This window comes from Bosea sp. ANAM02, from assembly GCF_011764485.1.
GTDB lineage: Bacteria > Pseudomonadota > Alphaproteobacteria > Rhizobiales > Beijerinckiaceae > Allobosea.
The window spans coordinates 400,001-513,553 of the sequence record NZ_AP022848.1 but is presented as its reverse complement, the minus strand read 5'-3'; the positions used below and the strand labels follow the sequence as shown (position 1 = coordinate 513,553).

Genomic DNA, 113,553 nt, shown 5'->3' with positions numbered 1-113,553 from the left:
CCTTGTGGCCGATGCGGTCGATATAGGGCACGATCAGGCCGAGGCCGGCGCTCAGCGTGCGCGAATAGCGGCCGAAGCGCTCGACGGTATAGTTGTAGCCTTGAGGAACCGTTCGGACACCGCGTGCGATCGTCAGGATGACCAGCGCCACGATGACGAACACGGCGATATTGAAGCCCGACACATCCATCTCGTCCCCCCGCGGCACCGCTGTGCCGACACGCTCACAGGACGATCAAACTGGCGTCTGCGAGGGACGGATGCAAGCATGGCGGCCTGGAGCGAGCCGCGCGTGGCGGCGGCTCGCTCCCGAAACCAGCCTCAGCTCTGCGTCGCGTTGGTGTCGCAGCGCGCCAGCATCCGCGAGGCCGCGGTCACGCCCGCGAGCGAGAACGTGTAGGTGGTGGTGTTGCCGCGCAGGGAGCGCGCCTCCAGCGTCATGGTGCTGCCGGCCCGCATCGCCGCGAGCAGCGCGGGCTCCCGCTCCAGCCGTTCCAGCCAGGCATTGCTGCCCTCGGTCAGCATGCGGAAGCTGTCGTCGCCGATCGTGACAGTGACCACCGAATCGCGGGCGAAATCGTAACCCGTCTGGAAGCTCGATTCCGTATCCGAAGCCTTGGTGCCGGTCTGCACGAAGAAGAAGACTTCGCCATGACGCAAATTGGACGGCTCTTCCGCCGAAGGCTTGCTCATGATGAAGCAACGCGACAGATCGCCCTTGGCGTATGTGGCCGCGTTCCAATCCCCGAACTGGCCCAGCGATTGCGGGCTCGCCGCCTGGACGCAGGTGCCCGTCAGGATAGCGAGGCAGGCGGCCGAAAGCGCTGTCTTGAACATGGTCTCATCTCCTTTCATGGCGGCCAAAATGAAAAGGAGAGTGTTACCGAGGCGTAAATAAGGTGCGAACAATTCATGCGTCGATCCGGCGCAGGAGCGACCAAGTCATAAGATCGTGGCAATGGCGGAATCGTTCGCGGTCAGAACCACGCTTGTCATTCGGGGGCTTCGCGGAACGAAGAACCCGGAACCCACGACCGGGTGAGCCCACTTTCAAAAGCATGGTCGCAAGCTTTCACCCAGTCGTGGTTTCCGTGTTCGCGCCTGCGGCGCGCCCCGGAGTGACGAGGGTGGCTCGCCCTGAAACGACGATGCCCGGCGCAGGGCCGGGCAGCGCACGCATTCAGGAAGGCCCTGCCTCAGGCGAACTGGCCGTGGCAGTGCTTGAACTTCTTGCCCGAGCCGCAGGGGCAGGGCTCGTTGCGGCCGACCTTGCCCCAGCTCTCCGGATCCTCCGGGTTTCGGTCCAGCACGGCGGTATCCGCATCGGTCGCGGCGAACTGAACGCCGGTCGCGCCATAGTCGCCGAAGCCCGAGCCTGAACCATCCGACACCTGCATCGGCGCCTGATCCTCGGGCTGGTCGAAACGCACCTCGATGCGCGAGAGATGGCCGGTGACCTGCTGGCGCAGATGGCCGATCAGCCCGTCGAACAGCTCGAAGGCCTCCTGCTTGTACTCCTGCAGCGGGTCGCGCTGGGCGAGCCCACGCCAGCCGATGACCTGGCGCAGATGGTCGAGCGTGACCAGATGCTCGCGCCAGAGATGGTCGAGAGACTGGAGCAGCACCTGCTTCTCGACATAGGCCATGACCTCTTCAGTGTTGCGCTCGATGCGGCCGGCGTAGTCCTCGTCGGCGAGCTTGCGGATGCGCTCGCGGATCTCGCTGTCGGCGATGCCCTCTTCCTTGGCCCAGTCCTCGACCGGGAGATCGAGGTTGAGATGCTGGATCACCTCCTGCTTGAGGCCGGCGGTATCCCACTGCTCCGGATAGGCCTCTTCGGGGATGTGGCGGGCGACGACATCCTCGACCACGCCATGGCGCATGTCGTCGATGGTTTCCCGCACGCTCGCCTGGCGCATGAAGTCGCGCCGCTGCTCGAACACGACCTTGCGCTGGTCGTTCATGACGTCGTCGTATTTCAGGATGTTCTTGCGGATGTCGAAATTGCGCGCCTCGACCTTGCCCTGCGCCTTCTCGACCGCCTTGTTGATCCAGGGATGGACGATCGCCTCGTCCTCCTTGAGGCCGAGCTTGGTCAGCATGCCGTCCATCCGGTCGGAACCGAAGATGCGCATCAGGTCGTCCTGCAGCGACAGGAAGAACTTGGAGCGGCCGGGGTCGCCCTGGCGGCCGGCGCGGCCGCGCAGCTGGTTGTCGATGCGCCGGCTCTCGTGCCGCTCGGTGCCGACGATGTAGAGGCCGCCGGACTTGAGCACGCGCTGCTTGAACTCCGCCACCTCGGCGCGGATGGCGGCGGCCCTGGCGTCGCGCTCCGGGCCCTCCTCCATGCCGGCGAGATCGTGGGCGATCCGCATCTCGGCATTGCCGCCGAGCTGGATGTCGGTGCCGCGGCCGGCCATGTTGGTGGCGATGGTGATCGCGCCGGGCACGCCGGCCTGCGCGACGATATAGGCTTCCTGCTCGTGGAAGCGGGCGTTCAGCACGGCGAAGGCCTTGGTCGTCCTGCCCGCGCGCGCGGCCTCGTAGATCGGCTCCAGCGCCTTCGGGTCGGTGAAGTCGAGCAGCTTGTAGCCCGCCTTCTCCAGCATCTCGGCGATCAGCTCCGAGCGCTCGATCGAGGTGGTGCCGACCAGCACCGGCTGGCCGTTCTCCTGCGCCGCCTGGATCTCGCGGATGACGCCGCGCACCTTCTCCTCGAAGGTGCGGTAGACCTCGTCATCCTCGTCCTTGCGGGCGACGGGAACATTGGTCGGGATCTCGACGACTTCGAGCTTGTAGATCTGGAAGAACTCGTCGGCCTCGGTCGCCGCCGTGCCGGTCATGCCGGCGAGCTTGGCGTAGAGGCGGAAATAGTTCTGGAAGGTGATCGAGGCCAGCGTCGCGTTCTCGGGCTGGACGGTGACGTGCTCCTTGGCTTCCAGCGCCTGGTGCAGGCCTTCCGAATAGCGCCGGCCCGGCATCATGCGGCCGGTGAACTCGTCGATGATCACGACCTCGTCGCCGCGGACGATATAGTCCTTGTCGCGGGTGAACAGCGTATGCGCGCGCAGCGCCTGGTTGACGTGGTGGACCAGCGTGACGTTGTGGGCATCGTAGAGATCGCCCTCGGTCAGCAGGCCGGCCTCGCGCAGCAATTCCTCGATATGCTCGTTGCCGGCCTCGGTCAGCGCCACCGTGCGCTGCTTCTCGTCGACCTCGTAATCGGCCGGAACGAGGCCGGGCAGCACCTTGTCGATCGCGACATAGAGCTCGGACTTGTCGTCGAGCGGGCCGGAGATGATCAGCGGCGTGCGCGCTTCGTCGACGAGGATCGAGTCGACCTCGTCGACGATCGCGAAATGATGGCCGCGCTGGCTCATCTGCGCGACGTCGTATTTCATGTTGTCGCGGAGATAGTCGAAGCCGAACTCGTTGTTCGTGCCGTAGGTGATGTCGCAGGCATAGGCGCGCTGGCGCTCCTCGTCGTCGAGGCCATGGACGATGATGCCGACGGTCAGGCCGAGGAAATTGTAGAGCTTCGCCATCCACTCGGCGTCGCGCCGGGCGAGGTAATCGTTGACGGTGACGACATGGACGCCCTTGCCTTCGAGGGCGTTGAGATAGGTCGGCAGGGTCGCGACCAGCGTCTTGCCTTCGCCGGTCTTCATTTCGGCGATGGCGCCCTCGTGCAGCACCATGCCGCCGATGAGCTGAACGTCGTAAGGGCGCTGGCCGAGCACGCGCTTGGCCGCCTCGCGCACCGTCGCGAAGGCCGGCACCAGCAGATCGTCGAGCTTCTTGCCCTCCGCGATCTGCTTCTTGAACTCCTCGGTGCGCGCCTTCAGCGCCTCGTCGCTCAGCGCGGCGATCTCTGTCTCCAGCGCGTTGATCGCGGCGACGCGAGGCTGATAGCCCTTGACGCGGCGGTCATTCGACGAGCCGAAGAGTTTCTTTGCGAGCGCGCCAAGCATGTTGGGCCTTTCAGGTGATGCGTTGAGCCCCCGGCCGGCGCGTACCGCTTGTCGCGCGCGAACCGGAGGTTCGGTATTCTCGAAATTGCGACCGCGTGTTTAGACGCGTGCGCGGGCAGGGTCCAGCGTGCGTTTCGACCAATCGGCCGCGAAACGGCAAGTGAATTCGGCTCCGGATGTGGGGTTTTTCCGCCCCTCTTCCAAGAGCCTGCAGCGAGATCGCACGACGCTGCGGCATCGGGGCCGGTGAAAAGCTTTCGTGATCGCCCGCCGTAATCGCCTGAACCGCCTTGCCTTTGCCGCGTTCATCGGGCAGTGCAGCCGCCAAACCGCCTCGGTTTCCGACGAAAGGCCGTCATCCATGAACTCAGCCCGTTTCATCGCCGTCCTCGGCTTCGCGCTGCTGGCGGGCCCGGCCTTCGCCCAGGCCGACAAGGTCGTGGCCAAGGTCGACGGCATCGCCATCACCGAGAAGGACGTCCAGCTCGCGAGCGAGGATCTCGGCGAGCGCCTCGCCCAGCTCCCCGAGGAGCGCAAGCGCGACGAGGTGATCAACTATCTCGTCGACCTCAAGCTCGGCGCCAAGGCCGCGACCGAGGCCAAGATCGGCGACACGCCCGATTTCGCCGCCCGCCTCGCCTATTACCGCGAGAAGGTGCTGCTCGACGAATACCTGACCCGCGAGGGCAAGAAGGCCGTCACGTCCGAGGCCGCCAAGAAGCTCTTCGACGACACCACCAAGGCGATGACGCCCGAAGAGGAAGCCCATGCCCGCCACATCCTCGTCGAGGATGAGGCGCAGGCCAAGGCGGCCGTCGAGCGGCTGAAGAAGGGCGAGGATTTCGCCAAGGTCGCGGCCGAGCTGTCCAAGGACCCGGGTTCGGGCAAGGAAGGCGGCGATCTTGGCTGGTTCACCAAGGACCGTATGGTGCCGGAATTCGCCGAGGCCGCCTTCAAGCTGAAAAAGGGCGAGATTTCCGAGCCGGTGAAGAGCCAGTTCGGCTGGCACGTCATCAAGCTGGAGGACAAGCGCTCCAAGCCGCTGCCGGACTTCGCCGCGGTGAAGCCGCAGATCGACCAGTATCTCGAGCGCAAGGCCCAGCAGGACATCGTGCTGTCCCTGCGCGAGAAGGCCAAGGTCGAGCGCCTCGACAAGCCGGCGACGTCCGCCACGCCTGCTCCGGACGCAGCTAAGCCGGCCGAGTCGAAGAAGAACTGAGCATTTCGCTCATACCACGCGATTTTGAAGGGCGGCCCTTGCGGCCGCCCTTCTTGTTTTCGTCATCGGCCTGCGGCAGAGGGCTTTTGAACGAGATGCGCTGCCCGGCGATCGCACGATTCGCCGGCCCCTCAGCAGCGCTCCGCAGGAGGAAGCCCGATGGCCGGCAAGGATGTCCCCGTTTCCCCGCTCGCGCCGAAGCGCCAGCCCAAGGTTCCGCCGATTCCGGGCGTGCGCTTCGCCACCGCCGAGGCCGGAATCCGCTACAAGGGCCGCCAGGACGTCTGGTTCGCACTGCTCGACGAGGGCACGCAGGTCGCCGGCGTCTTCACCCGCTCGAAATGCCCCTCTGCCCCGGTCGACTGGTGCCGCGAGAACCTCGCCCAAGGCTCCGCCCGCGCCGTCGTCGTCAATTCCGGCAATGCCAATGCCTTCACCGGCCTCAAAGGCCGTGACGCGGTCAAGCTCACCGCCGAGATCGCCGCCAAGGCGGCTGGATGCAAGCCGCAGGAGGTCTTCATCGCCTCGACCGGCGTGATCGGCGAGCCGCTCGACGCGACCAAGTTCAAGGGCGTGCTCGACGCATGCGCGAAGCGTGCCGCCGACGGCCCCTGGATCGACGCCGCCCGCGCGATCATGACCACCGATACCTTCCCGAAGGCGCTGACCCGCAAGGCCAGGATCGACGGCAGGGACGTCGTCATCGCCGGCATCGCCAAGGGCGCCGGCATGATCGCGCCGGACATGGCGACGATGCTCTCCTTCGTCTTCACCGATGCGCCGATCGCCGCTCCCGTGCTGCAGGCCCTGCTCTCCAAGGGCGTGAAGGGCTCGTTCAACGCGGTCACCGTGGACAGCGACACCTCGACCTCGGACACGCTGATGCTCTTCGCCACCGGCAAGGCCGCTGCCCGCGGCGTGCCGGCGATCACCGAAATCAACGACGCTCGCCTTTCAGGCTTCAAGCGCGCGCTGAATTCGATCCTGCTGGAGCTCGCCCATCTCGTCTGCAAGGACGGCGAAGGCGCCCGCAAGTTCGTCGAGGTGCGCGTCACCGGCGCGGCTTCCGCCCGCTCGGCCAAGCGCGTCGCGCTCTCGATCGCCAACTCGCCGCTGGTCAAGACCGCGATTGCCGGCGAGGACGCCAACTGGGGCCGCGTCGTCATGGCCGTCGGCAAGGCCGGCGAGCCGGCCGATCGCGACAGGCTCGACATCGGCTTCGGCGACATTGTCGTGGCCAGGCAGGGCGCCCGCGCGCCGTCCTATGACGAGGTCGCGGTCTCCGACTACATGAAGGGCGATAATATCGTCATCACCGCCGATCTCGGGCTGGGACGCGGCAAGGCCACGGTCTGGACCTGCGACCTGACCAAGGCCTATGTCGAGATCAATGGCGACTACCGCTCCTGAAGCACCTGCTCCGGCCGAGATTCGAAGTTGCGGCAGCGTCCCGAGGACTGCATCATCCTGACCGGCGCCTTCCTGGTGACGATGGCGCCGCGTCGGGTGGGGGCTTCATGAGGATCGGGATCACGGCGGCGCTGCTGCTGAGTGCCATCACGGCCGGTTGCGTCGAGCGCAAGCCGGCGACCGTGGCCTTCTCGACCGAAGAGGCCGCCTTCATCCGGAAGGCCGGCACGGGCGTCATAACCGGCCATGCCTTCCGGACCAAGCCGAGCGGCGTGGTCGTCAATGCGGCCGGGCAGGTCGTGCGCCTGATCCCCGCCACGGCCTTCGCCCGCGAGCGCTTCGCCAATTTCTATGGCAAGGCCAAATACGTGCCGCACAGCGCCTATCCGCGCGATGACGGCGCCGACCCCGCTTATTCCGAGTATACCCGCACGACCAAGGCCGAGGCCAATGGCCGCTTCGCCTTCGACAAGGTCGCGCCCGGCACTTACTTCCTGACCACGCAGGTGATCTGGGGCGAGGAGACGGCCTTCACGCGCGAGGGCGGCTCGGTCTATGACAGCGTCACGCTGACGGGCAAGGAAACCGAGCCCGTTCAGGTCATCCTCTCCGGCAACTGAGATACCCCGTGAAGCTGCTCCTCGTCGTCGCCTGCGCCCTGATCGATGCCGATAGCCGCGTCCTCGTCACCCAGCGCCCTGAAGACAAGGCGCTGGCAGGCCTTTGGGAATTCCCCGGCGGCAAGCTCGAAGCGGGCGAGCGGCCGGAGCCGGCGCTGATCCGCGAGCTCTCCGAGGAACTCGGCATCACTGTGAAGGAGAACTGCCTCGCGCCGCTGACCTTCGCCAGCTACGCCTATCCCGAATTCCACCTGCTGATGCCGCTCTATATCTGCCGCCGCTGGCAGGGCACGGCCATGTCCCGCGAGGGCCAGGCGCTGAAATGGGTCCGCCCCGGCAAGCTGCGCGATCTCGCCATGCCGCCCGCCGACGAGCCGCTGATCCCGCCGCTGATCGACCTGCTCGGCGCCTGAACTCAGTGGACGGCCGGCAGGCCGAGCGCCTCCCAGCGTCCCCTTGGAATAGGCCCGCCGACATGGAAGGCGAAGGCTGTGACGCGCTTCAGGTCGGCCGAGACGGTGCAGGCGAAGCGCAATTCGTACCAATGCTGCCTGCTGCGGAAAGCCGCACCCTCCGCCGTCAGCACCCGGCCTGAGAGCCGGGTGGCGGCCAGCGCATAGGCGGTGACGCGATCGGGCTCGAAATCGCGCTGCCAGTCATGGATCTGGCCCATCGCCTCCAGCCCGCAGAGCTGTTCGACGCGTTCGTCCGGCGCGAGCCGCGGCAGCATGGCCACGGTCTCGCGACTGCGCCGATTGGCCAGTACCTGCTGCGACAGCATGCGCGGCGGATGGACCATGCCGTCTGCTTCGGCAGGGGCCGGTTGAGGGCGTGGCGCCGGAGGCTGCGGCGAGGGCGCAGGCTCGTCCGGCTTGGGAGGAGCCTCGGGCAAGGGCGGTGCCGCAGGCGCGGGAGCGGTGACCGGCGGCGGCTTCGGCCGGGTCAGCGCCTCGAATTCCTCGGGCGTCTGCAATTCGACCTCGACGCTTTGCTCGGTGATCGGGACGCTCTCGAAAGTCTGTATCGCGACCGAGGCCAGCCAGGCCAGCAGCGCCGCATGCAGGATCGCGGCGACCGGCAAGCCTGGCGCGGGCAGCGCGAACCGTGACGGGCGTGCGATCGCCATGGTTCAAGCCGCCGCCGTGTCGCCGGCAGGTACGGCCGGTCGCGCCATCCAGGTCATCCGCTTGTCCGCCCCGCTCCCCGGCCGGGCAACAGCGCCGATCAAGCCGGCATTTTTGTGATCTCCGGCTCAGGCTCCGCGACCGCCTCGTCGCGCGCGAGCTGGAAGCGCTCGAAACGCTGCAGCTCCTCCTCGATCGCAGCCTTCAGCACCGGCGTCTCGCAATCGTCGAGCCAGGTCCATTGCTGCATCAGGAGCTTGCCGGCCGCCCGGTCTGTCTTGAGATCGAGCACCGCGACGACGCGCTCGCCCGCCAGCACCGGCAGGCCGAAATAGCCGTAAACCCGCTTCTCCTTCGGCAGATAGGCCTCGAAGACATGGGCATAGTCGAGGAAGAGTTTGGCCCGCTTGCGCTGGATCATCAGCGGATCGAAGGGCGAGAGGATGTGGATCAGCGTCTCCTCCGGCGCAGGAAGAGGCTCCAGGGCGGCCGGGCGGGCCCAGTGCTGCGTCTTGCCGGCGCCCTCGACGGCAACCGGAACCAGCTCCTTGCGCTTGACGCGGGCAGCGATCAGCTCGTCCACCGCCTTCTTCGAGGGCGCGTCGAGATGGCAGATCGAATCGAGACTGACCAGCCCCTGCGCCGTCAGCGCCCGGTCGAGCAGATAGGCGGTGATCTGCCGCTCGCTCGCCGGCGTCGGCTTCTTCTCCCACTGGAAATGCCGGTCGAACAGTTCATAGGTCTTGACCATCCCGGAGCGTGCCGAAATGGCCAGTTCGCCATCGTAGAAGGCCCGTTCCAGCAGGCCCTTCGACGGCTTCTTGCTGGCCCAGAGATGCGCCTTCTCGATCAGCTCCTCCTCGATGTCGCGGATCGACAGCGCCCCGTCCTTGCGGATGCGGCGGAGCAGCTTGCGCGTCTCCTCGCGGGCGCCGACCGCCGACCAGCGCTTCGGCTCCTCGCGATGCGCCTTCATCGCCGGCAGGAAATAGCGGATGTCGCGGGATGGGACATAGGCCAGCGCGTGCGTCCAGTATTCGAAGACGCTCTTCGAGGCCGATTGCAGATGGGCGAGATCGGCACGGCGATAGGCCGGGATGCGGGCATAGAGGATATGGTGGTGGCAGCGCTCGATCACGTTGATCGTATCGATCTGGACATAGCCGAGATGCTCGACCGCCGCCCGCGCCGCCTCCGGGCCGGCCCCGAACGGATCGCGGCGGTCGAGCCGCTGGGCATGGAGCCAGATGCGGCGGGCCTGTTCGGCGGTGACGGGGATCGGCTTGCGTGGGCGCGGAGGCATGGGCGCAAGCTAGCCGCGCCGAGGGCTTCGGTTAAGAGGTGAGCAGCGCCGCCGCTGACAGGATCTGGCGGGAATGTCGCGGGCACCGCAGGCCGAACAGGTCCCCGAGCCCTCACCTGGAGTGCCTGCCTGGAAATTTCCGCAGCCCTCATCCTGAGGAGCAAGCGAAGCTTGCGTCTCGAAGGATGCTCCAGATGATGCCGGAACCTCCTGAAATATCCTTTGAGACGCCGCGTACCGCAGCTCCTCAGGATGAGGACTCACCTGCAGAGAGGCTTCTCAGAACTCGCCGCTCAGGCCCATGCGGGCCCCGCCGAAACTGTTGCCGGCCAGGCTGACGGCGGCATTGATCGCGACGGGGATGGCGACGTCGAGCCGATGCGCCACGGCGAAGCCGGCCGCCCATTCGCCCTTGTAGGTTGCGGTGTTGCCGCTCCAGCTCGTCCTGCCGGGGCGGGAGGGTATCGCCGCTGCCGTCATCGCCATCGCGGCCGCGACGCCCTGCCGGGCCTCGCGCCGCCCGTCGCGCGCATAGGCCGCGACGCCGTCGATGCGCTGGTCGAGCCCGGCGATGTCGATCGGCAGCGCCGCGAGATTGCCGGCGGCATCCGTGGTCACGACCTGCGTCGGCCCGCTCTGGGCCGCACGACTCGCCGCCGAGGTCAGGCCAGGCAACGAATAGGTGCTGGCCGCCGTGCCGATCGCCACCTGCCGCGGACGCGCCGCGACAGCTCCGGCGCCGATCGCGACGCTCTCCTCACCGCTGGCCTGCGCCTGCGTGCCGATCGCCGTCGCGCGGGCGCCGTCGGCCCGCGCTCCGTAGCCGGCCGCCATCGCGTCGCTACCGGCAGCGGAAGCGAGCGCGTATCCGCCGATGTTGTTGCCGGCGATCACGCCGTTCTGCTGGTCGAGCGCGGTCAGGGCCGCGCCGACGGTCGTGTAGATGCCGCCGCGCAGGGCATAGCTCGGGCCGGTGAAGCTGCCATTCGCGGCGAAGCCCGCGCCGCCGCCGAGCGCCGAGGCTGCGCTGTCGGCGACGGAACGAAGCTGGCGCAGATTGACCGCGTCCGTATCCTGCGTTCCGCCGGCGACATGGGTGATCTGACGTTCGTTGCCGGCCGATCCGATCGAGAGCGCGCCTTGCGTCGAGGCGACCGCGACGCCGCTGAAGGTCTCGGCCCCGCCCGCCAGACCCGCCCGCAAGGCGACCGAACCCGCCCCCAGCGCGATGCCGCCCACCGCCGAGACCGCGCTGTCGCGCCCGATCGCGACGCCATCGGCTGCCGTAACCGCCCCGCGCAGGCCGATCGCGACCGCACCGGTAGCTGCGCCGGAGGTCGCCGCGCCGTTGCCGAAGGCGATGGCGTTCGGGTCGGCAGCGCTCGCCTTGGGGCTCGCCGTGCTGCCGAGCCCGCTGACCTCGCCGCCGCCGATCGCGATGCCGCCCGGTCCCTCGACCGTGACGCTGTCCGCCTTGAGCTTGCAGTTCCCCGGCAAGGTGACGAGGTTGCCGTTCTGATCGCGGATATTGAGGCCGATGTTCCGGCCGCTCAGCGCGTCGCGCAGGTTGAGGTTCACATCGCCGACGATGCCGTTCAGCACGGGGTCGAGCAGGCCGCCCAGCAGTCCCGACGCCGCGCCTGCGACGGGCTGGAGCACGGGCAGCGCGACACCGAGCCCGGTGCAGACATCGATCAGGCCGCCCGACTGGGCGCTGGCGGTTCCCGGCAGGCCGAAGGCGATGAACAAGGCAAGCGCAAGCGGACGGCGTGACATCGGCACCCCTCCAGAATGATCCCAAGACGGGAGCGATCTGATGAGATGCAAGAATAGGTTGCATATGGTTGCATAAGTGTAAATCAACAACTAAAAGTTGTGAGAACGCGGCTCTACCTTGCCCGAACCTGGTCAAGCTGGTCCGGCGCCGTCCTTTACGGCGCGACGATCAGCGCCCAGTAGACCTGATATTTCGAGCCGGGCGCATAGGCCGTGGCGATGCCCATCCGCTTCGCCTTCGCATCCTTCATGACGCGGTCGTGCTGCGGCGAATCCCGCCAGCCCGAGAAGGCCTCGGCCAGGCGGCGATAGCCGGCCGAGAGATTGGCCTCGGCGCCCGGCTGCCCCTCGCGGGCGAGACGTGCCTTGACCGCATCGGCCTGGGCCGGCTTGTCTGAGCTGGCCATGGCGGCCGCTTCGCGCCGGGCAGCCTCGACCAGCGCGGGGTCGAGCACGAGGGTGCCGAGCCCGGCATTGAGGCGATAGGCCGAGATCATCGCCCGCGCCTGCTCGGTATCGACCTGCGCCGAGGCCGAGCCGAGATCGCGGTAAAAGGCCGGCTGGCTTTGGCGTGGCGGCTCGGCACAGCCGGCAACGCCGAGAACGGCAAGCGCGCCGGCAAGCGCTGCCGGGCAGGTCATCGCGCGCGAAGCCGCGACGCGGCGGAAAATGCTGGGCATCCGATCATTCCTTGCTGTCATCCTTGGCCGGCTCGGGCGCCGAAGGGGGAGCGGGCTTGCCAGCTTCCGCTTCCGCCTCCTCGGGCTCCTGCACCGCAATCGGCTTGCGCGCCCGACGGGCCGTGCCGGCAGAAGCCGGCTTCGATGCCTCCCGCTTCGGGCGGCTGCGCGCGCCGTCTCGCTGTCCCACCGCCTCGGCGATGCTGCCGAGCGAATGCTCGACGCCCTCGAGACCGCGCACCATCAGCTCGGGCACGGCCGCGGCCGGCTCCATCTCGGCCATGCGCTTGTGGATCGCGAAGTTCAAATCGCTGTTGACCCGGCCGGTGATCTCGACATCGGCGACCACGCAGACCAGCTCGAAATCCATGGTCGTGGTGCCGAGCTTCTTGAACATCACGGCCGGCGGCGGCTTCTGCATGACGTCGCCATGGTTCGAGGCGACCTCGGACAGCATTGCCCGTACCTCGCCGGCATCGAGCGAGCGCGGCACGGTCAGCGCGATCAGCACGCGCCCGGTCCGGTCGTTGCGGACACGGTTGCGCACCACGCCGGAGATCAGGTTCGAGTTCGGGACGATGACGGTCGCCCGGTCGAAGGTCGCGATCTCCGTCGAGCGGACATTGATGCGCTTGACGATGCCCTCGATGTCGCCGACCAGCACTTGGTCGCCGACCCGGATCGGCCGCTCCCAGAGCAGGATCAGGCCCGAGACGAAATTCGACACCACCGATTGCAGGCCGAAGCCGATACCGACCGAGAGGGCCGAGGCCACCAGCGTCAGGCGCTCCAGGCTGAGGCCCACCGCCGAGACCGTGATCGCCGCCGCGGCGATATAGCCGATATAGCCGGCCGCCGTGGTGATCGAGTTGCGCAGGCCCGGATCGAGCGCCGTCGTCGGCAGGAACTGGTTTTCGAGCCAGCGCTGCATCGCGCGGGTCGCGCCGATGCCCATTGCGAAAACGATCGCGCCGACGACGATGGTCGAGAGCGAGATCGTGACGCCGCCGACCTGGAAGCCGAAGAAGGCGGCCCGAAGCGAGACCAGGAAGTCGCTCGATTCCAGCCCCCAGGGAGCCAGCACCAGCAGCACCGTCACCGCGATCAGCAGGAGCTTCAGCACGCCGACGCCGATCACCGAGATCTTGTCGAGGGTGGCCGCACGCAGGCCCATGCCGGCCTTCAGCGTCAGCGCGAAGCGGCCCTTGCCGCCGAACAGCCGGGGAATGCCGAGATCGATGAACTGGAAGACCAGCAGGAACAGGCAGGCGACGATGCCGACCCAGAGCGTCTGTTCGGCCAGAAAGGCGGCGAAGACGACATAGCCACTCAGCGTCGCCGTGATGATGGCGAAGCCGATGATCCAGCCGAGGATGCGCACCGGCCCGAGGCTCGCGCCGTCCACGGGCACATAGGGGCCGAGGCAGGCCTCCTGCTCGACCTCGTCGTCGTCGCGGATCTGGTAGAGCCCCGCGATCAGGGCGAGCGCGAACAGGATGGCGAAAAACGCCTTGACGATGATCGAGATGGCGAGGCCGGCGGCGATGGCCTGCAGCCAGGCCTCGAACACCTTGCCGACGGACATCACCGCCGCGAGCGAACTCGCGATCCAGACGACGCTGCGCGCCGTCGTGTCCATCACCTTGACGAGGCGCCGCTGCGGGCTCGACGGCGCGAACAGCGCATCGGCCAGCGCCTGCACGAAGGCGAAGAAGGCGAGACCTGCGACCACGGCCCAGATCACCGGCTGGATGCGCAGCGGCAGCAGGCCGGTCGTGTTCAACGCCTTGTAGATCAGCCAGCTCGCCAGCACCGGCGGCGCCGCGCCGGCGATGATATGCGCGAGCGCGATATAGAGACAGTGCAGGCTGCCGGCGTCCTGCGTATTGCCGAAGCGCGCCTTGAAGCGCGGCAGATAGCGCGCCCGCGCGAGATAAAGCAGGATCGCGCCCATGAGAGCGACGGCGACGACGGTGCCGCGCGTGCCGGAAAAGGCATCGCCGACGCCTGCCAGCCACCCCCCGAAAATATAGCCGGAGGCGCGCAGGTCCTCCGGGGCCGTCGCGACCGCATTGGACCAGACATCCGGATTCAACAGGGAAGGTCCGGCGGCGAACAGCTCCCTGGCGAAGATATCCCGGCGCTTGTCTCCGATATTGGTCTGCAGTTGCTCGGCCTGGAGCAGCGAGGCACGGGCGAGCTTCAGCGTCTCGTCGGCATCGGCGAAGGCCTTGGCCCGCGCCTCGCGGTCGCGCACGATCTCGGCGCTCTCGGCCGGCGCGCTGGCCTCGGGCTTCGGGCCGAGCTGATCGACCCGGAGCTTGGCCTGTTCGACCCGCGGCGCCTGCTCCTCGATGATCGCCCTAAGCTGGTCGAGCGAAGGTTGCAACCGCAGGCGCTGGCGCAACAGCTCGGCATCGCTGGGATCGGGCGCGGCCAGCGTCGTCTCGATCTGGGCGAGTTCGGCACGGACAATGTCCAGCCGGGCACGCAGGCTGCCCGGCTCCGGCCCAGTCTGGGCGAAGCCAGGACCGGCGATGGCCATGGCGACGAGGAGCAGGCAAGCCGCCAGGAAGTCCCGCAGGCTCGAAAACGACGCTCGCGTCCTGCGCGCTGCCATGGCGATGCGACCCTGTCCGTCCGAATGATTCGGCGCGGACTCGACCCTCGCCACAGCTGCGCGCGCAACGCAAGACGGGAAGCGGGGCTCGACCGGCACGAAGGGTTCTCGGCTTGAACATGAGACGAGGCGGCCAGACCCCGCCCAGGCACCTCATCCTTGCCAAACACGACGTCAAGATGGCGAAAGCATCGCGTCGCCGGGGCAGGCTCAGCCGCGCTTCCTACCCTTCGCCTTGGCGCGGTTGTGGTAGCTCGCATTGCCGAGACCGGTGCCGATGGTCAGCACGGCCCAGTTCCCGACATCCTGCATGGCCGGCATCTCGCTCAGGCCCTGGATCACGGCGTCGTTATGCATCACCACCTCGGTCTCGTGCTCGCCGATCTCCGGCACGAGATCGCGGATGCTCTCGACGAGATTGAAGCGGCTGCTCTCCCAGTTTCCGGGCAGGTTCTGCGCGCCGCGATCGATCGCGCCGTCCGGCTGGATCAGCCCGGGGCAGCCGACCCCGATGAAGGGCGCGACGCGCAGGCCTTCCTTCCCGGCGTTCTCGATCTGCTCGCGCAGCATCTTGCCCAGCCGCTTGATCGCCTCGTCGCGGCCAGGCTCCTCGTCGGCATGGCGCCAGAGCTCGGATTGCCAGACCCGCGCCCGGCTCAGGTCCGGCGCCTTCTTCTGTCTGAGCTCGACGATGCCGGCGCGGATGTTCGAGCCGCCGATATCGACCGCGACGAGGCTGTCATAGGCCTCGAAGATCCATTTCGGCGCCAGATGCGCGCTGCCCACCAGCCCGGCCTCGTCAGGATGGTGGCTGACCGGCACGAGGTCGATATCGCGCCCGTCGGTCCGCAGGATGATGGCAGCACGCGCGATCGCGAGCTCGCCGACCCGGCTCTCGCGGAAGCCGCCGCCGACGACGATGCGCTCGACCTCGGCCCAGCTCTTCAATCGCGCGAAACGCCGGATGACGAAGGCCAGCGACTGGGCGAAGCCCTCGATGGCGCTGAGCACCAGCGCAGCTTCCCGCGCATCGCCGTCTTGAAGCAGCGCGTCGAGCTCCTTCTTGCCGATCTCGGCGGTCTTGCCTTTGAGGGGATCGTCGCCATTGCGCTTGAGATGGCTGCGCAGCGCGTCGAGATGCTCGATGAAGGCGCTGCGGCTGGCCTTGTCGCCGACGAAGCCGTCGTCGTCGCGTACTTCGAGATTGTAGCTGGTGACCACGACCGAAGGCAGCTCGGCCGCGCCATGCGGCCCGGTCGCGGCCTTGGCCGTGCTGCGTGACGTCTCGGCTGTCGCCGTGGCCATGATCTTCCCCCCTCGCTCGCATATGGATCAGCGGAGGCAACCCGCCGGCCGCCGCCACGGTTCCCCGACGGGGCGTTGCGCCACATGCAGCCCGCCCGCGCGCCGCCGGCTCACCCCGGCGGTTGACCGCCGCCGCGAACGCCGCTCCAACAGGAGCGAAGCCGCCTCGATGCGGCCTTGGGGGACGAAGCGTGTCGGATCTGATCCTGCGGATGGTCGTCATCGGAGTGGGCGCGACCGCGCTCACCGATATCTGGGCTCAGTTCCTGCGCCTGTTCGGCCTCCCCAAGCCGAACTGGGCGATGCCCGGCCGCTGGTTCGCCCATCTGCTGCGCGGCCGCGTCTGGCACGACGACATCGTGAAGTCGGAGCCGGTCGCCGGCGAGCTCGCGATCGGCTGGATCTGCCACTATCTCGTCGGCATCGCCTTTGCCGGGATCGTGCTGGCGCTCGCCGGCACCGGCTGGGCCCGTAACCCGACCTTCCTGCCAGCCCTCGTCGTCGGCTGGGCGACGATCGGCTGTGGTTGGTTCCTCCTGCAGCCCGGCATGGGCATGGGCATCGCTGCCTCGAAGAAACCGAACGCCAACCAGATCCGGCTACTCAACTTTGTCAGCCACACGCTCTTCGCCATCGGCCTCTACGGGACGGCGCTGCTGACGCGGTAAATTTCGCTCGTCATGCCCGGGCTTGACCCGGGCATCTCAGGACGCGACGGCTCCAGCATCTCCTCCGGCTGGAGATTCTCGGGGCGAGCCCGAGAATGACGCCCCAAGAGTATCTAACCAAACTCGAAGGGGTCTCGATGGGCTTTGGAGGGCCGCCTGCGGCGTCGCGGCGCTTGCCGATACCAACGGTATCGGCTGCACCCCCCTCCTGGCGGAGCGGACGAATTGCCGGCGTCGAGACCCCTTCGGGTTTGGTTAGAGACTCTTAATCCAGGATGCGCGTCTCGTAGGCGTAAAGCTGCCGGAAGCCGAGGCTGCCATAGAGATTGATCGCGACGGCATTGCTCTGCTCGACCTGCAGATAGGCACTGTGGCAGCCCATCGTCGCGGCCCAGCCCATCAGCCCCTGCACGATCCTGCGGCCATAACCGTGGCCGCGATGCTCGGGATGGACGCAGATCATGCCGATCTCGGCCATGCCAAGCTCGGCGACGCTCATGCCGAAGGCCACCGCCTCGCCCTCGACCAGCCAGGTCGCGAAGGCAGCCGGCAACCTGACCTTCTCGATGATGGCGGCCAGATTGGCGACATGGGTCTTGTTGCCGCTCTGGAGCGCGGCGGCACCCGCCGTCCATTCCTGGCTCGGCCGCGCCTCGATCTGCAATTCCGCCTCTTCGGACGCCGCAAAGCCGGCAAGCGGCGCGATCTGGCCGAAGGACTTGTCCTTGACACGATAGCCGCGCTCCAGCACCGCGGCGCGCGTCGCCTCCGCCACCAGCGGCGTCAGGCGGATAGCCGGCACGAGCCCATCGGCGCGATAAAGTTCCTCGATCAGGTCGAGCATCGTGGCGTCGAGCTCCGCGCCATAGCTCAATGGCGTCGCCGAATTCGCCCGGCCCGAATAGCCATTGGCGAAGCGCAGCACCCAGTCGCCGACGATCAGCGTCGACAGCGCCGGCCAGGCATTGATGATGCGCCGCTCGCAGCCGAGCACGAATGCGCTGTTGTCCGTCTTCGTCAGCATCCTACCCCCCGGAAGGCTTGCGCGGTGTCGGCCGCCAGCCCGGCGGCGCCATCTCGAAGCCCTTGAATTCGAAACCGGGCGCCACCGTGCAGCCGACCAGCGTCCAGGCGCCGAGCGAGGTCGCGCTCTGCCACCAGCCGGCCGGCACCACGAATTGCGGCCTCTGGCCGGCGGCAAGCTCGGTGCCGAGATGATGGGCCGAGGCATCGTGGCCATTCGGCGAAACCGTGATCACCATCGGCGCCCCGGCATAATGGTGCCAGATCTCGGCCGCATCGACGCGATGCCATTCCGAGGTCTCGCCCGTATCGAGCAGATAGTAGATCGCGGTCGAGAAGCTCCTGCCCTCCGGCCCGGCTCCATCGCGAAACGTCTCGCGATAATGACCGCCCTCGGGATGAGGCTTGAGGTCGAGCAGGCGGATAACCTCCGCCGCCGTCAGCCCGTCCAACCGCATCGTCATGCTCAGAACCGGTTCTTGGCTTCGCGCAGGGCCGCGAAGACCTCGTCCGGCGTTGCGCCGACCAGTCCGACCGCCTTCGCCAGCGCCGGCTCGGCCGCCCTGAAGAACGGATTGGTCGCCTTTTCCTCGGCAACCGTGGTCAGCGCCCAGAAGCGGCCCTCGGCCTTGGCGCTCTCGGCATCAGTGAAGCGCGCCTTCAGCGCCTCGTTGGCGGAATCGACCGAGCGGGCGAAGCGGGCATTGGAGAGCGTGTAGTCATGGCCGCCGAGCAGGCGGACATCGCCCGGCAGCGCCATCAGGCGCGTCAGCGAGGTCCACATCCGGTCCATCTGGCCGGGCTGGACCCGCCCGCAGCCCATGACGAAGACGACATCGCCGACCAGCGCGAGCCTGGCGCTGCGCCCGACGAAGCTGAGGTGACCGTCGGAATGGCCCGGCGTATGCCAGATCTCGAAGCTCTCGCCGCCGAAGCTGACGGTATCGCCCTCGCCGAGAACCCGGTCGAGCGGCGCGCTTGTCCGCGCATCGGCCGGGCCGACGACGGAGGCGCCGGTCGCCCGCTTTACCTCGGCGACGCCCTGCGTGTGGTCGTGATGGGCATGGGTGATGAAGATGTCGCTGATCGTCCAGCCCTTGGCCTTGGCAGCGGCGAGCGTCTCGCCGGCGTCGGGCACGTCGATGGCTGCGCAGGCCCCGCTGGTGGGGTCGTGGAGCAGCGCGCCCGCATTGTCGTTGAGCGTACGGAAGACGTGAAGGTCGAGCGGCATGGCTTCCTCCGGCAGGATCGGCCCGCCGGAACGGCAGGCGGTCAGGTACCCTGCATGAGCCATGCCTGGCCGGCGATCAACCCAGTCCAGTCGCAAGGCAGCCCTTGCGTTCGGGCCTTGCGCGTTCCATCTCAGGCGCCATGCCTCTCGACGTCGTCGACCTGCGCGCCTTCTATGCGAGCCCGCTCGGACATGTCGCCCGGCGCTTCATCGGCCGGGCGATGCTGCGCTTCTGGCCGGATTGCGCACGTCAGCGCGTGCTCGGCCTCGGCTATTCGACGCCCTATCTCTCCGTGCTCGGCCTGCAGGCCGAGCGGACCATCGCCTTCATGCCGGCCGCGCAAGGCGTGGTGAACTGGCCCTCGCCGGGCCTCTCCGCCTCGGCGCTGGTCGAGCCGACGCTGCTGCCCTTGCCGACCGCCTCGATCGACCGGGTCGTGCTGGTCCATGCGCTGGAGGAGACGGAAAGCCCCGACGACCTGCTGGAAGAAGTCTCGCGCGTGCTCAACCCCGGCGGGCGGATGATCCTGGTTGCTCCCAACCGTCGCGGGCTCTGGGCCCGGATGGACGGCACGCCCTTCGGCCAGGGCCGCCCCTTCAGCCGCCGCCAGCTCTCCACCCTGATGCGCGGCGCCGAATTCTCACCCGAGCACTGGACCGAGGCGCTCTATGTCCCGCCGCTGCAAAGGCGGCTGCTGATGCGCTCGGCGCTGGCCTGGGAGCAGATCGGCGCAGGACTTTCCCTGCCCTTCGCGGGCGTTCATATCATCGACGCTACCAAGCAGTTCTACCGCCGCGCTCCGCTGCGCGCGACACGACGCAGCTTTGCGCTGAGACCCGTCCTGCTGCCGCAACCGGCCCCGACGCCGCGTGCGGCAAACCCGCCCGTGAAACCACGAACGGGTTGACAATTTCACCGGGGCGCGGCCAAGGTCCGCCGCTTTTCAAGCCCGGTTTCATGATAAACCGCCGCTCCGCCCGCTTTCGGCGCGGAACCTGAACTGGATCACGATGCGTAGCTATCTGGATTTCGAGAAACCGGTCGCCGAGCTGGAGGCGAAGGCGGACGAGCTGCGGGCCCTGGAGGCACGCGGCGACGGCATCTCCCTGTCCGAGGAGATCGGCAAGCTCGACGCCCGCGCCAGCCAGGCGCTGAAGGAGCTTTATGGTGCGCTGACGCCCTGGCAGAAGACGCTGGTGGCGCGCCATCCGCAGCGCCCGCATTTCAAGGATTACTGCGCCGGGCTGATCACGGAATTCACCCCGCTCGCCGGCGACCGCGCCTTCGGCGAGGACGAGGCCATCGTCGGCGGCTTCGGCCGCTTCCGGGGCGAGCCCGTCTGCATCATCGGCCAGGAGAAGGGCGACTCGACCGAGACCCGCATCCGGCACAATTTCGGCATGCCCAAGCCTGAGGGCTACCGCAAGGCCGTGCGCCTGACCGAGCTCGCCGACCGCTTCGGCCTGCCGGTGCTGAGTTTCGTCGACACCGCCGGTGCCTATCCCGGCATCGAGGCGGAGGAGCGCGGGCAGGCCGAGGCCATCGCCCGCTCGACCGAGGCCTGGCTCGGCCTGCGTACGCCGAGCGTGGCCCTCGTCATCGGCGAGGGCGGTTCCGGTGGCGCGATCGCGATCGCAGCCGCCAGCCGCGTGCTGATGATGGAGCATGCGATCTATTCGGTGATCTCTCCGGAAGGCGCGGCCTCGATCCTCTGGCGCGACACGGCGCGCGCGCAGGACGCCGCGACCGGCATGAAGATCACGGCGCAGGACCTCCTGAAATTCGGCATCATCGACCGGATCGTGCAGGAGCCGACCGGCGGCGCCCATCGCGACGACCAGACCGCGATCACGCGCGCCGGCGACGCCATTTCCGCCGCGCTCGCCGATCTGTCCGGCCTGAGCGCAGACGACATCGTCGCCAGGCGCGCCGACAAGTTCCTCGCGATCGGCCGCACCCTCTGAGCGATGCGGGAGTGGATATCTCGCACCCGCGAAGGCAAGGTTTCTTTACCTCGCGTTGACCATGTGGCCAGACTCGCGAAGCCTATGGTAAGGAACCCTCAAGCCTAACGCATCTAAAACGAGTCGACGGGCACAATTTGGCCGTCTTGCGAAGTCAAAGGTCGCGCCCCGGCCTGCCGTTCGATGGGATTGACGACGTGGCAATCAAGCAACTCGCGCTCGTGGCTTTTGTTGCATTGACCCTGGCTGCCTGCGAAGAGGACCGTTATCGCGGCTCCGCCCGGCACAACATCCCGATCCCGAACGCGACCTACGCGCTGATGTCCGAAAAGGGCATGAGCAAGGACCAGCCGATCCTGATCCGCTCCTACAAGAAGGAATCGGAGCTCGAGGTCTGGAAGCGCAAGGCCGACGGGCAATACGCGCTGCTGAAGACCTATCCGATGTGCCGCTGGTCCGGCCAGCTCGGCCCGAAGATCCGCGAGGGCGATCGCATGGCGCCGGAGGGCTTCTATGCCATCGCACCGCAGCAGATGAACCCGAACTCGTCCTATTACGTCTCGTTCAACATGGGCTATCCCAACGCCTATGACCGCTCCTATGGCCGCACCGGCGCGCATCTGATGGTGCACGGCGCCTGCTCCTCGGCCGGCTGCTATTCGATGACCGACGACCAGATCGGCGAGATCTACGCCCTGGTGCGCGAGGCCCAGAACGCCGGCCAGCGCGCCGTGCAGATGCAGGCCTATCCCTTCCGGATGACCGCGCAGAACCTGGCCAAGCACCGGCTCGACCCGAACATCGCCTTCTGGAAGAACCTCAAGGAAGGCTCGGATTATTTCGAGGTCACCAGGGACGAGCCGGCCGTGTCCGTCGCCGGCGGCCGCTATGTCTTCAATGGCGGCCAGGCTCCGGCCGCCGTCGCGGAAAAGCGCCGCGAGGACGAGGTCCAGGTCGCCGCGCTCGTCGCCAAGGGCACGCCCGCGATCAAGCTGATCTATGACGACGGCGACCAGCACGCGTCTTTCAAGCGTGCGCTCGCCTCCAGCGGCGCCGATGCCCTGAACCGCTCGGCTTCCTGGGCCTCCCGCGATGTCGGCATCAGCCGCCAGGATGCGCTCGCGCTTGGCCCGCGCGTCGTCGTGCTCGACAACGCGGGCAAGGCCAGGGCAACCGTGCGCGCCGCCTCCGCCGACAATGACGCCGTCCTGGCCGCCGTCGCCGCTGCGCCGGTCGAAGAACCGGTCAAGGTGGAAGCCAAGCCTGCCGTCGCACCTGCCGCCACGCAGCTCGCCAAGGTCGCTCCGGGCGATACCCGGCAGGCGCCGGTGCTCGCAAGCGCCTCCTCGACCCCGGTCGTCCCGGCCGCTCCGGCCGAGGACAAGCCGTTCCTGCAGCGCGCGCTCAGCTTCATGCCGGTCTTCGGCGGCAGTGCCGACCAGGGCGTGGCCACGGCTGCGGCGCCGGTCGTCTCGATCGTTCCGACTTCCCCGACGACCACGAACGCCCCGCTGCCCCCGCGCCGCGCCAGCGGTCTCAGGACATCGAGCTTGGATCGGTCGACGGCAGCCTATGCCAGCCAGCCGGCGCAGCGGTAAACGGGAAATCCGCCTCGATTTTCGTGACAAAATTGTCGCAGAACGCCGGATAATATCGGCTGCCTTTTTTGCAGGCGCGAAGACCCTCGTTTCGGGGGCCTTTGCTTTTTGGCTGTGCGCCTCCGCCCAAAAGCTCGCCTTGCCGGCAAAGCGGCCACGCCTGCTTGATGCGCTGCAGCGCGATCATTGCGCGGCGAGGGGTTCATACAGATGCCCGATCTCTTCCGTTCCTCGATTTTCGGCCTGGCCATGGCTGCCGGTATCGGCGGGGTCCAGGCCTCCGACCTGCCCGGCAAGAAGGGTGCGCCGCCGATTCCGGTCGTCCCGGCGATCACCTGGTTTGACATTGCCGTCAATGTGAAGGCCCAGACCGACTATAATTTCCGCGGCATCTCGCAAACCGACCGCAAGCCCGGCATCGGTGGCGGCGCCGAGCTGCAGATCTACAACAACCTGTTCTATATCGGCGTCTACGGCGCCAGCGTCGATCTCGCCACCCGTCCCGATGCGGAGATCGACTTCTATGCCGGCATCCGGCCGAAATTCGGCGATCTCGCCTTCGATCTCGGCGTGATGCAGTACTATTACCCCAGCGAAAAGCAATTCATCGACGCCGCCGGCGCGTTCTGGACGCCGAAGAATACGGATTATACCGAGGTCTACGGCAAGGTTTCCTATACCTTCGCGGAGAGCCTGACGCTCGGCGCCAACGTCTTCCACGCCTGGGACTGGCTCGGCACCGGCGCGAGCGGCACCTATGCCTCGGTGACCGCCAAGTACAACCTGCCATTTCTCGAAGGGCTCTCGGTCTCCGGCGAATTCGGCCATTACTGGCTCGGAACCACCAATCTCGCGATCTGGTCGACGGTGCCGCCGACGAACCTGCCGGATTACAATTACTGGAATGCCGGCGTTTCCTACACATGGAAGAACGTCACAGCGGATGTCCGCTATCACGACACCGACCTGTCGAAGACCGAATGCTTCGCGCTCACGGCCGATCCGCGCGGCATCACGACGGGCAGCGGCCGTTCGAAATGGTGCGGCGCGGCCGTCGTCGCAACACTCTCCTTCGACATCACCGCGAGCAGCGTCGGTATCTTCGCGCCGAAGTGAGGTCGAAACACATCTGCCAAAGCCTGCTGATCTTGCACCGAACCACCGCGTCATCCCGGACAAGCCGCGAAGCGGCGCCGATCCGGGATCCATCGTAGAGATCCGGAGCCCTCCGATGGATCCGAGGCAAGCCCGGGATGACGGCGTGGTTCCGAGAAGACCTGGCACCCGCCGAAGGAAAAGCCGCCCCGAGGCGGCCTTTCTGTTTCCAGCCAAGCACCCGTCCCTCAGGCGATCTCGGAGACCAGTTTCGCGATCAGGCTGTTGGAGAGGATGACCGGCAGGCCGGCGACCGCTGCCTCGCGGCGATGGCGCTCGACGAAGCCCATGCAGTCCATCAGCAGCACCTGCGCTCCGCGTCCGGCGAGATCGCGCGCGGACTCGGATACAGAGGCCCCGTCCCCACCATAGGGCGAGGCGGCGGCATAAAGCGGGGCGCGGCCGAGCGGGCCCCATTTCCCGGCCTCCGAAGCGATCTGCTCCGCCAGCGGCACGAGGATGCCGAGCTGGGCCCCCTGCACCAGCGCAGCCACTGTCGGTGGCAGGATGCGATCCGGCTCGACCAGTAGCGCCGTCTCTGTCCTTAGGCTCTCGAAATGCCCGGTGCAGAGCATCAGGATCGTCGAGCAACCTTCCGCCTCCAGCATCGCAAGCTTGGCTTGCGCTGCCGCCTCGGTGCGGGCGCGATCGATCACGACCGCGCTGCCGTCGAGCAGCTTCGTGATCAGCATGGGCTTGCCGGGCTCGGCCGCGAAACCGCGCTCGATCTCGGCCCGGCTCAGGCCATCCAGAACGCCGGCATGGCGACGCGGCAGGCGCGCGTCCAGCACGTCGTCGAGGATCGGCGTGATGTCGGCGCGCGGCGCCTGGCCGATGGTCAGGGTTCCCAGCTTGCCCATGGCGATATCCTTCCCCTCAAAGGAAAGGCCCCGGCGTGACCGTCGGAGCCTGCCTCGTTCAGCGCTTCCAGAAGTTCTTCGAGACGGAGTCGAAGAAGGAGAAGATCGCATCGCCCGCGATGACGCCGGCAGCGAAGACCTCCATGTCGCCCTCGCCGCTCGCGCCGCGCAGCTTCTCCCAGACGATCCGGCAGAGGATGCCGGCGAGCACCGCCCAGCCCGCCATCGGGAAGTTGATCAGGAGGCCGGTGGCGAAGAGGACGCCGATCTGCCGCTTCGGCCCGCCGATGAACTGCAGGATCGCGCCCGGGATCGCCCAGAGGAAGAGCTGCCAGGCCACGCCATCAGCCACGCCGGCCTTGATCGTCGCGGCATAGACCTTGTCGACCGGCGCCACGAGGTTCCGGTCGAAGAAGGACTGGTAGGAGACCAGCACGACCGCGCCCGCCACGACGAAGGCGAACATCGCGGCGAAGAGCTGCTGGCGGCGGCCCTCGCGCTCGAAGGCGGGGTCGGCGCCGTTGCCACGCAGCAGATAGCCGGCCTTGAGGTCATAGCCCATATCGGCGAAGGCCGGGCCGGTCGCGGCCGAGAAGCCGACGAGCAGCGCCAGCGCCGGCATCGGAAAGCCCAGGAGCATGCCGATGATCAGCGTGATCAGCGCCACCGCGAAGGCCGGGAACCAGCCGGAATGCATCGCGGCGAGGCCGACGATCAATTCATGCACGTAGGCCGCGAAGGCGGCGTAGAGCACGAACAGGATGAGCATGCCCACCGACATGTCGGTCATCAGCCCGCCGACCACGGCAAGGAAGACCGCGATGACGAGGTAGCCGACCGTGCCGAGCCCGAGCGCCCGCTTCACCTCGGCATCGGTCGTGCCGGACGCGGCCTCGGCCCGCTTCTGCGCCTCGCCGCGGCGGAAGAGCAGGATGCCGACCTGGAGGAGGGCGACGAGCCCGGCGCCGATCATGAAGCCATGCGGGATATAGGCCGCCATCAGGTCGCCCTTCGGGATGATCGTCTCGAAGAGCGGACCGCCGAAGAGCTGGCCGGAATAGCCGCGCAGCAGCAGGCCGATGCCGAACATGGCCAGCGCCCAGATATTGCCGATGAAGGCGACGCCGAAGGCGGACATCGGAATGCTCGAGACGGCGGTCGAGCCGGCGAAGCCGATCCAGGCCAGCGGGATCTTGATGAAGCCGGTCAGGATGGCGGTACCGAATCCGACGCCCATCAGAACCGCCTTGCGGCCGCCCTCGTCGCCGGCCTTGATCGCCTCGGCGGCGGCCACGCCGGGCGGCCAGGCGCCCGTCGCCGGGAAGACGCGGGAATCGAACATCCGGTAGAGCAGGTAGCCGTCGAGCAGCATCGCGAAGAAGGCGCCCGCCAGCATCGGCAGCACGAGGTCCGGCCGGCCGAGCAGCCACGGGATGCCGACCGGCAGGAGCAGGCTGTTCGCCGCGCCGAACGTGGCCGAGGAGATCGCGCTCTGGGCCAGGTTCTGCACATGGATCGAGCGGTAGCGCGCGAAGATCGCGAGCGGCACGCGCGCCAGCGCCATGGCGGCGAGCGCGCCGATCAGCGAGGTATTGGCGGTGATGCCGAGCGACACCAGAAGCTGCATCCCGATGATCGCGCCGAAGACGCAGAGCACGGCGATGAGCGCGAGCGTCGCCGGCTCGAACAGACTGGGGTGCTTCTGAGGCACCCCCTCGTTTGGATTGGTCATGCCTCAGTCCCCTCTATGGCCCTTGCCGGGCGTTTGCGTTGTGGCCCCTGCCGCTCAGGCAACCAGGATGCCGGCCTTGGCCTCGCCGACATCCTGCGTGGCATGCGCGCCCTGCACGCCGTAATCGCGCCTGGCGGCGTCCGGTGAGACCAGCCCGAGCGCGATGTCGCGCGCGATGGCATCCCGCGAGCGCTCGGAGGCCGGGCCGTAGCCGGCACCGCCCGCGAGCACGAGCTCGACGATCTCATGCGACTGCCGGACCTGGACGAGATCGCCGGTGCCGACATCCCTGAGGACATGGCCCTGCTCGTCGATGACCCGGCCGGACGCCCCGCCGCCGGCCTTGCCGCCGAACAGGCCGAGAATCGGGTTGTCGACCCCCTCCGGATAGAGCGAGACCAGCGTCGGCAACCCGTCATCCGAGAGCTTGCGCAGGCGCACGCGCTGGCCGAGGCCGCCGCGATGCTGGCCGGCGCCGCCCGAGTCCGTGAGATAGGCCTTCTCGACCACCAGCACCGGCACCCGCGATTCGAAGGTCTCGATCGAGGTGTTCGCGGCGGAAGTCGGGTAGAGCAGGCCCGACTTACCGTCGCCCTGGGCCGAGCCGCCCTGGCCGCCACCGCAGAAGAGCATGTCGGAATAGGTGTCGCCGGCGGCGTCGCGGCCATAGACGCTCGCCGCGACGGGAAGGCCGGTGAAGGCCTGGACCTGCTTCGGCGCCGCCTTGGACAAGGCGCGGAAGATGTTCGGCGCCAGATACCAGCCGGTGCGGGTCCGCAGGTTCACCGCCAGCGGCTTGTCGCAGTTCAGGATCGAGCCCTCTGGCGCATCGACCGAGAAGGCGCGGTAGCAGCCGGCATTGCCGCGCACGGACGGCGTCAGCATGCATTTCAGCGGATAGGTCGCATGCGCCATCGTGTAGTTGAGCGTGCAGTTCAGCCCGCCCTGCGGCAGTTGCGGCGGGGCGCCGGCGAAGTCGAGATGGATCGTGTCGTCCTTCACCGTCAGCGCCAGCGGATAGTGCATCGGCGTGCCCAGCGGGTTGTTCGAGACCGTGCCGTGATAGGTGCCGTCCGGAAGCGCGCGGATGGCCTCGCGCATCGCCTTCTCCGAGCGGCTCTGCACGACATGGGCGAGCGCCCGGAGGTCCTGCATGCCGTAATCTGTGAGGAAGGACTGCAGCCGCTCGGCGCCGATCGCATTGGCCGCGACGAAGGAGTGGAGGTCGCCGAGAACCTGCTCGGAATTGCGCACGTTCTCCCCGAGCAGGCGCACCAGCGTCTCGTTGATCCGGCCGGCCTCGTAGAGCTTCATCGGCGGGATCTGGAAGCCTTCCTCGTAGATCTCGCGAGCCCGGAGCGAATCCTTGGTGCCGCCGATATCCGAGACATGGCCGACCGTGCCCATCAGGCCGACGACACGCTCCCCGAGGAAGACCGGCGTGACCACCGCGATATCGAAGAGATGGCCGGCGCAGAGCCAGGGATCGTTGGTGATGAGCACATCGCCGGGCTTCAGCGTCTGCGCCGGATAGCGCTTCAGCAGCGCCTTGACCGCGCGCGGCAGCGTCAGGTTGAACACCGGCATGGCGCGGGGCGAATGCGCCAGCGTCTCGCCTTCCGGGTCGAGCAGTTCGCAGGCGAAATCCTGAGCCTCCGAGATCACCAGCGAGAATGCGGTGCGGCACACCGTCAGCCACATCTCCTCGACGACGTTGATCATCCGGCTCCACATGATCTCCAGCGAGATCGGATCGGCCTCGATCCGGCGCGCGGCCTCGGCCAGCGGCATGTCGGCGGTGATCGTCGTCTCGGCCGCGTTGGGCTGGGCGACATGAACGATGAGGTTCAGGACGTCGTCGATGCTGACGCTGTCGCCGGGCGGTACGATCGTGGTCGATTCGCGCTCCTCGATGATCGCCGGACCCTGGACGGTGTCGCCCGAGCGCAGCGCATAGCGGTCATAGACCGAGGCCTCGCTCCAGCCTCCTTCGAACCAGGCCTTGCGGGTGCCTTTGACCTTGTTCGTGGCGTCGCCGCCGCCGGCCGCGCCGGAAAGCGAGAGCGTCGGCACCGGGCCGGCGCAGCGGACGCGGAAGTTGATCGCCTCCAGCCTGGCACCCTCATAGACCGAGGTGTAGCGGGCGGAATAGGCCTTGCTGAACGCCGCGCGGATGGCCTCCAGGCTCGACGCATCGATCGTCCCGGCCGGAAGCGGCACGGAGATGTCGTGCATCTGGCCGACGAGGCGCATATCGGCCGTGCGCTCGACCGTGACGTCGCCGGGCTTCACGCCGGCCTCGGTCAGGTGCTTGCGGCCCTCGACCTCGAGATCGCGGAGCACGGCATTCACGGAAGCCGCGTCGAAGCCCTCGGAGAACTCGACCGGCAGCGAGCGCACCATGTCGAAGGAGAGCGGCGCCGCGAGGAAGCCGAGCGCGGAAGCCGCTCCGGAAGCCGGCGGGATGATGACCTGCCTGACGCCGAGCACGCGGGCGACGTCGACGGCATGGGCCGGGCCAGCCCCGCCGAAGCCGACCATCGCGTAGTGGCGGGGGTCCTTGCCCTTCTCGACGAGATGGACGCGGGCAGCCGCACCCATGCTCTCGACCACGACCTTGTGGATGCCCCAGGCGGCTTCCTCGATCGAGAGACCGAGCGGCGCGGCAACCGTCGAGACGGCCTTGCGCGCCGCCTCAAGGTCGAGCGCCATGCGTCCACCCAGGAAGAAGCCGGGATCGTAATAGCCGAGCACGAGATTGGCGTCGGTCACGGTCGGCTTGGTGCCGCCCATGCCGTAGCAGGCCGGGCCCGGGTCGGAGCCGGCCGAATGCGGACCGACCTTAAGCAGGCCGACCTCGTCGATCGCGGCGATCGAGCCGCCGCCGGCACCGATCTCGATCATGTCGATGACGGGCGCCTTGATCGGCAGGCCGGAGCCCTTGGCGAAGCGGTTGACGCGGCCGGCCTCCAGCATCGGCGCGATCTCGGCGCGGCCGTCCTCGATCATGCAGGCCTTGGCGGTGGTGCCGCCCATGTCGAAGGAGATCACGTCCTTATGGCCGGCGAGCTCGCCGAACAGGGCCGTGGCGAGGCCGCCGCCGGCCGGGCCGCTCTCGAGCAGGCGGATCGGGAAGGTGCGCGCCGTCTCGGGGGAGACGAGGCCGCCGGCCGAATGCATCAGCCGGAGCGCGCCGGTGAAGGCGCGCGCCGCCAGCTCGCGCTCCAGCCGGTGAAGGTAGCGGCGCATCAGTGGCTGGACATAAGCGTTCGCGGCGGTGGTGACGAAGCGCTGGTATTCCCAGATCTCGGCTACGACCTCGCTCGACAGCGAGACGGTCAAATCCGGGCAGGTCTCGCGGACGATCCTGCCGGTTTCCTGCTCATGCGCCGGGTTGCGGTAGCTGTTGAGGAAACAGACTGCGATCGCCTCGCAACCGGCGGCTTCCAGCTCGCGGGCGGCCTTGCGCACGGCTTCCGCATCGAGCGCGGTTACGACCTGGCCGTCGCGGTCGATACGCTCGGTCACTTCGAGGCGATGCTCGCGCGAGACCAGCGGATCGGGGAAGGTCAGGAACAGGTCGTAGATGTCGTAGCGCTGCTCCGTCCCCATTTCGAGGATGTCGCGGAAACCCCTGGTGGTGATCAGGCCGAGCTTGGAGCCCTTGCGCTCGATCACGGCATTGGTGACCAGCGTCGTGCCATGGACGATATCGCCGACATCGGCCAGCGTGATCCCGGCCATTTCGGTGAGTTCGCCGAGGCCGATCAGCGCCGCCTCGGAGGGGTCGTGCGGCGTGGTCAGGCGCTTGTGCAGCCGGACCGAACGCTCCTGCGAATCGTACAGGATGAAGTCTGTGAAGGTGCCGCCGATGTCGAAGCCGATACGCCAACGATTGCTCATGGAGCGGTCTCCGCGATTGAAAGGTTCAAGGGGCAGAAGCGGTTGTCATGGGTCAGGGCCGCGATCCCGGCGGCGCCCTCTCCCAGCGAACGGATGATGGCGATCCGCTCGGCCGGCTCGACCGTCGCAGCGGGAAAGGACAGGCAGAGCGCGACCTCGTCGCCGGTCGCGGGATCGCCGACGGCGACCGAGAGCGCGCGCACGCCGCGCACCGCCTCGTCGCGGGATTCGGCGAAGCCTTCCTCACGGATCTGCGCCAGGCGATCGAGCAGGTCGCTCAGGTCGCGCGGCGCGGTCTCGGAGGGCGGGGTGAAGCCGGCCGGATAGAGAGCGCTGACCTGATCGTCGGGCAGGCGGGCGAGCAGGGCCCGGCCGGTGCTGGAGGCGAAAGCCGGAATGCGATCACCGATCGAGGTGACGACCCTCAGCGCATGGCGACCGGGATGGGCGGTGACCGCGACGATATCCGTGCCGCGGCGGACGCTGACATAGCCGGTATGGCCGATCCGGTCCGAGATATCGCCGACCACGGCATCGGCGCGGTCGATCAGCGATGCCGCAAAGCGATAGAGATGGCCGACCTGGTTGAGCAGAAGCGAGGGCCGATAACGCTTGCTCTCGCCGACGGTCTCCAGCAGCCCCTCGTCGCGCATCGCCCTGAGCAGGCGCGAGGCATTGCTCTTCGGCATGCCCAGCAACGTGACCAGATCCGTCACCGTCACGTCGTGGCGCGTGCTGGAAAAACAGCGAAGCACATCCACGGCCGATGACAGGATGGACATCGCGGCTGATCCTTAGAGTTCCATTTTTTGGAACTTGAGTTGCAGTAAAAGGGAAAATACGCGAGTTAACAAAGATGTCAATCCTGTGACCGCAAGCACCTTCCGTAAGGTGAGCGAGAAACGGGTGCCTCGACGCCGGTTTCCCTTGGCTGTATCCCGGCTTCCTTGTCAGTTCCGATCTTGGAGCCGCCATGGAGATCATCGGATGAGCGACGGCCTTCTGTATCTTTCGCGCGACGACGTCCGGGCGCTGGCGATCTCGCCCCACGAAGCGCGCGAGGCCGTGCTGCAGGGCTTTCGCGACCATGCCGCCGGGCTGAACCGGAGCATCCCGAAGACGGCGCTGATGCTCGGGCCAGGCCACGGCTTCCAGGCCATGACGGCCGCCTCATCCGCCCAGCAGATCGCCACGGTGAAATGGGTCGCGATGGCGCCGGTCGCGGCAGGCTCTTCGCTGCCCGCCGTCAGCGCGCTGATCTGCGTGAACGACTATGCGACGGGCATGCCGCGCGCGATCCTCGACGGCGACGAGATCACGCTGATCCGCACGGCCGCAATCACCGCCGCCGCCGCTTCACGCCTCGCACCGCCCGCGCCCCGCACTATCGGCTTCGTCGGCTGCGGCTTGCAGGCCCATGCCCATCTTGCCGCCTTCCGCGCGCTCTATCCCGGCCTGACGACGGCTCTGGCTATCAGCCGCAGCCGTGCCTCGGCCGAACGGCTCGCGGAAGCGGCGCGCGTGGCCGGTCTCACGGCGCAGGTGCTTGATGATGCCGACGCCCTGCTAGCGCAGAGCGATATCGTGATCTCGATGGTGCCGGGCGGCCCCGGCATGGCGCCCTTTCTCGACGCACGGCGCCTGAAGCCCATCGCCTTCGCCGCCGCGGTCGACACCGGCCGGAGCTGGCTGCCCGAAACGCTGCCCGCCTTCGACGTGCTGGCGACCGATAGCCTCGAACAGTCGCGCGCGCCTTACGACGCTGCGGGCAATCCGGTCACGACCGTCAGCTTCGGCCATGACATGACGGAGCTGGCCGCCGCCCCGCACCCGACCGCGCCGACCGGGCGCTCCTTCTTCTGCTTCCGCGGCGTCGCGCTAGCCGATCTCGCGCTCGCCCATCTCGTCGTCGAGAAAGCCCGCGCGCAGGGGCTCGGCACGAGCCTGCCGCGCTGATCCAGCCTCGCCTTACCGGACCATGCTATGACCCAGCGCCTTCGCGATTTCGGCCTCACCTGCGGCATCCAGCAGCCCGGTCCCCTCAACGCGATCACCGACGTGCCCGGCGTCAAGCTCGGCCATTTCACCCTGAACGAAGGCGATCTCCGCACCGGCTTCACCGCCCTGCTGCCGCATGACGGCAACCTGTTCCGCCGGAAGGTGCGCGCCGCGGTCGACATCATCAACGGCTTCGGCAAGAGCGCCGGGCTGATGCAGCTCGCCGAACTCGGCCAGATCGAGACGCCGCTCCTGCTCGGCAATACCTTGAGCGTCGGCACCGGCTTCGACGCGCTGGTAACCCGCGCGCTCGCTGATAATCCCGACATCGGCCTGCAGACCGGCACGGTCAATCCTGTCGTGCTCGAATGCAATGACGGCTATCTCTCCGACATCCGCGCCCGCGCTTTGACCGAGGCCCACGCCTTCGCCGCACTCGATGCAGCGGCCTCAGGCCCCGTCGCGGAAGGCGCCGTCGGCGCCGGCACCGGCATGAGCGCCTTCGGCTTCAAGGGCGGCATCGGCACGGCCTCGCGCCGCTTCGAACTCGACGGTGTCGAGCACACGCTCGGCCTGCTGGCGCTGGCCAATTTCGGCAATGCCGGCGATCTCGTCCTGCCCGACGGCCGCCGCCCGGTTCCGCCGGAGGCGAAGCCGCAGGCCGAGCGCGGCTCGGTCATCCTGGTCATCGCGACCGATGTGCAGCTGGAATCACGCCAGTTGCAGCGCATCGCGCGGCGCGGCGGCGCAGGCCTCGCCCGGCTCGGCGCCTTCTGGGGCAATGGCAGCGGCGACATCGCCGTCGCCTTCACCACGGCCTGTCCCGTCGATCACGATCAGCCTGATGATCTCGTGCCGTTGCGTGCCCTCAACGAGAACCGCATCGACACGCTCTTCCGCGCCGCTACCGAGGCGACGCAGGAAGCCGTGCTCAACGCGATGGTCGCCGCGCCCGCCACGACCGGACGCGACGGGCATCGCCGCCCGTCGCTGGGGGATTGGCTCAGGGCGAACGCCGGCTGAAAAACAATACGCCGTCATGCTCGCCCTTGTGGCGAGCATCCGCGCCTTCAACACGACGCTCAGCCAGTGAGGACGTGGATAGTCGGGACAAGCCCGACCATAACGGAGAGGTCCGCTGCCTCCCTCGCTCAGGCCCACTCGCCTTTGCGGAACACCGGCACACGCCGGCCGTCCGCATGCACGCCGTCGATATCGACCGCGCCAGAGCCGATCATCCAGTCGATATGGATCAGGCTCTTGTTGCCGCCCTGCGCCGCGATCTGCTCTGGCGTCAGGCTCGCGCCGTCGACGAAGCATTTCGAATAGCACTGCCCGAGCGCGATATGGCAGGACGCGTTCTCGTCGAAGAGCGTGTTGTAGAACAGGATGCCGCTCTTCGAGATCGGCGAGGAGTTCGGCACGAGCGCGACCTCGCCGAGCCGGCGCGCGCCCTCGTCGGTGTCGAGCACCTTGTTCAGCACGGCCTCGCCGCGCGCGGCCTTGGCCTCGACGATCCGCCCGCCTTCGAAGCGCACCTGGATCTCGTCGATCAAAGAGCCCTGATAGGAGAGCGGCTTGGTGCTGGAGACATGGCCCTCGACCCGGCGCGCATGCGGGGTCGTGAAAACCTCTTCGGTCGGGATGTTCGGATTACAGACGATGCCGTTCCTGGCCGGCGAGGCGCCGCCCTGCCAGTCATGGCCATCGGCTAGGCCCACGGTCAGGTCGGTTCCCGGCCCGGTGAAATGCAGCGCGGCGAAGCGCTGGCCGTTCAGCCAGTCGCGGCGCGCCCGCAGCGCCGCGTTATGCACAGACCAGGCCGCGACAGGGTCCGCCTGATCGATGCGCGAAGCCGAGAAGATCGCCTCCGCCAGCTTGCCGACCGCGACCTCCTCGGCATCGTCCGGGAACACCTGCCGGGCCCAGGCCGCGCTCGGATAGGCCAGGATGTTCCAGTTGATGTCGAAGCCGGCGATCTTCTCCAGCGCCGGCTGATAGGCCAGCGAATTGGCCTTGCTGGCACGCCCGACCTTGGCCGGGTCCTCGTTCGCCAGCAGCATCGGGTTGTCGCCGACGATGGCGAGCCGCGCGGTATTGGCCGAGAACGCCTCGGCGACGCCCTTGTAGAGCCAGGCCGGCGCCTTGTCGAAGCTCGCATCCGGCGCGAAGCGATAGCGCACCAGCGTCACCTCCTCGTCGGACAGCATCGGCGTGACGATGCCGGCGCCGGCCTTGTAGGCGTGCTCGGCGATGCGGCGCACCAGCGGCAGCGCCGCGACCGGCGCGGTCAGGAACAGGTCCTGCCCCGGCTGGAGATTGAGGCCGACGCGGATGGCGACCTCGGCCAGCTTGTCGAGCTTGGCGGGATCGATGGCTTGCGGAGGCTGATGGATCGTCATGGCACTCGACCTGTCGGATTCGGATTGCCGCCATTGCTGGCCCAAATCGCCGCCGGGTCAACCGTCTCGCCGACAGGGCAGCCATCCAATGAGCGGGCTGAGGCGCTTCAGCGGCCCGTCTCCTCCACCCTGATCATCCGCTTGAGCTTGCTTGCGCGCATCAGATGGCTACGCATCAATGCCGAGGCGACCTCGTTCTCGCCGGCCTCCAGATGGTCGAGCATGGCCATATGCTCGGCGCAGTTCACCCGCACGCGCTCCATGCCCTGGTCCCAGTCGTAGTTCGACAGGCGCCGGAGCTGGTTCTGACGCCGCATCGCCGAATGGAAGAAGCGGTTGCCGGTGGCCGCGGCCAGCCCTTCGTGAAAGTCGGCATTCATCTCGTAGAAGGCGATGCTGGACGCTTCCCGCCAGGGCCGCTTGAGCGACTCGACATGCCGCGTGCGCATCTCGGCGATCCAGCCGGGATCGAGCCGGAAGCCGGGCTCAAGCATCGCCATCGGCTCGATCAGCAGGCGGAAGCGGTAGCTCTCGTCGCGCAGGCGCTGGTCGCGCGGCTCGTGCAGGAAGCGCCAGCCATAGCCCGGCTTGCGTTCGACCATGTCGAGATCGGCGAGGCGCGCGAGCAGCTTCTGTGCCTCGGGCCGGCCGAGCTCGTAGCGTCGCATCACCTCAAGCTCCGAGACCTCGTCCGGCAGCAGGCCGTTCTCGCGCTCGTGCGCCAGCCTGACCATCGCGAGGTCCAGCGTCTCCGGCGGGCGGGCGCTCTCGTTCGCCGCCGGAAGCTGGATCAGCTCGATACCCTTGTTGAGATGCCGGCGTACCACGCCCTGCTCGGCGAGATGATCCAGCGCGGCGCGCACGGGTGTGCGCGACACGCCGAGCCGTTTCGCCGTCGCGTTCTCGTTGAGCCAGGCACCCGCCGCCAGCGCGTCGTCGCGCACGAGCTGCAGGATGCGTTCGGCGATCTCCTGTTGCAGCCGGGTCGGCGCCGCCATCGGGAAAGGCCCTTGATTGTTTTAGTTGTTGATGAAATACATTACAGCACGATCTCCCGCCAGCATACCGGAAAGATATGCGCCATGGTCCAGCCCTGCCCCTTCGTCGATGTGTCCGGCACGCCCTATGAGCGCGGGCGCCAGCACGGCGCGGCCGTGCCGCAGCGCGTCAAGCGCTCGATCGAGCTCTATGGCGGCCAGCTCGGCGAGCTCGGCTACGATGCCGCCGCGAAATCGGCCCTGATCACCGAGTTCGCGCGCGAGATCGAACATTTCGGCGCGCATTACATCGAGGAGATGCGCGGCATCGCCGATGGCGCCGGCGTCGCGCTCGAAGACATCGTCATGGTCAATGCCCGCACCGAGGTCATCGCCAAGGCTCGCCTCGTCAAGAACAAGCCGATCGAGGCCCAGGAGGAGCTCGACGACGGCTGCACCGGCGCGATCATCCTGCCGGAGCGCAGCGCCTCGGGCGAACTGATCCACGGCCAGAACTGGGACTGGAAGGCCGAATGCGCGGAGACCGCGATCGTGCTGCGCGTGCGCCGCACCGATGGACCGGATTTCCTGACCTTCGTCGAGGCCGGCGGCCTCGCCCGCTGCGGCATGAACGCGGCCGGCATCTCGATCACCGCGAACTATCTCGAATCCGAGCGTGATTTCACGCAAGGAGGCGTGCCGCTCGCCCTGATCCGCCGCAAGGTGCTGGAGCAGGAGCATCTCGCCTTCGCGATCAAGGCCGTGGCGACCACACCGAAGGCCTGCTCGAACAACATGATGCTCTCGACCGTGAAGGGCTTCGGCATCGATTTCGAATGCGCCCCAGACGAGGCTTTCCCGCTCTACCCGCAGGACGGCATGATCGTGCACGCCAACCATTGGGTCGGCCAGATCGCCCTGACCAAGATCAGGGATACCGGCATTCCGCGCGTGCCGGAGAGCTTCTATCGCGACTGGCGCGTCCGCAAGCTGCTCGACGAAGCCGGCCGCAAGCTGACCGTCGACGATCTCAAGCAGGCCTTCTTCGACGATTTCCTGACGCCCCATTCGGTCTGCCGCCCGGTGCGCCCGAACGAGGCCGGCAATCTCTCGGCCACCGTCGCCATGGTGATCATGCAACCGGCGAAAGGGATCATGGAGGTCGCGCCGCTGCCGGCCCAGAACCGCGTCTTCACCCGCTACAGCCTGACCGAGGAGCCCGTGCTGCTCGCGCAAGCAGCCGAGTAAATCGCCGGCACCGCGTCACAACCGAAAAACAACAGGGGAACATGATGCGCCGAACCACCAGGACCACCGCCCTTGCCGCCGCGCTGCTGTGCGGCGGGCTCGTCCAGACCGCAGAGGCAAGCACGCTCAGGATCCAGTTGCGCGCCGACATCCGCTCGATCAATCCGGGCGTCAACCGCGACCACAACACGGACGGCGTCGTCCTGCAGATGGTCGAGGGCCTCGTCGCCTATGGCGAGGACTCCCTGCCCAAGCCGCTGCTGGCCGAGAAGATCGACATCTCGCCGGACGGCAAGAGCTACACCTTCACGCTGCGCAAGGGCGTGAAGTTCCATAACGGCGCGGCCCTGACCTCGGCCGACGTTCTCTGGAGCTGGAACCGCTACATGGACCCGAAGACCGAGTGGCGCTGTCTCTCGGAATTCGACGGCCGCGGCCAGGTCAAGGTCGAGAAGGTCTCGGCGCCCGACGCAAACACCGTGGTCTTCAATCTCGACAAGGCGAGCGCGCTCTTCCTCGCCTCGCTCGCCCGCACCGACTGTGCCATGACCGGCATTCTGCACAAGGATTCGCTCAAGGCCGACGGCTCCTTCGACAAGCCGGTCGGGACCGGGCCGTTCAAGTTCGCAGAGTGGAAGCGCGGTGAATCGATCCGCCTGGAACGCTTCGCCGACTACGCCGCGCTGCCCGGCAAGATCGACGGGCTGACCGGCGCGAAGAAGCCTCTTGTCGACGAAGTGCGCTTCCTCGTCATCCCCGACAGCGCGACGGCGAATGCCGCCCTCGTGCGCGGCGATATCGACATCCTGCCCGACGCCGCCAATTCCGACATCGCCGAGCTGAAGGCGAACGACAAGATCCGCACCTCGGTGGTCTCCAGCATGGGCCTCGTCGGCCTGATCATGCAGACCCGCGACCCTGTTCTCCAGAACGTCAAGCTGCGCCAGGCCATCGCCGCGGCGATCGACGGCAAAGAGCTGGTCGCGGCGGTCACGGACGGGCTGGGCACGCCCAACAACTCGATCGTGCCGGTGCTCTCCGCCTATCACGGCCCCGTCGAGAAGCAGGGCTGGAAATACGATCCCACCGCGGCGAAGAAGCTGCTCGCCGAGGCCGGCTACAAGGGCGAGAAGATCGTCATGCTTGCCAACAAGCGCTATCCGCAGAGCTTCGACGCGGCCGTGATCGCGCAGCAGATGCTCAAGGCCGCCGGCCTCAATGTCGAGATCGAGGTGCTGGAATGGGCGACGCAGCTCGACCGCTACAGCAAGGGCACCTACCAGATGCAGGCCTTCCCCTATTCCGGCCGCATGGACCCGGCGCTGAGCTTCGAATCGATGACCGGCCCGAAGGACAAGCAGCCGCGCAAGCTTTGGGACAATCCCGAGGTCCAGGCCCTGCTCGAGAAGTCGATGATCGTCGCCGACAAGGGCGAGCGCCAGAAGATCTTCGACGAGCTGCACAAGCGCTTCCTCGCGGAAGTGCCGATGGTGATGCTCTATAACGGCATCGTCGGCGGCGCCACCAGCACCAAGGTCAAGGGCTATGCCTCGACGCTGATGTCGCTGCCCCGCGCCTGGGAAGTCAGCCTCGGCGAGTAAGCGCCGCTCTCCTCGCTTCCGGCATCCGACAACAGGGCATGTCCTTCTCCAGAACATGCTCGAACCGGCAGTCGCGCCGCTGACAGCTGCCGCCGATCCTTCTCCGCGATCAGGTCGGCGCCGCCCTCCTGCCGACGCGCTGGCCGGGTTTCACGCGGCTCAGCCCGGCTCGACCGGAGCTGGGCCGACAGGTGCACCCTTGATGATATGCGTCGCGATCAGCGCCGCCAGCGCTCCTGCGTCGCGCGCCTTCAGGGCAGCCATCATCGCGCGATGCTCGCGATCGCTCTTCTGGAGCAGTTCGTGCGAACTCCACACCGTGATCTGCGAGCCGCGCCCGCGGTCGCGCAGGCTCCAGATCATCTCCTCCAGCACGGCGTTGCCGCAGAAGGAATACATGAATTGATGGAAGGCGCGGTTGATCTCGCTCTGTTCGGTCCGGCTGCCGGTCGTGACCGCCGCGGAGAACTGCGCCGCGAGTTCGTCCAGCCGCGCGATCGCGGTCGCGTCGATCCGCGCGACGACGCCTTCCACCGTGGCCCGCTCCAGGATGACGCGCGTCGCCAGGATCTCCTCATAGGTCTTCAGGTCGACCTCGGCGACGCGATAGCCCCGGTTCGGGACATGCTCGATCGTCTTGCGCACGGCGAGCTCGTCGAGCGCGCTGCGCACGTCGAAGCGCGTCGCCTGGAAACGCTCCTCGAGGTCGATCTGGCGCAGCCACTCGCCCGGCCGGAACGCGCGCAGCCGGATCGCCTGTGCGATCTCGTTGGCGAGCATGGCGCGCCGCGTGCCGGTGTTCTTGCGTTTCCGCTCGGTCATAACGGGTTCTCTAGCAGGATTCGCGCGGCACGGAAGAAGATGGTTGCGAGGCGAACCATACCATGCAACATAATTGGCGCCAATAATTTCGCCATAGGAGAGAGCCCGTGAACGCCGTGGCAGAACAGCCCGCCAAGCCCGACGCCGAGGCGGCCGCCCGCGCCAAGGCGCTCTACGAGTACGGCCCGACTTCGATCTATGCCTCGAAGCACGATCCGCGCTTTCCCTATTGCCTCTATGTCCCGCCGACACTGGGCCAGGACGGCGAGAGGCCGGAACTGGTCGTCGCGATGCACGGCACCGGCCGCGGCTTCACCGGCTATCGCGACGCCTTCGCGGCCTTCGCCCGCTGGAACAACTGCATCATCCTGGCGCCGCTCTTCCCGATCGGCGTGATGGGCGACGGCTATCGCGACGGCTTCAAATACATGCGCGAGGGCAATCTCCGCTACGATCAGGTCCTGCTCGCCATCGTCGAGGAGGTCTCAGAGCGTTATGGCATCGCCTTCGATCGCTTCGGCCTGTTCGGCTATTCCGGCGGAGGCCATTTCGCCCATCGCTTCCTGATGCTGCAGCCCCAGCGGCTCTGGGGCGTCTCGATCGGCGCGCCGGGCTCGGTCACGCTGCTCGATCCCAGCCGCGACTGGTGGGTCGGCACGCGCAACTTCGCCGAACTCTTCGGCCAGGAGCTCGACGTTCCCGCGATGAAGCAGGTCGCGGTGCAGATGGTCGTCGGCGCCGCCGATCTGGAAACCTGGGAGATCACCCACAAGCCGGGCGGCCGCAACTGGATGCCGGACGCCAACCATGCCGGCACCAACCGGCCGGAGCGGCTGGCGAGCCTGCGTGACAATTTCGCCGCGCACGGCATCGCCGCCCGCTTCGACCTCGTGCCGAACACGCCGCATGACGGCGTCAAGGTCGTGCCGGTCGTCGAGGATTTCTTCGCCGGCGAGCTCGGCCGCATCCGCGCCGCCCGCAAGGCCGGTTGAACGATCATACGAACAACAGGGGAACCATCATGAAACGCCTCTTCACCTCCGCCGCCCTGCTCGCCCTCTCGGCCGGCGCCCTGCAGGCCCAGACGCTGACGGCCGTTCTCAACGCCGACATCCGCTCGACGAATCCGGGCGTGAACCGCGACGGCAACACCGATTCCGTCGTGCTGCATATGGTCGAGGGTCTCGTCGGCTATGCCGAGGACGGCTCGGTCGGCCCGCTGCTGGCCGAGAAGGTCGAGATCTCGCCTGACGGCAAGACCTATACCTTCACGCTGCGCAAGGGCGTGAAGTTCCATAACGGCGCCACCATGACTTCGGCCGACGTGCTGTGGAGCTGGACCCGCTACATGGATCCGAAGACGGACTGGCGCTGCCTCTCCGATTTCGACGGGCGCAACGGCCTCAAGGTCGTCTCGGCCAAGGCCCCCGATGCCGACAGCTTCGTCATGGAGCTGAACGAGCCGAACGGCCTCTTCCTCGACACGCTGGCCCGCGCCGATTGCGGCGGCACCGCCGTGATCCACAAGGACTCCGTCAAAGCCGATGGCAGCTGGGACAAGCCGATCGGCACCGGCCCCTTCAGGCTCGGTGAGTGGAAGCGCAGCCAGTCGGTCCAGCTTCTCGCCTTCGACCAGTATGTCTCGCCCAAAGGCGACAAGCGCGACGGCTATATCGGCTCCAAGCGCCCGCTGGTGAAGGAAGCCCGCTTCATGGTCATCCCCGACGCGGCGACGGTGAAGGCCGGCCTGCTCTCGGGCTCGCTCGACATGGCGCTGATGCCGGAATCGGACGTTCCCGATCTCAAGAACGCGCCGAACCTGACGCTGGCGATCGCGCCGAACCCGGTCCGCCACAGCCTGATCATCCAGACGCGCGACCCGGTCATGAAGAACCAGGCCCTGCGCCAGGCGATCGCCGCCGCGATCGACTTCCCCGAGCTGGTCGCAAACGTCACCAACGGCCTCGGCAAGCCCAACAATTCGCCGATCTACATGACCTCGAAATATTACGGCGACGTCGAGAAGCAGGGCTTCAAATACGACCCCGCCGCCGCCAAGGCCCTGTTGCAGAAGGCCGGCTACAAGGGCGAGAAGATCGTCATCCTCGCCAACAAGCGCTCCTCGGTGCCGAGCTTCAACACTGCCGTCATCGCCCAGGCGATGATGCAGGCGGTGGGCATCAATGCCGAGATCGAGGTGCTGGAATGGGCGACGCAGCTGGATCGCTACAACAAGGGCAACTACCAGATGCAGTCCTTCTCCTATTCGAGCCGCTTCGACCCCGCGCTGGGCTTCGAGCAGATCTCCGGCCCGAAGGACAAGCAGCCGCGCAAGATCTGGGAGGAGCCGGAAGCTCTCGCGCTGATCCAGAAGTCGATGGTGGTGACCGATACCGCCGAGCGCCAGAAGATCTTCGACGACCTGCACAAGCGCTTCCTGGATCAGGTCCCGACGATCTTCACCCATAACGACCTCGACATCATCGCCCATTCCAAGAAGGTGAGCGGCGTGACGCCCTGGGCGTCCCAGTTGCGCCTCTGGGAGGTCAGCGTCTCGAAGTGAGGCGTGATCCGGCTCCGTCGCGAGGCGGGGCCGGAGTTTGTCCCGAGGCTTGGGAGGGCCTTTGATGTTTCGGTTTGCGCTGACGCGGATAGGGATGGCGGTTCCGACGCTGCTGATCGTGGCGGTGTCGGTCTTCGTGCTGATCCGCCTGATCCCGGGCGATCCGGCCCAGCTGATGCTTGGCGATCTCGCGACGCCGGCGAGCCTTGCCGATCTCAGGGCCCGGCTCGGTCTCGACCAGTCGCTGCCGGTTCAGTTCGGCATCTGGTTCGGCAATGTGCTGACCGGCGATTTCGGCCAGTCGATCTCCTCGCAGCAGGCGGTGCTGCCGCTGATCCTGCAGCGCTTCTGGGTTTCGGCCCAGATCGTGCTGGTCGCGGTGCTGTTGGCGAGCTGCGTCGCGGTGCCGGCCGGTGTCGTCGCCGCCTGGAAGCAGGATTCCGCGCTGGACCTTGGCCTCGTCGCGACCGCGACCCTCCTGCTCTCGATCCCGACCTTCTGGCTCGGCCTGCTCCTGCTGCTGTTCTTCGGGCTCAAGCTCGAATGGCTGCCGGTCGTCGGCTATGTCTCGATCGCGGAGAATCCCTGGGCCGGCATCCTCTACCTGGTCATGCCGATCCTGACGCTGTTCCTGCACGAGATCGGCGTGATCCTGCGCATGGCGAGGGCCTCGACGCTCGAGGTGCTCCGGCTCGACTACATCACCCATGCCCGCGCCAAGGGCCTGTCGGAGCGCGCCGTGCTCTGGCGCCATGCCTTCAAGAACGCCTTCGGCCCGACCTGGACCCTGATCGGCCTCGTGCTCGGCAACCTGCTCGGCGGCATCGCGGTGGTCGAGACCGTCTTCACCATCCCCGGATTGGGCCGCCTGCTCGTCGATGCGATCTTCGCGCGCGACTATCCGGTGATCCAGGGCTGCATGCTCTTCGTCGCCTTCACCTATGTGCTGGTGAACCTCGTGATCGACCTCTGCTACCCGGTCTTCGATCCAAGGGTGACCGCCCAATGAGCAATGACGGCACCATGACCAGCAACAGCACCCCGGGCACTGGCGCTTCCGTGAAGAAGACCGGCCGCATGAAGCTACCCGCCCCCAACGCGATCGTCGGCGGCACGCTGATCGGCATCCTGCTCGCCGCCGCAGGCACCGGCGCGCTCTGGACGCCCTATGATCCGCTCAAACTCTCCTTCCGCGAGAAGCTCGCGGCGCCCTCAGCGCTGCACTGGCTCGGCACCGACGAGTTCGGCCGCGACGTGCTCTCCCGCCTGATGGCGGGCGCCGCGACCTCGGTCTGGATTTCGATCCTCACCGTCACCCTCGCAGTCATCATGGGCACGGTTATCGGCCTGTTCTCCGGCTACATGCGCGGCTGGACCGACCGCATCATCATGGCCTTCAACGATGCGCTGCTGGCCTTCCCCGGGATATTGCTGGCGCTCGGCCTGCTCGCGGTGGTCGGCGCCAACAAATACGGCATCATCGTAGCCCTCGGCATCGCCTATACGCCCTCGGTCGCCCGCGTCGTGCGCGGCACGGTGCTCTCGCTGCGCGAGCGCGAGTTCATCGCCGCCTCGCGGGTGATGGGCAACTCCGAGGGCTTCACCATGGCCCGCCACATCCTGCCGAACTGCATCGCGCCCTTGACCGTGCTCGCAACCTCGATGTTCGGCTATGTGCTGCTGGCCGAGAGCGCACTCTCCTTCCTCGGCCTCGGCGTGCCGCCGCCGGCCCCGACCTGGGGCAACATGCTGGCGGGCTCGCGGCCCTATATCGGCCAGGCCGTCTGGCTCGGCGTTTTCCCGGGCCTCGCCATCTCGCTGACCCTGCTCGGCATCAACCTGCTCGGCGACGCCGTGCGCGACCGGCTCGACCCGCGGATGAGGGGCTCGCGATGACCAAGACAGCGCCTCTGCTCGACGTCGCCCATCTCACGCTCAAGATCGGCGGCTCCGGCCGCACCGTGGTCAACGACGTCTCCTTCCAGGTCTTCCCCGGCGAGATCGTCGGCATCGTCGGCGAATCCGGTTCGGGCAAGACGCTCGCCGCGCGGGCCGTGATGGGCTTCATCCCGCCGGCGGTCCGGCTGGACGGCGGCACGATCCGCTTCGACGGCCAGGACGTGATGGCGATGAGCCCGAAGGACCTGCGCACGATGCGCGGCTCCAAGGTCGGCATGGTCTTCCAGGAGCCGATGACCTCGCTTAACCCCTCGATGCTGATCGGGCGCCAGCTCGACGAAGGTCTGGCGCTGCACCGCAAGCTCGATGCCTCCCAGCGTCGCGCGCTGATCCTCGACATGCTCCGGCGCGTGGGGCTGCGCGATCCGGAAGGGGCGCTCACCGCCTATCCGCACCAGTTCTCCGGCGGCATGCGCCAGCGCATCATGCTGGCCTCGGTGATGCTGCTGAAGCCGGCCTTGCTGCTCGCGGACGAGCCGACCACCGCGCTCGATGCCGTCGTCCAGCGCGACGTGATGGAGCTGATGGTCGAACTGACGAAGGCCAACGACACCGCCGTGCTGCTGATCTCGCATGATCTCGGCATGGTCGCGCGCTATTGCAGCCGCATCGTCGTGATGTGCCAGGGCGACGTGGTCGAGCAAGGCGCAAGCGAGGACATCCTGGCCCGGCCGCAGTACCCCTATACCCGCAAGCTGCTCTCGGCGATGCCGCATCGCCTGCCGGCCCGCCTGCTACCGGATGCCAGGATGCCGATCGTCACGGTCAGCGATCTCGTCGTCGACTATCCCGGCCGGCAGGGCTTCTTCCGCAAGGGCGAGGCCAAGCGCGCGCTCCACGGCATCAGCATCGACGTCCAGCCGGGTGAGGTCGTGGCAGTGGTCGGCGGCTCGGGCTCGGGCAAGACCACGCTCGGCCAGTCGATCGCGGGCCTCGTGAAGCCCACCGGCGGCGAGATCCGCTTCAACGGCAAGCCGATCGAGAAGAGCGACGCGGCCTTCTGGGACTACCGGCTGAACTGCCAGATGGTCTTCCAGGATCCCTACTCCTCGCTCGATCCGCGCATGACGATTCAACAGCTCGTGGCGGAACCGCTCAGGCTCGTCCCCGACATGAGCCCGGCCGATCGCAAGGCGCGCGTCGCCGAGGTGCTGGCCGAGGTCGGCCTGGGCGACGGCTTCGCCGAGCGTTATCCGCACGAACTCTCCGGCGGCCAGCGCCAGCGCATCGCGATCGCCCGCGCGATCGTGCGCCGACCAAGCTTCGTCATCGCCGACGAGCCGGTCTCGGCGCTCGACGTCACGGTGCGCGCGCAGGTTCTGGAACTCTTCGACGAGCTCCAGAAGAAGCACGGCTTCTCCTGCCTGTTCATCAGCCACGATCTCGGCGTGGTCGAGCAGGTCGCAGACCGCGTCATCGTCATGCAGGACGGCCGCATCGTCGAGGAAGGGCCCCGCGACGACATCTTCGACAATCCCCGGCACCCCTACACCCAGAAACTCCTCGCAGCCGTACCAGGCCTCGAATCCACCCCGGAAGGCGGCGTCAGACTCTTCTGGAGACGAACCGAAAACGACGCTTCGATCGTCGGCTGAACCTGCCGATCTGGCACAGAACCACGACGTCATCCCGAGCTTGGCCCGGGATGACGCCGTGATTCGGTACAAAATCAGCGTGAACTGAGCCAAAAACAATTCGGCCCGGAAACCATCCCCGGTGGCGGCACCGCGTGATGGTTTCCGGGCCTTTCTCTCGCTCCACGGCGGCGCGGAGCGAAGGAAGCGAGGCGTGGATCAGCGCTTGCGCTTGGCGCCGACCAGCTCGTCCCATTTGCGGAAGGCGATGACCATCCTGTCGGGCTTCAGCGGCAGTTCGATCGGGTTCTTGGCGATGAGGTCGGCATATTCGGGCCGGCCGAACTCCGCGATCACCTCCTGGCTGCGCTTCGGCGCCAGCGACAGCGGCACGTCCTTCACCGCCGGGCCCGGATAGAGATAGCCCTCGTCATAGGAATAGGCCTGCATCTTCGGCGTCAGAACATGCGCCATGATGTCGAGCACGACGGCGAGCCGATCGTTCGGGATGCCCTTCGGCACGCACATGAAGAAGGCGTCCGAGACCCAGTGGAAGCCCTTCAGCGTCTGGATCTTCGCTTCCTTCGGCACGATGCCGAGCGCGCGCGGATTGATGTCCCAGCCGGTGGTCGAGATGATGATGTCGCGCGAGCCGTCGCCGAACTCCTTCATCGTCGCGCCGGTTCCGGCCGGATAGTACTCGATATACTCGCCGATCTCCTGGAGATAGGCCCAGGTCTTGTCCCAGCCATTGACCGGGTCCTGCGGGTCCTTGTCGCCGAGGATATAGGGCAGGCCCATCATGAAGGTGCGCCCCGGACCGGAATTGGTCGGGCGCGCATACATGAACTTGTTGGGGTGCGCCTTCGCCCAGGCGAGCAGCTCCTCGGCCGTGGTCGGCACCTGCTTGACCCGGTCCGGCATGTATTCGAGCAGCGGCCCGGACGGATAGTAGTTCACCACCGTACCGAAGCCCGCGCCCTGGATCTTGTGCAGGTTGAGCGCCGCAGGCTCGTAGTTCTGCTCGAGATTCGGGAATTTCTCGGCGAAATCCGGGAAAATCTTGAGCCAGAGATTCTGTTCCAGGCCGGCGGCAAGGCCGTCCGAGCCGGTCAGCACGAGGTCCAGATCGGCGCGGCCGGCATCCTGCTGCGCCTTGATCTTGCTCGCCAGCTCCGGCGCCGGCGCCTTCACATAGGTGATGCGCGAAACCAGTTTGGGATTGTTCGCGCGGTAGTCGTCGAAGGCCTGCTGCATCAGCGCGAGCGCACCGCCGACATCGATGATGTTGATGCCGACCGGCGCCGAAGGCAGCGCCGGCACGGCCGCGAAAGCTCCGCTGCCACCGAGTGTCAGCGCGCCGAGTCCGCCCAGGACCGTGCGGCGATCCACGCCTTTTGAAAATTCGCTCATGCTTCTCCCCTTTTCTCTGGTTGATGACGTCTTCAGGCAGCCGCCTCGGCGGCGAAGTCGCGGCGCTCGTCGCCGACGCGCACGCTGCGAACCCGGAGATCCGGCGACCACTCGATCGCGCTCTCCGGCAGGGTGATCCCGGCGCCAGCCAACGCGTCTGCGATGCAGGCCAGCGCATGGGTCGAGGCCATGGCGACCGCCTCCTCCGGCGAGGCGATGCCCCAGGCGACGACGTTGCGGACGGCATCGTCGAGCTTGAGGGCCGAGCCCGCCAGCGAGCTGCCATTGACCTGATAGACCGAGCCGTCGACCCGGAGCTCGACGGGCATCCCGGCAAAGCTGTAGCGGCCGGGCACGGCGCCGGCCGCGACCACCGCATCGGTGACGAGGATCGAGCGCTCGAAACCCTTGGCCCGGATCAGGCTCTTCAGCGCCTTCGGCGGTAGATGGATGCCGTCTGCGATGAAGCCGGCCATCAGGCGATCCTCGCCGAGCTGGGCGAAAAGCGCGTTCGACAGCTTGGGCAGATCCTGCGGCAGTCCGTTGCCGAGATGGGTCGAGAGCGTCACTCCGACATCGGCCGCAGCCGCGACAATGTCGAAATCGGCTGCGGAATGGCCGATCGCAACCACCTTGCCCATGCCCGCGAGCTTTCCGGCCAATGCAACGCCGCCCTCGATCTCCGGCGCCAGTGTCACCATCAGGATCGGCCGCGACAACAGCCTTTCGAGATGCGCGATGAGCTCCGGTGTGGCCGCCGTCATCGCCTCCGGGGGATGACAACCGCAATAGCCCGGTGACGGGTTCAGGAACGGGCCTTCGAGATGATAGGCCGGGCACATCAACGGCCCGAGCCGGCTGCCCGTCACCGCCGCATCGAGCGCGCGGAAGCGCTCCTCCAGTTCGTGGGGATGGGCGGTGATGATGGTCGGCAGGCAGGTCGTCACGCCCGTCGCCAGCATCGCCTCCAGCGCCCGGTCGAGCTCGGCCGCCGTAACCGTGCCGGAATTGAAATCCAGCCCGGCAAAGCCGTTTACCTGCAGATCGACGAGACCGGGCGTTTGCATTGATCAGCCCTTCCGGGTCAGCAGGGAGGCGGCCGGCGGATCGATGAACAGCACGGTCCGCTTGTGCGTCTGCAGGATCGAGGCGGGCGCCAAGTTGCTCACCGGCCCTTCCAGCGCCGCCTTCGTCGCCGCGGCCTTGCGCGTGTCGGAGACGGACAGCACGATCAATTCGCTCTTGAGGATCTGGCGGATGCTCATCGAGATCGCCTGCTGCGGAACATCGGCGAAGCTCGGGAACCAGCCCTCACCGAATTGCTGCTGGCGGCAGGCATCGTCGAGAGTGACGACGAGATAGGGTTCCTCGGTGTCGAAATCGGCCGGCGGATCGTTGAAGGCGAGATGGCAGTTCTCGCCGAACCCGGCGAAGCAGACGGCAATGCGCTTGCCGGCGATCTGCCGGTTGAGCTGCTTCACCGCCGCCGCGGGATCGCCCTCGCCATCGACCGGGATGAAGCTCGGCGCATTCTTCAGCGGCGCCATGAAACGCTCGCGCAGATAACGCCGGAAGCTCGCCGGATGGCTCTCGGGCAGACTGACATATTCGTCGAGATGGAAGGCCGTGACCTTCGACCAGTCGATGCCCTCGGCCGCCACCAGATGGTTCAGCATCTCGAACTGGCTCGCGCCCGTCGCCACGATGATCGTCGCCGCGCCATGGCGGGCGATCTCGTCGCGGATCGCCTGCGCGCCCAGCGCCGCCGCCTGCCGGCCGAGCTCGTCCTTGTCGGCGGCGAGATGCATCTCGATCATCGAATTTTGAACCTTTTACGTCAGTAATTTTCCGATATTCTGAGAACGAGCTTATGAAGCTTCGCCCGAAACGCAATGATTAATTTTGAACGCAACCGTTCCGAATAGAGCCTGCCTTGTCCCTGCTGACGCTCGACGAAACCCGCCTCGCGCTTGCCCATGACCGGGACTGCGCCCGGATCTACCGGCTGGTCCTCAATGGCGAGGCCCATTCCCGCGCCGATATCGGCCGCATCCTGCAATTGCGCTCGACCAGCGTCTCGCGTGTCGTCGCCGATCTGATCGCGCGCCGTCTCGTCATCGAGGCTGTCGGTGAGGCGAGCGGGCGCGGACGGCCACCGGCGATCCTCGTCGCCCATACCCGCCGCATCGGCGCCTCCGTGATCTATGTCTCCAGCCAGTCGCTCTCCGGTGCGCTGGTCGATCTCAACGGCCATCTCGTCGCCGAGCGCCGACGCCCGATTGCCGGCGATGCCGACAATGCCGCGATCGCGGCGGCGATGGCGGAACTGGCCCACGATCTCCTCGACGCCATGCCGCCGGGCATGAGCCATGCCGGCACGGCCGTCTCGCTGTCCGGCCTGATCGACCTGAAGCAGGGCCAGTGGCTGCTGGCCTCGCGCTGGCCGCGCATGCGCGGGCTCGACATCGCCTCCGTGCTCGAGCCTGTGGCCGGGCCGGTCACGATCTCCCGCAATCTCGATGCCGAGCTGCGCGCCCGCGCCGCCCGGGACCCCGAGAGCTTCGCGGGCGGCACGATCCTGCTGCACTGGGGCTGGGGTGTCGGGCTCGCCTATGCGGTCGATGGCGAACCTTTCGCCCCGACCGGCTCCTTCGGCGAAATCGGCCATTGGCGCCTCGCCGCGCTGAACGGGCGCCGTTGCGGCTGCGGCAACACCGCCTGCCTGGAAACCGGTGCCGCACTCTGGGCGCTGCTGCCCGCCTTGCGCCGGCATTGGCCCGATCTCGATCAGGACGAGGTGCGGCTGGCCCGGCAACTCGCCGGCCTCGACCTGCTCTCATTGCCCGAAATGGAGACAGCGGTGGAACTGCTGGCCCGCGCGCTCGCCAATGCCTGCCGCATGCTCTTCCCGGCCCGGATCGCGGTGAGCGGACCCTTTTCCGCCAATCCGCAGCTCTGGGCCCGGTTCAACACGCTCTTCCGAGCGGAAGGCACGATGGACGGCTTCGCCGTGCCGGATCTCGCCGGCGCGCCCGCCAGCCATCTCTATGAAATCCATGGCGCAGCGGCGCCTTTGCTCAGCCGCGCGACCGAGGCGCTGCTGCTCGAACAGGCTTGATCGGCCGGCTTCGCCATGTCCCGGCGCTTTGCCCGTCATGCCATGGAATCAGCTGGCGCACCGAAAAGTGGTGCACTAGTATCCCAGTCAAATGCTCCGGATGCCGCTCTCGGCATCGCAAAAGAGAGCTCAACCCAGGGAGAGATCATGAATCATCCGACACGTCGCACCGTCATGGCCGGAGCGGCCGGCCTCGCTGCGCTGAAAGCCGGCGGAGCGCTGGCGCAGAGCGCCCCCGTCGCGCTCAACATCATCGATGTCGCCGGCAATCTGCAGCTCACGCAGGTGGCCATCGAGAAATTCGCCAAGGACAATCCGAAGTTGATCTCGCGCCTGAATTTCTCGCGCGCGCCCTCGCCGGAACTGCCGGCCAAGCTCAAGGCCCAGCAGGCGGCCAACCGCGTCGATATCGACCTCGTGCTGACCGGCCCCGGCGCCATGTCGGACGGCATCCAGCAGGGGCTCTGGGTCGATGTCTGGAAGTCCCATGCCAAGGACCTGCCGAAGCCCGAGGAGGTCTATCATGAGCAGGCGCTGATGATGCAGCGCAATTTCGGCCAGAACGAAGGCGTCGCGGTGGTCTATTCGCCCTCCGGCCCGCTCTTCGAATATGCGCCCGAACGGCTCAAGACCGTGCCGAAGACCGCTGCGGACCTGCTCGCTTATGTCAAGCAGAACCCCAAGCGCTTCACCTATGCCCGCCCCGTCAATTCCGGCCCCGGCTGGACCTGGCTGCAGGGCCTGCCCTACATCCTCGGCGATGCCGACCCGACCGATCCGATGAGGGGCTGGGACAAGACCTGGGCCTATCTCAAGGAACTCGGCACCGGCGTCGACTATTATCCGGGCGGCACCGCCGCGACGATGAAGGAGCTTGGCGAAGGCACCCGCGACGTCATCGTCTCGACGCTCGGCTGGGACATCAACCCGCGCGTGCTCGGCATCGTACCGAAGGAGGCCAAGGTCTTCGTCCTCGCCAATACGCACTGGATTCCCGACACCCAGTTCATGTGCATCCCCAAGGGCGTCCCGGCCGAAAAGATGCCGGCGCTGGTCGCGATGATGGCCCATATGCTGAAGCCGGAAGCCCAGGCCGTGACCTATGACAAGGGCTATTTCTATCCGGGCCCGGCGATCAAGGGCGTCACGCTCGCGATGGCGCCGCAGGAAAGTCGCGACATCCTCGCCGAATACGGCCGGCCGGAATATGACGGGCTGATCACCAGCCTGCCGACCCGCCCGCCGCTGACGCCCGAGCGTCTCGTCGCCGCCTTCCGGCGTTGGGACCAAGAGATCGGTGTCGGCCACGGCGCCCCGCAATAGCCATGCGCTTCGCCGCCATCGGCCTCGACCACCGCCATATCTACCATATGGTCGGCGGTCTCCTCGAAGCCGGCGCGACCTGCGTCGGCTTCGATCCCGCGACCAGCGACGAGCGCGTCCTCACCGGCTTCCGCGAGCGCTTCCCAGACCTGCCGGAGAGTACGGCCGAGCGGCTGATCGACGATCCCGCGGTCGATCTGATCGTCTGCGCCGCAATCCCAGCGGAGCGCGCCGCTCTGGCTGTCCGCGCCATGCGAGCGGGCAAAGATGTCATGGTCGACAAGCCCGGCGTCACCTCCTTCGACCAGCTTGCGGCCGTCGAACGGGCCGCCACCGAAACCGGCCGCATCTTCTCGATCTGCTTCTCCGAGCGCTTCATCGTGCCGGCGACGATCATAGCCGGCAAATTGATTGCTGACGGCGCGATCGGCCGCGTGGTGCAGACGCTCGGCATGGGTCCGCATCGCTTCAACCGGGCGATCCGACCGGACTGGTTCTTCGACAAGCGCCATTATGGCGGCATCCTCACCGATATCGCCTCGCACCAGATCGACCAGTTCCTGCATTTCACCGGCTCCCACGATGCGGAGATCGTCGCTTCCGGCGTCGGCCATTTCGGCGGGCCGGATTTCCCCGATTTCGAGGATTTCGGTGAGATCCTGCTGCGCAGCGAAAAGGCCGGCGGCTATATCCGCGTCGACTGGTTCACCGCCGACGGGTTGCCGACCTGGGGCGACGGGCGCCTGACCATCCTCGGCACCGAGGGCACGATCGAGCTGCGCAAATATGTCGACATTGCCGGCCGCTTGGGCACCGACCATGTCTTCCTCGTCGACAAGGCCGGCACCCGCCATATCGATGCTTCCCGCGAGCCGCTGACCTATTTCCGCAACCTCGTCGCCGATATCGGCGCCCGCAGCGAAGCCGCGATGAGCCAGCACCACGCCTTCACCGTCTGCCGACTCGCGCTGGAGGCACAGGCCGAGGCCGCCTGGCTGCCGGCGAAGCCAAGCGCTTGAGGAAACACCAGCCATGACACGCAAGATCGGCATCGCCGTGATTGGGCTCGGCCCCGCCTCCCTGCCGCATTCGAAAAGCCTGCTCGACCTCGCGGATCGCGCCGAGACACGCTGGGCCGTGAGCCGCACGCCGGATCGCGCCAAGGCCTATGCCAGTCAGTTCCCCTTCCCGACCACGACCGATCTCGACGCCGTTCTGGCTGATTCGGCGGTCGATGCCTGCATCGTACTGACGCCACCGTCGAGCCATCTCGACGTCTCTGCCCGCTGCCTCGAAGCTGGCAAACATGTTCTGGTCGAGAAACCGCTGGAGCTCACCAGCGAGCGCGGCCAGCGCCTCGTCGATACCGCCCGCCGTACCGGAAAGACCTTCGGCGTGACCCTCCAGCACCGCTTCCGTCCGGCGAGCCTGCGCCTGAAGGCGGCTTTGGATTCCGGCGAGCTCGGCACCATCGAAGCCGCCTTCCTCGCCGTGCCCTGGTGGCGCCCGCAGAGCTATTACGACGAACCCGGCCGCGGCACGCTCGCCCGCGATGGCGGCGGCGTGCTGCTGACCCAGGCGATCCACTCGCTCGACCTGTTCCGCTCGCTCGTCGGTGTCTCCAGGGTGGTCGCGGCGCAGGCCCGCACCACCGCGCTCCACCGCATGGAGACCGAGGATTACGTCTCGGCTCTGCTGGAAACCGGCACCGGCGCACCTGCCACGCTGGTGACGACGACCGGCGCCTATCCCGGCTATCCCGAGCGCATCGAGATCACCGCCACCAAAGGTTTTGCCGCGTTGATCGGCGGGCGCCTGCGCCTCGCCTTCCTCGACGGGCGCGAGGAGATCGTCGAGGCCGAGGGCTCGACTGGCAGCGGCGCCAATATCATGGATTTCCCGCATGACGCCCACCGCGCCGTCCTCGTCGACTTTCTCGATGCGATCGAGCAGGGCCGCGACCCCGTCGTCACCGGCGAGGAGGCGCTGGCCTCGCAAAGGCTGGTCGACGACATCCTGAAGGCTGCGCGGCAAGCATGACCTCGTCGGTTTCTTGACTTCGTGACGATTTGCAGTGTGCTTCTAGTGATGAAACGCCGTCATTCCGGGCTTGACCCGGAATCCATCGTAGAGCGCAAAGCCCGATGATGGATTCCGGATCGGCGTCGCTGCGCGGCTTGTCCGGAATGAGGCTATGTTGCTCTCCAGATGTCCCCGATGAATGTCGTCCTCGCCTGCGATCTCGGCGGCAGCAGCCTCCGCGCCGCGCTGATCGATGAGCATGGCGTGACGCAGGCCGAGCATGCCGTGCCCGGCCCGGCCCTGAACGATCATCTCGATCATTCGGAAGTCGCGCCACAGGCCTGGTGGACGCTGCTGCTACAAGCCGCTGGGAAGCTCGCCGGACAAACACCGGAGCTGTTTGCGAGCGTCCGGGGCATCGCGATCTGCGGCGTAACCCGGACACAGGTCTTCCTCAGCCATCAAGGGCAGGAATTGCGCCCGGCCATGACATGGAAGGACGCGCGCTCCGACGGCATTGCCGCCCGCCTGCGCGAGACGTTAGGCGATCATCCCGAAGCCGCCCGCATCAACGCCTTCCACCCACTCGCGCGCCTCGCCTGGCTGGTCGAGAACGAGCCGAAGAACGCCCGCGCGGTGACCTGCGTGCTGGAGCCCAAGGACTATCTCAATTTCCGATTGACCGGCCGGTCGGCGAGCGACCCGGTTTCGCTCGCGCGATTGATCGCGTGCATCGACAGCGTTGATGGCCGCTCGGGGTTTGGAGCCATCGGCCTGTCGCCAAGCATCATCCCCGCGATCCTCGAACCCACAGGGATCGTCGCCTCCGTCCAAGCCGGCCTGCCCGCGCCCTTCGACCAGCTCACCGGCATTCCCGTCTTCTGCGGCTGCAACGATACCTGGGCGGCTGTCGCGGGCTTGGGCGCCCTGCGGCCGGGCTATGCCTACAACATCTCCGGCACCACCGAGGTTCTCGGCGTACTCGGCCCCGATCGGGCGGAGGCCGAGGGGCTGATCTCCGTCGACTGGCGCGGTCTCTGGCATCTCGGCGGCCCCAGCCAGAACGGCGCCGACACCGCTGCCTGGCTCGCAGGTCTGCTCGGCGGAGCCGGTCCTGTCGGCGAGACGATCGAGCGCCTTCTCGCCGGCCCACGCCATCCGCAACCGTTGATCTTCCTGCCCTATCTGCAGGGCGAGCGCGTGCCCTATTGGGACCCGAACCTGCGCGGCGCCTTCATCGGGCTCGGCCGCCGGCACGGGCCGACCGACCTCGCCTATGCCGTGCTCGAAGGTATCGCCTGCCAGAACCGGCTCGTGCTGGAGCGGGCGGAAGGTGCGCTCGGCGCCCGCGTCGGCGAGATCCGCTTCGGCGGCGGCGCCGCGGCCAATCCGGTCTGGGCGCAGGTCAAGGCCGATATCTGCGGCCGCCCGATCGCCGTCGGCGCGGCCAGGGAGCCGGGCCTGCTCGGCGCGGCGATCATCGCCTGGACGGGGCTTGGCCGCTTTGCCTCGCTGGAAACCGCGCAGGACGCGCTCGTCAGCATAGCCCGCCGCTACGAGCCCGATCCTGCCCGCCGCCCGGCCTATAACGCGCTCTACGCGCTCTACCGGCAGAGCGAAGCCGCACTCGCGCCGATCTCGGCCGATCTCGTGGCGCTGGCGCAGGACACGGCCGCGTTGCCCGGCCTCGCCAACCCGGCAAGCGCGACGTAAAGGACTGGTCGTGCCGACGATTCGAAGCCAGGTCTGGCAGGCATGAACGCGAACGAGGGACTTTGAGCTTGGGCCGCATCGACCCGCGCGAACTGATCGGACGCTACGGCACGGCGCTCGCCGGCCTCGCGCTGATCCTGTTCTTCCTGATCTTCGCGCCGAATTTCGCCAGCACGATGAACATCATCAACGTGCTGAAGGATACGAGCTTCCTCGCCATCCTCGCACTCGGCTTCGCGCTCGCCTTCACCGTCGCGGAGCTTGATCTCTCCGTCGCGGAGATGGCCAGCCTCGCGGCCGTCGTCTGCGGCTGGCTGGTCCATGCGCAGTACCCGCCGACCGTCGCGGTATCGGCGGCCCTCGGCGTCGGCATCGTGCTGGGCCTGCTGAACGGCTACGGCGTCACCGTGCTGCGCATCCCCTCGCTGATCATGACGCTCGGCACGGCCGCAATCGCAAAGGGCTTCGCCTTCATGATCACGCAGGGCGTCGCCTTCGTCGGGCGCTGGCCGGTCGGCTTCACCGGGCTCGCACGGGGATACTCCTTCGGCATCCCCAATCTCGTGCTCTGGATGGCAGGCGCCACGCTCTTCGCCTATGGTCTCGTCAAATGGACCCGGACCGGCGCCCATATGGTCGCGACCGGCGAGGCGGACGAGGCGGCGCGGCTCGCCGGTATCGCCACCGCCCGGATGAAGCGCATCGGCCTTTTGCTCTCGGGCGTCTTCGCCGGCTTGATGGCCATGCTGCTCGCCGCCAACCTCTCTTCGGCCGCGCCGAACATGGCGGGCGACTACCTGCTCTACGCCATCGCCGCCGTGCTCCTCGGCATGACCATGTTCGAGCCCGGCAAGCCCAACGTCCCCGGCACGGTCTTTGCGGCGCTGGTGCTCAAGGTGCTCGGCAACGGCTTGGTGCTGATGGGCGCGCCCTATTACATCCAGGACATCGTGCTCGGCGCGATCATCATCGGCTCGGTCGCCTTCTCGGCCAGCGCGATGAAGAAGGCGGCGTTTAAAGTCTGATTTCGACGACAACAAACAGAACGAGGGGAGTGGGTTTCATGTTCGGTTTCAGGAAAATGCTGGTGGCCGCCGCGGCGTTCATCGCGCTCGGCCAGCCGGCCAGCGCGTTCGAGCTCGGCATCATCGGTTTCCAGTTCACCTCGGAGACGCATGCCCGCGTCGCCAATGCGGCGGCGGCCGCGGCCAAGGCCAAGGGCTGGAACGTCACGCTGCTGAACTCGGAAGGCGCGCTGCCGAAACATGCCGAGCAGTTCGACGCGCTGATCGCCAAGAAGGTCGATGCCATCATCATCGCCATGGGCAAGCCGGTCGAGGCCGATGCCCAGTTCAAGGCGGCGAAGGATGCGAAAATTCCCGTCATCACCGTGCAGTCGGGTTCGAGCCCGCATGCGCTCTTCGACATCCAGACCAACGAGTACAAGGTCGGCGCCGATGCCGCGCTCTACCTGCTCGGCCAGCTCGGCTACCAGGGCAATATCGTCTCGGCCCGCTTCGACCTCAACGTCGCCTCGCGCATCCGGGGCCGTCTGCTCGACGCCGTCCTCGCCGAGAATCAGGCGGTGAAGGAACTCGGCAAATTCTCGATGGCCCGCACCCAGAGCTGGCGCGACGATGTCCGCGCCGGCATGCAGGCGCTGCTCCTGCAGAACCAGGGCAAGATCAACGGCATCTGGGCCTCGTTCGACGGCCAGGCCTATATCATCGACGACCTGCTGCAGGCTCAGGGTGTGAAGAAGGGCCAGATCCCGCTCGTCTCGGTCGATGGCGGCAAGGAGAGCTACGAGCGCATCGCCGATCCCAGCTCGACCTTCATGGCGACGGTCGCGGTGCCCTTCGAGGAGATGGGCAAGCAGGCGGTCGACGCCATCCAGGCGATCGTCGTCGACAAGAAGCCGAAGGAGAGCATCACGTCCGGCCCCTATCTCTTCACGGAAGCCGTGCTGGTCGACAAGAACAACGTCCAGCAGTTTCTGAAGAAGTGACGGCGCTCGCGCCTTCTGCGTCATGGTCGGGCTTGTCCCGACCATCCACGTCTTCCTTCGTGCAGGGACGGTGTTCAAGACGTGGATGCTCGCCACAAGGGCGAGCATGACGGCAGCGCCAGCCAATCGGGCTCATGACGAGCAATGATGCCATGACCTCAACGATCTCCTCACCTCCCCTCCTCTCGCTGCGCGGCATCGGCAAGGCCTACGGCCCGGTCGTTGCCGTGCGCGATGTCGATCTCGACATCTGCAAGGGCGAGGTCGTGGCGCTCTGCGGCGATAACGGCGCCGGCAAGTCGAGCCTGATCAAGGTCATCTCCGGCGCCGAGGAGGCGACGAGCGGCACGATCAGCCTGCGTGGCAGGCCGGTCACCTTCGCCTCGCCGCATGACGCGCTGGAGAACGGCGTCGCGACGATCTATCAGGACCTTGCGCTGGCGCCGCGCCTCTCCGTCGCCCAGAACGTCTTCATGGGCTCGGAATTGACCAGGCCGGTCCTGCTGCCCTTCCTGCGCATTCTCGACAAGAAGAGGATGGTCGCGGAATCGCAGCGCTATCTCTCCCAGCTCTCCGCCGCCGTCACCGACATGACCCGGCCGGTAGAGCGCCTCTCGGGCGGCCAGCGCCAGGCGGTCGCCATCTCCCGCGCGCTGCGCTGGAACGCCGAGATCATCATCATGGACGAGCCGACCGCCGCGCTCGGCGTCAAGGAAAGCGCGCTCGTCCTCGACCTCATTCGCAAGCTCAAGGCGGACGGGCGCACCGTCATCCTGATCAGCCACAACATGCGCGACGTCGTCGCGCTGGCCGACCGCGTCGTGATCATGGGCGCCGGCCGCAAATACGTGGACCGACCGCTCGGCGACCTCAGCGCCGACGACATCGCCCATCTGATCATGGCCGGCAATGCCAGGGCGGCCTGAAATGCGCGAGACCATCGTCATCGATACCGATCCCGGCCAGGACGATGCCGTCGCGCTGCTGCTCGCCTTCGCCAGCGCCGAGCGGATCGATCTCAGGGCGATCACTACGGTCGCAGGCAATGTACCGGTCGCGCAGACCACGGCGAATGCGCTGCGCATTCGCGATCTCGCCGGCCGTAGCGACATTCCCGTTTATCGCGGCGTCGAAGGCCCGCTGGTCTTTACGCTCGAAACCGCGGAATTCGTCTGCGGCCCCGACGGGCTCGCCGGCGCCGATCTGCCCCAGCCGAGGAGCGAGGCTGCACCCGGCCACGCCGTTCAGGCGATCATCGATCTCTGCCGCGCAGCACCCAACGACGGCATCACGCTCTGCCCGCTCGGGCCGCTGACCAATCTGGCGCTGGCCTTCCGTCTGGCGCCCGACATCCAGCCGAAGGTCAGGCGCATCGTGCTGATGGGCGGAGCCATAGGCCTCGGCAACATCACGCCCGCGGCCGAGTTCAACACCTATGTCGATCCGCATGCGGCGGCGGTCGTGTTCGATTGCGGCCGGCCGATCGTGATGTTCGGCCTCGGCGTCACGCTCCAGGCCATTGCCAGCCATGACCAGATTGCCCGCATCGGCGCGCTCGGCAATGCGGCAGGCAAGGCGGTGCGCGGCATGCTGACGCGCCCGCGCCCCGGCGGGCTCGGCTCGAACGGCCACCCGATGCACGACCCCTGCGTCATCGCCTTCCTGCTCTGGCCGGAACTGTTCGAAGGACGTGACTGCTTCGTGGCAATCGAGACCGGCGACGGCCCCCTGCGCGGGCGCACGACCATCGACTGGAACGGCCGCCTCAAGCGTGAGCCCAACGCCCATGTAGTCTCGGCCGTGAAGGCCCATGACCTGTTCGAGCAGATGATCGAACGCCTCGCCACGCTGCCCTGAGAGATTGAGCCATGCCGCATTTCGTCGAAGCGCTGCAGCAGGAAGCGGCGGAAGCCATTGCGCAGATGCAGGAGGCGGCTTTGCGTGCCCGCCACGCCCATGCCCGCGCCGAACTGATGCGCCACATGCTGACCACGGCCCGCAAGGTCAAAGACAAGCCGAAGGCCGAAGCCGTCGAGACGGTCGTGCGCGAATGGATGGATGCCTGGAATCTCGGCCGCAGCGACTGGCCGCATATCGCGCGCGAGATGGAGGCCTTCACCAAGGCCTTCCACGACTACGCCAATGATCCGAGCGACGCCCATAACACGCGCCTACGCGAGAGCTGCGCCGCGCTCGATGCGGCGCTGGAGCGGGAGGGCACCTCGATCTCCGACCAGATGGCGTTCCGGTCGCAATGCGCCCATGGCTGGTGGGAGCAGGTCAAGCCCGTCCCCGCCGACCTGCCCGGCCGCAAGCCGCGCCCGTCGGTGCCGGCGCTTGAATCCGGCAAGGCATTCTGGGAAGCCGGCTGCGCCGATTTCTGCCGCTGAGCAGGAGCCACCGCCGTCATGCTCGCCCTTGTGGCGAGCATCCACGTCTTGAAAACGACATTGCAAGAAGGAAGGCGTGGATGGTCGGGACAAGCCCGACCATGACGCGAATGCCGATTCAGGGCAGCTGCTGGTTCTCGAAGAACCCGTCCAGCGGGATCTGGGTCGTCTTCTCGAAATCGTCCATCGCGTCGAGCAGGCGCTGGCGATAGTTCAAGAGCGCCAGCAACAATTGCGCCGCATCGCGCGACAACCCGTAGCGCGCCCAGCTCTCGGAGGTGCGCCGCTCGAGCCCGATCTGGTCGCCAAAAGCCTCGACCGTCTCGAAGCCGAGGCCCTGCACGACCTCCAGCAGTTCCTCGGCCGACATGCGCGGCTTCACGACATGGGAATGCACCCGCTCCAGCATGAGGCGGATGTCGGAGGGCCGAAACTGCAGGGAGTTGCGCGCGAACTGCTCGAAATTATTGGCCATGGCGTCTCTCCCGTTCGGCTCCCTCTGTCGCCTGTTTCGCGCTGCCGGCCAGCAGGGCCTCGGCAGCGCCTTCGTCCGTGATCAGCACCTTCGCCGCGCTTGCCCGCAAGGCCGCCCGGATCGCATGTTCCTTATGGGCGCCGCCGGCCGCGATCGCCACGAGGCCGATGCCCCTGAGATCGGCCGGGCTCACCGCCATGATACGCCGGTTCACCGGATGGTCCACCAGTTCGCCCTCGGCATCGATGAAATGGCAGACGAGGTCGCCGACCGCCCCGGCCTTCTTCAAGCCGGCGAGATCCGATTGCGGCAGGAGCCCCTCGCGGAACAGCGTCGAATCCGGCACGAGATCACCGACGCTGACCAGCGCGACATCGGCTGCGCGGGCCCGGTCGAGCAGGTCCCGCAGGGTCGGCTCGCGCCAAAGCGCATCGCGGATCTCGGGATTCGAGACGAAGACCGGCGCGGTCAACTGGAAGCAGTCGGCCCCGAACATGTCGGCGACGCGGCGCGCCACCGCCGACGGGTTGATACTGCGCGAATGGGTGAGACCGCCGAGCAGCGAGACGACCGACATCGCCTCGACCTGGCGCGGCTGCATGCCCCGCAGCGCCAGATGCAGGGTCTGCCCCCAGCCCACGGCCAGCGACATGTTGTCGGTCAGCTTGTCGGAGAGCCACAAGCCCGCGGCATAGCCGACGAGCGCCGAGACGCTGGCCGCATCGCGCGCCGCCGGCACCACCACGGCCTCCTTCAGGCCGAAAGCGGTGACGAGCCCGCGCTCAAGCCCCGCCTGCCGGGCCGAGCGCGCATCGATCCTGATCTTGACCAGCCCTTCGGAGCGGGCAGCCGCCAGCATGCGGATCACCTTGATCCGGCTCAGGCCCAGTGCCTCGGCGATCTGCTCCTGGGTCAGGCCCTCGACATAATAGAGCCAGGCGGCGCGGACCTTCGCCTCCGCCACCGGCATCTCGCCCTGGACCTGCCCTGCTCCGAATGCGTCTTCCACCACGACTCCCGACCGGATCGCCTTGCGGCGTCGCGCCAGCATCACCGCATCGCGCTGTCCAAGGCAACCCGTTTGAACATCTGTGCGCTTGACAGGACGAATGACATGTTCTTTTGTTCCTCCACAAGAACATATGTCATAGGGAGAGATATCGACGATGGCCGCGATCCAGCCGCAGCCGCCTTTGGGCGCGCCCGTCGCCGGCCTGTCCCTGGCCGAAGCCCTCGAACTGCGTGCCAGGGCCGGCAAGCCGGTCCGCGTCGGCCTGATCGGCGCCGGCCAGATGGGCACCGACATCGTCGTCCAGATCTCCCAGATGACCGGCATCGAGATCGCGGCGATCGCCGATATCGCGCCGGATCGCGTCGCCGAGGCTGCCGCGCTCGCCGGCCGCAAAGGCGATGTCGATAATGTGACCGACGAGACCGGGCTCGACGCGGCGCGGCTCAAAGGCCGCATCGCCGCCACGACCTCGCTCGACCTGATCTGCCGCTCTCCCAATGTCGACGTCATCATCGACGCCACCGGCAATCCCGAAGCCGGCTCGCGCGTCGCGCTGACCGCCATCGCGGCGCGCAAGCATATCGTGATGATGAATGTCGAGGCCGACATCACCATCGGCTCCTATCTCGCGGTCGAGGCGGCGAAGGCCGGCGTGGTCTACACGCTCGGCGCCGGCGACGAGCCCGCTGCCGCGATGGAGCTGATCAATTTCGTCCGCGCCATGGGCTATCCGGTCGTCGCCGCAGGCAAGGGCAAGAACAATCCGTTCCGCATCGACGCCGTCCCGGCCGATTATGTCGAGGAAGCCACACGCCGGAACATGAACCCGCGCATGCTCGTGGAGTTCGTGGACGGCTCGAAGACGATGGTCGAGATGGTCGCCATCGCCAATGCCTGCGGCTTCGTGCCGGATATCCCCGGCATGCACGGCCCGGCCGCCCCCAAGGACGAACTCCAGAACTATTTCTGCCCGAAGGAAGAGGGCGGCCTGCTCTCGCGGAGGGGCGTCGTCGATTTCTCCGTTGCCAAGGGCGTCGCACCCGGCGTCTTCGCCGTCGCCGAGATGCGCCATCCCCGCGTCCGCGAGCGGATGAGCGACCTGCATCTCGGCCCCGGCCCGTACTACTCCTTCTTCCGGCCCTACCACCTGACGAGCCTGGAAGTGCCGCTCTCGGCCGCCGCCGCCGTGATCTTCAACCAGAGCCATATGCGCCCGTTGCCGGTGCCGACCTCCGAGGTCGGCTGTGTCGCCAAGCGCGATCTTGCGGTCGGCGAGACGCTCGATGCCATCGGCGAATACGGCTATCGCGGCTTCGCCCTCTCCCGCGCCGATGCCCAGGCCCGCAAGGCGCTGCCGATCGGCCTCGCCCAGGGCGCGACGATGACGCGGCCCGTCCGCAAGGGCGAACTCATCACGCTGGCCGACGCCACGCCCGACGAAAAGCTGAAGATCGTCGCGGTCCGCCGCGCCCAGGACGCGATGATCGCCGCGCTGACCTCCGGAGCCCAAGAATGAGCGCTGAATCCATGAGCGCCGACCAGAAGCCTAACCAGCGGCCGGAACTCGCCGCGCTCGACGATGCGACGGTAGCGCAGGCGCTGACCCGCATGCACCTGATCCGCAAGTTCGAGGAGGCGGCCGAGGCGAGCTACATGCGCGGCCTGATCCACGGCACGATGCATCTCTCGATCGGGCAGGAAGCCAGCGCGGTGGGCACGACGCTGCCGCTCGAAGCGCACGACTACATCCTCTCGACCCATCGCGGCCATGGCCACTGCATCGCCCGCGGCGCCGAGCCCAGGCTGATGTTCGCCGAGTTCTTCGGCAAGGAGACCGGCTATTGCAAGGGTCGCGGCGGCTCGATGCATATCGCCGATGTCGAGGGCGGCAATCTCGGCGCCAACGGCATCGTCGGCGGCGGCTTGCCGATCGCGGTCGGCGTCGGCATGAGCATCAAGGCGCAGAAGAACGGCCGGGTCTGCATGGTCTTCTTCGGCGACGGCGCCTCCAACGAGGGCGCTTTCCACGAGGCGCTCAACATGGCCTCGATCTGGAAGCTGCCGGTCGTTTTCGTCTGCGAGAACAACAAATACGGCATGTCCATGGATATCGGCCACGCCATGGCGGTGGCGAACGTCGCCGACCGCGCGGCGGCCTATGGCATGCCCGGCCATTGCCTCGACGGCAACGACCTCGCTGGCGTCGCGGCCGTCGCGAAGGTCGCGATCGCACGCGCGCGCTCCGGCGAGGGGCCATCGCTGATCGAGTGCAAGACCTATCGCTGGCGCGGCCATTCCAAGAGCGACCGCAATCTCTATCGCTCCAAGGAGGAGATCGAGGAATGGCGCAACCAGGACCCGATCCGGCGGCTGGAGGACGAGCTCAAGGCGCATGACCGCTTCGACGCGGCCACGCTGATGAAGCTCGAAGAGGACGCCCAGCGCGACATCGACGCCGCCGTCGAATTCGCCCGCGCCTGCCCGGACCCCGATCCGAAAGACCTGACCCGTGACGTCTATGCCCTCTGAGACGCTAGAAGCCGTGAGGGAGATCCGCGAGCTCTCCTATGCCGAGGCCGTGCGCGAGGCGCTCGGTCAGGCGATGGAAGCCGACGAGCGCGTCTTCCTCTTTGGCGAGGATGTCGGCGTCTATGGCGGCGCCTTCGGCGTCTCCGGCGATCTCGTTCACCGCTTCGGCAAGGAGCGCGTGATCGACACCCCGATCAGCGAGCTCGGCATCGCCGGGGCGGCGGTGGGCGCCGCGATCACCGGCATGCGCCCGGTACTCGAAATCCAGTTCTCGGATTTCGTCACCCTCGCCATGGAGCAGCTCGTCAACCAGGCGGCCAAGATCCGCTTCATGTTCGGCGGCAAGGCCAGCGTCCCGATGGTCGTGCGCCTGCCCGGCGGCTCCGGCACCGGTGCGGCCGCCCAGCACAGCCAGAGCCTGGAAGCCTGGTTCGCCCATGTTCCCGGCCTCAAGGTGCTCCAGCCGAGCACGCCGCACGACGCCAAGGGCATGCTGCTCGCCGCGATCGATGATCCCAACCCCGTCCTGATCTTCGAGCACAAGCTGCTCTACAAGACCAAGGGCCACGTCCCGGCGGAGGCCTATCGCGTGCCGATCGGCAAGGCCGCGATCCGCCGCGAAGGCACGGATGTCACCATCGTCGGCTCCTCGATCATGGCCCGCAAGGCGGAGGCCGCGGCCGAGCGTCTGGCGACCGAAGGCATCTCGGCCGAGGTGATCGACCTGCGCTCGATCCGCCCGATCGACTTCACCACGATCGCCGAGAGCGTGCGCAAGACGCATCGCCTGCTCGTCGTCTACGAGGGCGTGAAGACCATGGGCATCGGCGCCGAGATCTCGGCGATGATCGCCGAGAGCGAGGTCTTCGATTTCCTGGATGCACCGATCATCCGGCTTGGCGGCGCCGATGCGCCGATCCCATACAATCCGGTCCTGGAGAAGGCAGCCGTCCCTCAGGAGGACGACATCGTCACCGCCGCCGCCAATCTCGTCCGCCGCGGGGAAGCCTGATGCCCATCGAGGTCATCCTTCCCAAGGTCGACATGGACATGGAGACGGGCACGATCGAGGCCTGGCATGTCAAGGAAGGCGACCGTGTCCGCCAGGGCGACACGATCTTCGAGATCGGCACCAACAAGGCCGTGATGGAGGTCGAGGCCCCCGCCACCGGCGCGATCCGGAACATCAAGGCGCAGATTGGCGTGCCGATCTCCGTCGGAACACCCGTTGCGTGGATCTACCTCGATGGTGAGGCCGCCACCACACCGTCCGAGCCGGCAGCCGCTGCGGCCACCGTGGCGGCTGCCACATCCGTTTCGAAGACCGAGGCGCCGGCCGCTCCGGTGATTGCGGCCGCAGCGAGCCCATCCGGCCTGCGCGCGACCCCGCTCGCCCGCCGCATCGCCCGCCAGAACGGCCTCGACCTCAGGACCGTAGGCGGCACCGGTCCGCGCGGACGCATCGGCGAAGCCGACGTGAAGCGCCATATGGAACAGCGGCCGCGCTGCGCTGCGGCGCAGGAGGCACGCCCCGCAACGGCCCCCTCGGCAACTGCTTCCGGAGACCGGCTGCAGCCCTTCTCCGCGATCCGCCGCATCGTCGCGAACCGGCTCTCCGAGAGCATGCGCACCGCCCCGCATTTCTATCTGACGTCCGAGATCGAGATGAGCGCCGCGCGCGACCTGCTCGGCCGCCTCGCCAGGCGTCACGAGCGTATCGGCGCGCCCAAGCCCAGCCTGACGGTGCTGATCGCCCGCGTCGCGGCCCGCATCCTGCGCGATCACCCGGTCATCAACGCCTCCACTGAAGGCGAAGCGACCCGCTTCCACGAGCGCATCGATATCGGCATCGCCATGGAACGCGACGGCGACCTCGTCGTGCCCGTGCTGCGCGATGCCGGCGGCATGGACATCCCCGCCATGGCCCGCGAATTCGCCCGTCTCCGCGAGGGCATGGCCAAGAGGACCCTGACCCCGGCCGAGCTCGGCGGCGGCACCTTCACCATCTCCAATCTCGGCATGTATGGCGTCGACTCGTTCACCGCGATCATCAACCCGCCGCAGGGCGCGATCCTCGCCGTCGGCCGCACCATCGACAAGCCGGTCGGGCGCGGCGGAGAGATCGTGCTCCGGCCGATGGCGAGTTTCACGCTGTCCTCGGATCACCGCATCGTCGACGGCGTCGCGGCGGCCCGTTTCATGGTCGATCTGCGCGAGGCCCTTGAAAACCCGGAGCTGCTTCTGTGAAGGAAGATGGCCGCCGGCCGCAACGCAACGCGGATGGCCGGCAAAAGACGATCTGACACGAAGATCGACCGGCGCGTTTGGCGTAAAGGTCGGCATCGCGACAACGGAGGAGACGAAACCATGACCCTGACACGACGCCGCTTCACGCGACACGGCCTGATGATGACCGCCGCTGCCGCCCTGCTTGCCGCCGCGCCCGCCTTCGCCCAGGCACCGTCCGGCAAGCTCGTGCTCTACACCTCGCAGCCGGAGAAGGACGCGGCCCAGACCACCGCCGCCTTCAAGAAGGCCTATCCGAATGTCGAGATCGAGATCTTCCGCTCCGGCACGACCGAGATCATGGGCAAGCTCGCCGCCGAGATCTCGGCCGGCCAGCCCGGCGCCGACGTCCTGCTGATCGCGGATGCCGCGAGCATGGAGATCCTGAAGGGCCAGAAGCAGCTCCTCGCCTATCCCGGCGCCAGGACCGACGGTCTTCAGCCCGGCTCCTTCGACGCCGACAAGACCTATTTCGGCTCGAAGCTGATCACCACAGGCATCGCCTACAACACCGCGGCCAAGGAGAAGCCGACCTCCTGGACCGATCTCGACAAACCCTCCTACAAGGGCCAGATCGCGATGCCGAGCCCGCTCTATTCGGGCGCGGCCGCGATCATGCTCTCGACCATGACGGCGCGTCCCGATCTCGGCTGGAAGCTGTTCGAGGGGCTGAAGGCCAACGAGGCCGTCGCCGTGCGCGGCAACGGCGCCGTGCTGAAATCCGTCGCGACCGGCGAGAAGGCCTATGGCGTGCTCGTCGATTTCATGGCCTACAACGCCAAGAAACAGGGCTCGCCGATCGAATTCGTCTTCCCCAAGGAGGGCGCGCCGGCCGTGACCGAACCCGTCGCGATCGTGAAGACCACGAAGAACGAGGCCGCCGCCAAGGCCTTCGTCGACTTCATCCTCTCCGATGACGGGCAGAAGCTGGCGCTTGCGATGGGCTATATCCCGGCCAAGCCCAGTATCGGCTCGCCGGCCTGGCTGCCCGCGGGCACCAAGATCAACGTCATGGCCTCCGACATCGCGGCCGTGGTCAAGGCGACGGAGGCCGACAAGGTCCGCTTCGCCACCATGTTCGGCAACTGAGGCCGGACGCGGTGCGCATGACTCTCGCCGATCCCGCGACGCTGCGCACGCGCGTCGAGGAGACGGGCCTCCTCTGGGGGCTCGTCGGCCTCGTCGCCTTGCTGTCGCTGCTGCCGATCGGGCGTCTGATCGTCGAGGGCCTCGCCCCCAGCGGCCAGCTCTCGGCGACGGCGCTCGGCAAGGTCATGGCGAGCCCCGCGACCTGGACGGCGACCTGGAACAGCCTTACCACCGCCATCGCCGGCACGATTCTCGCGACGCTGATCGGCGGGACGGTCGCATTGCTCGCGACGCTGACCGATATCCGCGCCCGCAACGCCTTCACCTTCTGCTTCGTCCTGCCGCTGATGATCGCGCCGCAGGTCACCGCGCTCGCCTGGCTGCAGCTCTTCGGCCCGTCGAGCACGCTGCTGAAGCTGATCGGCACGGCGCCGCCGCTCGGCAGCCGCAACCCGCTCTATTCGCGCGAAGGCATCATCCTGCTGCTCGGCCTGCAATATGCGCCATTGGTCTTCCTGACCCTGCGCGCGGGCCTGCGCGCCCTGCCCAAGGAACTGATCGAGGCCGGCCTCGCCGCCGGCGCGAGCCCTCTCACGGTGCTGCGTACCGTCGTCCTGCCGCTGATGACGCCGCCGCTCGTCGCCGGCATCGCGCTTTGCTTCGTCTCCAGCCTCGGCAATTTCGGCATTCCCGCCTTCCTCGGCATTCCCGGCAATTTCCTCGTCCTGCCGACGCTGATCTACCAGCGCCTCGCGGGCCTCGGCCCCGGCGTGCTTTCCGAGGTGGCGATCCTTTCCCTGCTGATCGGCCTGATCGCGATGGCCGGCATCCTCATGCAGGACGTCATGCTGCGCCGGCGCGATTTCCGGATCACCACGACCTCGAGCGCGGCGCGCCCCTTCGAGCTCGGCCGCTGGCGCCGCCCGGTCGAGATCGGGTTGTGGGCCTTCGCCATCCTCGTGCTCGCCATGCCCTTCCTCGGCCTGCTCTCGACCTCGCTGATCCCCGCCTTCGGCGTGCCGCTGAACGCGAAGACCGCAACGCTCGCCAACTACGCCTATGTGCTGTTCGAGCACGCCGCCTCCAAGCGCGCCTTCGTCAATTCCTTCCTGATGTCGGCGGGCGCGGCCACCCTGATCGTGCTGATCTGCGTGCCGCTCGGCTATTTCATCGTCTGGAAGAAGTCCCGCGCCCTGCGCCTGCTCAATCTCGCTGCGGAACTGCCCTATGCCATGCCCGGCGTCGTGCTCGCCATCGCCGCGATCCTGCTCTTCCTCAAGCCCCTGCCGGTGCTGAACGTCTCGCTCTACAACACGATCTGGATCATCGTCTTCGCCTATCTCGCCCGCTTCCTCGTGCTGGGCCTCAGGCCTGTCATCAGCGGCTATCTCCAGATCGACCGCACCCTGGAGGAGGCCGCCCAGATCGCCGGCGCCGGCCTGCCGCGTCGCCTCGTCACGATCATCTTCCCTCTGGTCGCGCCGGCCGCCGTCGCGGGCGCGCTCCTGGTCTTCCTGACCGCCTTCAACGAGCTCACCGTCTCGGCCCTGCTCTGGTCGTCCGGCGCGGAGACGCTCGGCGTCGTCGTGTTCTCCTTCGAGCAGGGCGGCGATTCCACCTATGCCTCGGCGCTGGCGGCCGTGACCGTACTCGTCACCGTCGGCCTGATGGCCTCCACCAGCCTCTTCGCCCAGAAACTGCCCCAGGGAGTCCTGCCGTGGCGCGACTGACCATCGACCGCGCGCAGAAGCGCTTCGGCTCCTATCTCGCGCTCGACGACGTCTCGATCGCGGTCGAGGACGGCGAGTTCCTGGCCGTGCTCGGCCCCTCCGGCTGCGGCAAGACCACGCTGCTGCGCCAGATCGCCGGCTTCGACAAGCTCGACGGCGGCCGGATCAGCATCGGCGACCGGCTTGTCTCCTCGCCCGCGACCCATATCCCGCCGGAGCATCGCAAGCTCGGCATCGTCTTCCAGTCCTATGCGCTCTGGCCGCATATGACGGTGGCGGAGAACGTCGCCTATGGCCTGACCGTCGCCGGCGTGCGCGATCCGGAACGGGCGAAGCGCGTCGCCGCCGCGCTCGATCTCGTCGGACTGAACGGATTCGCCGAGCGCCGGCCCGGCCTCCTGTCCGGCGGTCAGCGCCAGCGCGTCGCGCTCGCCCGCTGCCTCGTCACCGAGCCCTCGCTGGTGCTGCTCGACGAGCCGCTCGCCAATCTCGACGTCCATCTGCGCGCCTCGATGGAGGAGGAATTCGCTCGCTTCCACGAGCGCACGGGCACCACCATGGTCTACATCACCCATGACCAGGCCGAGGCCATGGCGCTGGCCGACCGCATCGCCGTGATGGATCGCGGCCGACTGCTCCAGCTCGCGACGCCCTCGCTGCTCTATCGCGAGCCCGCCAACGTGACCGTCGCCGGCTTCATCGGCGAAGGCATGGTGCTGCCGGCGACGATCCTCTCCGCGCCGCAGGCCGGGCGCTGCAAGGTCAGCGTGCTCGGCGTCGAGGCCGTCGTGCGCTGCCGGCCCGATCAAGCCGTCACCGGGCAGGCAAAACTCTGCCTGCGCGCCCGCGATATCGGCATCGCTCCCACGGGGCAGGACGGTGTACCAGCCACGGTCGAGCGCCTGTCCTATCAGGGCGGCTTCTTCCGCATGGAAGCCCGCCCCACCGGCAATCAGGACATCGTCCTGCATCTCGACGCGGCCGAGCCCGCTCCCGCCCAACCCGGCGAAGCCATCCGCATCGCCGTCAGCGACGGCTGGGTCATCCCGGAGAGCGTCTCCCTGGACAAGGCTGCGTGAGACCGGCGGCATGAGACTGACGATTCACGGTGGGATCGGCGAGAAGGGCCGGACCTGCATCGGCGTCGAGCATGGCGGAACGCGGCTCTTGCTCGATGTCGGCGTCGATACCAGTGCGCAAGGGGCCGCCTATTACCCGGCGATCACGCGCGCCGAGCTCGAACGCATCGACGCGCTCATCGTCACCCACGCCCATGAGGACCATGTCGCGGCGCTGGGCTGGTGCCTCGCCAACGGCTTTTCCGGCCGCATCCTGATGAGCGCCGAATCGGCGAGCGAAACCGATGCGACGCTCGCCGCCTATGCGACGCCGGGCGAACGGCGACTGGCCAGGCAGGCTGCTGTCGAGGTCATCGCCCCCGGCGCGGATTTCGCCATCGGCCCGATCGCGATCCGCACTGGCCGCAGCGGCCATGTCGTCGGCGGTATCTGGTGCCACCTGAGCGCGGGCGCGCGCAGCCTCGGCTATTGCGGCGACGTCGTGCCGGCGAGCCCCGTCTTCGCCATGGACCCGCTGCCACCCTGCGACCTGCTGCTGGTCGATGCCTCCTACGGCGCCGATACCATCCCTCCCGCCGAGCGCGGCGCAGCAATCAAGCGCTGGCTCGCCAGTCATCCGCAGGGCGCCGTCCTGCCGACACCGCTCTCCGGCCGCTCGGTCGAGCTGATCGGCCTGATCGAGACCCCGATCGCCATCCATCCCTCGATGCGCGAGGCGCTGGCCCAGCAGATCGCCGCCTCGACCTGGCTGAAATCCGGTGCCGCCGACACCCTCTCGGCGCGTTTTGCCGAGGCCCTGCTTTGGGAGGAAGGCGAGCCGCTCCCGGCAGCGGCTCTGCTCGTCGATGACGGCATGGGGCTCGCTGGCCCCTCCAAGGCCGCGCTCGCCCAGGCCCGCCGCGAACGCCATCCGGTCCTGCTCACCGGCGGCATTCCCAAGGGCAGCCCGGCCGATCTGATGCTGGCGGCCGGCGAGGCCGAATGGCTACGCTTCCCGACCCATCCGACGCTGCCGGAGAACATCGCTCTCGCGGCGGCAAGCGGCGCCGGCCGCATCCTCGCCCATTCCTGCGATGCCGCGACCGCAGCCGCACTGGCCGCCGCCATTCCCAAGCTCATGACCGGCCTCAAGCCGGGCGACACGATCGAGATCTGACCATGCGCATCCTCATCGCCAATGACGACGGCGTCGACGCTCCCGGCATCGCCCTGCTGCGCAAGGCCGCCGCCCGGATCACCTCCGATATCTGGGTCGTCGCGCCCGAGCGCAAATGGACGGCCGCCAGCCACCATCTCTCCTTCGACAAGGAGCTGGCTCTCAGCCGTCGCGAACCGCAGGTCTACGCACTGAACGGCACGCCGGCCGATTGCATCGTCGCGGCCATGACGGTGCTCTTTCGTGATGGTGGCCCGCCCGACCTCGTGCTCTCCGGCGTCAATGACGGGCGCAATGCCGCCGAGGACGCGGCCTATTCCGGCACGCTCTCGATCGCCCGCGAGGCGAGCTTCTGGAACCTCCCCGCCATCGGCTTCTCCCGCACCAAGGGCGGCACCTCGGACGAGCGTGACGTCGCGGCGCTGGCAACGCTGATCGAAAACCTCTGGCTGACGCGCGCGCAATGGACCCGCGAGGGCACGTTCCTGAGCGTCAACCTGCCGAAGGACCTTTCGGCGGAAATCGGTCTCGCCACAATCGGGCGCGACAAGATCGCGGGCGCGGCTGATATCGTCTCTGAAGAAGGCGAGAAGATCGTCTGGCGCATCCGGCGCGGCCGCCCGCATACCAGCCGGCCGGGCGACGAGAACAGCCTGATCGATTCGGGCCGCATCGCCATCGTCCGTCATTGCTGGAGCGACGGCGCGCCGCTGGATGCGGGGTTCGCTGGGGAGCTCAATGCGGCGCTGAAGCAGTCTGCGGACTGAGCACGAGCCGGTCTCTACGTCATGCTCGGGCTTGACCCGAGCATCTCAGGCAAAAGGAGGCTCCCGCGCCCATCCCTCCGGAGATTCTCGGGTCAAGCCCGAGAATGACGCCCTGTCGTGGCCCGGGAAAGCTCTGCAGGCTCAGCCTTCCAGAAACTGCATCCGGTGCAAACGGGCATAGGCGCCATCGCGCGCCAGCAATTCGTCATGGCTGCCGGTCTCGACGACCTTGCCTTCGTCCATCACCACGATCAGGTCGGCCTCGCGGATCGTCGAGAGCCGGTGCGCGATGACGATCGTCGTGCGCCCCTTCATCAGTGATGCCAGCGCCTGCTGGACCAATCGCTCGGATTCCGTGTCGAGCGCGCTCGTCGCCTCGTCGAGCAGCAGGATCGGCGCATTCTTCAGGATGGCGCGCGCGATCGCGATGCGCTGGCGCTCGCCGCCCGAGAGCTTGTGGCCGCGTTCGCCGACCGGGGCATCGTAGCCGCCCGGCATCGCCATGATGAATTCATGCGCGGCGGCGGCCTTCGCCGCAGCGAGGATCTCCTCATCCAAGGCCTCCGGCCGGCCGAAGGCGATATTCGCCCGCACGCTGTCGTCGAACAACACGACATCCTGGCTGACGACACCAACCTGACGCCGCAGGCTCCTCAGCGTGACGTTACGCAGGTCCTGCCCATCGATCTCGATCCGGCCCTCGCTGGGATCGTAGAGGCGCGGCACCAGCGCGAGCAGCGTCGACTTGCCCGAGCCTGAACGCCCGACCAGCGCCATCGTCCTGCCTCCCTGCGCGACGAGGTCGATGCCCTCCAGTGCGCGCTGGTCCTCGCGATAGCGGAAGCGCAGGTGGCGGAAGGCGACTTCGCCGGCGGAGACCGCAAGCGGCTCCGCATCCGGCCGGTCGAGCACCTGCGGCTTCTCGTCCATCAGCGCGTAATAGCGCTTCAATGACGCCCCGGCCTCCTGGACGATGGCGTTGAGATTGCCGAGCGAGCGCATCGGCTGGGCTGCGAGCAGCAGCGCCGAGACATAGCCGGTGAAATCGCCGACCGTCGAATTGCCGGAGGTGATGCGCACGCCGATGGCGGCAAGCACGCCGGCAACGGCGAGGCCGCCGCCGACCTCGAGCAGCGGGTCGAGCCGCCCGCGCGCATTGGCCGCCTTCATCTTGAGCGCCCGGATCGTCTCGAAGGCATGGGCGGCCCGGCCCTTCAGATAGGGTTCGAGCCGGTCGGTCTTGGCGACGCGGGCGCCCTGCAGGCTCTCGGTGACGAGATTGGCCATCAGGCCGGTCTGCTCCTGCTGGGAATTGGCCATGCGCCGGAGCTTGCGGCCGATCTTGCCGATCGGATGGGCGATCACCGGCGCGATCAGCAGCACGACCAGCGTCATCTGCCAGTCGATCCAGATCAGCGCGCCGACCAGCGCGATCGCGGTGACCACGTCGCGGATCGCAATGTTGACGATGCGCGTCAGCGCTTCCTTGACGAAGGTGAAATCGGTGGTGAAGCGCTGCGTGAGCGAAGCTGGATTCTCACGCTGAAGCTGCGCAAGGTCGGCATCGATCAGATGGCCGTAGAGCGCCGTCTGCATATCCGCCTCGATGCGGCTGACGACGTTGTTGGTCATCACCGTCTGGGCGAGCAGCGAGAAGCCCTTGATCGCGGTGACGATCACCACCACGGTCGCGACCGCGTTGATGACGCCGATATCGTAGCCGATCGATTTCGAGACCAGCCGTTCCATGCGCCGGACGAAGCCGGTCGATTCGGCCGTCAGCGGGTCGGCGAAGGCGTCGAACGCCGCCTTGATCAGGAGGGGATAGAAGCTCGTCGTCGCCGCGATGACCACGACGAGGCCGAGAATCATCAGCATTTGGGGGAGATAGGCCCTGATCTGCTCGCGCCAGACACGGGCAAAGAGCGCGAGGGTATCGTCGGTGACGCGGCCGATCTTCATGGCCGGCACCTATCATGGCCGCCCCGCAAGCGCCACTGGCGCATGCCCGGACCCGAAACACGGGCCTTGCTCCGGACACGAACCTGTCCTCCCATGGCCACAACCGACTTAAGGAAGACTTCATGCCGCTTTCCCCGCCGGCTCAGCCCGGCCAGAGCTTCGCCGAGATTGAAACCCCCGCCCTCGTGCTCGATCTCGACGCGTTCGAGCGCAATCTCGTCGCCATGGCGGCTTTCACGCAGGCCCATGGCATTCGGCTCCGGCCGCACGCGAAGTCGCACAAGAGCCCCGAGATCGCGCTGCGCCAGATCGCCCATGGCGCGGTCGGGCAGTGCTGCCAGAAGGTCGGGGAAGCGGAGGTGCTGGTCGCGGGCGGCGTCGGCGACGTGCTGGTCACCAACGAGATCGTCGGCGCGGCCAAGCTCGATCGCCTTGCCCGGCTCGCCCGCAGCGCCAGGATCGGCCTCTGCGTCGACCATCCCGACGGTGTGCGCGAGGCGGCGGAAGCGGCGGCCCGCAACGACGTGACGCTCGATGTCTATGTCGAGATCGATGTCGGCGGCCGGCGCTGCGGCGCCGCTCCCGGCGAAGCCGCCGTCCGGCTGGCGGAAGCCATCGCACGCTCCAACACCCTGCGCTTCGCCGGCATCCACGCCTATCATGGCTCGGCCCAGCACATGCGCTCGATCGACGAGCGTCGCGAGGCGATCGAACGTGCCGGCCTCTCCGCCCGCAACACGATCGAACGGCTGAAGCATCACGGCCTGCCCTGCGAGATCGTCACCGGCGCCGGCACGGGCACCCATGAGCTGGAGACGCAGTCCGGCATCTGGAACGAGATCCAGCCGGGCTCCTACATCTTCATGGACGCCGATTACGCCCGCAACCGCCAGGCCGACGGCACGCCCTTCCGCAGCTTCGAGCATGCGCTCTTCGTCCTGGCCGGCGTGATGAGCAAACCTGTGCCGGACCGCGCCGTGGTCGATGCCGGCCACAAGTCGGCAGCGGTCGATTCCGGCATGCCCGTGCCCTTCCGCCGCGAGGGCGTGATCTACACCAAGCCCTCCGACGAGCATGGCGTCCTGACCGGCGATCCGGTCGCGGTGCCGCATCGCGGCGACCGCCTGCTCCTGATCCCCGGCCATTGCGACCCGACGGTCAACCTGCACGACTGGTATGTCTGCGTCCGCGGCCTGCACGGTCCCGACGCCCATGTCGAGGCGCTCTGGCCGGTCGCCGCACGCGGTGCCCTGACCTGAACGGGGTAGCTCGGCGAGCCCGCCCCGAGGCTAAACGCGCCGTCATCCCGGGCGAAGCAAAGCGTAGACCCGGGATCCATTCCAGAACGGTTCAGTCATGGATCCCGGATCGGCGCCTCTGGCGCGGCTTGTCCGGGATGACCGAGAGGTTCCGAATAGAAGCTGCCCCTCAGGGCCGCCAGCCGGTCTCCTGAACCGGAGCGTTCTCGCGCTCCTCCTCGCGGCGGGCCTCCTCGACCACGGCGAAGAGCGCGCGCAGCGCCGCATCGACGCCCTCGCCCGAAGCGGCCGAGAGGATGATCGGCATGCGCTTGGCCGCCCGCTTCAGGCGCGCGACCTGCTCCTTGAGCACCTCCGGCGTCAATGCATCGACCTTCGACAGCGCGACGATCTCCGGCTTCTCGGCCAGCCCCTCGCCATAAGCCTCCAATTCCTCGCGCACGGTCTTGTAGGCCTTGCCGGCATGCTCGCTGGTGCCCTCGACCAGATGCAGCAGCACGCGGCAGCGCTCGATATGGCCGAGGAAGCGGTCACCGAGGCCATGGCCCTCATGCGCGCCCTCGATCAGGCCGGGAATATCGGCCAGCACCATCTCGCGCCCGTCGACGCGCACGACGCCGAGGCCGGGATGCAGCGTCGTGAAGGGATAATCGGCGATCTTGGGCTTCGCCGCCGTGACGGTGGCGAGGAAGGTCGACTTGCCGGCATTGGGCAATCCGACGAGGCCGGCATCGGCGATCAGCTTCAGGCGCAACCAGACCCAGCGCTCCTCGCCCGGCAGGCCGGGATTGGCATGGCGCGGCGCCTGATTGGTCGCGGTCTTGAAATAGGCGTTGCCAAAGCCGCCATTGCCGCCCTTGCACAAAACGAAGCGCTGGCCGGGTTCGGTCAGGTCGGCGATCTTGGTCTCGCCGTCCTCGTCGAGGATCTCGGTGCCCGGCGGCACCTTCAACACGATCGCCGGCGAATTCGCGCCGTGGCGATCCTTGCCCATGCCGTGCTCGCCGGTGCGCGCCTTGAAATGCTGCTGGAAGCGGAAATCGATCAGCGTGTTCAAGCCCTGCACGCATTCAACGACGATATCGCCGCCGCGCCCGCCATCGCCGCCATTGGGCCCGCCGAACTCGATGAATTTTTCGCGGCGGAACGAGACGCAGCCGGCGCCGCCGTCACCCGCCTTCACATAAATCTTGGCCTGGTCGAGGAATTTCATGAGATCGGATCGTTTCTGAAACCGGAAACTGAAACACGCCGTCATCCCGGACAAGCCGCGATAGCGGCGCCGATCCGGGATCCATGCCTGAACCGTTCCGGCATGGATCCCGGGTCTTCGCTTCGCTACGCCCGGGATGACGCCTGAGGACAATGATTGCCTTGGCTTTAAGCCCGCTCACGGCTTTGAGCAATGCGCCCGATCACGCCGCCTGCCGGAAAGCGCTCATCTCCTCGCGCAGATCATCGGCGAAGCGCTGCGCCGCCAGCCCCGGGCGCGGCGCCATGATCAGCCCGACGGTCAGTTCGAACAGCGGCGGCAACCCCTCGGCGGCCCCCAGCCGGCGCAGCGACGGCGGCACAGCGCTTTCCGTGATGGCCGTGACGCAGAAACCGCCCTCCACCGCCGAAAGCACACCGGACGTGTGCGAGCAGGAGAAGACCAGCCGATGCGACCGCCCCGCGCTGTTCAGCGCCCCGAGGATGCGCGGCCGTGCCCGACAACCTTCGGAGAACAGGGCGAGCGGCAGCGTCTCCTGCAATTCGGGCCGGTGGCCCCGCGCCGCGACCCAGATCATCGGCTCGCGCCTCAGAATCTCGCCGAGCGGCCGGCTCGGATCCTGCGTGACCACGGCAAGGTCGAGTTCGCCAGCCTTGAGCGCCGGCTCGATCCGCTTCGAGATATCGCAGCGAACCTCGAGCTCGACCTTGGGATGCTCGACCGCGAAGCGCGCGATCAACGGCCTGAGATAGGCGTCCATGTAATCGTCGGGCACGCCGATGCGCAGGCGCCCCGTCGGCGTCTCACCGGCAAGGTCGGCCAGTGCCTCGCGCTCGACCGCGAGCAGGCGCCGCGCATGGGCGATCAGGCGCTCGCCCGCATCGGTCGGCGTCACGCCGCGGCGCGAACGCTCCAGCAGCTTGTGGCCGAGCTGGTTCTCCAGATCCTGGATCCGGACCGAGATCGCCGATTGCGTTCGGCCGAGCCGGGCGCTCGCCGCGGTGAAGCCGCCGGTCTCCGCCACGGCCACCAGCATGCCGAGCGCGGCGAGGTCGAAATGAGCGGTCATGACGGGCCTCCCTGGGGCGCAAGAGATCGATCGATTTTAAGAATGGTTAAATCAGAATAATCCGTTTTTCCGATTGAAGGAAGCGACCTATATCATTGGACGAACGAAGCCGGGCAGACCGCGCCCTCGCGGCCGAAGCCGGCTTCACAATCCGTCAGAAGACATCATGTCCGCTCCCGCGATCCCCGTCCGGCCCGCATCGCCCGCGCTGGCGATGTTTCTCGCCCTGCTCACCGGCGCCACCTGTATCGGCTTTTCCGGCATCTTCGTGCGCCTCGCCGATGTCGGCCCGGCCGCCGCCGGCTTCTGGCGCATGCTCTTCGCCGTGCCTGTGCTCGTGGCCTGGACCGCTTTGGAGCAGCGCAAGCCCGCGGGCGAAAAGCTCGGGCGCGGCGCCTTCATCGCCGTGGCACTGGCCGGCCTCGCCTTCGGCATCGATGTGACGCTCTACAATGCCGCGCTCGGCCATACGACGATCGCCAACGCCTCGCTGCTCGGCAATCTCTCGCCGGTCGGCGTCGTGCTCGGCGGCTGGCTCCTGCTCGGCGACAGGCCCTCGCGGCGCATCCTCGGCGCGCTGACGCTGGCGGTCGCCGGCGCGATCCTGCTGGTGCTGCCGAAATTCATCGGCACCGGCCAGGTCACCGGCAATCTCTTCGGCGACGGCCTCGCCGTCGGCGCCGCCCTGTCCTACGCCGCCTATATCCTGGCGGTGCGCCGCGCCCGTGACGGCGCCGGCGCCGGCTATGTCAGCCTCGTCTCCAGCGTGATCTGCGCCGTGTTCTGCCTCGCCGCCGCGCTGATGCTGGGCGAGCAGGTCGTTCCGGCGAGCCTGCAGGGCTGGCTCGCGGTCGCGGCGCTCGGCCTCGTCTCCCATGCGCTCGGCCAGGGCCTGATCACGCTCTCGCTCGGCAGCTATGGCGCCGGCGCCGCCTCGCTGGTCATGGTCTGGCCGGCTCTGGTCAGCGTGCTCGCCGCCTGGGCGCTGTTCGGCGAGCAGCCGACCCCGGTCCAGGCCTTCGGCGGCGTCGCCATTCTCGCCGCCGTGCTGCTGGTCCGGCGCGGCTGAGCCGCCCCGTCAGGCTGCGGCCTTCACGCCGTAATGCAGGATCACGGTGCCGTTCTTGAGCGGACGGGCCGCGATCAGCGCATAGTGACGCTTCTCCGCGTTCGGCTTGAACAGCGGCGTGCCCTGCCCGATCGTGACCGGCGCGATCGCGATCATGACCTCGTCGACGAGCCCCGCCGCCAGCAGCGACTCCGTCAGCTCGGCGCTGCCGAAGACATAGATGTCCTTGCCGGCTTCCGCTTTCCGGCGCGTGATCTCGCCGGTGATATCCGCCGTCACCGTGGTGTTGTTCCAGTCGGAGCCGGTCAGCTTACGTGAAGCCACGAGCTTCGGCAGGGCGTTCATGAAGGCCTTGGTCTCGCCCTCCTCCTGGGTCGAGGTCCAATAGGCCTTCATCCCCTCGTAGGTGACGCGGCCGAAGACGAGCAGCCCGGCCTTCCGGCCGAAATCGCTGCTGAGCGCGGCGAGTTCCTCGCCCCAGGCATCCTCATGGAAGCCGAGATCCCATTTCTCCCTGCCCTCGAAGAACCCTTCCAGCGTCATCAGATTCCAGACGATCACTTTCGCCATCACATCCTCCTGCCCTGCTCGGTTAAAACCAGTTTTGATTTGCAACTGGTTGATGGATAGTGAAACCGATCCTATATTGCAAGCGGTTTTGGAGACGAGCATGCGCGAGACCGGCCGTTCTGGCTGTCCGATCAATCTGACGCTGGAAATCCTGGGGGATCGCTGGAGCCTGATCGTGCTCCGCGACATCATGTTCGGAAACCGCCGACATTTCCGGGAATTACTCGCGAAATCGGACGAAGGCATCGCCTCGAACATCCTCGCCGACCGCCTGAAGCGCCTCGTCGAGAAGGGTCTGCTTTCGCGCCGCGACGACGCCAGCCACAAGCAGAAGGCGATCTACAGCCTGACCGAGATGGGCATCGCGCTCGTCCCGGTCTTCGCCGCGATGGGCGAATGGGGCCGGAACTTCCTGCCGGTAACCGAGGAACTCTCGATCCGCGCCGAACTCCTGAGCGAAGGCGGCCCGGCGCTCTGGGAGCGCTTCATGCAGGAGCTGAGGCATCTCCATCTCGACGCAGCCCGGCCGGAGCAATCGGTGCTCGACGAGCTGACTAAGGCTTATCGGGATGCGCTGGCGCGGCGGCAGGCCATGGCGGGGTGATGCCCGCCCGAACTTATCCCCGCTTACCGTAGCGGCATGACACTGGGACTCCCGTCCAGGAGCCCCTCATGCCGATCCTCCAGCCCCCTTACGCGGATCGCGAGCTTCGCGTCGCCCGGCTTCGCCTGCTACGGCTGCGCGACGAGCTTTGCCTGATCCGGCGCGATCATTGGCGCCGCAAATACAACCCGAACCAGCCGCGCGTGCCCTCCGGCAATGCCGATGGCGGGCAATGGACCAGCGGAGCGGGCGGAGGCGGCGGCCCCGGCGGAGGAGGTCCCCTTTCTCCCGATGGCAGCTTGCTGGGTGCCGATACCGGGTGGTCTTCACTTGACGAGGGCTGGAACGAGGATGGCTCGATCTTCGAGCAGACCGTCACGGACGGCGAGGGCACGACGATCCAGTCGGAATACGCCGCCTCGCGCGCCGCCGGCTTCGACGAACGCCAGACCGTCATCGACCGCGATGGCAGCAAGACCAGCTTCGAAACGACCGGCAACGTCCAGTCGATCTATGTCGGCGGCCCCGACGGCGATCTCGTCGGGCGCACGATCTGGACACCGTCCGGGCCCGAACCCGATGCGACGGTACAGCCGGCTTTCGCGCCTCTTGTCGCCGCGCCGACCATCGTCACCGGCGGAGCCGTCCTGTTCGGCTGGATGTCACCACTCAACGGCAGCGACGGTCAGCAGGCCGTCATGGGGTTCAACGCCCGTGAATATCAGCTGGGAGACGGCACGACCGGCAAGTTCGACCTCAGCTATTCGGGGCGCATAACGGAGGAGCAGGCCGAGCTAGCCTGCCGGCGTTTGCCGGAGGTCCAGGAGTTGGCTGGTCGGGCAGTCAATGCCGCAGGCTCCCCAGAACTCTATCCGTCGAGAACACTCTATGGAACGGGCGTTCACTCCTATTTCAAGAACTACGTTGAAGATCGGAAAGATCCATATTTCCGAGCCGAACGCTCACTCCTTAAGGAGCAGGAGGAAGGAGTATACAGGGAATCGGTTCCCTATGGATATCCGCAATCAATTCGGACAGACGCCTATGAATATCGCCGAGACGGCACGCTTTGCGTCTATGATCTGAAGACCGGCAAAGCCGGCTTGACAGATCGACGAGCAGATATGCTCGCCAATGCCGCTAGATTTGGATTCGAAACACTCCGACGGATCATCGTCATCGAGGTGAGGCCGAATTAATGACGACGAAGAGGCAGATCAAAAAGCTTCTGGAAGAAGTCGCTTCGAGCCATGACGACCTGCTCGTCAGAGGCACCTTCCTCATCGTAGCACCACTGCGCCACGTACTTCGTTCGATATCTATAGATCGAAGCTGGGATGCCGACTATCCGCGTTTCCATTGGCATATCGGTCATGCCTTTAATCCCACCGGATCGCTTCAAGGCCTGTGTCCCGACATTTTCTGGGTCCCCAAGGGCGCGCCGCGGCTCTGGTCAGACCCCGGTTTCACACAGACCGTCGTCGAAACGTTCAACCAGCGCATTCTACCAATGCTGCGGCGCGTCCAGACAATCGAAGACATGTTCCACGTCGAAGGCGAACCGCGTTCTGATGAATACGATGGCTGGCTGAATCACCATGAGCCCTATCGCATCCATATTCTTGCAGCGCTGGGGCGTTTCGAAGAGGCCATCCCCATCTACGAACGGATCAAGGACTGGCACCTCACGATGAAGAACTGGTGGCAGCCGCGCTTCGAGCGGGCCAGCCGGCTAGGAGCTCTCGTCGCAGCCGGTGATCGCTCCGCCGTGGCTACGCTTCTCCACCAATGGGAAGAGGAATTCGCGACTAGGAACGACCTCCTCTCCATCTACGAACGCACGCCCTTCCCGCTCGAACTCCAGCCCTGACGCCTCACTCCGCCGCCAGCCGCGGCGGGGCCGGCTTCGACATCGCTTCCGCCGTCACGATCGCGGGCGCGGCGTGCTCGTCGATCGGCTCCCACTGGCTTTCGTCCTCGGCCTTGCCGAAGAAGCGGCCGAAGAGCCAGCCCGTCGCCCGCGAGAGGTCGTCCATCACCATGTAGAAGGACGGCACGAAGACGAGCGAGAGCACGGTCGAGACGATCAGGCCGCCGATCACCGCAATCGCCATCGGCGCGCGGAACTCGCCGCCGTCGCCAACGCCATAGGCCGAGGGCAGCATGCCCGCCGCCATCGCGATCGTGGTCATCAGGATCGGCCGTGCCCGCTTGCGGCCGGCCTCGATCAGCGCCGTGAAGCGGTCCTTGCCGCGCCCGACCTCCTCCACCGCGAAATCGACCAGCATGATCGCGTTCTTGGTGACGATGCCCATCAACATGAGCAGGCCGATATAGACCGGCATCGAGACGGCGTTGTTCGTCGCAAGCAGCGCGATCACCACGCCGCCGAAGGAGAGCGGCAGCGAGAGCAGGATAGTGATCGGCTGGAAGACCGAGCCGAACAGCAGGATCAGAACCGCCAGCACCAGCATGAGGCCGGTCGTCATCGCCGTGATGAAGCCCTGGACCACCTCGCCCTGGATCTCCGCATCGCCCGTCGCGGCGATCCAGACGCCGTCAGGCAGGCCGACCTCCCTGACGATCTCCTGGAACTTGTCCTGCGCGGTGCCGAGCTCGAAGCCGCGCTTCAGGTCGGCACCGATCTGGGCACGGCGGACGCGGTCATAGCGGTCGATCGAACTCGGGCCCTCGCCGAAGCCGATCTCGGCCACCGCCGTCAGCGGGATCGAGACGCCGCTCGCATTGGTCACGCGCAGGGCCGCGATATTGCGCATGTCGGTGCGGGCGGCCTCGTCGAGCTGGACGCGGATCGGTACCAGCCGGTCGCCCGCGTTGAACTTGGCGAGGTTCGGCCCGACATCGCCGATCGTGGCGACGCGCACGGCCTCGGAGATCGCCTCCGGCGTGACGCCGAGATTGGCGGCCTCCTCCAGCTTCGGCGTGACGCGCAGTTCCGGTCGGCTCAGCGAGCCCGCCGTCGCGACGTTGAGATAGCCGTCGACCTGGCGCATCCGCGCCTCGATCTTGGCGACGGCAGCGTCGAGCGCCTCGCCATCCTTCGACAGGATCGAGAAGGCCATCTCGCGCTCGCCGCGCTCGTTGACATACCAGGCGCGCACGTCCGGCACGCTGGCCAGCTTCTCGGCGATGGTGACCTTCAGCTCCTTCTGGGCGATGTCGCGCTCGGCCTTGGGCTTGAGCAGGATGAAGACAGCGGCGCGCCGAATCTCGCGCTGGCCTGTGGGCGAGGCCCCGCCGAGCACGAAGACGTCGCGCACCTCTGGGATCGTCTTCAGCACGTCGACGAGCTTGTCGGTGGTGACGCGGGTGTCCTCAAGCGTCGAGCCCGGCGGCAGTTCGACGCTGGCCACGACGCGCGAAGTGTCCTCGTCCGGAATGAAGCCGGTCGGCAGCAACTGCGTCGCCTGGATCGAACCGACCAGGAACATGAAGCCGACGACCAGCGTCGCATAGGCCGTGTTGAACGGCATGCTCCGCCAGCGGCCGGTGCCGTCGAAGCGCGGGAAGAACGGGATGCGCCGCTTCTTCAGCGTGTTCGTGAGCAGGCCGACATAGGCGCCCATCACGAACCCGTCCTTGGGATCGGCATGATGCACCGGCTTCATCAGATAGGCCGCCATCATCGGCGTGATCAGGCGCGCGACGAGCAGCGAGAACAGTACGGCAACCGCCACCGTCAGGCCGAACTGCCGGAAATACTGGCCGGCGACGCCGCCCATGAAGGAGACAGGCGCGAAGATCGCGACGATCGTCAGCGTGATCGCGATGACCGCAAGCCCGATCTCGTCGGCGGCTTCCATCGCGGCGCGATAGGGCGATTTGCCCATCTTCATGTGCCGGACGATGTTTTCGATCTCGACGATGGCGTCGTCGACGAGGATGCCGGTCACCAGCGTGATGCCGAGCAGGCTGACGAGATTGAGCGAGAAGCCCATCAGCTCCATCGCCCAGAAGGTGGGAATCGCCGAAAGCGGCAGCGCGACCGCCGTGATCAGCGTCGCCCGCCAGTTGCGCAGGAACAGGAAGACGACGATGACGGCGAGCGCCGCGCCCTCCAGCAAGGTCTCCATCGCCGCCTTGTAGTTGCCGTAGGTATAGGCGACCGCGTCGTCGATCGGCGTGATCCGGATGTCGGGGAAGCGCTTGTTCAGCTCCGCCACACGCTGCGCCACGACATCCTTGACCGACAATTCGCTCGAGCCCTTCGAGCGGAACACCGCGAAGGTGACGACAGGGCTCTTGTTGAGGCGGCCGAAGGCGCGCGGCTCGGAATTGGAATCCTCGACGCGGCCGAGCTCCTTGAGACGAACCTCGCGCCCGCCCGAGAGCGTGATCTTGGTCTCGGCCAGGTCCGCGACGGTGCGCGCGCCGGCGAGCGTCCGGATGGCCTGCTCCTGCCCGCCGACCTCGCCGCGGCCGCCGGCCAGGTCGACATTGGTCGCGCGGATCTGGCGATTGACCTCGCCGGCGGTGATACCGAGCGCGAGCAGGCGGTCGGGATCGAGCGAGACGCGGATCTCGCGGTCGACGCCGCCATAGCGCTCGACGCGGCCGACGCCCTTCAGCCCCTGCAATTCGCGCGCGACGACATCGTCGACATGCCAGGAGAGCTGTTCCAGCGTCATCCCCGCCGAGGCCGCGCCATAGGTCAGGATCGACTGGCCCTCGACATCGATGCGCTGGATGATCGGCTCGTCGATCGTGCGCGGCAGGTCGGCCCGGATCTTGGCGATGGCGTCCTTGACGTCGTTGACCGCCCGGTCGGTATTGGTCTCCAGCCGGAACTCGATCAGCGTCAGCGACTGGCCGTCGGTCAGCGTCGAGGTGACGTGTTTCACGCCGGTGATGTTGGCGACCGTGTCCTCGACGCGCTTGCTGACCTGGCTTTCGAGCTCGGCCGGCGCGGCGCCGGACTGCGTCACGGTGACCGAGACCAGCGGCACGTCGATATTCGGGAAACGCGTCACCGGCAGCTTCGAGAAGGCGAGCAGCCCGAGCACGCAGAGCACGACGAAGAGCAGGATCGCCGGAACCGGCTTCCGGATCGACCAGGCGGAGAAATTGACGTTCATGGCGGGTATCCGTCAGTTCGTCTCGACCGGCGTGACGATGTCGCCGTCGCGCACGAAGGTGCCGGCGCGCGCCACGACCGTCTCGCCGTCAGTGATGCCGCTCGCGATCTCGGCGCGGCCGTCGCCGACCAGCCCGAGAGTCACCGGCTTGGTCGTGACCCTGCCGTCCTTCACCGACTGGACGGTCGCGCCGGCGCGGCTGTAGGTGATGGCAGAAAGCGGCAGGGTGACGGCGCGCTTGCGGCCGGTCGCGATGATGCCGCGCGCGAAGGAGCCGATCGCGACCGGCGGGTTGCCGTCGAGCGCAACGAGCACGCGGCCGAGCCGCGAGGCCTTGTCGACCTCGGGGGAGATCAGGCGGATCGTGCCCGCCAGTGCCTCGTTCGCCCCCGCAGGGGTCACCGCGACGGGCTGTCCGAGCTTGAGCTTGGGCAACTCGACCTCGGCGACCTGCGCCTCCAGCTCGACCTCGCCGTCGGCGATGATCCGGAACAGCGGATCGGTCTGCGGCAGCATGCTCGCCATCGCACCGAGCCGCGCCGTGCGCCGGCTGACGATGCCGGCGCGCGGCGCCTTGATCTCGGTGCGCGCCAGCTTCACGGCGATGTCCCTGCCCTGCGCCCGCGCAAGGGCGAGATCGGCATTGGCGATCTCGAGGGCCTGGCGAGCCGAGTTGGCGCGCGCTTGCCCGGAGCGCGCTGCCGCGGCGCGCTGGTCGAATGTCTCGACGCTGGTATTACCGCTCTCGCGCAGCGCCTTGGTACGGTCGAAGGCATTGTTGGCCTGGACGAGATTGGCATCGGCCTCGGCGATCTGGGCCTTGGCCTGGGCGATCAACGCCTCGGCGCGCGCGATCTGGGCGTCGTTCTGCGCTTTCTGGACGTCGAGCGTCGTCCGGTTCAGCCGGGCGAGAACCTGGCCTTTCGCGACCTTGTCGCCTTCCTGCGCCAGCAATTCGACGATCGCGAGCCCATCGACTTCCGGCGCGACCAGGATCTCGTCGCGAGCGACGATCGAACCGGAAACGACCACGCTCTGGACGATCTCGGTGGTCTGCGCCTGCGTTACCGTCACGGAGGGTCCGGCAGCCGCAGCAGGCGCTGCCGGAGCGGCGGTCTGGGCCTGCAGCGGCAGCGGCGCGGCCAGCAGGGCCAGCGCAACCATCGCCTTCAGTGAAACGATCGAGCGAAGAGGCATGAGGGAGGATCCTGTTGCGGCCGTCCGGCCGAGCGGAAATGGAGAGCGCCCGGAGGAAGCAGAGATCACGGCTGCGTCTCCGTTTCGGGCAGGAGCATGGTCCGCGCGAGCTGGCGCATGCCGGTAAAAAGCGTGTCGGCGGCAGCGGGAATGTCGAAATTCGGATCCATCGCCCGCCGGCAGAAGAAGCCGTCCGCCATCATCGAGATCGCCATGAGGAAACGGCCCTCGTCGAGCCGGGGCGGCAATTCACCATTCGCCTTGGCGTCGCGGATCGCAGCCGCCAGGCCTTCGACCACGGTGCGTTCGATATCCGCGCACATCCCTGCGATACCTGGGTTGCGCGCCGCCTCTGCCCAGATCTGCAGGGCGATCACCGCCTTCTCGCGCGGCTTATCCACGAGATGCTTGCGGCCGAGATCCTCAAGCTGGTCGAGCAGCGAACCGCTACTGGAACCCAGGACGCCGAAATCCTCCGCGATCAGGCTACGGTCGCGCTCGGTCATCCCCTCGATGATCGCGTCCTTCGAGGAGAAATAGCGGTAGAGGTTGCCCGGGCTCATGCCGGCCTCGGCGGCGACATCCTGCATCGTTGCCGCATGGAAACCGGCGCGCGCGAAGACGCGCTCCGCCGCGTCGAGGATGCGGATATGCCGCTCCGACAGGGCGGACTCGGGCGACGAGGCGGGCACCACGGGTGACATGGAAACTCGAACCAATGAGAATGAATGTTCATTCTCATCTCAGAAATGGCGGTGAACGTCAAGTTTGGCGCCCCCCCGACCCTTGCCATGGCGAAGGGGCAGCCCGAGATCGCCGGACGATTGCCGCATTCCGGCGCATAAATTGCTTGCTTCGTTCCGTCTGGAACCGCATGCTCGGGAGCGATCTGGCATGGCTTCGCGCGCCGTCCCTCCTCTACGTCACGCGCGAGCGACCTTGAAGTCCGTGATGAACGACCACGCCTTCCCCCTGCGCCCGGCCGGCCGCACCCGCTCTCCCCTCACCGCCCGCAAGCCGAGGCCCGCGCCCAAGCCGGTTCTTGTCGTCTTGCATCAGGAGCATTCGACGCCCGGCCGCGTCGGACGCCTGTTGCAGGCCCGCGGCCATGCGCTCGACATCCGCAAGCCGCGCTTCGGCGATCCGCTGCCGTCGACGATGCGCGAGCATGCCGGCGCGGTGATCTTCGGCGGCCCGATGGGCGCCAACGATCCCGACGCGTTCGTCAAGACCGAGATCGACTGGATCGGCACCTGCCTGAAGGAGGACGCCGCCTTCCTCGGCATCTGCCTGGGCGCGCAGATGCTGGCGAAGCATATGGGCGCGCGCGTCTATACCCATGGCGAGGGCCGGGCCGAGGTCGGCTATTACCCGCTCGCGATCACGGAGAGTGGACATTCCCATGCTGCGACGGCGGGCTTCGCCTGGCCCGGCACCGTCTATCAATGGCACCGCGACGGCTTCGACTGCCCGAACGGTGCGGAATGCCTCGCGACCGGCGGGGATTTCCCGGTTCAGGCGATCCGTGCCGGCTCGAAAGTCTACGGCATCCAGTTCCACCCGGAAGTGACGCCGGCGATGATGTATCGCTGGTCGGTGCGCGGCTATGAGCGCACGCTGATGCCCGGCGCCCAGCTCGGCCACACCCATATCCCCGGCTGGTTCCAGCACGACCCGGCGATCCGGCTCTGGCTCGACGCCTTTCTCGACCATTGGCTGAAGGAGCCGGCCGCGGCCGGAACGGCATCGCCTTGACCCGCACAGCTCTCGTCCTCGGCGCCGGCATGGTCGGCGTCTCCTGCGCGCTCGCGCTCCAGAAGCGCGGCATCGCGGTCACCCTGATCGACCGCAAGGCGCCGGGTCGCGAAACCTCCTACGGCAATGCCGGCGTGCTCGCGGCCTCCTCGATCGTGCCGCTCAACAACCCCTCGCTCTATGCCAGGATCACCGGCTATCTCGGCAACCGCCATCCGGCGCTCAACCTGAGCTGGGCCCGCGCCTTCACCCGGCCGGGCTGGCTGCTGCGCTTTCTCTGGGAGGCCCGCCCATCGCAGGCCAAGGCCCGCATTGCCGCCCTGCAGGCGCTGACGGAGAGCACGGTCGAGCGCCACCGCGCCCTGATGGCCGAGGCCGGCGTCTCGCATCGCCTCCGCGAGACCGGCACGCTCAAGCTCTGGCGCAGCGAGGCCGGTCATGAAGCCGCGCGCGCCGAGCATGATTTCCTGAAGAGCCACGGCATGGAGTCGCAGGTTCTCGACCGGCAGGGCATTTCCGGCATCGAGCCCGGCCTCAACCCGATCTTCCCGGCCGGGCTCCTGATCCCCTGCGTCGGTTCGGTCGATTCCCCCGGCGCCGTCACCGAAGCCTATGCCGCGCTCTTCGCCCAGCGCGGCGGCCGGATCGAACAGGCTGCGATCACCGGCCTCGCCCGCAATGGCAAGGGCTGGCGCGCCAGCACCGCTTCGGGCTCGTTCGAGGCCGATCTCGTTGTCGTCGCGCTCGGTCCCTGGAGCGGCGACCTCTTGAAGCCGCTCGGTCTGGATCCGAAACTGGATGTCGAGCGCGGCTATCACCGCCATCTCAAGCCGGAAGCCGGTGCCGGCCTGTCGCGGCCGATCTACGATGTCGACGGCGCCTATTACATGGCGCCGATGGAGCAGGGCTTTCGCGTCACCAGCGGCGTCGACCTCTCCTTTCGCGACGCGCCCGACGACCACCGCCAGATCGACGGCGCCACCGCCGCGGCGCGCCAGGCCTTTCCGCTTGGAGAGGTCGTCGGCGAAACCTGGCGCGGCGCCCGGCCGACCTTGCCGGATTCCCTGCCGATGATCGGCGAAGCGCCCCGCAATCCAGGCCTCTGGCTCGCCTTCGGCAACCAGCATATCGGCTTCTCGACCGGCCCGATCACCGGCGAATTGATCGCCGCGATGGTCTGCGGCGAGAAGCCGCCGATCGACCCGGCGCCGTTCCGGCCGGGCCGCTATATCCGCTGATCAAGGGTGTCCTCCCGCACGCGCCGCGGCACGAAGTGCTGCTGCGCAGATGCGGGACCATCTTCAGGAGAGGGCGCCTTCTCGTCATGCGATCCCGTATCTGCGCAGCGGCATTCACATGCCGCAGCGCGCACGGGATGACACTCTGACTGCGCCGGCTCAGACCTGGCGCGCCACCATCATCTTCTTGACCTCCGCGATCGCCTTGGCCGGGTTCAAACCCTTCGGGCAGGCATTCGCGCAGTTCATGATGGTGTGGCAGCGATAGAGCCGGAAGGGGTCTTCCAGGTTGTCGAGCCGCTCGCCAGTCGCCTCGTCGCGGCTATCGATCAGCCAGCGATAGGCCTGCAGCAGCGCGGCCGGGCCGAGATAACGGTCGCCGTTCCACCAGTAGCTCGGGCAGGAGGTCGAGCAGCAGGCGCAGAGGATGCACTCGTAGAGCCCGTCGAGCTTCTCGCGATCGTCCTTGGCCTGGCGCCATTCCTTCTCGGGAGCCGGCGTCGTCGTCTGCAGCCAAGGCTCGATCGAGGCATGCTGGGCATAGAAGCGCGTCAGGTCCGGCACGAGGTCCTTGACCACCGGCATATGCGGCAGCGGGTAGATCGCGACCTTGCCCGCATTCTTGCCGGTGCCGCCGCACTCGTCGATGCCGGTGGTGCAGGCGAGCCCGTTCTTGCCGTCCATGTTCATGGCGCAGGAGCCGCAGATGCCCTCGCGGCAGGAACGGCGGAAGGTCAGCGTCGGGTCGACCTTGTTCTTGATCCAGATCAGCGCATCGAGAACCATCGGCCCGCAATCGTCGCGGTCGACCCAATAGGTGTCGGTGCGCGGATTCTCGGTGTCGTCCGGGCTCCAGCGATAGACCTTGAACTCGGTCAGCTTCTTGGCGCCGGCCGGCTTCGGCCAGGCCTTGCCCTCGACGAGGCGGGAGTTCTTCGGGAGATTGAATTCAGCCATCGGAGTCCCTCAGTACACCCGTGCCTTGGGCTTGATGTACTCGATGTCGTTGGACATCGTGTAAGTGTGCACCGGCCGGTCATCGAGCGTGATCGTGCGCTTCTCGTCGTCGATCCAGGCGAGCGTGTGCTTCATCCAGTCCTTGTCGTCGCGGTTCGGATAGTCCTCGCGGGCATGCGCACCGCGGCTTTCCGGACGGTTCAGCGCCGAGTCCATGGTGACGACCGCCTGGGTGATCAGGTTGTCGAATTCCAGCGTCTCGATCAGGTCGGAATTCCAGATCAGCGAGCGGTCCTTGGTGCCGACATCGGCGATGCCGTTCCAGACCTCGTGGATGAGCTTGTGGCCCTCTTCCAGCGTGTCGCCCTCGCGATAGACGGCGCAGTTGTTCTGCATCGTCCGCTGCATCCGGTCGCGCAGCACCGCGGTCGGCGTGCCGCCCGCAGCGTTGCGGTACCTGTCGAGGCGGGTCAGCGCGAGGTCCGAGGAGCCCTTCGGCAGCTCCGGCTGCTTCTCGCCCGCCGTCACCGTGTCGGCGCAGCGCAGGCCGGCCGCACGGCCGAACACGACGAGATCGATCAGCGAGTTGGAGCCGAGGCGGTTGGCGCCGTGGACGGAGACGCAAGCGGCTTCGCCGATCGCCATCAGGCCCGGCACAACCGTGTCCGGATCGCCGCCGACCTTGGTCAGCACTTCCCCGTGATAGTTCGTGGGGATGCCGCCCATGTTGTAGTGCACGGTCGGCAGCACGGGAATCGGCTCGCGGGTCACGTCGACGCCGGCGAAGATCTTGGCGCTCTCCGAGATGCCGGGCAGGCGCTCGTGCAGGATCTTCGGGTCGAGATGGTCGAGATGCAGGTAGATATGGTCCTTGTCCTTGCCGACGCCGCGGCCGGCCCGGATCTCCATCGTCATCGAGCGTGAGACGACGTCGCGCGAGGCGAGGTCCTTCGCTGACGGGGCATAGCGCTCCATGAAGCGTTCGCCCTCGGAATTGGTGAGGTAGCCGCCCTCGCCGCGCGCGCCTTCGGTGATCAGGCAGCCCGAGCCGTAGATGCCGGTCGGGTGGAACTGCACGAATTCCATGTCCTGCATCGGCAGGCCGGCGCGCAGCACCATGCCGCCGCCGTCGCCGGTGCAGGTATGGGCCGAGGTCGCCGAGAAATAGGCGCGGCCATAGCCACCCGTCGCCAGGATCGTCTGCTGCGAACGGAAGCGGTGGAGCGTGCCGTCATCGAGCTTGAGCGCGATCACGCCGCGGCAATGGCCGTCCTCGTCCATGATCAGGTCGATGGCGAAATACTCGATGAAGAACTCGGTATTGTAGCGCAGCGCCTGGCCATAGAGCGTGTGCAGCATGGCGTGGCCGGTGCGGTCGGCCGCGGCGCAGGTGCGCTGGGCCGGCGGGCCCTCGCCGAATTCGGTGGTCATGCCGCCGAAGGGGCGCTGGTAGATGCGGCCGTCCTCGGTGCGCGAGAAGGGCACGCCCCAGTGCTCGAGCTCGTAGACGGCGGCCGGCGCGTTGCGAACGAGATATTCGATGGCGTCCTGGTCGCCGAGCCAGTCCGACCCCTTCACGGTGTCGTACATGTGCCACTGCCAGGTGTCCTTGCCCATGTTGCCGAGCGAAGCGGCGACGCCGCCCTGGGCCGCGACGGTGTGCGAGCGCGTCGGGAACACCTTGGTGATGCAGGCAGTGCGCAGGCCGGCCTGCGAGCAGCCGACGGTGGCGCGCAAGCCCGCGCCGCCGGCGCCGACGACAACGACGTCGAAGGTGTGGTCGGTGATCGGATAGGCCGTGCCGGTATAGGCCGGGACCGGGCGGGATTTTGTGATCGCCATCGGATCAGCCTCCAAAAGACAGCTTCAGCACCGCGTAGACGCTGGCCGCGCCCACCGCGATGGCGAAGAAGGTGTTGGCCATGACCGCGAGGACCTTGGTCCCCTCGTTATGGACGTAGTCCTCGATGATGACCTGCATGCCGAGCCGCATATGAATGCAGGCCGAGAGGATGAAGAGCAGCATCAGGATCGCGACGCAGGGGTTCGACAGGAGCGCGGCCGCGGCCGGATAGGGCCGGCCCACCAGCGCGATGACGATGCCGATGAAGATCACCGTCAGGATCAGGTTCGAGACGGCGGTGACGCGCTGCAGCCAGAAATGGCCGGTGCCGGATTTGGCGGAGCCGAGGCCGCGGACGCGGCCGAGCGGGGTGCGCATCGAGGAATTGGACAGCATGGCGCGGCTCCTCAGCGCAGGACCAGGGCGACGATCCAGACCAGCAAGGTCAGGCTCACCGAGGCGACGAGCGAGAACTTCGCCATGTTCATCCGGGTTTCGGGCTCATAGCCCTTGCCCATGTCCCAGACGAAATGGCGCAGGCCCCCGACCATGTGGTGGATCAGCGAGAAGCTGTAGAGGAAGAGAACGAGCCGGCCGAGGAAGGAGTCGGCTATGGCCTGGGCCGTGTCGAAAGCGGCCGGCCCGGAAGCGGCGGCGACCAGCCAGGCGGCGATCAGCACCGTGCCGAGATACAGCCCCGTGCCGGTGACGCGATGGGCGACGGACATCGCCATCGTCCAGGACCAGCGATAGATCTGCAGATGGGGCGAAAGCGGGCGCGCCGCGGGCTTGACCTCGGCCAATCTTCTTCTCCGGTCAGGCGGTCCGTCGACGGCGGCGGACCCATTTGGGATCATTCTAGAGTGACTGGTTGTCTAACGAAACCGTTCCGGCGCTGCAATGCGGCATCGACAGAACGAAGTTACAGATTCTGAAAATCGTCATTTTGTTACGGAAACGTTAGCGCGGCAGCAGCGCCCAGTAGTCGAAATCGAGAATCACGCTCGGATCATACTGCTCGCCGGCCTTCAGCGGGAAATCCGCGCAAGGCCGGTTCTTGGTGGCGACCAGCCTGAGCCGGATCGCGCCGACATCGCCGCGCCCCGGAATCTCCGCGCTGCCCAGCACCTCGCTCCAGGCATAGACCGTATCCCCGGCGAAGAGCGGCGCGACATGGCGCCCGCCATTGATCGCGGCGATGTGGAAGGCGTTGCCGAGCCCGTTGAAGGACAGCGCCCGCGCCAGGCTGATGACATGGCCGCCATAGATCAGGCGCTTGCCGAAGCGGGTGCCCTGCGCCGCATGCGCATCGAAATGCACCCGTGCCGTGTTCTGGTAGAGCCTTGTCGCAAGCTGGTGCTCGGCTTCCTCGACGGTCATGCCGTCGACATGGTCGATTCGCTCGCCCACGGCATAATCGGCCCAGCGGAAGGGTGAGCCGGCCAGTGCATCGTCATAGCCTGCAAGCTCGATCCGCGGGCAGCCCTCACCGAGCTGTTCCGGCAGCACGGCTTTGGCGAGCTCGGGCACCTGCTCGGCATGGGCCGGCGTGCCGGGCTCACGCTTGCGCACCAGCACCCAGCGCGCATAGCTCAGCACGATCTCGCCGCGCTGGTTGCGGCCGATCGAGCGGACATAGACGATGCCGGCATCGCCAGCCGAGGTCTGCTTCAGCCCGATCACCTCGGAGGTCGTCGAAAGCGTGTCGCCCGGATAGACCGGCCTCAGGAAGCGCCCGTCGGCATAGCCGAGATTGGCGACGGCATTGAGCGAGACATCCGGCACCGTCTTGCCGAAGACGACATGGAAGACGAGCAGATCGTCGATCGGCGCCGTGGGATAACCGATCGCGCCGGCGAAGGCGTCGGAGGACTGCACCGCGAAGCGCGAACCGTAGAGCGCCGAATAGAGCGCGGCGTCCCCGGCGCGCACCGTGCGCGGCGTCGCATGGACGATGCTGTCGCCGAGGTGGAAATCCTCGAAGAAACGGCCGGAACTGGTCTTAGGGCTAGAGCCGGGCATGCGTCGCCTCCTGATGGGCGGCGAGTGTGCGTTGCAACCAAGGGCCGCGGCAAGCCCCGACAAATGATCGAGCGCCTTGTCATTCCGGGGCGTCCCGCGGGGACGAACCCGGAAGCCACGATCGGGTGCGACCTGTAACACGGGAAAAGCGCTCGAAGCGCTCACCCGGTCGTGGGTTCCAGGTCTGCCGCTACGCGGCATCCCGGAATGACAAGCGTTCATCCCACGATCGCAGCGAGCTTCGCCAGATCGACATTGGCGCCGCAGACGAGAACGCCGAGCCGCTCCCCCTTCGCCGGCTTGTAAGCCCCGCAGAGCAGCGCCCCCAGAGCCGCCGCCCCGCCCGGCTCGACCGCAAGGCGGAAATCGCGCCAGAGCACGCCCTGCGCTTCGGTGATCGCCGCGTCCGGCACCAGCGCGACATGGTCGACGCTGTCCTTGGTCACGTCATAGACGAGCTGGCCGACATTGCGGGCGCCCAGCGAATCCGCGGCCACCGACGCGACCTTGACCTCGACAGGCCCCTTCGCATCGAACGCCGCCTGCAAGGCGCGCGAGCCTTCGGGCTCGACGCCGACGACCTTGACCTTGCTCCCGGCGAACCAGCTCGCGATGCCGGAGATCAGCCCGCCACCGCCGACCGCGACAAGCACCGTGTCGAGAGCGGGCTCCTGCAAATCCCATTCACGGCCGAGCGTACCTTGCCCGGTGATGGTTTCCGCCGCCGCAAAGGGATGGATCTTGAGCGCGCCGGTCTCCGCGACGAAGCGGTCGCAGGCCGCCTGCGCATCGTCATATTGCGCACCGCCGACCACGACGTCGGCGCCGAAGCGCTTGATCGCCTCGATCTTGGCGGCGGGTGAGATCTCCGGCACGAAGATCGTCGCCTTCACGCCGCGCTTCATCGCTGCATAGGCCACCGCGGCACCGTGGTTGCCGCCGGATGCGGCCGAAACGCCGGAGGTCGGCACCGGCAGCGAGAGCAGGTTGTTGAAGGCGCCGCGCGTCTTGAACGAGCCGGCATGCTGCAGGCATTCGAGCTTGAGCGAGATATCCGCCTCGGAACCGAAAGCGCCGGTCCCCAGCCGCATCACGGGCGTGACCCGAGCATGGCCGGCGATGCGCGCCGCCGCTTCCTCGATCATCGGACGGGTGACGGGGCGTGCGCTCATGGCGATATCCTGCTCAGGCTCGGGCACTGGACGCCAGGTCCAGATCGCAATCGGGAGACCGTGGCTATCGCGTCCCGGCGGATCGGGGAAGGGCCGCCCGCGCCCGGCGGCAATGTGCCGGGCGACGACCAAAGCCGCCAGGGCATCGAGCAGGTCGTCGGCCGCAGCCCCGCGCGGCGGGCGAGCATTGGCTGCCTCTGCAACAATACCTGCCGCGATCAGCAAGTCCCGGCGCTCGGTCACCCCCTCCGGATTGATCACGCCCTTGATCTTCTTCGGGTGGCCCAGCGGCGCACCCCGCATCGTGCGGAAGGCCAACTCGGGATGGATCTCGTAGACGCGCTCGCGCAAGCCGGGCTCGGAGCGCAGCAGGCCGTCGATCTCGCGGATCTTCGGGAACAGGTGAAAACCCTGCTTCGAGACCTTGCGCGGCGGGTCGGAGGTCGCCAGCGCCAGCGCGCAAGCCTCCCGGTAGTCCGTCGCTTCGAAGGCCCGGCGCGCAGGAATCGAAAACACCGAGGACTGCCTGTCGCCGAGCAGTGGCCGCACCGCCTGTTCCGGCCCACGCCCGGAGCCCTGCACACGGTCCGGCAGGCCGATCGGCATGTCGACCGCGACGAGTTCAGGCACGATCTCCCCGGCGAACAGATCGGCGAAGCGCGGCACCACGCGGATGATCGGCGCGTCCCGCCCATCATCGGACGCAAACGCGACGATCCAGCCACCTTTGCAGCCATCGACGCCGGCCAGCCACGCCATCGGTTTCCTCCGCCTTTCGCAGCGCTGGCATTGCGGCTGCGTTGCTCTACTGTGCAGCGCAGCACAAGCCGGCCCGTGTCAGGAGAGACCATGAGCACGATACGCCCCCGCCGCAGCGCCCTCTATATGCCGGGCTCCAACGCCCGCGCACTGGAAAAGGCCCGCGAGATCGCGGCCGACGTCCTGATCCTCGATCTGGAGGACGCCGTCGCCCCTGATGCCAAGGCGACAGCGCGCGAGCAGGTCTGCGCCGCAGTGAAGGCCGGCGGCTATGGCCGGCGCGAGCTGGTGATCCGCGTCAACGGCGTCGGCACGCCCTGGTTCGCGGATGATCTCGCCGCCGCCGCCGAGGCGAAGCCGCAGGCGATCCTGATCCCGAAGGTCTCCGCGCCGGAGACGCTGCACGAGGTCGGCAACCAGTTGAACGGCCTCTGGGCCGACGCTGGCATCGCGGTCTGGGCGATGATCGAGACGCCGCTCGCCATCCTCGATGTCGAGCGCATCGCCCGCGCCGCCCGCGATCCGGTGACGCGGCTCGCCTGCTTCGTCATGGGCACCAACGACCTCGCCAAGGAGACGCGCGCCCGTTTCGTGCCGGGCCGTGCGCCGATGCTGCCCTGGCTGACCAGCGCGCTGCTCGCCGCCCGCGCCCATGGCATCGACATCCTCGACGGCGTCTATAACGACATCAAGGACGAGGCCGGCTTCCTGGCCGAATGCGAGCAGGGCCGCGATCTCGGCTTCGACGGCCGCACCCTGATCCACCCCTCGCAGGTCGCGGTGGCCAATACGGCCTTCGCCCCCGACGAGGCCGAGCTTACCAAGGCCCGCGCCGTCATCGCCGCCTTCGACCTGCCGGAGAATGCCGGCAAGGGCGCGATCCAGCTCGACGGCCGCATGGTCGAACTGCTGCATGCCGAGATGGCGCGCCGCACGGTGGCGCTGGCGGAGGCGATTGCGGCGTAGACACGTGTCATCCCGTGCGCGGTGCAGCGCGTAGCGATGCGGCGCAGACACGGGACCGCGCGACGAGAAGGCGCCTCCAAAAAAAAGGCGCCCCCTGCACGAGAACGCGCCTTTCCTGAGAACGGTCCCGTATCTGCACAGCGGCACTGACGTGCCGCAGCGCGTGCGGGATGGAACTCAGCCCTTCGCGGCCTTCGCGCGCTCGATCGCCTCGGTGATCAGCTTCTTGGCCATCGCGGCGTCGCCCCAGCCCTTGAGCTTGACCCATTTGCCAGGCTCGAGATCCTTGTAGTGCTCGAAGAAGTGCTGGATCTGGTCGAGCGTGATCTGCGGCAGGTCGGTGTAGTTGTGGACGTTCTCGTAGCGCTTGGTCAGCTTCGGCACCGGCACGGCGATGATCTTCTCGTCGCCGCCGCCCTCGTCCTCCATCAGCATCACGCCGATCGGGCGCACCGCGATGTAGGAACCCGGCACCAGCGGGCGCGTATTGGCGACGAGCACGTCGCACGGGTCGCCATCTTCCGAGAGCGTATGCGGGATGAAGCCGTAGTTCCCGGGATAGCGCATCGGCGTATAGAGGAAGCGGTCGACGAAGAGCGTGCCAGCCTCCTTGTCCATCTCGTACTTGATCGGCTCGCCCCCGATCGCCACTTCGATCAGGACATTCACTTCTTCAGGCGGGTTCTTGCCGATGGAGATGGCGTCGATACGCATGCTGGAACCTGTCGCTTTGGAATTTCGCCGGGCCTTATGCAAGTTCGCGGCGAAAAGTCCAAGCCTTTCCGTCGCGTCCGGTCATCGGACGATTTGCCTAGGCACGCCCACGCTGCTATCCGGCGCACCATGAACAGACCCGAGACCAGGCCGTGCTGAGCCGCCTGCGCCCCGACGAAGAGCGCTATGCCCGCCGAATGGCGCGCATCGCCCGCTGGGACCGGCCGATCGAAGGTCGCGGCCAGCGCCTGCGTGCCTGGGCGAATATGCTGCTGGTCGACCACGGCATCTTCCGGCTCGCCTATCTCAACGCGCATCGCGTCACGCCGCGGCTCTGGCGCGCGGCCCAGCCGGCGCCGGGCCAGATCGCGGCCTTCGCGCGCAAGGGCGTAAAGACCATCGTAAACCTGCGCGGCGGACGCGAGCACGGCTCCTGGCCGCTCCAGAAGGAAGCCTGCGAGCGCCACGGCATCAAGCTGGTCGATTTCGTGCTGCGCTCGCGCGGCGCGCCGGATCGCGAAACCATCCTCGGCGCCAAGGTCTTCTTCGAGAGCCTCGACGAGCCGGCGCTCGTGCATTGCAAGTCCGGCGCCGACCGGGCCGGCTTCTTCTCGGCGCTCTATCTGCTGGTCCATGAGGGGCGCCCGCTCGACGAGGCCATGCGCCAGCTCTCGCTGCGCTACGGCCATTTCCGCTTCGCCAAGACCGGCATCCTCGACGCCTTCTTCGAGGCCTATCGCCGCGAGGGCGAGGCGAAGGGCATCGCCTTCCTGGACTGGGTCGCGACCGTCTACGATCCCGAGCGGCTCGAGCACGAGTTCAAGCCCGGGCTCTTCTCCTCGCTGGTCGCCGACAAGCTGATCCGGCGCGAGTAACCCTAGCGGGTCGCCCCCGAGGCGGCGAGTCCATGGGTGGGCGCCTCGGCGGCATCGTCGAGATGCAGCCAGATGAAGGCGGTGTGCGTCAGCGTCCGCAGAATCGAGATGGCGCCGATCGTCAGCAGCAGCTCCGGCGACAGGGCCCGGAACCACGCCATCGCGCCGACGATCGCGACCAATGCAACGGCATTGATCGCGACCTGCCAGAAGGGCTGACGCGACAGCGTCGCCACTTCCTGCAACGGCCCGAGCACGGCAATGCCGATATAGAACGCCGCCAGCAGCGCGACGACCTCGCCGAGGTCCTGCCACTGCGTCCCCATCAGCCAATGATCGGCCACGAGCGAGGCGACGGCGATGACGCTGAACAGGACGGTTGCGCCGGCGATCAGGCCGAGCGCCATGATTCGCGCCCAGAAGCGCCGACGCGGGCCGGCATAGGCGCGCAGCCGGTTCAGCACCAGCGGGATGGAGACCGTCCCGAACATCTGGCTCGGCATGTCGAGCAGGCGCATCGACAGCGCGACCTGCGCGGCGAGCACGGTATTACTCGCATAGGGCAGCGCCAGCAGCGGCGCGATCGCGAAGCCATAGGCCAGCAGCGCCGAAGGCAGCAGGGCGCGCGGGGCGTCCCGCCAGCGCAGCGCCGCCTCGGTGAGGCTGCGCCACGACCAGAGCGCCGGCTGGATCAGCTCGGCGACGGAATCCTGCCGGCGCCGCAGGAGATAGAGAGCGGCCAGCACATGCCCCAGCGCATCGGCCATGAACAGGGTCAGCGCCTTCGGTCCGAAGATCGCAATCAGGACCAGCATGATCGCCGGCTGCACCACGGCCTGGACGACATTGCTGTTGCCGATGGCGCGGAAATCCCCCTCTGCCGTGGCCTCGGACCAGAGCAGGCGCAGGATCGAGCGCGCCGCCAGCGAGACCAGGAAGAAGAAGGCGACCGCCGGCGCGACCCACCCGGTCAGGACAAGCCCGGTCAGAGCGAGCGTGATGACGGCCATGAAACCCACGCCGACGGCACATGCGAGCCGGAAGGCGAGGCCGAGCCGGGCGCGATCGCTGTTCTGGAAGAACACCGCCTCCAGCCTCATCAGCGAAGCGATCGAAACGAAATTGACCGCCGCGGAGAACACCGCGAAGGCGGCGAAGACGAAGGGTGGGCACAGGGCGGCCGCGATGATCAGGCCCCAAACCGAGATCAGTCGGGCCTGGATGAAGCGCAGTCCGAGCAGGAACGCCGAGCCCAGGGCAGGCATCCGCCTCGCCACGAACCGGCGTCCGGCCGCCAGCGCCAGCCCCGGGCGTCCATGCGGCAGATGGGCCCGATCCATGGTGACATGCGCGGCCATATCGACCCCCGTCGTCGCAGCGTCGGACAGGCTCTCGCCGGCGATATCCGCCGCGCCGTCCGAGGGCTCTCGGTCGCGGTAGGCAGTCATGCTCGACGGGCCTTCTGCCGTGAAGGCTGCGTCAACATGGTTAACGAATGGTGAATTCCGCTCATCGCCCTGCATCGGTGGCCGCACCGCGCGGCTTATGCCACGCGATGCAAGAAACGCGCACGGTGTCGATTTTACGGCTCAGGCGAATTTTGTCTTGAGCGCCTCAAACCGCGCCAACTGGTCCGGCAGCAAGGCACGCGCGGCATCGCGCCGAACGAAGACCTTGAACATCACCTCGCCCGAGCCGTTGAAGAACTGCACCGAGCAGGCGCGCCGGCCCTGCGCCGTCGACCGGTCGACCAGATAGATCGCCCGGCAGTTCTCGGCCTTGATATGCCCGCCGATCGGGCTGTCGCCGTGGATATTGTAATAGCCATGGCCGAAGCTGCCGACCGGCAGCGAGCCCTCGCATTCCAAGACGATATCGGGCGTATGCATCAGGAAGAGTACCGTCCCCCAGGTTGCAAGCTCCTTCCAGACATCCTCGAAGCGCTCGGGCGCCACGAACTGACGCTGCTCGGCAGGCAGAAGCTCAAGCACGGCCCGCGTCGAGACCTTGGCCTCGCGCGCAATCGCCTCGATCAGGCCGTCCGGCTTGGCGGCGAGCAGGTCGCGCGCATGGTCGATCGGGTCCTGCGCGATGGTGTCGGCGGCGGTCATCGGAAAAGCCTCACTCGGCCGCCTGACGGGGCAGGTGCGGGTTGCTCTCGCTCAGGACGGTCTCGAAACCCTCGAACTCGGGATGGCCGAGATAGATCGGCTTCGGACGCGGCTGGCCGGCATTGCGATGCGACTCGCGGAACTGCTCGGACTTGGTCCAGGCCGTGAAATCTTCCTTCGAGGCCCAGCTCGTATGCGAGGAATAGAGGGTGTGGTCCTCTTTTTCCGGTCCCTTCAGCAGGTGGAAGGAGAGGAAGCCCGGCATCTCGTCGAGCCGGCTCTTGCGCGAGGACCAGACCGTTTCGAAGGCGGCTTCCTCGCCCTTGACGACCTTGAAGCGATTCATAGCGATGAACATCGGCAAACCCTGCATCTGACGCGCCGAAACGGCGGAAACCGAACGAAACCGGGCAAAAGCCATCCGGTCAGGCTCCCTAGAAGGCGGCGCCGATCCGGACATGCGCAAGGCCCGAAGGCGGACCGCTCGACGGATATCGCCCGACGAGACCGGCTGCGCAGCGGCGTTGCCCTTGACCCCTTGTAGTAAAGGCTCATATCAGCGTCAATAATACTGCAAAGTAAATCTTGTTTTTAATAATTAAAAACAGAGTTTGCTTTGTATTGAATCATTTTAAACTGACCACAACCTTCTTGTCTGGGCCTAGGCCGGCAAAGCCGCCGTCTGCCCCCAATGGAGTTGCGACATGTCCGGCTCGCGCCTCATCACAGCGCATCGCGGCTTTCGGCAGCCTAACCGCCGCGAATTGACGGCAGCCCTTGGCCTGAGCGCGCTCGGCCTCGGTGGACTCGCCCTCTCCCCCGCCCTGCCGGGGGCGGCACTCGCCCAGACGCCGGACCGCATCGTCATCGCCGGCGGCGTCATCACCGAAGTGATCTATGCGCTCGGCCTGCAGGACCGCATCGTCGGCATCGACTCGACCAGCCAGTTCCCGCCCGAGGCGCTGAAGCAGAAGGCCAATGTCGGCTATGTCCGGGCGCTATCGGCCGAGGGCGTGCTATCGCTGAAGCCCACGATGATCATGCTGATCGACGGCGCCGGCCCGCCGGATGCGGTGTCGCTGCTCATCGAATCCGGCGTGAAGATCGCCCGCATCGCTGACGGGCTGTCGCCGGACGGCGTCACCGCCAAGATCGCAGCCATCGGTGCCGCGATCGGCGCAGGCGCCCCGGCCGAGCGGCTGGCCGCCCAGACCAAGGCCGGCTTCGACGAGCTCGCGACGCTGCGCTCCGGCATCGCGAAGAAGAAGCGCATCCTCTTCCTGCTCTCGCTGCAGAACGGCCGCGCTCTGGTCGGCGGGCGCAACAGCTCGGCCGACGGCATCATCGCGCTGGCTGGCGGCATCAATGTCGCCGACGCCATCGAAGGCTACAAGCCGATGACCGACGAGGCGATCGCCGCCGCGGCGCCCGACATGGTGCTGATGATGCGCAACAGCAGCGCCCACAACGTCACACCGGACGAGCTTTTCGCGATGCCCGCCTTCTCCCAGGTTCCGGCCGCCGGCAACAAACGGCTGGTCCATATGGACGGGCTCTATCTGCTCGGCTTCGGCCCGCGCACGCCGATGGCGGCGCGCGACCTGATGGCCGCGATCTATCCGGAAGCCGCGATCCCGCCGCTCAAGACCGCTGCCGCCCCGTGACCCTCGCGGCACCGTCCCCGGCCATGTCCTCATCGAGCCTGACGACGCTGATCGCCGGCCGCCGCCGCGCCGGCCTGCTCGCCGTCATCGGCCTGGCCCTGGCCTGCCTGTTCCTGACGATCGTCGCGATCGGCCAGGGCGCGATCTCGATCCCGCCCGGCCGTGTCGCCGAGATCCTGATGGCGCGCCTGACGGGCGACACGAGCCTGCTCGAAGGGCGCGACGTCCTCGTGGTCCTCAACATCCGCCTGCCGCGCGTGCTGCTGGGCCTGCTCGTCGGTGCCGGCCTCGCCGTGTCCGGCGCGCTGATGCAGGGCCTGTTCCGCAATCCGCTCGCCGATCCCGGCCTCGTCGGCGTGTCGAGCGGCGCCGGCCTCGCGGCGGCAGCCACCATCGTCCTCGGCGACCGCTTCCTCGCCGGCACGATGATGAAATTGCCCTTCGCCGCCCTGCCTTTCGGCGCTTTCTGCGGCGGGCTGATCACCACGCTCGCGCTCTATCTGATCTCGACGCGCGGCGGCCGGACCTCGGTCGCGACCATGCTGCTCGCCGGCGTCGCGCTCGGCGCCATGGCGGGTGCCCTGACCGGCCAGCTCTCCTTCATCTCGGACGACCGGCAATTGCGCGACCTGACCTTCTGGTCGCTGGGCAGCCTCGGCGGCGCGAGCTGGACGAAGCTATCCGTGGTCGCGCCGATCATCCTGCCGCTGCTCCTCTTGATGCCGCTGCTGGCGCGCGGCCTGAACGGGCTGATGCTTGGAGAGGCCGAGGCCTATCATCTCGGCATCCCCGTCCAGCGCATCAAGGCGCTGGCGATCCTGCTGGTCGCGCTCGCCGTCGGCGCGAGCGTCGCCTCGGCCGGCATGGTCGGTTTCGTCGGCATCGTCGTGCCCCATCTGATCCGGCTCTCGGTCGGCCCCGACCATCGCCTGCTGCTGCCGCTCTCGGCCTTGGGCGGCGCCATGCTGCTGGTCGGCGCCGATATCGTCGCTCGTCTCGTCGTCGTCCCGGCCGAGCTGCCGATCGGCATCGTCACCGCCACGATCGGCGCGCCCTTCTTCCTCTGGCTGCTCTTGCGCCGCGCGAGCCTGATCGATGTCTGACGCGAACCCGATCCTCTCCGGCCATGGCGTCAGCTTCCTCGCGGGCGGGCGCAAGCTCGTCGCCGATGCCGACCTGCAACTCGCCGGCGGCACGACGACGATTCTGATCGGCCCCAACGGCGCCGGCAAATCGACCCTGCTCAAGCTCCTGACCGGCGAGATCAGGCCGGCCGGCGGCGAGGTCCGCATCGCCGGCGAGCCGCTCGCCGCCATCCCGGCCTGGCGCCTGGCCTGCGTGCGCGCGGTCATGGCGCAGCATGCCCGCCTCGTCTTCCCGTTCAGCGTCTACGAGGTCGCGAGCCTCGGCGTCGACGGCATCGGCCGGGCGCTGACCCGCCAGCGGCGCGAAGCCATCGTCGCCGAAAGCCTCGCCGCGGCCGGTGTCATCGATCTCGCCGGCCGGCGCTACCAGACCCTTTCCGGCGGCGAGCAGCAGCGCGTCCAGTTCGCCCGCGTGCTCTGCCAGCTCGAGGCCGGCCGCAGCATCGCCGAGCGGCAGGTGCTCTTCCTCGACGAGCCGATCGCCAGCCTCGACCTCTGTCACCAGCTCGCCCTGCTCGACATGGCCCGCAGCATCGCCGCGCGCGGCGTCGCGGTGCTGATCGTGCTGCACGATCTCAATCTCGCCGTGACATATGCCGACCATCTCGTCGTGATGGATCAGGGCCACATCATCGCGCAGGGCCCGCCGGCGAAGACGCTGGACGACGCCCTGCTGCGCCAGGTCTTCAAGGTCGACCTGACGCTGAGCCGCGCCCCCGCGCCCGGCCTGCCCTTCCTGCTGCCGCAGCAGCACCGCGCCCGGCCGGCGGCGTAAGGCTCGGTTGCCCCTTGTCATTCCGGGGCGCGCCATAGGCGCGAACCCGGAATGACAAAGGGCGTTGTCAAAAAACTGCGGCGATCCGGGCGCCAAATATTCATAGAGAGTGGAGTTCACCGGCGATTCATCCTGAATCGTCGCTTCACCATATCGTTCAACCCGCGCTTCACGGCTGCGGCGCGACAACTCCCGCCAATTTCCAGCGGGAGTTCCGACGATGCTCAGACATGTCGCCCTTGCCACCCTCGCCCTGACGACCATCGCTACCGCGCTACCGGCACAGGCGCGAGAGATCGTCGGCATGCGCGACGGGCGCTTCGACCCCGGCACCATCGTGATCCGCACCGGCGAGCGGAGGCTCTATTTCGTCACCGCGCCCGGCGAGGCGATCCGCTACACGATCGCCGTCGGCAAGGCCGGCAAGCAGTGGCGCGGGGTCAAATATGTCGAGGAATTGCAGGTCGATCCGGCCTGGAGCCCTCCGGCCGAGGTCAGGCGCGACAACCCCCGCCTGCCCGACGTCATCCCCGGCGGCTCGCCCCGCAACCCGATGGGCGCGCGCGTCATCGGGCTCGGGCCGACCGGGCAATACGCCATTCACGGCACCAACATGCCGAACACCATCGGCACCGCCGCTTCCTATGGCTGCTTCCGCATGCACAACCAGGACGTGATCGACCTCTACGCCCGCGTCCGGATGGGCACGCCGGTCGTCGTCCTGCCCTGAAGCGTCAGAGCATTTTCGAGCGAAGCGGACGCCGGTTCGCGTAAAGAAAATGCGTTGAGAAAAACCTAGAGCGGCACGCCCGCCGGCATGGGCCGGCCCGCGAAGAAGGCTTCGAGATTGCCGAGGAGCGTCCGCAATTGGGCCTTCTTGGCGTCCTGCGAGCTCGCGGCGATATGCGGCGTCAGCACGACATTGTCGAGCTTGCGCAAGCGCTCCGGCACATGCGGCTCGGCCGCGAAGACGTCCAGCGCAGCTCCACCGATGCGCTTCTGTTCGAGGGCATCGCAGAGCGCATCCTCGTCGATGACGAGACCGCGCGAGATATTCACGACATAGCCCTCCGGCCCGAGCGCATTCAGCACAGCATCGTCGACGGCGTGGCGCGTCTCGGCGCTGGCCCGGACCGCGACCATGAGCACGTCGGCCCATCCGGCAAGGCCGAGCAGGCTGTCATGGAACTGGTAGGGCAGATCGGGCTTGGGCGTGCGGCTGTGATAGCCGACATCCATCTCGAAGGCAGCCGCACGGCTCGCGATCTTGCTGCCGATGGCGCCGAGCCCGTAGATGCCGATCTTCCGCCCGGCCAGATCCGGCGTATTGGCGACCGGCTCGATGCCCCGGCGGTTCCAGAGACCATCCCGGACGAAGCGATCGCCTCGTCCGATCCCGCGCATGCAGCAAAGCATCAGGCCGACCGCGAATTCGGCGACGCTGCGGGCATTGGCATCGGCAGCATTGCAGAGCTTGATGCCACGCGCCTTGGCGGCCGCAGCGTCGACCCCCTCTACGCCCGTGCCATAGCACGCGATCAATTCGAGCTTCGGCAAGGCGGCCATCAGCTCGACATCGGTCCGGAGCCCGCCATACGTCACCAGCGCGCGGGCTTCGCGCGCTTCGGGCGGGATATTTGCCGCATCGCCACCCTCGACCGGCCCGATCACCGTGTAGCTTTGCTTCAGGCTTGCGATCGCATCATCGGCGAGACGCGGAATCATCAGGATCGTCGGCTTCATCATCGTGCTCCGGGAGATGCTGCATCGCAGCACCACGCCGGGCTTTGCTCAACCCATGTTGGCGTCGGCCCCGTCATCCCCGCCGCGCATTCCGGCCTTCGACCAAAGATTGGGCCAAGCGGTTCCAAAATCCGGAAATCGCCTGTTTTGCCCTCTCGCCCACCGTGAAGAACCGCGTTAACCTCCCTCCGCGACACGTAACCACCCGTACGCTTGTGCGGGTCAGGAAGGGGCTACCCGATGGATCATCTTGCCGACGTGAAGAAGTTCGCCAAGAAGCCGCTCAACGAAGCGGCCTTTGCCGGCATGTCGAAATCCTACGCGCTTGTGATGAGCAAACCCGACACCCGCTACGTCGCCTGCTCGGACCCGGCCGAACTCGATCGCGTTCGCGAAAACTTCCTGAAGAAGAAGCTCGGCCTGAAATCCGGCGATCTCGACGGCTCCGTCAAGGCGATCTGCGAGCATATGAAGGCCGACAAGACCAAGTCCCGCCTGACCTTCTACTATCTGTTGGCCGAGCATCACGGAAAGCTCGACCTCTTCGTCAAGAAGTAACGCCTCGACCCGGCGTTCCGCCGGGCGACTTCCCCGAGACGGGAGGCCGGCGGCAAACCGGCCATGATCCCGTCCAGGCGCGCAATTTTCTCAGGCGCTATAGAGGTCTGCGCGCGTCAGCGGCAGGCCGGATGTGCCCTTGCGCCGCTTCGAGACCAGCGTCTGGTTCACCAGCGCCCCGCCGCGCTCGAAGGCGAGCGAGCAGCCCGCCAGATAAAGCAGCCACATCCGCGTGCGCTCCGGCCCGATCTCGGCCCCCGCCTTTTCCTTGTTGGCCTCGAGCCGTTCCCACCACAGGCGTGTCGTGCGCTGGTAGTGCTCGCGCCAGCCCTCGACATCATGCACCTCGAAGCCGTGGCGCTCGAGATTGGCGATCGACATGCCCAAATGGTCGAGCTCGCCGCCCGGGAAGATGTAGCGCACCAGCGCGCGATATTCGGCGGGCATCTTGTTGAAGGCCTTCTCGGTCTTCTTGGCGCGGCGCGAGATGCAGTGATGTAGATAGACCCCGCGCGGCCTGAGCAGCCGGTTCACCGCCTGGAAATAGGCGGGATGGTTGCGGATGCCGACATGCTCGAACATGCCGATCGAGGAGATCTTGTCGAACTCCCCTTCCATCTGCGTGAAATCCTTGAGATGGAGCGTGACCTTGCCCTGAAGCCCGAGCCTCTCGACCTTCTCGCGCGCCAAGGCGAGCTGCTCCTCGGCCAGCGTCACGCCATGCGCCTCGACGCCGTAATAGCGGGCGGCGTGGCAGACCAGCGCGCCCCAGCCGCAGCCGATATCGAGGAAGCGGTCGCCCGGCTGCAGGCGCAGCTTCCGGCAGATCATGTCGAGCTTGTCGCGCTGGGCCCGTTCGAGATCGCCGTGATCCTCGGTGAAATAGGCGCAGGTATAGACCATCTCCTCGTCGAGGAAGAGCCGGTAGAAATCGTTCGAGACGTCGTAATGATAGGCGATATTGGCCTTGTTGGTGGCCGGCGCGCCGTCGCGTGCGATCTCGTCGCCCTTGCGATGGCTGACGGCGGCCTCGGCCGTGCCGGGCGCGAACAGGAAGCGCCTGACGACGTCGAAGACGGCGCTCTTCGGGATGTTGCGCGCGAGCTTGCCGACCTTGCCTTCCGGACGCGCAGCGGCGAGATCGAAGATCGAGCCATTCACGATCGCGATGCGGTCGGCGACATGCAGGTTGAGCAGCGTGTCGAGCTTCGGCTTGCGGATCAGCGCCGCCATCACCCCGGCATCGGCGATGGTGATGGCGAGCCCGTCCTGCGGCCAGGAGGCAGGGACCATACTGCCGTCCCACAGCCGGAAGCCAAGCTTCAGGCCGAGCTTCTCATGCGCCTCGGCAAGAAGGCGGCGTAGGGCCGCGAGGCGCTTGTCGTTGCTGTTCATGGAGAAATCCGCTGCTAACTGGCTGCTGTTTGGAGGCTGGGCCGCCAATTGGCAATGTTTCGGAGAGCCAAGCGTCTCAGAAGTCGCTGGCTATGCCCTTCACTTCCCAGTCGTCGTAGCGCACCGGCTCCAGCCCGCCGCGCCCGTTGACCTCGCGCTGCTTCGCGACCTCGGCGGCATGGGCATCGATCGCGGCGCGGCGCGCCGCCGCTTCCGCCAGCGCACGCTGCGCGGCGGGAGACAGAACCCCGGCCTCGGGAGGGGCTTCCGCTGGCCTGTCCTGATCGGTCTTCTCGGGCATGTCGGCGCGTTTCCTTGCAGGATTCTCTTGCAGGATCGGGATGGCCCTCACCACATAGGGCACGATGCTCGCGGATGCGAGGGCCTGCGCCAACACGCGCTTGAGAAGGGGTTTCGATGAACTACGTTCGCACCGGCCTATTGATGGCAGGCCTGACGGCGCTGTTCGGCGCGGTCGGCTATCTGCTCGGCGGCGGGGGCGGCATGCTGATGGCGCTCGGCTTCGCCGCTGTGACCAATCTCTTCAGCTACTGGAATTCCGACCGGCTGGCGCTGGCCGCCCAGAACGCCCAGGAGGTCGATGAGCGCAGCGCGCCCGAGCTCTACGGCATGGTGCGTGACCTGGCGGCCCGCGCGAACATGCCGATGCCGCGCGTCTACCTGATCCACGAGGACCAGCCCAATGCCTTCGCCACCGGCCGCAACCCTGAGAACGCGGCGGTCGCGGCGACGACCGGCATCCTGCGCACGCTGACCTATGAGGAACTGGCCGGCGTGATGGCGCACGAACTCGCGCATATCAAGAATCACGATACGCTGACGATGACGATCACCGCGACCTTCGCCGGTGCGATCTCCTCGCTCGTCACCTTCGGCATGTTCTTCGGCTCGCGCGACAACCGCCCCAACTTCATCGTCCAGATCCTGCTCTCGATCCTCGCGCCGATGGCCGCCGCCCTGATCCAGATGGCGATCTCGCGCTCGCGCGAATACGAGGCCGACAAGCTCGGCGGCGAAATCTGCGGCAATCCGGTCTGGCTGGCCGACGCGCTCGCCAAGATCGCGGCCGGCGTCCAGCACATCCCCAACGAGACAGCCGAGGCCAAGCCTGCTACGGCGCACATGTTCATCATCAATCCCCTCACCGGCGGCGGCATGGATAATCTGTTCTCGACTCACCCCGACACCGGCAATCGCATCGCCGCCCTGATGGATCAGGCGCGCGCGATGGGCATCGGCCGCAACCATGCCGGCGCGGGCTTCACGGCGCAGGCGGGCGACAGCCCGTGGGGTAACGCGCCGCGCCAGCCGGGCCCGTGGGGCTGAGATGGCCGCTCGATCTTCCTCGCGCCGCCCGGACCAGCCGGAAACGGAGCCCAGGCTCGACGACGCCCCGGGCCTGCCGGCCCGCCGGCTCGCGGCCGCCGTCATCGACGAAGTGCTGCGCGCCCGCGTCGCGCTCGACGAGACCCTTGAGCGCATGCTGCCGGAATCCGGGCTCGATGCGGCCGATGCCGGTCTCGCGCGCGCCATTGCCGTCACCGCCTTCCGCCGCCTCGGCACGATCCAGCAGGCGATCGATGCGCGGCTCGACCGGGGCAGCCCGCGCAAGTCCGGCCCGTTCGAGCCGATCATGACGGCCGCAGCCGCCCAGATTCTCTTCCTCGACGTGCCCGACCATGCCGCCGTCGATATCGCCATCCGGCACTTGCACGAGGACCCGCGCTCGGCCCGCTATGCCGCGCTCGGCAATGCCGTGCTGCGCCGCCTCGCCCGCGAGCGCGACGCCGTGCTCGCGGAAGCGCAGGCGGAGGTCTTCGGCGACACGCCCGACTGGTTGGTGGAGAGCTGGTGCACCGCCTATGGCGAGGACACCGCCGCCGCGATCGCACAGAGCCACCGTGAGGAGCCGCCGCTCGACCTCTCAGTCAAGGCGGACGCCGCCGGCTGGGCCGAAAAGCTCGACGGCATCGCCCTCCCGATCGGCTCGGTACGCCTGCGCGAGCGCCAGGCCATCGCCGGCCTGCCCGGCTTCGACGAGGGCGATTGGTGGGTGCAGGATGCCGCCGCCGCCCTGCCGGTCAAGCTCCTTGCCCCGAAGCCCGGCGAGCGCATCGCCGATCTCTGCGCCGCGCCCGGCGGCAAGACCGCCCAGATCGCGGCTGCCGGCGCCGATGTCACCGCCCTCGACCGCTCTGGGCCGCGCCTGCGCCGCCTCAAGGCCAATCTCGCCCGGCTCGGCCTCTCCGCCGAGGTCGTCACCGCCGATGCCGCGACCTGGAAGGCGGACGCCTTCGACGCGGTTCTGCTCGACGCCCCCTGCAGCGCGACCGGCACGATCCGCCGCCATCCGGACGTCGCCTGGACCAAGCTGCCCGAGGATCGCGACCGTCTCGCCGCCCTGCAGGCGCGCCTGTTCGATGCCGCCGCCGCGCTGACCAAGCCCGGTGGGCGGCTCGTCTACTGCACCTGCTCGCTCGAACCGCAGGAAGGCGAGGAGCAGACCGCCGCCTTTCTCGCGCGCAATCCCCAGTTTCATCGCGAACCCGTCCGCCCCGAGGAAATCGGCGGTTTGACCGATGCTATCGATGCGAACGGCGATATCCGCACCTTGCCGCACCAGTTGCAGGGCGAAACCCCGCGCCTGTCGGGATGGGCGGGATTTTACGCAACCCGCCTGATCAGGCTATGACGGAGCCGGGATTCGCGCGGCATGCCGCCGCGCTCGGCGACGGAGCTTTCGGGGGATTTGAGCGGGTGGGGTGAGCGACGGGGGTTGGCCCAGGCCGCGATCGGACGGGCGGCGCGGCGGACCCGTGGCCAGCTCGTCGGCGCGACCCGCAGGCTCTGGCCCTTCGGCCGCAGCAGCGCGACGCGCCTGCTCTTCGCCCCGCATGACCTGCGCACGGCCGATCCGACGACCGCAGGCGATTTCTATGCAGGCTATTATGCCTTCGCCGGGCGGATGCTGCGCAGTCACGGCGACTCGCCCTTCGACGCGAGTCCGCCGAGCGATGCCTGGGCCGAGGCGCTCTACGGTTTCGGCTGGCTGCGACATATGCGAGCCGCCGACACGGCCATCGCCCGCGCTAATGCTCGCAGCCTTGTCGAGGATTTCATCGCCCGGCGTCGCGACCGGCACGACATCGCCCGCCGCCCGGCCGTCGCGGCGCGCCGGCTGATCTCCTTCCTGTCGCATTCGCCCTTGCTGCTGGAAGGCGCCGACCATGTCTTCTACGACCGCTATCTGCGCCATATCTCGCGCCTGACCGATCGGGTCAGCCTGGCGCTGGCCGGTGCCGTCGAAGGTGCCGACCGGTTGAACGGCCTGATCGCCCTCGCCTTCGCCGCAATCTGCCTGGACGGGCAGGACAGTCGCCGCCGCCGGATCGAGACCCTGCTTTCGGAGGAGCTCGACGAGCAGATCCTGCCCGATGGCGGCCATCTCTCGCGCAATCCGCGCCTGCTGATCGAGTTCCTGCTCGACCTCCTGCCCCTGCGCGAGACCTTCGCCGCCCGCGGGCTCGAACCGCCGCGCGGCATGCTGACCGCGATCGAGCGGATGATGCCGCATTTGCGCCTGTTCCGGCATGGCGACGGCGCGCTCGCTTTGTTCAACGGCATGGGCACGACCCCGCCCGACCTGATGGCGACGCTCGCGGCCTATGACGATGCCCGCGGCCGCCCGACCGAACACGCCGCCTATTCCGGCTACAGTCGCCTCGCGGCCGAGCGCAGCATCGTCGTCACCGATGCCGGCGCGCCGCCGCGCGGCGCTTATTCGGTCGAGGCCCATGCCGGCTGCCTCGCCTTCGAGTTCTCCAGCGGCGCGCAGCGGATCATCGTCAATTGCGGCTCGAGCCGCTTCGGCCCGCCGGAGCTCAAGCTCGCCGCCCGCAGCACCGCCGCGCACTCGACGCTCGTCCTCGACGACCGCTCCAGTGCCAATTTCGGCATGGTGCTCGGCGAGATGCGCGTCGTCTCCGGGCCGCGCGACGTCCGCGTCGCCCGGCAGGACGGCGCGGAGGGCGCCGAATGGGTCGCGAGCCATGACGGCTATCGCCGCGGCCTCGGCGCCACCCATACCCGCCGCCTGACGCTGGCTCGCGACGGCGCGGCGCTGGCGGGCGAGGATGAGGTCGCCCTGACCGGCACGCGCACGGCTCTCTCCGCCGCCCTGCGCTTCCATCTGCACCCGAATATCCGCGCCAGCCTCGTCCGCGAGGGCAGCGGCGCGCTGCTGGCGCTCGCCTCGGGCGAGGTCTGGAGCTTCGAGGCCGGCGGGCTGACCATCGCGATCGAGGAGAGCATCTTCCTCGCCGCCTCCGACGGGCGGCGGCGCACCGAGCAACTCGTCGTCGCCTTCGACGCGGTGGCAAACCCGCGCGTCGCCTGGCGCCTCAGCCGGATCAGCACCGCCAATCTCCGCGCCGGCAGGTCGATTGCCGACGTGATCGCCGAGCGCGAGGCCGGGGAACCCGCACCCGACGCGTGACGGTTCTGCGACGTCGGCTTTTGCCTTTTGCAGCGCAGCATGATAGCCCGCGCGCGTCTGCCGAAACTGCCTTCCTGCAATCAAAGCCGGATCTGATCCCGATGCCGAACGAGCTCCGCCGCGTCGAACGCGCGCTCCTTTCCGTTTCCGACAAGACGGGGCTGATCGACTTCGCGCGCGCCCTCCACAAGCTCGGCATCGCGCTGGTCTCGACCGGCGGTACCGCCAAGGCCATCGCCGAGGCCGGCCTGCCGGTCTCGGATGTCTCCGACCTCACCGGCTTCCCCGAGATGATGGACGGCCGGGTCAAGACGCTGCATCCGAAGGTCCATGGCGGCCTGCTCGCCATCCGCTCGCATCCAGAGCATCAGGCCTCGATGCTCGGCCACGGCATCCAGCCGATCGACCTGCTCGTCGTGAACCTCTACCCGTTCGAGGCCACGGTCGCGGCCGGCAAGGGCTATGACGACTGCATCGAGAACATCGATATCGGCGGCCCCGCGATGATCCGCGCCGCCGCCAAGAACCATCACGACGTCGCCGTCGTGGTCGAGCCGGCCGATTACCCCTCGGTCCTCGCCGATCTCGAGGCCCAGAAGGGCGCGACCACGCTGACCCTGCGCCGCAAGCTGGCCCAGAAGGCCTATGCCCGCACCGCGGCTTACGACGCGGCGATCTCGAACTGGTTCGCCAATGAGCTCGGCGACACCGCTCCGCATTTCCGCGCGCTCGGCGGCGCGCTCGCCGAGACGATGCGCTATGGCGAGAACCCGCATCAATGGGCCGCGTTCTACCGCACGCCGGAGAACCGCCCGGGCGTCTCGACCGCCCGTCAGGTCCAGGGCAAGCAGCTCTCCTACAACAATATCAACGACACTGACGCCGCCTTCGAATGCGTCGCCGAGTTCGCTCCGGAGGCCTCGGCCGCCTGCGTCATCGTCAAACATGCCAACCCTTGCGGCGTCGCCGCCGGCGGCTCGCTGCTCGAAGCCTATGAGCGCGCGCTCGCCTGCGACCCGGTCTCGGCCTTCGGCGGCATCGTCGCGCTGAACCGCAAGCTCGATGCGGCTGCCGCGAAGAAGATCGTCGAGATCTTCACCGAGGTGATCATCGCGCCCGACGCCGACGAGGAGGCGATCGCCATGATCGCCGCCAAGAAGAACCTGCGCCTGCTGTTGACCGGCGGCCTGCCGGATGTCCGGGCGCCCGGCCTGTCGCTGCGCACCGTCTCCGGCGGCTTCCTCGCCCAGTCGCGCGACAATGCCGTCGTCGACGACATGGAGCTCAAGGTCGTGACGAAGCGCCAGCCGAGCGAGCGCGAGCTTGCCGACCTGCGCTTCGCCTTCCGCGTCGCCAAGCACGTCAAGTCGAACGCGATCGTCTATGCCAGGGACCTCGCCACCGTCGGCATCGGCGCCGGCCAGATGAGCCGCGTCGATTCCTCGCGCATCGCCGCCTGGAAGGCCGCCGAGGCCGCGAAGGCGGCAGGCAGTGCGGAAAGCCTCGCCAAGGGCTCGGTCGTAGCGTCGGACGCCTTCTTCCCCTTCGCCGACGGCCTGCTCGCGGCGGCGGAAGCCGGTGCGACGGCCGTTATCCAGCCCGGCGGCTCGATGCGCGACGACGAGGTCATCAAGGCCGCCGACGAAGCCGGCCTCGCCATGGTCTTCACCGGGCACCGCCACTTCCGCCATTGACGGCGGCACGGGCCGCAGGACACCCTTGCTGAAGGGCCGCGCGCGAAAGCGCCGGCGGGGATAGGGGTCTGCATGGCCAAAGCTCACAAACCCGGCGCGCTGCTCAGGGAGCGCGTCGAACACCAGCATGCGCGGGTCAGCTATGTCGAGCTGTTCTTCGACCTGGTCTTCGTCTTCGCGATCACCCAAATCTCG

Annotated in this window: 100 protein-coding genes (2 of these 100 only partly in view); 56 read left to right on the top strand and 44 right to left on the bottom strand. The window is 67.4% G+C overall.

What is annotated here, in order from left to right; genetic code table 11:
- From OCUBac02_RS02480 to secA, 3 genes are all read right to left on the bottom strand, one after another.
- Positions 1-190, bottom strand: the 5' portion of a protein-coding gene (locus OCUBac02_RS02480; RefSeq protein ID WP_173043324.1) for an SPFH domain-containing protein. It extends 794 nt beyond the left edge of the window; only the first 190 of its 984 coding nucleotides appear in the window; it begins with the start codon at positions 188-190; its stop codon lies beyond the left edge, outside the window.
- A 131-nt stretch (positions 191-321) separates the two neighbouring features.
- Positions 322-837, bottom strand: a complete 516-nt coding sequence (locus OCUBac02_RS02475; RefSeq protein ID WP_047582828.1) for an invasion associated locus B family protein — start codon at positions 835-837, stop codon at positions 322-324.
- 359 nt (positions 838-1,196) lie between these two features.
- Complete coding sequence (secA, locus tag OCUBac02_RS02470) at positions 1,197-3,971, bottom strand: preprotein translocase subunit SecA (protein ID WP_173043323.1); 2,775 nt, start codon at positions 3,969-3,971, stop codon at positions 1,197-1,199.
- Between the two features lie 361 nt (positions 3,972-4,332).
- Here secA and OCUBac02_RS02465 point away from each other — a divergent pair, with 361 nt between their 5' ends.
- The 4 genes from OCUBac02_RS02465 (at position 4,333) to mutT (ending at position 7,633) form a co-directional block, all read left to right on the top strand.
- On the top strand, positions 4,333-5,190 hold the full coding sequence (locus OCUBac02_RS02465; RefSeq protein ID WP_173043322.1) for a peptidylprolyl isomerase: 858 nt from the start codon (positions 4,333-4,335) through the stop codon (positions 5,188-5,190).
- 159 nt (positions 5,191-5,349) lie between these two features.
- Positions 5,350-6,600 (top strand): bifunctional glutamate N-acetyltransferase/amino-acid acetyltransferase ArgJ, encoded by a 1,251-nt coding sequence (argJ, locus tag OCUBac02_RS02460; protein WP_173043321.1) that lies wholly within the window; start codon positions 5,350-5,352, stop codon positions 6,598-6,600.
- Positions 6,601-6,707: 107 nt separating this feature from the next.
- Positions 6,708-7,220, top strand: a complete 513-nt coding sequence (locus OCUBac02_RS02455; protein ID WP_047581935.1) for a hypothetical protein — start codon at positions 6,708-6,710, stop codon at positions 7,218-7,220.
- The gene (gene mutT / locus OCUBac02_RS02450; protein WP_173049276.1) at positions 7,217-7,633 is read left to right on the top strand and encodes an 8-oxo-dGTP diphosphatase MutT; all 417 of its coding nucleotides are present in this window, start codon (positions 7,217-7,219) and stop codon (positions 7,631-7,633) included. The genes OCUBac02_RS02455 and mutT overlap by 4 nt, the downstream gene beginning before the upstream one ends.
- Positions 7,634-7,635: 2 nt before the next feature.
- Here the strand turns inward: mutT and OCUBac02_RS27255 are convergent, their stop codons facing one another.
- From OCUBac02_RS27255 to OCUBac02_RS02420, 6 genes are all read right to left on the bottom strand, one after another.
- Positions 7,636-8,346, bottom strand: coding sequence for a DUF930 domain-containing protein (locus OCUBac02_RS27255; protein ID WP_244639072.1), 711 nt, complete (start codon positions 8,344-8,346; stop codon positions 7,636-7,638).
- A gap of 98 nt (positions 8,347-8,444) precedes the next feature.
- A complete protein-coding gene (locus OCUBac02_RS02440) occupies positions 8,445-9,647 on the bottom strand; it encodes a winged helix-turn-helix domain-containing protein (RefSeq protein ID WP_173043320.1) in 1,203 nt (400 codons plus the stop codon).
- A gap of 279 nt (positions 9,648-9,926) precedes the next feature.
- A complete protein-coding gene (locus OCUBac02_RS02435) occupies positions 9,927-11,423 on the bottom strand; it encodes a hypothetical protein (RefSeq protein WP_173043319.1) in 1,497 nt (498 codons plus the stop codon).
- Between the two features lie 155 nt (positions 11,424-11,578).
- A complete protein-coding gene (locus OCUBac02_RS02430; protein WP_244639071.1) occupies positions 11,579-12,103 on the bottom strand; it encodes a CAP domain-containing protein in 525 nt (174 codons plus the stop codon).
- 4 nt (positions 12,104-12,107) lie between these two features.
- Positions 12,108-14,723 (bottom strand): DUF3772 domain-containing protein, encoded by a 2,616-nt coding sequence (locus OCUBac02_RS02425; protein ID WP_173043318.1) that lies wholly within the window; start codon positions 14,721-14,723, stop codon positions 12,108-12,110.
- Positions 14,724-14,933: 210 nt separating this feature from the next.
- A complete protein-coding gene (locus tag OCUBac02_RS02420; protein ID WP_173043317.1) occupies positions 14,934-16,028 on the bottom strand; it encodes an ROK family protein in 1,095 nt (364 codons plus the stop codon).
- 212 nt (positions 16,029-16,240) lie between these two features.
- Here OCUBac02_RS02420 and OCUBac02_RS02415 point away from each other — a divergent pair, with 212 nt between their 5' ends.
- On the top strand, positions 16,241-16,696 hold the full coding sequence (locus OCUBac02_RS02415; RefSeq protein ID WP_465247773.1) for a DUF2938 domain-containing protein: 456 nt from the start codon (positions 16,241-16,243) through the stop codon (positions 16,694-16,696).
- A gap of 265 nt (positions 16,697-16,961) precedes the next feature.
- Here the strand turns inward: OCUBac02_RS02415 and OCUBac02_RS02410 are convergent, their stop codons facing one another.
- The 3 genes from OCUBac02_RS02410 to gloB are packed head-to-tail and all read right to left on the bottom strand — an operon-like array spanning position 16,962 to position 19,013.
- Positions 16,962-17,720, bottom strand: coding sequence for a GNAT family N-acetyltransferase (locus tag OCUBac02_RS02410; protein WP_173043315.1), 759 nt, complete (start codon positions 17,718-17,720; stop codon positions 16,962-16,964).
- 1 nt (position 17,721) lies between these two features.
- The gene (locus OCUBac02_RS02405) at positions 17,722-18,177 is read right to left on the bottom strand and encodes a cupin domain-containing protein (RefSeq protein ID WP_465247772.1); all 456 of its coding nucleotides are present in this window, start codon (positions 18,175-18,177) and stop codon (positions 17,722-17,724) included.
- An 8-nt stretch (positions 18,178-18,185) separates the two neighbouring features.
- A complete protein-coding gene (gloB, locus tag OCUBac02_RS02400; protein WP_244639070.1) occupies positions 18,186-19,013 on the bottom strand; it encodes a hydroxyacylglutathione hydrolase in 828 nt (275 codons plus the stop codon).
- A 77-nt stretch (positions 19,014-19,090) separates the two neighbouring features.
- On the opposite strand from gloB, the gene OCUBac02_RS02395 reads away from it, so the two are divergent.
- From OCUBac02_RS02395 to OCUBac02_RS02380, 4 genes are all read left to right on the top strand, one after another.
- Entirely contained in the window at positions 19,091-19,858 is a 768-nt protein-coding gene (locus OCUBac02_RS02395; RefSeq protein WP_173043313.1) for a class I SAM-dependent methyltransferase, read from the top strand.
- 103 nt (positions 19,859-19,961) lie between these two features.
- Positions 19,962-20,915, top strand: a complete 954-nt coding sequence (locus OCUBac02_RS02390) for an acetyl-CoA carboxylase carboxyltransferase subunit alpha (RefSeq protein ID WP_173043312.1) — start codon at positions 19,962-19,964, stop codon at positions 20,913-20,915.
- 197 nt (positions 20,916-21,112) lie between these two features.
- Positions 21,113-22,513, top strand: coding sequence for a L,D-transpeptidase family protein (locus OCUBac02_RS02385; protein ID WP_173043311.1), 1,401 nt, complete (start codon positions 21,113-21,115; stop codon positions 22,511-22,513).
- 210 nt (positions 22,514-22,723) lie between these two features.
- A complete protein-coding gene (locus tag OCUBac02_RS02380; RefSeq protein WP_047581443.1) occupies positions 22,724-23,629 on the top strand; it encodes a TorF family putative porin in 906 nt (301 codons plus the stop codon).
- 227 nt (positions 23,630-23,856) lie between these two features.
- Here OCUBac02_RS02380 and OCUBac02_RS02375 read toward each other — a convergent pair whose 3' ends face one another.
- Genes OCUBac02_RS02375 through OCUBac02_RS02360 form a run of 4 tightly spaced genes read right to left on the bottom strand, consistent with a single transcriptional unit; the run spans position 23,857 to position 30,945 of the window.
- Complete coding sequence (locus OCUBac02_RS02375; RefSeq protein WP_173043310.1) at positions 23,857-24,528, bottom strand: AroM family protein; 672 nt, start codon at positions 24,526-24,528, stop codon at positions 23,857-23,859.
- A gap of 58 nt (positions 24,529-24,586) precedes the next feature.
- Positions 24,587-26,260, bottom strand: coding sequence for an OPT/YSL family transporter (locus tag OCUBac02_RS02370; RefSeq protein WP_047581434.1), 1,674 nt, complete (start codon positions 26,258-26,260; stop codon positions 24,587-24,589).
- 54 nt (positions 26,261-26,314) lie between these two features.
- A complete protein-coding gene (locus OCUBac02_RS02365; protein WP_173043309.1) occupies positions 26,315-30,163 on the bottom strand; it encodes a hydantoinase B/oxoprolinase family protein in 3,849 nt (1,282 codons plus the stop codon).
- Complete coding sequence (locus tag OCUBac02_RS02360) at positions 30,160-30,945, bottom strand: IclR family transcriptional regulator (protein ID WP_173043308.1); 786 nt, start codon at positions 30,943-30,945, stop codon at positions 30,160-30,162. The genes OCUBac02_RS02365 and OCUBac02_RS02360 overlap by 4 nt, the downstream gene beginning before the upstream one ends.
- Before the next feature lie 205 nt (positions 30,946-31,150).
- On the opposite strand from OCUBac02_RS02360, the gene OCUBac02_RS02355 reads away from it, so the two are divergent.
- Together OCUBac02_RS02355 and OCUBac02_RS02350 are read left to right on the top strand one after the other, a co-directional pair.
- Positions 31,151-32,119 (top strand): ornithine cyclodeaminase family protein, encoded by a 969-nt coding sequence (locus OCUBac02_RS02355; RefSeq protein WP_173043307.1) that lies wholly within the window; start codon positions 31,151-31,153, stop codon positions 32,117-32,119.
- A 27-nt stretch (positions 32,120-32,146) separates the two neighbouring features.
- Complete coding sequence (locus OCUBac02_RS02350) at positions 32,147-33,184, top strand: DmpA family aminopeptidase (protein ID WP_173043306.1); 1,038 nt, start codon at positions 32,147-32,149, stop codon at positions 33,182-33,184.
- Between the two features lie 128 nt (positions 33,185-33,312).
- Here the strand turns inward: OCUBac02_RS02350 and OCUBac02_RS02345 are convergent, their stop codons facing one another.
- Together OCUBac02_RS02345 and OCUBac02_RS02340 are read right to left on the bottom strand one after the other, a co-directional pair.
- On the bottom strand, positions 33,313-34,563 hold the full coding sequence (locus tag OCUBac02_RS02345; RefSeq protein WP_173043305.1) for an aminopeptidase: 1,251 nt from the start codon (positions 34,561-34,563) through the stop codon (positions 33,313-33,315).
- A gap of 107 nt (positions 34,564-34,670) precedes the next feature.
- A complete protein-coding gene (locus tag OCUBac02_RS02340; protein WP_173043304.1) occupies positions 34,671-35,561 on the bottom strand; it encodes a GntR family transcriptional regulator in 891 nt (296 codons plus the stop codon).
- Between the two features lie 84 nt (positions 35,562-35,645).
- Between OCUBac02_RS02340 and OCUBac02_RS02335 the strand changes: the two genes are divergently transcribed.
- Both OCUBac02_RS02335 and OCUBac02_RS02330 read left to right on the top strand, forming a co-directional pair.
- On the top strand, positions 35,646-36,788 hold the full coding sequence (locus OCUBac02_RS02335; protein ID WP_173043303.1) for a C45 family autoproteolytic acyltransferase/hydolase: 1,143 nt from the start codon (positions 35,646-35,648) through the stop codon (positions 36,786-36,788).
- 44 nt (positions 36,789-36,832) lie between these two features.
- A complete protein-coding gene (locus tag OCUBac02_RS02330; protein WP_173043302.1) occupies positions 36,833-38,389 on the top strand; it encodes an ABC transporter substrate-binding protein in 1,557 nt (518 codons plus the stop codon).
- A gap of 159 nt (positions 38,390-38,548) precedes the next feature.
- Here OCUBac02_RS02330 and OCUBac02_RS02325 read toward each other — a convergent pair whose 3' ends face one another.
- Positions 38,549-39,211: a GntR family transcriptional regulator gene (locus OCUBac02_RS02325; RefSeq protein WP_173043301.1), complete on the bottom strand. Its 663-nt coding sequence runs from the start codon at positions 39,209-39,211 to the stop codon at positions 38,549-38,551.
- A 107-nt stretch (positions 39,212-39,318) separates the two neighbouring features.
- On the opposite strand from OCUBac02_RS02325, the gene OCUBac02_RS02320 reads away from it, so the two are divergent.
- The 5 genes from OCUBac02_RS02320 to OCUBac02_RS02300 all read left to right on the top strand — a co-directional run bounded on the left by OCUBac02_RS02320 (position 39,319) and on the right by OCUBac02_RS02300 (position 45,328).
- The gene (locus OCUBac02_RS02320; RefSeq protein ID WP_244639069.1) at positions 39,319-40,203 is read left to right on the top strand and encodes an alpha/beta hydrolase family protein; all 885 of its coding nucleotides are present in this window, start codon (positions 39,319-39,321) and stop codon (positions 40,201-40,203) included.
- Positions 40,204-40,232: 29 nt separating this feature from the next.
- A complete protein-coding gene (locus tag OCUBac02_RS02315) occupies positions 40,233-41,774 on the top strand; it encodes an ABC transporter substrate-binding protein (protein ID WP_173043300.1) in 1,542 nt (513 codons plus the stop codon).
- A gap of 64 nt (positions 41,775-41,838) precedes the next feature.
- Positions 41,839-42,783, top strand: a complete 945-nt coding sequence (locus OCUBac02_RS02310; protein WP_173043299.1) for an ABC transporter permease — start codon at positions 41,839-41,841, stop codon at positions 42,781-42,783.
- Positions 42,784-42,851: 68 nt separating this feature from the next.
- A complete protein-coding gene (locus OCUBac02_RS02305) occupies positions 42,852-43,670 on the top strand; it encodes an ABC transporter permease (protein WP_173049268.1) in 819 nt (272 codons plus the stop codon).
- A complete protein-coding gene (locus OCUBac02_RS02300; RefSeq protein ID WP_173043298.1) occupies positions 43,667-45,328 on the top strand; it encodes an ABC transporter ATP-binding protein in 1,662 nt (553 codons plus the stop codon). Before OCUBac02_RS02305 ends, OCUBac02_RS02300 begins: the two co-directional genes overlap by 4 nt.
- Before the next feature lie 198 nt (positions 45,329-45,526).
- On the opposite strand, the gene OCUBac02_RS02295 is transcribed toward OCUBac02_RS02300, so the two are convergent.
- Genes OCUBac02_RS02295 through OCUBac02_RS02285 form a run of 3 tightly spaced genes read right to left on the bottom strand, consistent with a single transcriptional unit; the run spans position 45,527 to position 48,537 of the window.
- Complete coding sequence (locus OCUBac02_RS02295; protein WP_173043297.1) at positions 45,527-46,720, bottom strand: extracellular solute-binding protein; 1,194 nt, start codon at positions 46,718-46,720, stop codon at positions 45,527-45,529.
- Between the two features lie 32 nt (positions 46,721-46,752).
- Positions 46,753-47,787: an N-acetylglucosamine-6-phosphate deacetylase gene (locus OCUBac02_RS02290; RefSeq protein WP_173043296.1), complete on the bottom strand. Its 1,035-nt coding sequence runs from the start codon at positions 47,785-47,787 to the stop codon at positions 46,753-46,755.
- Between the two features lie 3 nt (positions 47,788-47,790).
- Entirely contained in the window at positions 47,791-48,537 is a 747-nt protein-coding gene (locus OCUBac02_RS02285; RefSeq protein ID WP_173043295.1) for a 6-phosphogluconolactonase, read from the bottom strand.
- 116 nt (positions 48,538-48,653) lie between these two features.
- On the opposite strand from OCUBac02_RS02285, the gene OCUBac02_RS02280 reads away from it, so the two are divergent.
- The 10 genes from OCUBac02_RS02280 to OCUBac02_RS02235 all read left to right on the top strand — a co-directional run bounded on the left by OCUBac02_RS02280 (position 48,654) and on the right by OCUBac02_RS02235 (position 59,294).
- Positions 48,654-49,838 carry an ROK family protein gene (locus OCUBac02_RS02280; RefSeq protein ID WP_173043294.1) on the top strand — a complete coding sequence of 395 codons (1,185 nt, stop codon included), beginning with the start codon at positions 48,654-48,656 and terminating at the stop codon, positions 49,836-49,838.
- 147 nt (positions 49,839-49,985) lie between these two features.
- Positions 49,986-51,161, top strand: a complete 1,176-nt coding sequence (locus tag OCUBac02_RS02275; RefSeq protein ID WP_173043293.1) for an extracellular solute-binding protein — start codon at positions 49,986-49,988, stop codon at positions 51,159-51,161.
- Between the two features lie 2 nt (positions 51,162-51,163).
- Positions 51,164-52,180, top strand: a complete 1,017-nt coding sequence (locus tag OCUBac02_RS02270) for a Gfo/Idh/MocA family protein (RefSeq protein WP_173043292.1) — start codon at positions 51,164-51,166, stop codon at positions 52,178-52,180.
- Positions 52,181-52,193: 13 nt separating this feature from the next.
- The gene (locus OCUBac02_RS02265) at positions 52,194-53,201 is read left to right on the top strand and encodes a Gfo/Idh/MocA family protein (RefSeq protein WP_173043291.1); all 1,008 of its coding nucleotides are present in this window, start codon (positions 52,194-52,196) and stop codon (positions 53,199-53,201) included.
- Positions 53,202-53,378: 177 nt separating this feature from the next.
- Positions 53,379-54,896 carry a xylulokinase gene (locus tag OCUBac02_RS02260; protein ID WP_173043290.1) on the top strand — a complete coding sequence of 506 codons (1,518 nt, stop codon included), beginning with the start codon at positions 53,379-53,381 and terminating at the stop codon, positions 54,894-54,896.
- Between the two features lie 68 nt (positions 54,897-54,964).
- A complete protein-coding gene (locus tag OCUBac02_RS02255) occupies positions 54,965-55,921 on the top strand; it encodes an ABC transporter permease (protein WP_244639068.1) in 957 nt (318 codons plus the stop codon).
- A gap of 38 nt (positions 55,922-55,959) precedes the next feature.
- Positions 55,960-56,904, top strand: a complete 945-nt coding sequence (locus tag OCUBac02_RS02250; protein ID WP_047577414.1) for a sugar ABC transporter substrate-binding protein — start codon at positions 55,960-55,962, stop codon at positions 56,902-56,904.
- Positions 56,905-57,056: 152 nt separating this feature from the next.
- Positions 57,057-57,830, top strand: a complete 774-nt coding sequence (locus OCUBac02_RS02245; RefSeq protein WP_173043289.1) for an ATP-binding cassette domain-containing protein — start codon at positions 57,057-57,059, stop codon at positions 57,828-57,830.
- Between the two features lies 1 nt (position 57,831).
- Complete coding sequence (locus tag OCUBac02_RS02240; RefSeq protein WP_173043288.1) at positions 57,832-58,761, top strand: nucleoside hydrolase; 930 nt, start codon at positions 57,832-57,834, stop codon at positions 58,759-58,761.
- 11 nt (positions 58,762-58,772) lie between these two features.
- Positions 58,773-59,294 (top strand): hypothetical protein, encoded by a 522-nt coding sequence (locus OCUBac02_RS02235; RefSeq protein WP_173043287.1) that lies wholly within the window; start codon positions 58,773-58,775, stop codon positions 59,292-59,294.
- Between the two features lie 118 nt (positions 59,295-59,412).
- Here the strand turns inward: OCUBac02_RS02235 and OCUBac02_RS02230 are convergent, their stop codons facing one another.
- The gene (locus OCUBac02_RS02230; RefSeq protein ID WP_047577407.1) at positions 59,413-59,769 is read right to left on the bottom strand and encodes a hypothetical protein; all 357 of its coding nucleotides are present in this window, start codon (positions 59,767-59,769) and stop codon (positions 59,413-59,415) included.
- Positions 59,759-60,778 carry a sugar-binding transcriptional regulator gene (locus tag OCUBac02_RS02225; protein WP_244639067.1) on the bottom strand — a complete coding sequence of 340 codons (1,020 nt, stop codon included), beginning with the start codon at positions 60,776-60,778 and terminating at the stop codon, positions 59,759-59,761. Before OCUBac02_RS02225 ends, OCUBac02_RS02230 begins: the two co-directional genes overlap by 11 nt.
- 157 nt (positions 60,779-60,935) lie before the next feature.
- Here OCUBac02_RS02225 and OCUBac02_RS02220 point away from each other — a divergent pair, with 157 nt between their 5' ends.
- The 9 genes from OCUBac02_RS02220 to surE all read left to right on the top strand — a co-directional run bounded on the left by OCUBac02_RS02220 (position 60,936) and on the right by surE (position 71,417).
- Positions 60,936-62,297, top strand: coding sequence for an NAD(P)H-dependent oxidoreductase (locus OCUBac02_RS02220; RefSeq protein WP_280528841.1), 1,362 nt, complete (start codon positions 60,936-60,938; stop codon positions 62,295-62,297).
- Complete coding sequence (locus OCUBac02_RS02215) at positions 62,294-63,310, top strand: thiamine pyrophosphate-dependent dehydrogenase E1 component subunit alpha (RefSeq protein ID WP_173043285.1); 1,017 nt, start codon at positions 62,294-62,296, stop codon at positions 63,308-63,310. Before OCUBac02_RS02220 ends, OCUBac02_RS02215 begins: the two co-directional genes overlap by 4 nt.
- A 13-nt stretch (positions 63,311-63,323) precedes the next feature.
- Positions 63,324-64,322, top strand: a complete 999-nt coding sequence (locus tag OCUBac02_RS02210) for an alpha-ketoacid dehydrogenase subunit beta (RefSeq protein WP_465247751.1) — start codon at positions 63,324-63,326, stop codon at positions 64,320-64,322.
- Positions 64,322-65,557, top strand: a complete 1,236-nt coding sequence (locus tag OCUBac02_RS02205) for a dihydrolipoamide acetyltransferase family protein (RefSeq protein WP_173043284.1) — start codon at positions 64,322-64,324, stop codon at positions 65,555-65,557. The genes OCUBac02_RS02210 and OCUBac02_RS02205 overlap by 1 nt, the downstream gene beginning before the upstream one ends.
- A 120-nt stretch (positions 65,558-65,677) precedes the next feature.
- On the top strand, positions 65,678-66,685 hold the full coding sequence (locus OCUBac02_RS02200; RefSeq protein WP_465247750.1) for an ABC transporter substrate-binding protein: 1,008 nt from the start codon (positions 65,678-65,680) through the stop codon (positions 66,683-66,685).
- Positions 66,686-66,702: 17 nt separating this feature from the next.
- Positions 66,703-68,415 carry an ABC transporter permease gene (locus OCUBac02_RS02195; RefSeq protein WP_173043283.1) on the top strand — a complete coding sequence of 571 codons (1,713 nt, stop codon included), beginning with the start codon at positions 66,703-66,705 and terminating at the stop codon, positions 68,413-68,415.
- Complete coding sequence (locus OCUBac02_RS02190; protein WP_173043282.1) at positions 68,403-69,494, top strand: ABC transporter ATP-binding protein; 1,092 nt, start codon at positions 68,403-68,405, stop codon at positions 69,492-69,494. Before OCUBac02_RS02195 ends, OCUBac02_RS02190 begins: the two co-directional genes overlap by 13 nt.
- Positions 69,495-69,504: 10 nt before the next feature.
- Complete coding sequence (locus OCUBac02_RS02185; RefSeq protein ID WP_173043281.1) at positions 69,505-70,650, top strand: MBL fold metallo-hydrolase; 1,146 nt, start codon at positions 69,505-69,507, stop codon at positions 70,648-70,650.
- A 2-nt stretch (positions 70,651-70,652) separates the two neighbouring features.
- A complete protein-coding gene (surE, locus tag OCUBac02_RS02180; protein WP_173043280.1) occupies positions 70,653-71,417 on the top strand; it encodes a 5'/3'-nucleotidase SurE in 765 nt (254 codons plus the stop codon).
- Between the two features lie 141 nt (positions 71,418-71,558).
- Here the strand turns inward: surE and OCUBac02_RS02175 are convergent, their stop codons facing one another.
- Entirely contained in the window at positions 71,559-73,379 is a 1,821-nt protein-coding gene (locus OCUBac02_RS02175; protein ID WP_173043279.1) for an ABC transporter ATP-binding protein, read from the bottom strand.
- Positions 73,380-73,501: 122 nt separating this feature from the next.
- On the opposite strand from OCUBac02_RS02175, the gene OCUBac02_RS02170 reads away from it, so the two are divergent.
- Positions 73,502-74,638 carry a DSD1 family PLP-dependent enzyme gene (locus OCUBac02_RS02170; RefSeq protein ID WP_173043278.1) on the top strand — a complete coding sequence of 379 codons (1,137 nt, stop codon included), beginning with the start codon at positions 73,502-73,504 and terminating at the stop codon, positions 74,636-74,638.
- A 169-nt stretch (positions 74,639-74,807) separates the two neighbouring features.
- On the opposite strand, the gene obgE is transcribed toward OCUBac02_RS02170, so the two are convergent.
- Together obgE and OCUBac02_RS02160 are read right to left on the bottom strand one after the other, a co-directional pair.
- Positions 74,808-75,851 (bottom strand): GTPase ObgE, encoded by a 1,044-nt coding sequence (gene obgE, locus OCUBac02_RS02165; RefSeq protein WP_047582735.1) that lies wholly within the window; start codon positions 75,849-75,851, stop codon positions 74,808-74,810.
- A 202-nt stretch (positions 75,852-76,053) separates the two neighbouring features.
- On the bottom strand, positions 76,054-76,920 hold the full coding sequence (locus OCUBac02_RS02160) for a LysR family transcriptional regulator (RefSeq protein WP_173043277.1): 867 nt from the start codon (positions 76,918-76,920) through the stop codon (positions 76,054-76,056).
- Between the two features lie 166 nt (positions 76,921-77,086).
- On the opposite strand from OCUBac02_RS02160, the gene OCUBac02_RS02155 reads away from it, so the two are divergent.
- A complete protein-coding gene (locus OCUBac02_RS02155) occupies positions 77,087-77,989 on the top strand; it encodes a DMT family transporter (protein WP_173043276.1) in 903 nt (300 codons plus the stop codon).
- A 9-nt stretch (positions 77,990-77,998) separates the two neighbouring features.
- On the opposite strand, the gene OCUBac02_RS02150 is transcribed toward OCUBac02_RS02155, so the two are convergent.
- Complete coding sequence (locus tag OCUBac02_RS02150; RefSeq protein ID WP_173043275.1) at positions 77,999-78,559, bottom strand: dihydrofolate reductase family protein; 561 nt, start codon at positions 78,557-78,559, stop codon at positions 77,999-78,001.
- A gap of 100 nt (positions 78,560-78,659) precedes the next feature.
- On the opposite strand from OCUBac02_RS02150, the gene OCUBac02_RS02145 reads away from it, so the two are divergent.
- From OCUBac02_RS02145 to OCUBac02_RS02135, 3 genes are all read left to right on the top strand, one after another.
- On the top strand, positions 78,660-79,163 hold the full coding sequence (locus tag OCUBac02_RS02145; RefSeq protein ID WP_173043274.1) for a winged helix-turn-helix transcriptional regulator: 504 nt from the start codon (positions 78,660-78,662) through the stop codon (positions 79,161-79,163).
- Between the two features lie 299 nt (positions 79,164-79,462).
- Positions 79,463-80,362: a hypothetical protein gene (locus OCUBac02_RS02140; RefSeq protein ID WP_173043273.1), complete on the top strand. Its 900-nt coding sequence runs from the start codon at positions 79,463-79,465 to the stop codon at positions 80,360-80,362.
- Positions 80,362-81,033: a hypothetical protein gene (locus tag OCUBac02_RS02135; protein WP_173043272.1), complete on the top strand. Its 672-nt coding sequence runs from the start codon at positions 80,362-80,364 to the stop codon at positions 81,031-81,033. The genes OCUBac02_RS02140 and OCUBac02_RS02135 overlap by 1 nt, the downstream gene beginning before the upstream one ends.
- Positions 81,034-81,037: 4 nt before the next feature.
- Here OCUBac02_RS02135 and OCUBac02_RS02130 read toward each other — a convergent pair whose 3' ends face one another.
- From OCUBac02_RS02130 to OCUBac02_RS02120, 3 genes are all read right to left on the bottom strand, one after another.
- Complete coding sequence (locus OCUBac02_RS02130; protein WP_173043271.1) at positions 81,038-84,259, bottom strand: efflux RND transporter permease subunit; 3,222 nt, start codon at positions 84,257-84,259, stop codon at positions 81,038-81,040.
- Between the two features lie 12 nt (positions 84,260-84,271).
- On the bottom strand, positions 84,272-85,456 hold the full coding sequence (locus OCUBac02_RS02125; protein WP_244639066.1) for an efflux RND transporter periplasmic adaptor subunit: 1,185 nt from the start codon (positions 85,454-85,456) through the stop codon (positions 84,272-84,274).
- Positions 85,457-85,521: 65 nt separating this feature from the next.
- Positions 85,522-86,160, bottom strand: a complete 639-nt coding sequence (locus tag OCUBac02_RS02120; RefSeq protein ID WP_173043270.1) for a TetR/AcrR family transcriptional regulator — start codon at positions 86,158-86,160, stop codon at positions 85,522-85,524.
- A gap of 247 nt (positions 86,161-86,407) precedes the next feature.
- Here OCUBac02_RS02120 and OCUBac02_RS02115 point away from each other — a divergent pair, with 247 nt between their 5' ends.
- Positions 86,408-87,211, top strand: a complete 804-nt coding sequence (locus OCUBac02_RS02115; protein WP_052232604.1) for a glutamine amidotransferase — start codon at positions 86,408-86,410, stop codon at positions 87,209-87,211.
- Complete coding sequence (locus OCUBac02_RS02110; protein ID WP_173043269.1) at positions 87,208-88,449, top strand: NAD(P)/FAD-dependent oxidoreductase; 1,242 nt, start codon at positions 87,208-87,210, stop codon at positions 88,447-88,449. The genes OCUBac02_RS02115 and OCUBac02_RS02110 overlap by 4 nt, the downstream gene beginning before the upstream one ends.
- Before the next feature lie 159 nt (positions 88,450-88,608).
- Here OCUBac02_RS02110 and OCUBac02_RS02105 read toward each other — a convergent pair whose 3' ends face one another.
- From OCUBac02_RS02105 to OCUBac02_RS27560, 6 genes are all read right to left on the bottom strand, one after another.
- Positions 88,609-89,406: a succinate dehydrogenase iron-sulfur subunit gene (locus OCUBac02_RS02105; protein ID WP_173043268.1), complete on the bottom strand. Its 798-nt coding sequence runs from the start codon at positions 89,404-89,406 to the stop codon at positions 88,609-88,611.
- A gap of 9 nt (positions 89,407-89,415) precedes the next feature.
- Positions 89,416-91,248: a succinate dehydrogenase flavoprotein subunit gene (sdhA, locus tag OCUBac02_RS02100; protein WP_173043267.1), complete on the bottom strand. Its 1,833-nt coding sequence runs from the start codon at positions 91,246-91,248 to the stop codon at positions 89,416-89,418.
- Between the two features lie 4 nt (positions 91,249-91,252).
- Positions 91,253-91,645: a succinate dehydrogenase, hydrophobic membrane anchor protein gene (sdhD, locus tag OCUBac02_RS02095; protein ID WP_244639065.1), complete on the bottom strand. Its 393-nt coding sequence runs from the start codon at positions 91,643-91,645 to the stop codon at positions 91,253-91,255.
- Positions 91,646-91,656: 11 nt separating this feature from the next.
- Positions 91,657-92,052 (bottom strand): succinate dehydrogenase, cytochrome b556 subunit, encoded by a 396-nt coding sequence (sdhC, locus tag OCUBac02_RS02090; protein WP_280528840.1) that lies wholly within the window; start codon positions 92,050-92,052, stop codon positions 91,657-91,659.
- Positions 92,053-92,209: 157 nt separating this feature from the next.
- Positions 92,210-93,271: a MaoC family dehydratase gene (locus OCUBac02_RS02085; protein WP_173043265.1), complete on the bottom strand. Its 1,062-nt coding sequence runs from the start codon at positions 93,269-93,271 to the stop codon at positions 92,210-92,212.
- Positions 93,272-93,489: 218 nt separating this feature from the next.
- Positions 93,490-95,202 (bottom strand): serine/threonine dehydratase, encoded by a 1,713-nt coding sequence (locus OCUBac02_RS27560; protein WP_348521643.1) that lies wholly within the window; start codon positions 95,200-95,202, stop codon positions 93,490-93,492.
- Between the two features lie 90 nt (positions 95,203-95,292).
- Between OCUBac02_RS27560 and OCUBac02_RS02070 the strand changes: the two genes are divergently transcribed.
- A complete protein-coding gene (locus tag OCUBac02_RS02070) occupies positions 95,293-96,168 on the top strand; it encodes an HpcH/HpaI aldolase/citrate lyase family protein (RefSeq protein ID WP_173043264.1) in 876 nt (291 codons plus the stop codon).
- Positions 96,169-96,345: 177 nt separating this feature from the next.
- Here the strand turns inward: OCUBac02_RS02070 and ppa are convergent, their stop codons facing one another.
- Positions 96,346-96,882, bottom strand: a complete 537-nt coding sequence (ppa, locus tag OCUBac02_RS02065; RefSeq protein ID WP_173043263.1) for an inorganic diphosphatase — start codon at positions 96,880-96,882, stop codon at positions 96,346-96,348.
- A 152-nt stretch (positions 96,883-97,034) separates the two neighbouring features.
- Here ppa and OCUBac02_RS02060 point away from each other — a divergent pair, with 152 nt between their 5' ends.
- Positions 97,035-97,757 (top strand): fused DSP-PTPase phosphatase/NAD kinase-like protein, encoded by a 723-nt coding sequence (locus tag OCUBac02_RS02060; RefSeq protein WP_244639064.1) that lies wholly within the window; start codon positions 97,035-97,037, stop codon positions 97,755-97,757.
- A 2-nt stretch (positions 97,758-97,759) separates the two neighbouring features.
- On the opposite strand, the gene OCUBac02_RS02055 is transcribed toward OCUBac02_RS02060, so the two are convergent.
- The 3 genes from OCUBac02_RS02055 to hmuQ form a co-directional block, all read right to left on the bottom strand.
- Positions 97,760-99,205, bottom strand: coding sequence for a hypothetical protein (locus OCUBac02_RS02055; protein ID WP_173043262.1), 1,446 nt, complete (start codon positions 99,203-99,205; stop codon positions 97,760-97,762).
- A 141-nt stretch (positions 99,206-99,346) separates the two neighbouring features.
- Complete coding sequence (gene hutX / locus OCUBac02_RS02050) at positions 99,347-99,868, bottom strand: heme utilization cystosolic carrier protein HutX (RefSeq protein WP_173043261.1); 522 nt, start codon at positions 99,866-99,868, stop codon at positions 99,347-99,349.
- A gap of 10 nt (positions 99,869-99,878) precedes the next feature.
- Entirely contained in the window at positions 99,879-100,226 is a 348-nt protein-coding gene (gene hmuQ, locus OCUBac02_RS02045; protein WP_047574498.1) for a heme-degrading protein HmuQ, read from the bottom strand.
- 346 nt (positions 100,227-100,572) lie between these two features.
- On the opposite strand from hmuQ, the gene OCUBac02_RS02040 reads away from it, so the two are divergent.
- The 4 genes from OCUBac02_RS02040 (at position 100,573) to OCUBac02_RS02025 (ending at position 104,182) form a co-directional block, all read left to right on the top strand.
- A complete protein-coding gene (locus tag OCUBac02_RS02040; protein WP_173043260.1) occupies positions 100,573-101,532 on the top strand; it encodes a heme/hemin ABC transporter substrate-binding protein in 960 nt (319 codons plus the stop codon).
- A 23-nt stretch (positions 101,533-101,555) separates the two neighbouring features.
- Positions 101,556-102,635, top strand: a complete 1,080-nt coding sequence (locus tag OCUBac02_RS02035; RefSeq protein ID WP_173043259.1) for a FecCD family ABC transporter permease — start codon at positions 101,556-101,558, stop codon at positions 102,633-102,635.
- Positions 102,628-103,452 (top strand): heme ABC transporter ATP-binding protein, encoded by an 825-nt coding sequence (locus OCUBac02_RS02030; protein ID WP_173043258.1) that lies wholly within the window; start codon positions 102,628-102,630, stop codon positions 103,450-103,452. The genes OCUBac02_RS02035 and OCUBac02_RS02030 overlap by 8 nt, the downstream gene beginning before the upstream one ends.
- Before the next feature lie 220 nt (positions 103,453-103,672).
- Positions 103,673-104,182, top strand: a complete 510-nt coding sequence (locus OCUBac02_RS02025) for a L,D-transpeptidase (RefSeq protein WP_173043257.1) — start codon at positions 103,673-103,675, stop codon at positions 104,180-104,182.
- Between the two features lie 65 nt (positions 104,183-104,247).
- On the opposite strand, the gene OCUBac02_RS02020 is transcribed toward OCUBac02_RS02025, so the two are convergent.
- Entirely contained in the window at positions 104,248-105,195 is a 948-nt protein-coding gene (locus OCUBac02_RS02020) for a 2-hydroxyacid dehydrogenase (protein WP_173043256.1), read from the bottom strand.
- Positions 105,196-105,435: 240 nt separating this feature from the next.
- Here OCUBac02_RS02020 and OCUBac02_RS02015 point away from each other — a divergent pair, with 240 nt between their 5' ends.
- Complete coding sequence (locus OCUBac02_RS02015) at positions 105,436-105,753, top strand: DUF2853 family protein (protein WP_047574507.1); 318 nt, start codon at positions 105,436-105,438, stop codon at positions 105,751-105,753.
- Between the two features lie 90 nt (positions 105,754-105,843).
- Here OCUBac02_RS02015 and OCUBac02_RS02010 read toward each other — a convergent pair whose 3' ends face one another.
- Both OCUBac02_RS02010 and OCUBac02_RS02005 read right to left on the bottom strand, forming a co-directional pair.
- Positions 105,844-107,148, bottom strand: coding sequence for a class I SAM-dependent methyltransferase (locus OCUBac02_RS02010; protein WP_173043255.1), 1,305 nt, complete (start codon positions 107,146-107,148; stop codon positions 105,844-105,846).
- 76 nt (positions 107,149-107,224) lie between these two features.
- Positions 107,225-107,449, bottom strand: coding sequence for a DUF1674 domain-containing protein (locus OCUBac02_RS02005; RefSeq protein WP_173043254.1), 225 nt, complete (start codon positions 107,447-107,449; stop codon positions 107,225-107,227).
- A 116-nt stretch (positions 107,450-107,565) separates the two neighbouring features.
- Here OCUBac02_RS02005 and htpX point away from each other — a divergent pair, with 116 nt between their 5' ends.
- From htpX to OCUBac02_RS01980, 5 genes are all read left to right on the top strand, one after another.
- Positions 107,566-108,495 carry a zinc metalloprotease HtpX gene (htpX, locus tag OCUBac02_RS02000; RefSeq protein WP_173043253.1) on the top strand — a complete coding sequence of 310 codons (930 nt, stop codon included), beginning with the start codon at positions 107,566-107,568 and terminating at the stop codon, positions 108,493-108,495.
- Position 108,496: 1 nt separating this feature from the next.
- Positions 108,497-109,861, top strand: coding sequence for an RsmB/NOP family class I SAM-dependent RNA methyltransferase (locus OCUBac02_RS01995; protein WP_197933303.1), 1,365 nt, complete (start codon positions 108,497-108,499; stop codon positions 109,859-109,861).
- Positions 109,862-109,945: 84 nt separating this feature from the next.
- The gene (locus tag OCUBac02_RS01990) at positions 109,946-111,664 is read left to right on the top strand and encodes a heparinase II/III family protein (protein WP_244639063.1); all 1,719 of its coding nucleotides are present in this window, start codon (positions 109,946-109,948) and stop codon (positions 111,662-111,664) included.
- A 101-nt stretch (positions 111,665-111,765) separates the two neighbouring features.
- Entirely contained in the window at positions 111,766-113,358 is a 1,593-nt protein-coding gene (gene purH / locus OCUBac02_RS01985; RefSeq protein ID WP_173043250.1) for a bifunctional phosphoribosylaminoimidazolecarboxamide formyltransferase/IMP cyclohydrolase, read from the top strand.
- A gap of 72 nt (positions 113,359-113,430) precedes the next feature.
- Positions 113,431-113,553, top strand: partial view of a low temperature requirement protein A gene (locus OCUBac02_RS01980; RefSeq protein ID WP_173043249.1) — the beginning only. Its footprint extends 1,056 nt past the window's final position; the window shows 123 of its 1,179 coding nt (coding positions 1-123); the start codon lies at positions 113,431-113,433; the stop codon falls past the right edge of the window.

Excerpts from the sequence above, each read along its gene's own strand:
- OCUBac02_RS02475 (WP_047582828.1), bottom strand. The coding sequence starts at position 837 with ATGTTCAAGACAGCGCTTTCGGCCGCCTGCCTCGCTATCCTGACGGGC.
- secA (WP_173043323.1), bottom strand. The coding sequence starts at position 3,971 with ATGCTTGGCGCGCTCGCAAAGAAACTCTTCGGCTCGTCGAATGACCGC.
- OCUBac02_RS02465 (WP_173043322.1), top strand. The coding sequence starts at position 4,333 with ATGAACTCAGCCCGTTTCATCGCCGTCCTCGGCTTCGCGCTGCTGGCG.
- argJ (WP_173043321.1), top strand. The coding sequence starts at position 5,350 with ATGGCCGGCAAGGATGTCCCCGTTTCCCCGCTCGCGCCGAAGCGCCAG.
- OCUBac02_RS02455 (WP_047581935.1), top strand. The coding sequence starts at position 6,708 with ATGAGGATCGGGATCACGGCGGCGCTGCTGCTGAGTGCCATCACGGCC.
- OCUBac02_RS27255 (WP_244639072.1), bottom strand. The coding sequence starts at position 8,346 with ATGGCGATCGCACGCCCGTCACGGTTCGCGCTGCCCGCGCCAGGCTTG.
- OCUBac02_RS02440 (WP_173043320.1), bottom strand. The coding sequence starts at position 9,647 with ATGCCTCCGCGCCCACGCAAGCCGATCCCCGTCACCGCCGAACAGGCC.
- OCUBac02_RS02435 (WP_173043319.1), bottom strand. The coding sequence starts at position 11,423 with ATGTCACGCCGTCCGCTTGCGCTTGCCTTGTTCATCGCCTTCGGCCTG.
- OCUBac02_RS02430 (WP_244639071.1), bottom strand. The coding sequence starts at position 12,103 with ATGCCCAGCATTTTCCGCCGCGTCGCGGCTTCGCGCGCGATGACCTGC.
- OCUBac02_RS02425 (WP_173043318.1), bottom strand. The coding sequence starts at position 14,723 with ATGGCAGCGCGCAGGACGCGAGCGTCGTTTTCGAGCCTGCGGGACTTC.
- OCUBac02_RS02420 (WP_173043317.1), bottom strand. The coding sequence starts at position 16,028 with ATGGCCACGGCGACAGCCGAGACGTCACGCAGCACGGCCAAGGCCGCG.
- OCUBac02_RS02415 (WP_465247773.1), top strand. The coding sequence starts at position 16,241 with ATGGTCGTCATCGGAGTGGGCGCGACCGCGCTCACCGATATCTGGGCT.
- OCUBac02_RS02410 (WP_173043315.1), bottom strand. The coding sequence starts at position 17,720 with ATGCTGACGAAGACGGACAACAGCGCATTCGTGCTCGGCTGCGAGCGG.
- OCUBac02_RS02405 (WP_465247772.1), bottom strand. The coding sequence starts at position 18,177 with ATGCGGTTGGACGGGCTGACGGCGGCGGAGGTTATCCGCCTGCTCGAC.
- gloB (WP_244639070.1), bottom strand. The coding sequence starts at position 19,013 with ATGGCTCATGCAGGGTACCTGACCGCCTGCCGTTCCGGCGGGCCGATC.
- OCUBac02_RS02395 (WP_173043313.1), top strand. The coding sequence starts at position 19,091 with ATGCCTCTCGACGTCGTCGACCTGCGCGCCTTCTATGCGAGCCCGCTC.
- OCUBac02_RS02390 (WP_173043312.1), top strand. The coding sequence starts at position 19,962 with ATGCGTAGCTATCTGGATTTCGAGAAACCGGTCGCCGAGCTGGAGGCG.
- OCUBac02_RS02380 (WP_047581443.1), top strand. The coding sequence starts at position 22,724 with ATGCCCGATCTCTTCCGTTCCTCGATTTTCGGCCTGGCCATGGCTGCC.
- OCUBac02_RS02375 (WP_173043310.1), bottom strand. The coding sequence starts at position 24,528 with ATGGGCAAGCTGGGAACCCTGACCATCGGCCAGGCGCCGCGCGCCGAC.
- OCUBac02_RS02370 (WP_047581434.1), bottom strand. The coding sequence starts at position 26,260 with ATGACCAATCCAAACGAGGGGGTGCCTCAGAAGCACCCCAGTCTGTTC.
- OCUBac02_RS02365 (WP_173043309.1), bottom strand. The coding sequence starts at position 30,163 with ATGAGCAATCGTTGGCGTATCGGCTTCGACATCGGCGGCACCTTCACA.
- OCUBac02_RS02360 (WP_173043308.1), bottom strand. The coding sequence starts at position 30,945 with ATGTCCATCCTGTCATCGGCCGTGGATGTGCTTCGCTGTTTTTCCAGC.
- OCUBac02_RS02355 (WP_173043307.1), top strand. The coding sequence starts at position 31,151 with ATGAGCGACGGCCTTCTGTATCTTTCGCGCGACGACGTCCGGGCGCTG.
- OCUBac02_RS02350 (WP_173043306.1), top strand. The coding sequence starts at position 32,147 with ATGACCCAGCGCCTTCGCGATTTCGGCCTCACCTGCGGCATCCAGCAG.
- OCUBac02_RS02345 (WP_173043305.1), bottom strand. The coding sequence starts at position 34,563 with ATGACGATCCATCAGCCTCCGCAAGCCATCGATCCCGCCAAGCTCGAC.
- OCUBac02_RS02340 (WP_173043304.1), bottom strand. The coding sequence starts at position 35,561 with ATGGCGGCGCCGACCCGGCTGCAACAGGAGATCGCCGAACGCATCCTG.
- OCUBac02_RS02335 (WP_173043303.1), top strand. The coding sequence starts at position 35,646 with ATGGTCCAGCCCTGCCCCTTCGTCGATGTGTCCGGCACGCCCTATGAG.
- OCUBac02_RS02330 (WP_173043302.1), top strand. The coding sequence starts at position 36,833 with ATGCGCCGAACCACCAGGACCACCGCCCTTGCCGCCGCGCTGCTGTGC.
- OCUBac02_RS02325 (WP_173043301.1), bottom strand. The coding sequence starts at position 39,211 with ATGACCGAGCGGAAACGCAAGAACACCGGCACGCGGCGCGCCATGCTC.
- OCUBac02_RS02315 (WP_173043300.1), top strand. The coding sequence starts at position 40,233 with ATGAAACGCCTCTTCACCTCCGCCGCCCTGCTCGCCCTCTCGGCCGGC.
- OCUBac02_RS02310 (WP_173043299.1), top strand. The coding sequence starts at position 41,839 with ATGTTTCGGTTTGCGCTGACGCGGATAGGGATGGCGGTTCCGACGCTG.
- OCUBac02_RS02305 (WP_173049268.1), top strand. The coding sequence starts at position 42,852 with ATGAAGCTACCCGCCCCCAACGCGATCGTCGGCGGCACGCTGATCGGC.
- OCUBac02_RS02300 (WP_173043298.1), top strand. The coding sequence starts at position 43,667 with ATGACCAAGACAGCGCCTCTGCTCGACGTCGCCCATCTCACGCTCAAG.
- OCUBac02_RS02295 (WP_173043297.1), bottom strand. The coding sequence starts at position 46,720 with ATGAGCGAATTTTCAAAAGGCGTGGATCGCCGCACGGTCCTGGGCGGA.
- OCUBac02_RS02290 (WP_173043296.1), bottom strand. The coding sequence starts at position 47,787 with ATGCAAACGCCCGGTCTCGTCGATCTGCAGGTAAACGGCTTTGCCGGG.
- OCUBac02_RS02285 (WP_173043295.1), bottom strand. The coding sequence starts at position 48,537 with ATGATCGAGATGCATCTCGCCGCCGACAAGGACGAGCTCGGCCGGCAG.
- OCUBac02_RS02275 (WP_173043293.1), top strand. The coding sequence starts at position 49,986 with ATGAATCATCCGACACGTCGCACCGTCATGGCCGGAGCGGCCGGCCTC.
- OCUBac02_RS02270 (WP_173043292.1), top strand. The coding sequence starts at position 51,164 with ATGCGCTTCGCCGCCATCGGCCTCGACCACCGCCATATCTACCATATG.
- OCUBac02_RS02265 (WP_173043291.1), top strand. The coding sequence starts at position 52,194 with ATGACACGCAAGATCGGCATCGCCGTGATTGGGCTCGGCCCCGCCTCC.
- OCUBac02_RS02260 (WP_173043290.1), top strand. The coding sequence starts at position 53,379 with ATGAATGTCGTCCTCGCCTGCGATCTCGGCGGCAGCAGCCTCCGCGCC.
- OCUBac02_RS02250 (WP_047577414.1), top strand. The coding sequence starts at position 55,960 with ATGTTCGGTTTCAGGAAAATGCTGGTGGCCGCCGCGGCGTTCATCGCG.
- OCUBac02_RS02245 (WP_173043289.1), top strand. The coding sequence starts at position 57,057 with ATGACCTCAACGATCTCCTCACCTCCCCTCCTCTCGCTGCGCGGCATC.
- OCUBac02_RS02240 (WP_173043288.1), top strand. The coding sequence starts at position 57,832 with ATGCGCGAGACCATCGTCATCGATACCGATCCCGGCCAGGACGATGCC.
- OCUBac02_RS02235 (WP_173043287.1), top strand. The coding sequence starts at position 58,773 with ATGCCGCATTTCGTCGAAGCGCTGCAGCAGGAAGCGGCGGAAGCCATT.
- OCUBac02_RS02230 (WP_047577407.1), bottom strand. The coding sequence starts at position 59,769 with ATGGCCAATAATTTCGAGCAGTTCGCGCGCAACTCCCTGCAGTTTCGG.
- OCUBac02_RS02220 (WP_280528841.1), top strand. The coding sequence starts at position 60,936 with ATGGCCGCGATCCAGCCGCAGCCGCCTTTGGGCGCGCCCGTCGCCGGC.
- OCUBac02_RS02215 (WP_173043285.1), top strand. The coding sequence starts at position 62,294 with ATGAGCGCTGAATCCATGAGCGCCGACCAGAAGCCTAACCAGCGGCCG.
- OCUBac02_RS02205 (WP_173043284.1), top strand. The coding sequence starts at position 64,322 with ATGCCCATCGAGGTCATCCTTCCCAAGGTCGACATGGACATGGAGACG.
- OCUBac02_RS02200 (WP_465247750.1), top strand. The coding sequence starts at position 65,678 with ATGACCCTGACACGACGCCGCTTCACGCGACACGGCCTGATGATGACC.
- OCUBac02_RS02195 (WP_173043283.1), top strand. The coding sequence starts at position 66,703 with ATGACTCTCGCCGATCCCGCGACGCTGCGCACGCGCGTCGAGGAGACG.
- OCUBac02_RS02185 (WP_173043281.1), top strand. The coding sequence starts at position 69,505 with ATGAGACTGACGATTCACGGTGGGATCGGCGAGAAGGGCCGGACCTGC.
- surE (WP_173043280.1), top strand. The coding sequence starts at position 70,653 with ATGCGCATCCTCATCGCCAATGACGACGGCGTCGACGCTCCCGGCATC.
- OCUBac02_RS02175 (WP_173043279.1), bottom strand. The coding sequence starts at position 73,379 with ATGAAGATCGGCCGCGTCACCGACGATACCCTCGCGCTCTTTGCCCGT.
- OCUBac02_RS02170 (WP_173043278.1), top strand. The coding sequence starts at position 73,502 with ATGCCGCTTTCCCCGCCGGCTCAGCCCGGCCAGAGCTTCGCCGAGATT.
- obgE (WP_047582735.1), bottom strand. The coding sequence starts at position 75,851 with ATGAAATTCCTCGACCAGGCCAAGATTTATGTGAAGGCGGGTGACGGC.
- OCUBac02_RS02160 (WP_173043277.1), bottom strand. The coding sequence starts at position 76,920 with ATGACCGCTCATTTCGACCTCGCCGCGCTCGGCATGCTGGTGGCCGTG.
- OCUBac02_RS02155 (WP_173043276.1), top strand. The coding sequence starts at position 77,087 with ATGTCCGCTCCCGCGATCCCCGTCCGGCCCGCATCGCCCGCGCTGGCG.
- OCUBac02_RS02150 (WP_173043275.1), bottom strand. The coding sequence starts at position 78,559 with ATGGCGAAAGTGATCGTCTGGAATCTGATGACGCTGGAAGGGTTCTTC.
- OCUBac02_RS02145 (WP_173043274.1), top strand. The coding sequence starts at position 78,660 with ATGCGCGAGACCGGCCGTTCTGGCTGTCCGATCAATCTGACGCTGGAA.
- OCUBac02_RS02135 (WP_173043272.1), top strand. The coding sequence starts at position 80,362 with ATGACGACGAAGAGGCAGATCAAAAAGCTTCTGGAAGAAGTCGCTTCG.
- OCUBac02_RS02130 (WP_173043271.1), bottom strand. The coding sequence starts at position 84,259 with ATGAACGTCAATTTCTCCGCCTGGTCGATCCGGAAGCCGGTTCCGGCG.
- OCUBac02_RS02125 (WP_244639066.1), bottom strand. The coding sequence starts at position 85,456 with ATGCCTCTTCGCTCGATCGTTTCACTGAAGGCGATGGTTGCGCTGGCC.
- OCUBac02_RS02120 (WP_173043270.1), bottom strand. The coding sequence starts at position 86,160 with ATGTCACCCGTGGTGCCCGCCTCGTCGCCCGAGTCCGCCCTGTCGGAG.
- OCUBac02_RS02115 (WP_052232604.1), top strand. The coding sequence starts at position 86,408 with ATGAACGACCACGCCTTCCCCCTGCGCCCGGCCGGCCGCACCCGCTCT.
- OCUBac02_RS02105 (WP_173043268.1), bottom strand. The coding sequence starts at position 89,406 with ATGGCTGAATTCAATCTCCCGAAGAACTCCCGCCTCGTCGAGGGCAAG.
- sdhA (WP_173043267.1), bottom strand. The coding sequence starts at position 91,248 with ATGGCGATCACAAAATCCCGCCCGGTCCCGGCCTATACCGGCACGGCC.
- sdhD (WP_244639065.1), bottom strand. The coding sequence starts at position 91,645 with ATGCTGTCCAATTCCTCGATGCGCACCCCGCTCGGCCGCGTCCGCGGC.
- OCUBac02_RS02085 (WP_173043265.1), bottom strand. The coding sequence starts at position 93,271 with ATGCCCGGCTCTAGCCCTAAGACCAGTTCCGGCCGTTTCTTCGAGGAT.
- OCUBac02_RS27560 (WP_348521643.1), bottom strand. The coding sequence starts at position 95,202 with ATGGCGTGGCTGGCCGGCGTCGATGGCTGCAAAGGTGGCTGGATCGTC.
- OCUBac02_RS02070 (WP_173043264.1), top strand. The coding sequence starts at position 95,293 with ATGAGCACGATACGCCCCCGCCGCAGCGCCCTCTATATGCCGGGCTCC.
- ppa (WP_173043263.1), bottom strand. The coding sequence starts at position 96,882 with ATGCGTATCGACGCCATCTCCATCGGCAAGAACCCGCCTGAAGAAGTG.
- OCUBac02_RS02055 (WP_173043262.1), bottom strand. The coding sequence starts at position 99,205 with ATGACTGCCTACCGCGACCGAGAGCCCTCGGACGGCGCGGCGGATATC.
- hutX (WP_173043261.1), bottom strand. The coding sequence starts at position 99,868 with ATGACCGCCGCCGACACCATCGCGCAGGACCCGATCGACCATGCGCGC.
- hmuQ (WP_047574498.1), bottom strand. The coding sequence starts at position 100,226 with ATGTTCATCGCTATGAATCGCTTCAAGGTCGTCAAGGGCGAGGAAGCC.
- OCUBac02_RS02040 (WP_173043260.1), top strand. The coding sequence starts at position 100,573 with ATGTCCGGCTCGCGCCTCATCACAGCGCATCGCGGCTTTCGGCAGCCT.
- OCUBac02_RS02035 (WP_173043259.1), top strand. The coding sequence starts at position 101,556 with ATGTCCTCATCGAGCCTGACGACGCTGATCGCCGGCCGCCGCCGCGCC.
- OCUBac02_RS02030 (WP_173043258.1), top strand. The coding sequence starts at position 102,628 with ATGTCTGACGCGAACCCGATCCTCTCCGGCCATGGCGTCAGCTTCCTC.
- OCUBac02_RS02025 (WP_173043257.1), top strand. The coding sequence starts at position 103,673 with ATGCTCAGACATGTCGCCCTTGCCACCCTCGCCCTGACGACCATCGCT.
- OCUBac02_RS02020 (WP_173043256.1), bottom strand. The coding sequence starts at position 105,195 with ATGAAGCCGACGATCCTGATGATTCCGCGTCTCGCCGATGATGCGATC.
- OCUBac02_RS02015 (WP_047574507.1), top strand. The coding sequence starts at position 105,436 with ATGGATCATCTTGCCGACGTGAAGAAGTTCGCCAAGAAGCCGCTCAAC.
- OCUBac02_RS02010 (WP_173043255.1), bottom strand. The coding sequence starts at position 107,148 with ATGAACAGCAACGACAAGCGCCTCGCGGCCCTACGCCGCCTTCTTGCC.
- OCUBac02_RS02005 (WP_173043254.1), bottom strand. The coding sequence starts at position 107,449 with ATGCCCGAGAAGACCGATCAGGACAGGCCAGCGGAAGCCCCTCCCGAG.
- htpX (WP_173043253.1), top strand. The coding sequence starts at position 107,566 with ATGAACTACGTTCGCACCGGCCTATTGATGGCAGGCCTGACGGCGCTG.
- OCUBac02_RS01995 (WP_197933303.1), top strand. The coding sequence starts at position 108,497 with ATGGCCGCTCGATCTTCCTCGCGCCGCCCGGACCAGCCGGAAACGGAG.
- purH (WP_173043250.1), top strand. The coding sequence starts at position 111,766 with ATGCCGAACGAGCTCCGCCGCGTCGAACGCGCGCTCCTTTCCGTTTCC.